Source organism: Rhizorhabdus antheiae, from assembly GCF_049889055.1.
Taxonomy (GTDB): Bacteria; Pseudomonadota; Alphaproteobacteria; order Sphingomonadales; family Sphingomonadaceae; genus Rhizorhabdus.
Window position 1 is genome coordinate 57,672 of the sequence record NZ_JBLTWO010000001.1, and the last position, 113,217, is coordinate 170,888.

At 66.4% G+C, this 113,217-nt stretch carries 98 protein-coding genes and 1 tRNA gene (1 of these 99 cut by a window edge); 61 read left to right on the forward strand and 38 right to left on the reverse strand.

Features of this window, described 5'->3' with window-relative positions; translation table 11 throughout:
* Positions 1 to 81 precede the first annotated feature (81 nt).
* The 3 genes from ACNI3R_RS00235 (at position 82) to ACNI3R_RS00245 (ending at position 1,895) form a co-directional block, all read left to right on the forward strand.
* On the forward strand, positions 82 to 546 hold the full coding sequence (locus tag ACNI3R_RS00235; RefSeq protein WP_426178922.1) for a hypothetical protein: 465 nt from the start codon (positions 82 to 84) through the stop codon (positions 544 to 546).
* Between the two features lie 153 nt (positions 547 to 699).
* On the forward strand, positions 700 to 1,365 hold the full coding sequence (locus tag ACNI3R_RS00240) for a transposase (RefSeq protein WP_426178924.1): 666 nt from the start codon (positions 700 to 702) through the stop codon (positions 1,363 to 1,365).
* Between the two features lie 20 nt (positions 1,366 to 1,385).
* On the forward strand, positions 1,386 to 1,895 hold the full coding sequence (locus ACNI3R_RS00245) for a hypothetical protein (protein ID WP_426178926.1): 510 nt from the start codon (positions 1,386 to 1,388) through the stop codon (positions 1,893 to 1,895).
* A gap of 18 nt (positions 1,896 to 1,913) precedes the next feature.
* Here ACNI3R_RS00245 and ACNI3R_RS00250 read toward each other — a convergent pair whose 3' ends face one another.
* Together ACNI3R_RS00250 and ACNI3R_RS00255 are read right to left on the reverse strand one after the other, a co-directional pair.
* On the reverse strand, positions 1,914 to 2,285 hold the full coding sequence (locus tag ACNI3R_RS00250) for a helix-turn-helix domain-containing protein (RefSeq protein WP_426178927.1): 372 nt from the start codon (positions 2,283 to 2,285) through the stop codon (positions 1,914 to 1,916).
* A 118-nt stretch (positions 2,286 to 2,403) separates the two neighbouring features.
* On the reverse strand, positions 2,404 to 2,640 hold the full coding sequence (locus ACNI3R_RS00255) for an integrase core domain-containing protein (RefSeq protein WP_426180223.1): 237 nt from the start codon (positions 2,638 to 2,640) through the stop codon (positions 2,404 to 2,406).
* 8 nt (positions 2,641 to 2,648) lie between these two features.
* Between ACNI3R_RS00255 and ACNI3R_RS00260 the strand changes: the two genes are divergently transcribed.
* The 3 genes from ACNI3R_RS00260 (at position 2,649) to ACNI3R_RS00270 (ending at position 4,549) form a co-directional block, all read left to right on the forward strand.
* Positions 2,649 to 3,314, forward strand: coding sequence for a transposase (locus tag ACNI3R_RS00260; protein WP_426178929.1), 666 nt, complete (start codon positions 2,649 to 2,651; stop codon positions 3,312 to 3,314).
* 202 nt (positions 3,315 to 3,516) lie between these two features.
* Positions 3,517 to 3,591 (forward strand) — tRNA-Asn (locus ACNI3R_RS00265).
* Between the two features lie 172 nt (positions 3,592 to 3,763).
* Positions 3,764 to 4,549 carry an alpha/beta fold hydrolase gene (locus ACNI3R_RS00270; protein WP_426178930.1) on the forward strand — a complete coding sequence of 262 codons (786 nt, stop codon included), beginning with the start codon at positions 3,764 to 3,766 and terminating at the stop codon, positions 4,547 to 4,549.
* 4 nt (positions 4,550 to 4,553) lie between these two features.
* Here the strand turns inward: ACNI3R_RS00270 and ACNI3R_RS00275 are convergent, their stop codons facing one another.
* The 3 genes from ACNI3R_RS00275 to ACNI3R_RS00285 are packed head-to-tail and all read right to left on the reverse strand — an operon-like array spanning position 4,554 to position 8,720.
* Positions 4,554 to 5,993, reverse strand: a complete 1,440-nt coding sequence (locus tag ACNI3R_RS00275) for an efflux transporter outer membrane subunit (protein ID WP_426178932.1) — start codon at positions 5,991 to 5,993, stop codon at positions 4,554 to 4,556.
* A gap of 10 nt (positions 5,994 to 6,003) precedes the next feature.
* A complete protein-coding gene (locus ACNI3R_RS00280) occupies positions 6,004 to 7,560 on the reverse strand; it encodes an MDR family MFS transporter (protein ID WP_426178933.1) in 1,557 nt (518 codons plus the stop codon).
* The gene (locus tag ACNI3R_RS00285) at positions 7,557 to 8,720 is read right to left on the reverse strand and encodes an HlyD family secretion protein (RefSeq protein ID WP_426178935.1); all 1,164 of its coding nucleotides are present in this window, start codon (positions 8,718 to 8,720) and stop codon (positions 7,557 to 7,559) included. The genes ACNI3R_RS00280 and ACNI3R_RS00285 overlap by 4 nt, the downstream gene beginning before the upstream one ends.
* A gap of 80 nt (positions 8,721 to 8,800) precedes the next feature.
* Here ACNI3R_RS00285 and ACNI3R_RS00290 point away from each other — a divergent pair, with 80 nt between their 5' ends.
* Positions 8,801 to 9,232, forward strand: a complete 432-nt coding sequence (locus ACNI3R_RS00290) for a MarR family winged helix-turn-helix transcriptional regulator (RefSeq protein ID WP_426178936.1) — start codon at positions 8,801 to 8,803, stop codon at positions 9,230 to 9,232.
* 299 nt (positions 9,233 to 9,531) lie between these two features.
* Here the strand turns inward: ACNI3R_RS00290 and ACNI3R_RS00295 are convergent, their stop codons facing one another.
* On the reverse strand, positions 9,532 to 9,861 hold the full coding sequence (locus ACNI3R_RS00295) for a hypothetical protein (RefSeq protein ID WP_426178937.1): 330 nt from the start codon (positions 9,859 to 9,861) through the stop codon (positions 9,532 to 9,534).
* A 260-nt stretch (positions 9,862 to 10,121) separates the two neighbouring features.
* Between ACNI3R_RS00295 and ACNI3R_RS00300 the strand changes: the two genes are divergently transcribed.
* From ACNI3R_RS00300 to ACNI3R_RS00330, 7 genes are all read left to right on the forward strand, one after another.
* Positions 10,122 to 12,194, forward strand: a complete 2,073-nt coding sequence (locus tag ACNI3R_RS00300) for a hydantoinase/oxoprolinase family protein (protein ID WP_426178938.1) — start codon at positions 10,122 to 10,124, stop codon at positions 12,192 to 12,194.
* Positions 12,191 to 13,858 carry a hydantoinase B/oxoprolinase family protein gene (locus ACNI3R_RS00305; RefSeq protein ID WP_426178940.1) on the forward strand — a complete coding sequence of 556 codons (1,668 nt, stop codon included), beginning with the start codon at positions 12,191 to 12,193 and terminating at the stop codon, positions 13,856 to 13,858. The genes ACNI3R_RS00300 and ACNI3R_RS00305 overlap by 4 nt, the downstream gene beginning before the upstream one ends.
* A 25-nt stretch (positions 13,859 to 13,883) precedes the next feature.
* On the forward strand, positions 13,884 to 14,825 hold the full coding sequence (locus ACNI3R_RS00310; RefSeq protein ID WP_426178942.1) for a LysR family transcriptional regulator: 942 nt from the start codon (positions 13,884 to 13,886) through the stop codon (positions 14,823 to 14,825).
* Between the two features lie 16 nt (positions 14,826 to 14,841).
* Entirely contained in the window at positions 14,842 to 16,158 is a 1,317-nt protein-coding gene (locus ACNI3R_RS00315) for a cytosine permease (RefSeq protein WP_426178943.1), read from the forward strand.
* Between the two features lie 133 nt (positions 16,159 to 16,291).
* A complete protein-coding gene (locus tag ACNI3R_RS00320) occupies positions 16,292 to 18,379 on the forward strand; it encodes a TonB-dependent receptor (protein ID WP_426178944.1) in 2,088 nt (695 codons plus the stop codon).
* The gene (locus ACNI3R_RS00325; RefSeq protein WP_426178945.1) at positions 18,379 to 20,547 is read left to right on the forward strand and encodes a M14 family metallopeptidase; all 2,169 of its coding nucleotides are present in this window, start codon (positions 18,379 to 18,381) and stop codon (positions 20,545 to 20,547) included. The genes ACNI3R_RS00320 and ACNI3R_RS00325 overlap by 1 nt, the downstream gene beginning before the upstream one ends.
* A gap of 108 nt (positions 20,548 to 20,655) precedes the next feature.
* The gene (locus ACNI3R_RS00330) at positions 20,656 to 21,600 is read left to right on the forward strand and encodes a dihydrodipicolinate synthase family protein (protein WP_426178946.1); all 945 of its coding nucleotides are present in this window, start codon (positions 20,656 to 20,658) and stop codon (positions 21,598 to 21,600) included.
* A gap of 16 nt (positions 21,601 to 21,616) precedes the next feature.
* Here ACNI3R_RS00330 and ACNI3R_RS00335 read toward each other — a convergent pair whose 3' ends face one another.
* A complete protein-coding gene (locus tag ACNI3R_RS00335; RefSeq protein ID WP_426178948.1) occupies positions 21,617 to 23,884 on the reverse strand; it encodes an NADP-dependent malic enzyme in 2,268 nt (755 codons plus the stop codon).
* Positions 23,885 to 24,102: 218 nt separating this feature from the next.
* Here ACNI3R_RS00335 and ACNI3R_RS00340 point away from each other — a divergent pair, with 218 nt between their 5' ends.
* Together ACNI3R_RS00340 and ACNI3R_RS00345 are read left to right on the forward strand one after the other, a co-directional pair.
* The gene (locus ACNI3R_RS00340; RefSeq protein WP_426178950.1) at positions 24,103 to 26,463 is read left to right on the forward strand and encodes a TonB-dependent receptor; all 2,361 of its coding nucleotides are present in this window, start codon (positions 24,103 to 24,105) and stop codon (positions 26,461 to 26,463) included.
* A gap of 49 nt (positions 26,464 to 26,512) precedes the next feature.
* Positions 26,513 to 27,577 (forward strand): cupin domain-containing protein, encoded by a 1,065-nt coding sequence (locus ACNI3R_RS00345; protein WP_426178951.1) that lies wholly within the window; start codon positions 26,513 to 26,515, stop codon positions 27,575 to 27,577.
* 48 nt (positions 27,578 to 27,625) lie between these two features.
* Here ACNI3R_RS00345 and ACNI3R_RS00350 read toward each other — a convergent pair whose 3' ends face one another.
* Positions 27,626 to 28,786 carry an aminotransferase class V-fold PLP-dependent enzyme gene (locus tag ACNI3R_RS00350; protein ID WP_426178952.1) on the reverse strand — a complete coding sequence of 387 codons (1,161 nt, stop codon included), beginning with the start codon at positions 28,784 to 28,786 and terminating at the stop codon, positions 27,626 to 27,628.
* Positions 28,787 to 28,814: 28 nt separating this feature from the next.
* Positions 28,815 to 30,194 carry a sodium-dependent transporter gene (locus tag ACNI3R_RS00355; RefSeq protein WP_426178953.1) on the reverse strand — a complete coding sequence of 460 codons (1,380 nt, stop codon included), beginning with the start codon at positions 30,192 to 30,194 and terminating at the stop codon, positions 28,815 to 28,817.
* 131 nt (positions 30,195 to 30,325) lie between these two features.
* On the opposite strand from ACNI3R_RS00355, the gene ACNI3R_RS00360 reads away from it, so the two are divergent.
* From ACNI3R_RS00360 to ACNI3R_RS00375, 4 genes are all read left to right on the forward strand, one after another.
* Positions 30,326 to 30,808, forward strand: coding sequence for a MarR family winged helix-turn-helix transcriptional regulator (locus tag ACNI3R_RS00360; protein ID WP_426178955.1), 483 nt, complete (start codon positions 30,326 to 30,328; stop codon positions 30,806 to 30,808).
* A 26-nt stretch (positions 30,809 to 30,834) separates the two neighbouring features.
* Entirely contained in the window at positions 30,835 to 31,242 is a 408-nt protein-coding gene (locus ACNI3R_RS00365) for a VOC family protein (protein ID WP_426178957.1), read from the forward strand.
* A 99-nt stretch (positions 31,243 to 31,341) separates the two neighbouring features.
* Positions 31,342 to 32,727, forward strand: a complete 1,386-nt coding sequence (locus ACNI3R_RS00370; protein WP_426178959.1) for a metal-dependent hydrolase family protein — start codon at positions 31,342 to 31,344, stop codon at positions 32,725 to 32,727.
* 2 nt (positions 32,728 to 32,729) lie between these two features.
* Entirely contained in the window at positions 32,730 to 34,073 is a 1,344-nt protein-coding gene (locus ACNI3R_RS00375) for an amidohydrolase family protein (protein WP_426178961.1), read from the forward strand.
* 114 nt (positions 34,074 to 34,187) lie between these two features.
* Here the strand turns inward: ACNI3R_RS00375 and ACNI3R_RS00380 are convergent, their stop codons facing one another.
* A complete protein-coding gene (locus tag ACNI3R_RS00380; RefSeq protein ID WP_426178963.1) occupies positions 34,188 to 35,018 on the reverse strand; it encodes a DUF6671 family protein in 831 nt (276 codons plus the stop codon).
* Positions 35,019 to 35,123: 105 nt separating this feature from the next.
* Complete coding sequence (locus ACNI3R_RS00385; protein ID WP_426178965.1) at positions 35,124 to 35,993, reverse strand: LysR substrate-binding domain-containing protein; 870 nt, start codon at positions 35,991 to 35,993, stop codon at positions 35,124 to 35,126.
* Positions 35,994 to 36,094: 101 nt separating this feature from the next.
* Here ACNI3R_RS00385 and ACNI3R_RS00390 point away from each other — a divergent pair, with 101 nt between their 5' ends.
* Both ACNI3R_RS00390 and ACNI3R_RS00395 read left to right on the forward strand, forming a co-directional pair.
* Positions 36,095 to 37,459 (forward strand): proton-conducting transporter transmembrane domain-containing protein, encoded by a 1,365-nt coding sequence (locus ACNI3R_RS00390; protein ID WP_426178967.1) that lies wholly within the window; start codon positions 36,095 to 36,097, stop codon positions 37,457 to 37,459.
* 31 nt (positions 37,460 to 37,490) lie between these two features.
* The gene (locus ACNI3R_RS00395; RefSeq protein ID WP_426178969.1) at positions 37,491 to 40,079 is read left to right on the forward strand and encodes a DUF2309 domain-containing protein; all 2,589 of its coding nucleotides are present in this window, start codon (positions 37,491 to 37,493) and stop codon (positions 40,077 to 40,079) included.
* 51 nt (positions 40,080 to 40,130) lie between these two features.
* On the opposite strand, the gene ACNI3R_RS00400 is transcribed toward ACNI3R_RS00395, so the two are convergent.
* Complete coding sequence (locus tag ACNI3R_RS00400) at positions 40,131 to 41,213, reverse strand: branched-chain amino acid aminotransferase (protein WP_426178971.1); 1,083 nt, start codon at positions 41,211 to 41,213, stop codon at positions 40,131 to 40,133.
* 108 nt (positions 41,214 to 41,321) lie between these two features.
* A complete protein-coding gene (locus ACNI3R_RS00405) occupies positions 41,322 to 44,777 on the reverse strand; it encodes an indolepyruvate ferredoxin oxidoreductase family protein (RefSeq protein ID WP_426178972.1) in 3,456 nt (1,151 codons plus the stop codon).
* A gap of 143 nt (positions 44,778 to 44,920) precedes the next feature.
* On the opposite strand from ACNI3R_RS00405, the gene ACNI3R_RS00410 reads away from it, so the two are divergent.
* Together ACNI3R_RS00410 and ACNI3R_RS00415 are read left to right on the forward strand one after the other, a co-directional pair.
* Positions 44,921 to 45,394, forward strand: a complete 474-nt coding sequence (locus ACNI3R_RS00410; protein WP_426178974.1) for an Lrp/AsnC family transcriptional regulator — start codon at positions 44,921 to 44,923, stop codon at positions 45,392 to 45,394.
* A 62-nt stretch (positions 45,395 to 45,456) separates the two neighbouring features.
* Entirely contained in the window at positions 45,457 to 46,110 is a 654-nt protein-coding gene (locus tag ACNI3R_RS00415) for a TetR/AcrR family transcriptional regulator (protein WP_426178976.1), read from the forward strand.
* Between the two features lie 55 nt (positions 46,111 to 46,165).
* On the opposite strand, the gene ACNI3R_RS00420 is transcribed toward ACNI3R_RS00415, so the two are convergent.
* A complete protein-coding gene (locus ACNI3R_RS00420; protein ID WP_426178978.1) occupies positions 46,166 to 48,151 on the reverse strand; it encodes a glycoside hydrolase family 3 protein in 1,986 nt (661 codons plus the stop codon).
* 475 nt (positions 48,152 to 48,626) lie between these two features.
* Between ACNI3R_RS00420 and ACNI3R_RS00425 the strand changes: the two genes are divergently transcribed.
* The 4 genes from ACNI3R_RS00425 (at position 48,627) to ACNI3R_RS00440 (ending at position 52,331) form a co-directional block, all read left to right on the forward strand.
* A complete protein-coding gene (locus tag ACNI3R_RS00425) occupies positions 48,627 to 48,779 on the forward strand; it encodes a hypothetical protein (RefSeq protein WP_426178979.1) in 153 nt (50 codons plus the stop codon).
* A gap of 10 nt (positions 48,780 to 48,789) precedes the next feature.
* Positions 48,790 to 49,248 (forward strand): DUF2846 domain-containing protein, encoded by a 459-nt coding sequence (locus ACNI3R_RS00430; protein WP_426178980.1) that lies wholly within the window; start codon positions 48,790 to 48,792, stop codon positions 49,246 to 49,248.
* 168 nt (positions 49,249 to 49,416) lie between these two features.
* On the forward strand, positions 49,417 to 49,854 hold the full coding sequence (locus ACNI3R_RS00435; RefSeq protein ID WP_426178982.1) for a hypothetical protein: 438 nt from the start codon (positions 49,417 to 49,419) through the stop codon (positions 49,852 to 49,854).
* The gene (locus tag ACNI3R_RS00440) at positions 49,851 to 52,331 is read left to right on the forward strand and encodes a DUF4132 domain-containing protein (RefSeq protein WP_426178983.1); all 2,481 of its coding nucleotides are present in this window, start codon (positions 49,851 to 49,853) and stop codon (positions 52,329 to 52,331) included. The genes ACNI3R_RS00435 and ACNI3R_RS00440 overlap by 4 nt, the downstream gene beginning before the upstream one ends.
* A 237-nt stretch (positions 52,332 to 52,568) precedes the next feature.
* Here ACNI3R_RS00440 and ACNI3R_RS00445 read toward each other — a convergent pair whose 3' ends face one another.
* Both ACNI3R_RS00445 and ACNI3R_RS00450 read right to left on the reverse strand, forming a co-directional pair.
* Positions 52,569 to 53,078 carry a lipocalin family protein gene (locus tag ACNI3R_RS00445; RefSeq protein ID WP_426178985.1) on the reverse strand — a complete coding sequence of 170 codons (510 nt, stop codon included), beginning with the start codon at positions 53,076 to 53,078 and terminating at the stop codon, positions 52,569 to 52,571.
* A gap of 208 nt (positions 53,079 to 53,286) precedes the next feature.
* Positions 53,287 to 54,585 carry a Xaa-Pro dipeptidase gene (locus tag ACNI3R_RS00450; protein WP_426178987.1) on the reverse strand — a complete coding sequence of 433 codons (1,299 nt, stop codon included), beginning with the start codon at positions 54,583 to 54,585 and terminating at the stop codon, positions 53,287 to 53,289.
* A 135-nt stretch (positions 54,586 to 54,720) separates the two neighbouring features.
* Between ACNI3R_RS00450 and ACNI3R_RS00455 the strand changes: the two genes are divergently transcribed.
* Together ACNI3R_RS00455 and ACNI3R_RS00460 are read left to right on the forward strand one after the other, a co-directional pair.
* Positions 54,721 to 55,902: an aromatic ring-hydroxylating oxygenase subunit alpha gene (locus tag ACNI3R_RS00455; RefSeq protein ID WP_426178988.1), complete on the forward strand. Its 1,182-nt coding sequence runs from the start codon at positions 54,721 to 54,723 to the stop codon at positions 55,900 to 55,902.
* Between the two features lie 29 nt (positions 55,903 to 55,931).
* Positions 55,932 to 57,542, forward strand: coding sequence for a phytoene desaturase family protein (locus tag ACNI3R_RS00460; RefSeq protein WP_426178989.1), 1,611 nt, complete (start codon positions 55,932 to 55,934; stop codon positions 57,540 to 57,542).
* 4 nt (positions 57,543 to 57,546) lie between these two features.
* Here ACNI3R_RS00460 and ACNI3R_RS00465 read toward each other — a convergent pair whose 3' ends face one another.
* Positions 57,547 to 58,461, reverse strand: coding sequence for a LysR substrate-binding domain-containing protein (locus ACNI3R_RS00465; protein ID WP_426178991.1), 915 nt, complete (start codon positions 58,459 to 58,461; stop codon positions 57,547 to 57,549).
* 84 nt (positions 58,462 to 58,545) lie between these two features.
* Here ACNI3R_RS00465 and ACNI3R_RS00470 point away from each other — a divergent pair, with 84 nt between their 5' ends.
* The 5 genes from ACNI3R_RS00470 to astD are packed head-to-tail and all read left to right on the forward strand — an operon-like array spanning position 58,546 to position 64,589.
* Positions 58,546 to 59,568: a DUF1338 domain-containing protein gene (locus tag ACNI3R_RS00470; protein WP_426178992.1), complete on the forward strand. Its 1,023-nt coding sequence runs from the start codon at positions 58,546 to 58,548 to the stop codon at positions 59,566 to 59,568.
* Entirely contained in the window at positions 59,565 to 60,968 is a 1,404-nt protein-coding gene (locus ACNI3R_RS00475; RefSeq protein WP_426178994.1) for an FAD-binding oxidoreductase, read from the forward strand. Before ACNI3R_RS00470 ends, ACNI3R_RS00475 begins: the two co-directional genes overlap by 4 nt.
* Positions 60,965 to 62,167: an aspartate aminotransferase family protein gene (locus ACNI3R_RS00480; RefSeq protein ID WP_426178996.1), complete on the forward strand. Its 1,203-nt coding sequence runs from the start codon at positions 60,965 to 60,967 to the stop codon at positions 62,165 to 62,167. Before ACNI3R_RS00475 ends, ACNI3R_RS00480 begins: the two co-directional genes overlap by 4 nt.
* Complete coding sequence (locus ACNI3R_RS00485; RefSeq protein WP_426178997.1) at positions 62,167 to 63,177, forward strand: arginine N-succinyltransferase; 1,011 nt, start codon at positions 62,167 to 62,169, stop codon at positions 63,175 to 63,177. The genes ACNI3R_RS00480 and ACNI3R_RS00485 overlap by 1 nt, the downstream gene beginning before the upstream one ends.
* A gap of 5 nt (positions 63,178 to 63,182) precedes the next feature.
* Positions 63,183 to 64,589, forward strand: a complete 1,407-nt coding sequence (astD, locus tag ACNI3R_RS00490) for a succinylglutamate-semialdehyde dehydrogenase (RefSeq protein ID WP_426180225.1) — start codon at positions 63,183 to 63,185, stop codon at positions 64,587 to 64,589.
* On the opposite strand, the gene ACNI3R_RS00495 is transcribed toward astD, so the two are convergent.
* The 7 genes from ACNI3R_RS00495 to cyoA are packed head-to-tail and all read right to left on the reverse strand — an operon-like array spanning position 64,586 to position 71,378.
* Entirely contained in the window at positions 64,586 to 65,119 is a 534-nt protein-coding gene (locus ACNI3R_RS00495) for a response regulator transcription factor (RefSeq protein ID WP_426178999.1), read from the reverse strand. The genes astD and ACNI3R_RS00495 overlap by 4 nt on opposite strands.
* Complete coding sequence (locus ACNI3R_RS00500) at positions 65,116 to 66,423, reverse strand: ATP-binding protein (protein ID WP_426179001.1); 1,308 nt, start codon at positions 66,421 to 66,423, stop codon at positions 65,116 to 65,118. Before ACNI3R_RS00500 ends, ACNI3R_RS00495 begins: the two co-directional genes overlap by 4 nt.
* A 3-nt stretch (positions 66,424 to 66,426) precedes the next feature.
* Entirely contained in the window at positions 66,427 to 67,131 is a 705-nt protein-coding gene (locus ACNI3R_RS00505) for an SURF1 family protein (protein WP_426180227.1), read from the reverse strand.
* Between the two features lie 2 nt (positions 67,132 to 67,133).
* Positions 67,134 to 67,523: a cytochrome o ubiquinol oxidase subunit IV gene (cyoD, locus tag ACNI3R_RS00510; RefSeq protein WP_426179003.1), complete on the reverse strand. Its 390-nt coding sequence runs from the start codon at positions 67,521 to 67,523 to the stop codon at positions 67,134 to 67,136.
* Positions 67,520 to 68,146, reverse strand: a complete 627-nt coding sequence (gene cyoC, locus ACNI3R_RS00515) for a cytochrome o ubiquinol oxidase subunit III (RefSeq protein WP_426179005.1) — start codon at positions 68,144 to 68,146, stop codon at positions 67,520 to 67,522. The genes cyoD and cyoC overlap by 4 nt, the downstream gene beginning before the upstream one ends.
* Positions 68,147 to 68,148: 2 nt before the next feature.
* Positions 68,149 to 70,155 (reverse strand): cytochrome o ubiquinol oxidase subunit I, encoded by a 2,007-nt coding sequence (gene cyoB, locus ACNI3R_RS00520; RefSeq protein ID WP_426179007.1) that lies wholly within the window; start codon positions 70,153 to 70,155, stop codon positions 68,149 to 68,151.
* Positions 70,156 to 70,172: 17 nt separating this feature from the next.
* The gene (cyoA, locus tag ACNI3R_RS00525; RefSeq protein ID WP_459112866.1) at positions 70,173 to 71,378 is read right to left on the reverse strand and encodes a ubiquinol oxidase subunit II; all 1,206 of its coding nucleotides are present in this window, start codon (positions 71,376 to 71,378) and stop codon (positions 70,173 to 70,175) included.
* A gap of 163 nt (positions 71,379 to 71,541) precedes the next feature.
* On the opposite strand from cyoA, the gene ACNI3R_RS00530 reads away from it, so the two are divergent.
* The 4 genes from ACNI3R_RS00530 to ACNI3R_RS00545 all read left to right on the forward strand — a co-directional run bounded on the left by ACNI3R_RS00530 (position 71,542) and on the right by ACNI3R_RS00545 (position 77,526).
* Positions 71,542 to 72,867: an MFS transporter gene (locus ACNI3R_RS00530; protein ID WP_426179008.1), complete on the forward strand. Its 1,326-nt coding sequence runs from the start codon at positions 71,542 to 71,544 to the stop codon at positions 72,865 to 72,867.
* A gap of 254 nt (positions 72,868 to 73,121) precedes the next feature.
* A complete protein-coding gene (gene cofH, locus ACNI3R_RS00535) occupies positions 73,122 to 75,380 on the forward strand; it encodes a 5-amino-6-(D-ribitylamino)uracil--L-tyrosine 4-hydroxyphenyl transferase CofH (RefSeq protein ID WP_426180229.1) in 2,259 nt (752 codons plus the stop codon).
* Complete coding sequence (npdG, locus tag ACNI3R_RS00540; protein ID WP_426179010.1) at positions 75,377 to 76,033, forward strand: NADPH-dependent F420 reductase; 657 nt, start codon at positions 75,377 to 75,379, stop codon at positions 76,031 to 76,033. Before cofH ends, npdG begins: the two co-directional genes overlap by 4 nt.
* A 161-nt stretch (positions 76,034 to 76,194) precedes the next feature.
* Positions 76,195 to 77,526 (forward strand): methyl-accepting chemotaxis protein, encoded by a 1,332-nt coding sequence (locus ACNI3R_RS00545; RefSeq protein ID WP_426179012.1) that lies wholly within the window; start codon positions 76,195 to 76,197, stop codon positions 77,524 to 77,526.
* 88 nt (positions 77,527 to 77,614) lie between these two features.
* On the opposite strand, the gene ACNI3R_RS00550 is transcribed toward ACNI3R_RS00545, so the two are convergent.
* Positions 77,615 to 78,043, reverse strand: coding sequence for a BLUF domain-containing protein (locus ACNI3R_RS00550; RefSeq protein ID WP_426179014.1), 429 nt, complete (start codon positions 78,041 to 78,043; stop codon positions 77,615 to 77,617).
* 121 nt (positions 78,044 to 78,164) lie between these two features.
* Here ACNI3R_RS00550 and ACNI3R_RS00555 point away from each other — a divergent pair, with 121 nt between their 5' ends.
* The 3 genes from ACNI3R_RS00555 (at position 78,165) to ACNI3R_RS00565 (ending at position 82,252) form a co-directional block, all read left to right on the forward strand.
* Entirely contained in the window at positions 78,165 to 79,979 is a 1,815-nt protein-coding gene (locus tag ACNI3R_RS00555; RefSeq protein WP_426179016.1) for an ABCB family ABC transporter ATP-binding protein/permease, read from the forward strand.
* An 80-nt stretch (positions 79,980 to 80,059) separates the two neighbouring features.
* A complete protein-coding gene (gene recQ / locus ACNI3R_RS00560; protein ID WP_426179018.1) occupies positions 80,060 to 81,826 on the forward strand; it encodes a DNA helicase RecQ in 1,767 nt (588 codons plus the stop codon).
* A gap of 9 nt (positions 81,827 to 81,835) precedes the next feature.
* Positions 81,836 to 82,252 carry a protein tyrosine phosphatase family protein gene (locus ACNI3R_RS00565; protein ID WP_426179020.1) on the forward strand — a complete coding sequence of 139 codons (417 nt, stop codon included), beginning with the start codon at positions 81,836 to 81,838 and terminating at the stop codon, positions 82,250 to 82,252.
* Between the two features lie 21 nt (positions 82,253 to 82,273).
* Here ACNI3R_RS00565 and ACNI3R_RS00570 read toward each other — a convergent pair whose 3' ends face one another.
* The 8 genes from ACNI3R_RS00570 to ACNI3R_RS00605 all read right to left on the reverse strand — a co-directional run bounded on the left by ACNI3R_RS00570 (position 82,274) and on the right by ACNI3R_RS00605 (position 88,585).
* The gene (locus ACNI3R_RS00570; RefSeq protein ID WP_426179022.1) at positions 82,274 to 82,966 is read right to left on the reverse strand and encodes an endonuclease/exonuclease/phosphatase family protein; all 693 of its coding nucleotides are present in this window, start codon (positions 82,964 to 82,966) and stop codon (positions 82,274 to 82,276) included.
* A gap of 158 nt (positions 82,967 to 83,124) precedes the next feature.
* Entirely contained in the window at positions 83,125 to 84,549 is a 1,425-nt protein-coding gene (locus tag ACNI3R_RS00575; RefSeq protein WP_426179023.1) for an ammonium transporter, read from the reverse strand.
* Positions 84,550 to 84,563: 14 nt separating this feature from the next.
* On the reverse strand, positions 84,564 to 84,902 hold the full coding sequence (locus ACNI3R_RS00580) for a P-II family nitrogen regulator (protein WP_056357155.1): 339 nt from the start codon (positions 84,900 to 84,902) through the stop codon (positions 84,564 to 84,566).
* 168 nt (positions 84,903 to 85,070) lie between these two features.
* Positions 85,071 to 85,637, reverse strand: coding sequence for a DUF924 family protein (locus ACNI3R_RS00585; RefSeq protein WP_426179025.1), 567 nt, complete (start codon positions 85,635 to 85,637; stop codon positions 85,071 to 85,073).
* A complete protein-coding gene (locus tag ACNI3R_RS00590; RefSeq protein WP_426179027.1) occupies positions 85,634 to 86,467 on the reverse strand; it encodes a patatin-like phospholipase family protein in 834 nt (277 codons plus the stop codon). Before ACNI3R_RS00590 ends, ACNI3R_RS00585 begins: the two co-directional genes overlap by 4 nt.
* Before the next feature lie 19 nt (positions 86,468 to 86,486).
* Positions 86,487 to 87,917 carry a metalloprotease TldD gene (gene tldD, locus ACNI3R_RS00595; RefSeq protein WP_426179029.1) on the reverse strand — a complete coding sequence of 477 codons (1,431 nt, stop codon included), beginning with the start codon at positions 87,915 to 87,917 and terminating at the stop codon, positions 86,487 to 86,489.
* Positions 87,918 to 88,002: 85 nt separating this feature from the next.
* The gene (locus ACNI3R_RS00600) at positions 88,003 to 88,206 is read right to left on the reverse strand and encodes a zinc-finger domain-containing protein (protein ID WP_426179031.1); all 204 of its coding nucleotides are present in this window, start codon (positions 88,204 to 88,206) and stop codon (positions 88,003 to 88,005) included.
* A gap of 61 nt (positions 88,207 to 88,267) precedes the next feature.
* The gene (locus ACNI3R_RS00605) at positions 88,268 to 88,585 is read right to left on the reverse strand and encodes a hypothetical protein (protein WP_426179032.1); all 318 of its coding nucleotides are present in this window, start codon (positions 88,583 to 88,585) and stop codon (positions 88,268 to 88,270) included.
* 34 nt (positions 88,586 to 88,619) lie between these two features.
* On the opposite strand from ACNI3R_RS00605, the gene ACNI3R_RS00610 reads away from it, so the two are divergent.
* From ACNI3R_RS00610 to nadB, 4 genes are all read left to right on the forward strand, one after another.
* Positions 88,620 to 88,994, forward strand: coding sequence for a reverse transcriptase-like protein (locus tag ACNI3R_RS00610; protein WP_426179033.1), 375 nt, complete (start codon positions 88,620 to 88,622; stop codon positions 88,992 to 88,994).
* A gap of 179 nt (positions 88,995 to 89,173) precedes the next feature.
* Positions 89,174 to 89,458, forward strand: a complete 285-nt coding sequence (locus tag ACNI3R_RS00615; protein ID WP_426179035.1) for an SPOR domain-containing protein — start codon at positions 89,174 to 89,176, stop codon at positions 89,456 to 89,458.
* 256 nt (positions 89,459 to 89,714) lie between these two features.
* A complete protein-coding gene (locus ACNI3R_RS00620) occupies positions 89,715 to 90,638 on the forward strand; it encodes an ABC transporter ATP-binding protein (protein ID WP_426179037.1) in 924 nt (307 codons plus the stop codon).
* Positions 90,631 to 92,226 (forward strand): L-aspartate oxidase, encoded by a 1,596-nt coding sequence (gene nadB / locus ACNI3R_RS00625; protein WP_426179039.1) that lies wholly within the window; start codon positions 90,631 to 90,633, stop codon positions 92,224 to 92,226. The genes ACNI3R_RS00620 and nadB overlap by 8 nt, the downstream gene beginning before the upstream one ends.
* A gap of 9 nt (positions 92,227 to 92,235) precedes the next feature.
* Here the strand turns inward: nadB and ACNI3R_RS00630 are convergent, their stop codons facing one another.
* Complete coding sequence (locus tag ACNI3R_RS00630; protein WP_426179041.1) at positions 92,236 to 92,760, reverse strand: YceD family protein; 525 nt, start codon at positions 92,758 to 92,760, stop codon at positions 92,236 to 92,238.
* Positions 92,757 to 93,281, reverse strand: a complete 525-nt coding sequence (locus ACNI3R_RS00635; RefSeq protein ID WP_426179042.1) for a ubiquinol-cytochrome C chaperone family protein — start codon at positions 93,279 to 93,281, stop codon at positions 92,757 to 92,759. Before ACNI3R_RS00635 ends, ACNI3R_RS00630 begins: the two co-directional genes overlap by 4 nt.
* Before the next feature lie 153 nt (positions 93,282 to 93,434).
* Here ACNI3R_RS00635 and ACNI3R_RS00640 point away from each other — a divergent pair, with 153 nt between their 5' ends.
* On the forward strand, positions 93,435 to 93,917 hold the full coding sequence (locus ACNI3R_RS00640; protein ID WP_426179044.1) for an outer membrane protein assembly factor BamE: 483 nt from the start codon (positions 93,435 to 93,437) through the stop codon (positions 93,915 to 93,917).
* A gap of 221 nt (positions 93,918 to 94,138) precedes the next feature.
* On the opposite strand, the gene ACNI3R_RS00645 is transcribed toward ACNI3R_RS00640, so the two are convergent.
* Both ACNI3R_RS00645 and tsaD read right to left on the reverse strand, forming a co-directional pair.
* The gene (locus ACNI3R_RS00645) at positions 94,139 to 95,149 is read right to left on the reverse strand and encodes an NAD(P)H-dependent glycerol-3-phosphate dehydrogenase (RefSeq protein WP_426179045.1); all 1,011 of its coding nucleotides are present in this window, start codon (positions 95,147 to 95,149) and stop codon (positions 94,139 to 94,141) included.
* Complete coding sequence (gene tsaD / locus ACNI3R_RS00650; protein WP_426179047.1) at positions 95,146 to 96,180, reverse strand: tRNA (adenosine(37)-N6)-threonylcarbamoyltransferase complex transferase subunit TsaD; 1,035 nt, start codon at positions 96,178 to 96,180, stop codon at positions 95,146 to 95,148. The genes ACNI3R_RS00645 and tsaD overlap by 4 nt, the downstream gene beginning before the upstream one ends.
* Before the next feature lie 106 nt (positions 96,181 to 96,286).
* Here tsaD and ACNI3R_RS00655 point away from each other — a divergent pair, with 106 nt between their 5' ends.
* Genes ACNI3R_RS00655 through ACNI3R_RS00675 form a run of 5 tightly spaced genes read left to right on the forward strand, consistent with a single transcriptional unit; the run spans position 96,287 to position 101,867 of the window.
* The gene (locus ACNI3R_RS00655; RefSeq protein ID WP_426179049.1) at positions 96,287 to 97,819 is read left to right on the forward strand and encodes a hypothetical protein; all 1,533 of its coding nucleotides are present in this window, start codon (positions 96,287 to 96,289) and stop codon (positions 97,817 to 97,819) included.
* A gap of 54 nt (positions 97,820 to 97,873) precedes the next feature.
* Positions 97,874 to 99,274, forward strand: coding sequence for an MATE family efflux transporter (locus ACNI3R_RS00660; RefSeq protein ID WP_426179051.1), 1,401 nt, complete (start codon positions 97,874 to 97,876; stop codon positions 99,272 to 99,274).
* A gap of 54 nt (positions 99,275 to 99,328) precedes the next feature.
* Positions 99,329 to 100,258: a hydroxymethylbilane synthase gene (gene hemC / locus ACNI3R_RS00665; protein WP_426179053.1), complete on the forward strand. Its 930-nt coding sequence runs from the start codon at positions 99,329 to 99,331 to the stop codon at positions 100,256 to 100,258.
* A complete protein-coding gene (locus ACNI3R_RS00670; RefSeq protein ID WP_426179055.1) occupies positions 100,255 to 100,944 on the forward strand; it encodes a uroporphyrinogen-III synthase in 690 nt (229 codons plus the stop codon). Before hemC ends, ACNI3R_RS00670 begins: the two co-directional genes overlap by 4 nt.
* Before the next feature lie 32 nt (positions 100,945 to 100,976).
* On the forward strand, positions 100,977 to 101,867 hold the full coding sequence (locus ACNI3R_RS00675) for a hypothetical protein (RefSeq protein WP_426179057.1): 891 nt from the start codon (positions 100,977 to 100,979) through the stop codon (positions 101,865 to 101,867).
* Between the two features lie 3 nt (positions 101,868 to 101,870).
* On the opposite strand, the gene ACNI3R_RS00680 is transcribed toward ACNI3R_RS00675, so the two are convergent.
* Positions 101,871 to 102,041: a DUF1674 domain-containing protein gene (locus ACNI3R_RS00680; protein WP_426179059.1), complete on the reverse strand. Its 171-nt coding sequence runs from the start codon at positions 102,039 to 102,041 to the stop codon at positions 101,871 to 101,873.
* Between the two features lie 115 nt (positions 102,042 to 102,156).
* Between ACNI3R_RS00680 and htpX the strand changes: the two genes are divergently transcribed.
* From htpX to ACNI3R_RS00725, 9 genes are all read left to right on the forward strand, one after another.
* Positions 102,157 to 103,119, forward strand: a complete 963-nt coding sequence (gene htpX / locus ACNI3R_RS00685; RefSeq protein ID WP_426179061.1) for a zinc metalloprotease HtpX — start codon at positions 102,157 to 102,159, stop codon at positions 103,117 to 103,119.
* Between the two features lie 124 nt (positions 103,120 to 103,243).
* A complete protein-coding gene (locus tag ACNI3R_RS00690) occupies positions 103,244 to 104,515 on the forward strand; it encodes an RsmB/NOP family class I SAM-dependent RNA methyltransferase (protein WP_426179063.1) in 1,272 nt (423 codons plus the stop codon).
* 118 nt (positions 104,516 to 104,633) lie between these two features.
* Positions 104,634 to 106,163, forward strand: a complete 1,530-nt coding sequence (locus ACNI3R_RS00695; protein ID WP_426179065.1) for a DHA2 family efflux MFS transporter permease subunit — start codon at positions 104,634 to 104,636, stop codon at positions 106,161 to 106,163.
* Positions 106,164 to 106,223: 60 nt separating this feature from the next.
* Complete coding sequence (locus ACNI3R_RS00700; RefSeq protein WP_426179067.1) at positions 106,224 to 107,114, forward strand: hydrogen peroxide-inducible genes activator; 891 nt, start codon at positions 106,224 to 106,226, stop codon at positions 107,112 to 107,114.
* A gap of 111 nt (positions 107,115 to 107,225) precedes the next feature.
* A complete protein-coding gene (locus ACNI3R_RS00705) occupies positions 107,226 to 108,917 on the forward strand; it encodes an ABC transporter transmembrane domain-containing protein (RefSeq protein WP_426179069.1) in 1,692 nt (563 codons plus the stop codon).
* Positions 108,901 to 109,968, forward strand: a complete 1,068-nt coding sequence (locus ACNI3R_RS00710; protein ID WP_426179071.1) for an efflux RND transporter periplasmic adaptor subunit — start codon at positions 108,901 to 108,903, stop codon at positions 109,966 to 109,968. The genes ACNI3R_RS00705 and ACNI3R_RS00710 overlap by 17 nt, the downstream gene beginning before the upstream one ends.
* Positions 109,965 to 111,365 carry a TolC family protein gene (locus ACNI3R_RS00715; protein ID WP_426179072.1) on the forward strand — a complete coding sequence of 467 codons (1,401 nt, stop codon included), beginning with the start codon at positions 109,965 to 109,967 and terminating at the stop codon, positions 111,363 to 111,365. The genes ACNI3R_RS00710 and ACNI3R_RS00715 overlap by 4 nt, the downstream gene beginning before the upstream one ends.
* Before the next feature lie 94 nt (positions 111,366 to 111,459).
* Complete coding sequence (rpe, locus tag ACNI3R_RS00720; protein ID WP_426179073.1) at positions 111,460 to 112,122, forward strand: ribulose-phosphate 3-epimerase; 663 nt, start codon at positions 111,460 to 111,462, stop codon at positions 112,120 to 112,122.
* Positions 112,123 to 112,132: 10 nt separating this feature from the next.
* Positions 112,133 to 113,217, forward strand: the 5' portion of a protein-coding gene (locus tag ACNI3R_RS00725) for a heparinase II/III family protein (RefSeq protein ID WP_426179074.1). It continues 637 nt past the right edge of the window; 1,085 of the gene's 1,722 nt are visible here — the first part of the coding sequence; the start codon lies at positions 112,133 to 112,135; its stop codon lies off the right edge, out of view.

The window sequence follows — 113,217 nt, forward strand, 5'->3', positions numbered from 1 at the left end:
TGACCTCCAGCTTCGCAGTTTGAGGTGCAGTACTGCACCTCAATCTGATCCTTCGTGCTCCATCGCGTAAGGGGCGTCGGAATGAAAAATAAGTTCGATGTGATGGCGGATGAAGCTGACAAGTTTGTTGATGCGATAAACAGTGTTCCCGGGCCGACTGACCAGCTTATTATATCGGGACTCAGAAACGATTATGATGTGATCGCCTCTGAGGCCGTTGACTGGATAATAAGCAAATGCAGATTGAGCGATTTCATAGAAGAGATCATTGCTTGTGTGAGGCGGTCTGCTTCCTATTTAATTAGAGGGAGGGCTCGAATAGTTGCCGCTTTAGCTGATAATGAAGAGCTTAGGTTGTTTCTAAAAGGTAGCCAGGGCGACTTAGATGCTTATTATGCGGTTTGGGATGCCGCTGCTCGCTACATAGAAACAAATGATTCAAAAGAATTGAAAATGTTGAAAGAATACGCTCGCAGCGACGATATGTCGATATCTTCTCTATCAAAATCATTAATAAGATTTGTAATTAGAAACTCGAGAAGATGAAGTGGTGACGTGATGGGATGGACGGCCCCTGCACCAGCTTAGCTGTGCGATGATGGCCGTAGAGCCACGTCTAGAGGAATTACGAATTACGGTGGAATTACGGTGACACTCCACTTAATTGACGCTCAGCCCTTATTCATGCGATGAAGGGAGATGGCCCGCCTCGCTCGCTTCATTCTTCCCGGCACCCCGCACCATGTCACCCAGCGGGGCAATGGGCGCCAGCAGACCTTCTTCGGCGATGACGATTACGCCGCCTATCGCGATCTGCTGGCCACGCACTGTGCTGCGTATGGCGTGGCGGTGTGGAGTTGGGTGCTGATGCCCAACCATGTTCACCTGATCCTTGTCCCCGAGCACCCAGACTCGCTGCGCGGTGCGCTGTCGAAGGTTCACCGCGCTTATGCCGGGCGGATTCATGCGCGCGAGAAGCGGACGGGGCATTTCTGGCAGGGGCGCTTCGGCTGCGTGGCGATGGACGAGGCTCATCTGCTGGCAGCACTCCGCTATCTCGCGCTCAATCCGGTGCGGGCGCGGCTGGCCGCGCGGGCGCAGGGCTGGCGCTGGTCGAGCGTGCATGCGCTGCTCGATCCGGCAACCGGCGACGGGCTGACCGACACCGCCCCGGCACTCGAGCGCGTCCCCGACTTTGCGGCGATGCTGCAGTCCGGTGAGGACGAGGCGCTTTCTGCTCTGTTGCGCCGGTCGGAAAGTACCGGCCGGCTCCTTGGCGACGCGGCATTCCTCGATCATATCGAGGCGGCGCTGGGGCGAGATCCGAAGCCGGGCAAGCGCGGGCCGAAGACGAAGGGGAATTGAGTGGAGTGTCACCGTAAATCATGACAAACATAGCGATTGTTCTTATCGGGCTATTTGCAATAATATCAGCACAGAAGGCATCCGAAGATATGGCAGGTGCTCAATCCCCTCTCGATATTTTCGAGTTGATCGACAAAATTACTTCAGAACCGGTCGTCAGTTACGATACCGTAGAACGAAATATGGGTATTCATCTAAATCTTGCTTCTGAAGGTGTGTTCAATAATTACGAGGCAGAGGATTATCATATTTCCGGCTCTATTTTGGAAAAAATTGAATATAGGCAACCGGTTGTTGGTAGCGGTGCCTCAAGGGGTTCTATTTTATCCATTCGCATTGGTGGCGAGTGCGTAGATAGGAAAGAGGTAATTCTACGTTATAGCGACCTAGCTATAACCGATGTTCCCAAAGGCCATTCTTTAGACGAGCAGACATACTATTCGGCGGCCAAGCCATGGGGGAAGATAAGTTTTGGGTTTTCGGAAAGAGTGCCGGACTGCTTGAGAACGATTGTTATTTCAGTGGGTTAGACTGGCTATCGCCAGGCTTCAATCCACAGGCGAGAGCGCGGAGGCCATACGGCCCTGAGCGATCATTGCATCAATGACGCGCATGACGGTCTGCTGGTCTTCCTCCGCGAGCTCTTCGAGCGCCTGGAATCTGCGGAACAGGCGGATATTGGCGAGGTTGGACTCCTCGATCTCGGCACCAGTGACGAGATAGTCGAGGGTCGTGCCGAGTGCATCGGCGATCCTGACGAGGGTATCGACCGGCGGCGTGCCGAACCCGCCTTCATATTTGTTGAGCAGCTCGAAACGAATATCGACTAGGCGAGCAAGATGCTTCTGCGGCCAATGCCTTGCCTTGCGCAACGCCTTGATCCGTGCGCCCATCGCCTTCCTGTCTGCTCCGACCGCCATTGCCTCCCACTCGTTCCGGTTTGATCCTGGTCGAGTGTAGGGCATGGTTTCCGGATGGCCGGCGCATATGCCTCCATTAGAGGCATATGATATGACGTGCACCCCTGATTGTTACCAGTCAGGAGTAGAGTCTCGCTCCTTCACGATGTTTGATTGATGGGATGGCAACCGGTCTGGAGGCATGCCCCCAGACCGGTTGGCCGGCGATGTCGGCAGGGGTGAGCCCGCCCAGTTTCGAGTGTGGCCGCACATGGTTGTAGTCTTCCCGCCAGTCGGCGAGCACGAACCGGGCATGGGCCAGCGAGGATTGCGGTGGCACTCCACTTAATTGACGCCGAACCTTCGTCCATGCGATGAAGGGAGATGGCCCGCCTCGCTCGCTTCATTCTTCCCGGCACCCCGCACCATGTCACCCAGCGGGGCAACGGGAGGCAACAGACCTTCTTCGGCGATGACGATTACGCCGCCTATCGCGATCTGCTGGCCGAGCATTGTGCTGCGCATGGCGTGGCGGTGTGGAGTTGGGTGCTGATGCCCAACCATGTTCACCTGATCCTTGTCCCCGAGCACCCAGACTCGCTGCGCCGCGCGCTGTCGAAGGTCCACCGGGCCTATGCCGGGCGGATTCATGCGCGCGAGAAGCGGACGGGGCATTTCTGGCAGGGGCGGTTCGGCTGCGTGGCGATGGACGAGGATCATCTGCTGGCAGCCCTCCGCTATGTCGCGCTCAATCCGGTGCGGGCGCGGCTGGCCGCGAGGCCACAGGATTGGCGCTGGTCCAGCGTGCATGCGCTGCTCGATCCGGCAACCGGCGACGGATTGACCGACACTGCCGCGGTGATCGAGCGCGTTCCCGACTTTGCCGCGATGCTGCAGTCCGGTGAGGACGAGGCGCGCTCCACCCTGTTGCGCCGGTCGGAAAGTACCGGCCGGCCCCTTGGCGACGCGGCATTCCTCGATCATATCGAGGCGACGCTGGGGCGGGACCCGAAGCCGGGCAAGCGCGGGCCGAAGACGAAGGATAATTAAGTGGAGTGTCACCGAAATTAGGAGTGTCACCGAAATTCCCGAAATTCCGACCGCATCACCATGGAGCAGTTCGCGGTTTAAAATTCCATGTTTTTCAGTGGCTTGGAAATTAATATGGCTACCCCCGAAGGATCGGGGATTTGGGGCTTGCAAGCCCGAACAACCCGCTGCTATAGGCGCGCCTCGCTTGAAGCGGAAATGATCCCCGGTAGCTCAGCGGTAGAGCATCCGACTGTTAATCGGACGGCCGCCTGTTCGAATCAGGCCCGGGGAGCCATTTCATCTTTCGACCCGCTCGGCCCCCGACATTCGACAATGATCTGCCTGCTCGTTCAGCGCATGAGACGGGCGGCAACGGCTCTCTCGCGGCCGGCTTGGCACATAGTCCAGTCGCCAAGGCCCCTCCCCGCTGACAGGATATCGCATCCGCTGTCAGATCGGAGAAGCCGGTGACGATCACGCGCCTCTACGCCCACTGCCGCGACGGGCAGATCCATCTTCGCCAGACGGCGCCGTCCGGCGGCCCCGTCGTCGCCTTCTTCCACCAGACCGCCTCATCGGGCGCGATGTTCGGGCAGGCGATGGAAGCGCTGGCGGCCGACTATCGCTGCCTGTCCTTCGACTCTCCCGGCTTTGGCGGCTCCTACCAGCCCGACCATATTCCCGACATCCGCTACATGGCGGACCGGCTGCTGGAGGCCCTGGACGACCTTGGCGTCGGGCGGCTGCATCTGTGCGGCCATCATACCGGAGGGTGCGTCGCGCTCGAAATGGCGTCGCTGGTCCCCGATCGCATCCAGTCGCTGACGATCATCGGCCCGGTCGTCGCAAGCGAGGCGGAAAAGGCGGTCTATCGGGAGACCTTCATCCAGCCCTTCGCCGTCGAGGACAGCGGCGCCTTCCTGAAAACCGCCTGGGACTATCTTCGCTCGATCGGCGCGGGCGCCCATGTCGATCTGCACCTGCGCGAGATGATCGACCATCTGATCGCGCACCGCACGATGCCGATGGCCTTCTCGGCGGCCTGGAATCAGGATGTCGCGGCCCTGCTGGAGCAGGCGACGGTGCCGCTCCACCTGATGTGCTCGCAGGACGATGTGCTGTGGCCGCTGTTCGAGCGCGCCTGTGCGATCCGGCCCGACGCCGTCCGCACCGTCGTCAAGGGTGCCGACTTCCAGCCCGATCTCGATCCGATGGGCGTGACCGAGGCGTTGCGCGCCTTTCTCGCACGCTGAGCCTTCAGCGCCAGCCCAGGCCCAGCGCCTTCTGCAGACCGGCGAAATCCGCAGAGAGCGCGCCATCGGCCTGCGACAGCGACTGTTCGGCGGACAGGCGGCTGCGCTCGGCCTGGAGCAGTTCGATCTTCGATCCGGTGCCGGCCTCGAACCGCTGGCGGGCCAGCGCCTCCACCCGGCGGGCCGAAGCCAGCGAGCGTCGCAGGCTGGCCGAGGCGCGCAGCCTGGCGCCATAGCGGGACAGCGCGTCCTCTCCGTCCTGCAGCGCCTTCAGCACCGCGCCGCGATAGCGCGCCGCCGCTTCGTCCTGCCCGCCCTTGGCCTGTTCGACCCGCGCGGCGTTGCGGCCGAAATCGAGGATGTTCCACGACAGGCGCGGCAGCGCGATCGTGGCCAGCTTGTCGAGGTCGACGACGTCCTCCGGCCGGGTGCCGCCGATACCGAGGACACCCGCGAAGCTGACGCTGGGAAAGCGGGCGGCTTCCGCAACGCCGATCTTGGCGGTCGCGGCGGCATATTGCCGTTCCGCTGCGCGAACGTCGGGCCGGCGCTTGAGCAGGGCGGAGGGATCGCCGATCGCGGTTCCGGCGGATGGGAGGGGGATCGCAGCCGGTGTCGCCAGAAGCTGGTCGACGCTTCCCGGCGCCTCACCGATGAGGACGGCCAGCGCGTTGAGATAGGCGTCACGCTCGGCCTGCAGCGGCAGCAGCGATGCCTGAAGCTGTTCGAGCTGGTCGGCCTGCTGCTCGACATCGAGGTCGGAGGCGGCCCCCCGTTCGCGGCGCTGGCGGACCAGAGCCACAAGGTCGCCCTGCCGGGCGGCCGCTTCCTCGCCCAGCCGGATACGCTGCTGCCGGTCGCGCAGATTGGCATAGGCCTGCGCGACCTCGGCCGTCAGGCTAACCTGCGCATCCGCGACGCTGGCTTCCGCCGCTTCGAGCTGTGCCCCCGCGGCTTCGACGCTGCGACGGCGCCCGCCCCAAAGGTCCACTTCCCAGCTGGCGTCGAAGCCGAGATTGTAGAAGTTCAGCGCTTCGGTGCCTCCGCCGCCGCCATCGGCATTGCCCTCGCCCGACCCGTCCGAACTGCCGAGATCGACCCCGGGCAGGCTGGCATGGGCGTAGATCGCCTGAAGATTGGCATTGGGGGCGGCATTGGCCTTTTCGAGGCGCAGCGCCGACCGCGCCTGGCGCAGACTGGCCTGAGCGATCGCGACATTGGGGTTGGCCGCCAGCGCCTTCGCTTCCAGCGCATCGAGCACGGGATCAGAGAATTGGGTCCACCAGTCGGCAACAGCGGGTGCCTCGACGCGAGCTTCGGACGGAGCGCGCACGAAGGCCGGCGGCGGCTGCAGCGCCCGTGCGCCCACCGGGCCGGCATAGTCCGGCCCCATGGTGCAGGCGGCGAGCGCAACCAGCGGGAAGGAAAGCAGCAGAGTGCGCATCGCGATCACCTCAATGCATCACGACCGGCCGACCATGCGGCAGCGGACGCAGGAACAGGACGAGCGGGATGACGGCGATGATGCCGACCCCCAGCATCCAGAAGATATCGTTGAACGTCATTACCAGCGCCTCGCGCTGGATCGTGCCAGCGAGCGAGCGAAGGCCGGCCTCCTGCCCGCCCAGGCTCTGCGAAAGGCTGGCGACATAGGCCTGCACTGCGTCCGAATTGGCGCTCATCGACTCTTCGAGGCGCCGGCTGTGGAACCAGTTGCGCTGGTCCTGGATCGTCGCGATCCCGGCAAGCGCCAGCGATCCGCCAAGGTTGCGCACGGCGTTGAACAGGCCGGCCGCATCGCCCGCATCGCGCGCCGGCACCGACGCGATCGCGGCCTGGTTGAGGAACAGGAAGCCCATGATCACGCCGACGCCGCGCAGCAGCTGCGATTCCACGAAATCATGGCCGACCGACTGCGAGGTCAGCACCGTATCGACCATGCAGCTTGCCGCCATGATCGCCAGGCCGACCGCGACCGCGATGCGGATGTCGAGATAGCGCATCAGCAGCGGGGTGAAGGGCATCAGCAACATGCTGGGTATGCCCGACAGCAGCACGATCTTGCCCGACTGCAACGCATTATAGCCTGCGATCGCCGCAAGGAATTGCGGAATGACATAAGAGGTGCCGTAGATCATCATCCCGATCACGAGCCCCATCAGCGCCACCGCGCCGAATTGCCGGTCTAGCAGCAGCCGCAGCTTGATGACGGGCCTCTTGGCGAAGATCTGGCCGGCGAGCAGCAGGCCGAAGCCGAACGCCGTGACGATGCTCATCTGGACGATCGCGCTGCTCTGGAACCATTGTTCGCGCTGGCCCTCTTCCAGCACGATGGTCAGCCCGCCGAGGCCCAGCGCCATGCCGACGATGCCGCGCCAATCCGCCCCCCACAGCTCCTCCCAATCGGGCCGGCGATGCGCCATGGTGCTGAGCAGCAGTGCGATCAGCAGCATGCCCACGGGGATGTTGATGAAGAAGGCATAATGCCAGCTGACATTCTCGGTCAGCCATCCGCCGATCAGCGGTCCCAGCAGCGGGCCGATGATCGCCGTCACGCCGAACATCGCATTGCCGATCGGCTGCTGCGACCGTGGCAGGCGGGTGGCGATGATGGTCATCGCGGTCGGCACCAGCGCGCCGCCGGTGAAGCCCTGCCCCACCCGGCCGATGATCATCATCGTCAGGTTGGTCGAAATGCCGCAGAGGACCGAAAAGGCGGTGAAGAGCGAAACGGCGATCAGGAGAAAGTTGCGCAGGCCGAACAGCCGCTCCAACCACCCCGACAGCGGGATGATGATGATCTCGGCCACCAGATAGGCGGTGGCGATCCAGGTTCCTTCGGTGCCGGTCGCACCGATCTCGCCCTGGATGGTGGGCAGCGACGAATTGACGATCGAGATGTCGAGCGTCGCCATCAGCGCGCCGAGACTGCCCGCCGCGACGGCGAGCCAGGCGCTGACGTCGGCCCGCTCGGGCGTCGCAGTCCCTTTGTCCGCCAAAGCCGCGCTCATCGCCCGGCGCGCTCGTTCCGACGCTCCTGCTCTTCACGAATGGCATCGATCGCGGCCTTCGCCGAGCGCGTGTCGACGCTCGCCTCTACCGACATGCCGGGAACGAGCAGGGCGCGCGTCTCCGGTCCGGCATTGATCGCGATCCGCACCGGAATGCGCTGGACGATCTTGGTGAAATTGCCCGTCGCATTCTGGGGCGGCAGGACCGAGAATTGCGCGCCGGTGCCGGGCGCAATGCTCTCGACCACGCCGTGCAGCTCTACCCCGTCAAGCGCGTCGACCTCAACCGTCACCGGCTGGCCCGGACGGATCAGTCCGAGCTGCGTCTCCTTGAAATTGGCGACGACATAGAGACTGCGGGCCGGCACCAGCGACATCAGGCGCGTCGAGGCCTGCACGAACTGGCCCTGTCGGACACCCTTGTTGCCTACCCGGCCGTCGACCGGCGCGCGCAGGATGGTCGCCTCGACGTCGGTCCGCGCTGCCGTCAGTTGCGCCCGCGCCGCTTCGCCCTGTGCCTGCGCCTGCTGGCGCTGCGCGCGCAGCGTGGCCACGCGCCGTTCTGCGGCAGTCAGCGACGCCTGGGCCGCGTCGACCTTGGCCCGCGCCTGCACCGCCTGGGTTTCGAGTTGCGCCAGCCGTTCCCGGGTTTCGGCACCGCTGGCGGCCAGCGGCCGGTAACGAGTAACTTCCCGGGCCGCGAGATCGGCCTCGGCCCGCGCCGACAGCAATTGCGCGCGCGCCTGATCGACGGCAGCGAACTGCTCCTCGATCTGGGCACCGACACCAGCGGCGCTCGCTGCCGCAACGTCGATCTGAGCACGGGCTTGCGCCGCTTGCGCGCTGTAATCGCGCGGGTCGATCTGGACGAGCGGCTGTCCGGCCTTCACCTCCTGATTGTCGGTCACGAAAACGCGATCGACATAGCCCGACACCTTGGGGGCGACCGTTATTGCATCCGACTGGATGAAGGCATCGTCGGTCGACTGCTGGTAGCGGCCGTAGATGAAATGGCGCGCGCCCAGTATGACGCCCGCGACCAAAAGCACGGCACCGCCGATCAGGAATATCCGCCGAAGGATCAGCTTGCGGCGCGCGGCCGTGGCGGGATCGGCGGTTTCGGGCGACTCGGACGGAGGCGCGGCGGTCGTATCGCTCATGTCGGGACTCGGATGCTATCGATTGTTCCGCCTATGCTCGCAGTTGCAAAACAGCGCAATACCATTTATTGAGGTACCTCATGAAATCCGTCGAGGAAGATCTGCTCACCGATCTGGGCCGCCTGTACGGCAGCCTGAAGCGGAGCTTCGACCGCTCGATGGTGGAGCGCGGGGCGTCGCTCGCGCGGACCAAGATGCTGATCTTGATCCAGAAGGAAGGCGGCACGGTGCGTGCGATCGACATTGCCGAAAGGTTCGGAATTGCGCCGCGCACCGTCACCGAGGCGCTGGACGGGCTGGAGCGCGAGGGAATGATCTTGCGCACGCCAGATCCCACCGATCGCCGTGCGAAGAGGATCAGCATCACTCCGCAGGGCGAGGCCGCAGTTTCCGTCACCGAACCGATCCGGCAGGCGCTGTCGAAAAAGATACTGGTCAGCCTCGGCCCGGAGGAGCAGGCAAGCTTCCACGCAACGATCCGGAAATTGCTGCGCTGCATCGACGAAGATTGATTATTTTTCCTTAAGCCGCCTCATGTTATCCTCGGCGCCTGTCTCCGCACCGTTCAAACAAGAAGGCGGGCGGGACCTCAAGGAGAGGTGCGATGGAGAGGATACATCACAGCTTCTGCCAATGCGGCTTCGGCCTGCTCTTCACGTGCAGCGCGCTTTCGCTGGTGGTAACCGGAAGCGTCTATCTGCTGCTAGGCTGACATCCCCCAATTGAGCCGAGACCGTCACGTCGACCGGTCACCCATAGCAAAGGGCCCGGACGCTTGCGCGCCGGACCCTCTTTCCGTCGGTCGGTCGACTTACTTCGGCACGCAGTAGAAGCCGCCACCCTGGAACGGGTTGCCATAGGCATCCAGCGCACCGGCATGATAGCCGGTCGCCTTATACTTGATCTTGTCGGTGTCGATGCTGCCGCAGACCGAGGCGCCGCGCGCGGCTTCAGCGGCGGGAACCGGACCGAAGGCCGTCGGATCGTCCCAGGCGAGCGTCTGATCCGCCTTGGCGACGAGGCGCGGCGGCGTGCTGCTGGCAACCTTGCCCGGCTTCGGCACGGATGCGCAGCCGGCCAGACCGGCAGCGGCAACGACGCACGCGAGAGCGGCGACCTTCTTGACAGTACGGATGGTCATAAGCCTGTTCCCTTTCTTGATCCTCAGCCCGACTAGAGCCGTCAGGTGAATAACGTGTTACCGTGACAGGTCGCCACACCCAGTCCGGCACGCGGCACGACGGTCTCGGTTGTCGATCCTAACCCGGACCGGGTGCAGCCGCCCCTATGTAAATCCCCTAGGACTCGCCTCCCGCCGGGCTGACCCGAATGCTGTTGCCATCGCTGCAACGATCTTCGCCATGCTGGCGCTTGTGCCGCCGCCCCATGTCGGGTCACATCATGGCGTTGGCCACAACAAGACATCGGGGCAAGATGCGCTATCGTATAGCCGTGGATATTGGCGGTACATTCGTCGATTCCATTCTTTTCGACATGGAGACCGGCGGCATCAGGATCGCCAAGGCCTCCACGACGCCCGACGAACCCGCACGGGGCGTCATGGAGGCTCTGCGCCGTCTCGGCGCCGATCTCGCCAACACGGACCTGTTCATCCACGGCACGACGCTGGGCCTCAATGCCGTCATCGAGCGCCGCGGCGTCGAGACCGGCATCATCACCAATGAGGGGTTTCGCGACATCTTCGAGATCGGGCGCGGCGACGTGCCGGCGCACTCGATGTACGACTATGCCTATGACCGGCCCGCGCCGCTGGTGCCACGCCGTCACCGCCTCGGCGTACCCGGACGGCTCAACGCCCATGGCGAGGAGGTCGTCGCGCTCGACGAGGCCGCCGTGGTCGAGGCCGCAGGAGCACTGGCGGACGACGGCGTCCGCTCCGTGGCCGTCTCCTTCCTGCACAGCTACCGCAACCCGGAGCACGAAGCGCGCGCCGCCGATGTGATCCGCCGTCATTTTCCGCAGCTCGCCGTGTCGACGTCGAGCGGCATCACCCGCGAATATCGGGAATATGAGCGCACGGCCACGGCGGTGATCGACGCCTATATCAACCCCATCTTCGGCAACTATGTCGACCGGCTCGACTCCGCCCTGCGCGATGCGGGCTTCGGTGGCCGTTTCCTGATCATGCGCTCGGCGGGCGGGGCGATGTCGGCCGAGGCCGCCAAGGCCGCGCCGATCTACACCGTTCTCTCCGGTCCGGCCGGCGGCGTAATCGGTGCCTCCTACCTTGCGCGGATGCTCGGGAAGACCCGGCTGCTCACGCTCGATTATGGCGGCACCAGCCTCGATACCTCGGTCATCGAGGATTTCGAGCCGCTGGTGATGCACGAAGCGCGCCTCGAACAGCTGCCGGCGCAGATCCCGATCTTTGATATTCGCTGCATCGGCGCGGGGGGCGGCTCGATCGCCTGGGTCTCCGAAGGTCTGCTCCAGGTCGGTCCGCACAGCGCGGGCGCGACCCCCGGTCCGATCGCTTATGGTCGTGGAGGCGCGGAGCCGACCACCACCGACGCGGCGCTGATCCTCGGCTTCCTCGATCCCGAGGCCTTTCTCGGCGGCGCGCTGCGCCTCGACGCGGATGCTGCGCGTGCGGGCATGGAGGCGAAGGTCGCCTCGCCGATGGGCGCGGACATATTGGCCGCAGCCGCCGGCGTGTTCGACGTGCTGATCGCGCGCACCGCTGGCGCGATCCGTGAGATCACCGTCGAGCGCGGAAAGGACCCGCGCGACTTCTCGATGCTCGCCTTTGGCGGCGCCGGTCCGATGATCGCCCCGCTGATCGCCCGCGAAGTCGAGAATTTCGAGCTGATCGTCCCCGCCACGCCCGCCGTCTTCTCGGCCTGGGGCATGCTGATGTCGGACCTCGTGACCGACGCCGCGCAGACCGACATCCGACTGCTCGATCCCGGCGCGATGGGGACGGTCGCCGGCCAGTTCGAAGTGCTCGTCGAAGAGGCTCGCTCGGCGCTGGTGACCCAAGGCGCGCCGCTCAAGTCGCAGGAGGTGATCCGCCTGCTCGAATGCCGCTATGTCGGCCAGGAGCATGTGCTGGCGATCCCGCTGAACGACGGCCCGATCGATGCCGAGGCGGTTCGCGCCACCTTCGCCAGTACCCATGCCGAACGCTATGGACATGCGCCGAAGGACCCCGTGCAGATCGTCACCTTGCGCGTTCGCGCCTATAGCCGCCTGCCCAAGCCCGAGATCGTGCGGCCGGAAGCCGCGAGCGGCCCCGTCGAAGCAGCGCTGCTCGGCCACCGCGACGCCTTCTGCTTCGCCCGGCGCGGCCTGTGCGGCTTCGACGTCTACGACCGCACCCGGCTCGCACCCGGCCACGGCTTTGCCGGCCCGGCGATCGTGGAGGAAGGGACCTGCACGACGGTCGTCCATTCCGACCAGCGCGTCACGGTCGACGCCCATGGCAACCTCATCATCACGCGGAGCGCAGAATGAGCCTAGACGGTGCGACACTGGAAGTGATCCGCAGCCATCTCGTCTCGGCAGCGGAGGAAATGCGGCGGACGCTGATCCGCACGGCGTTCAACCCCGTGATCTACGAGGTGCTGGACTTCGGGATCTCGCTTTATGACGCAGACCTTGAACTGATCGCAGACGCCCCGGGACTCGCATTCTTTCTGGGCGCGAACGACCATGCGCTGGTCAAGGGCATGGACTATGTCGGTCGCGACAATGTCGCGCCCGGCGACATCTTCGTGATGAACTATCCCTATTGGAATTCGGCCCATGCGATGGACGCGACGCTGTTTGCGCCGGTCTTCGCGCCGGGCGCCGACCGGCCCTTCGCCTATACCTGCATCCGAGCGCATTGGATCGACCTGGGTGCGAAGGATCCGGGCTATGTGCTCGATTCCACCGACATGCATCAGGAGGGGATGATCTTCCCCGGCACCCGCGTCTACCGCGGCGGCGAGCCGGTGCGCGAGATATTCGAGCTGATCCGCTTCAACTCGCGCATGCCCGACATCGTGATCGGCGATCTCGAAGCGCAGATCGCGGCGACGCAGACGGGCATCAAGCGGCTCAACGCCATCTATGCGAAGTTCGGCGGCAACGCTTTCGCCGAAGCGGTCGCGCGCATCAAGGAACATGGCGAGGCGGTTGCGCGCAAAGCGCTGGCCGCCCTGCCCCATGGCAGCTGGGAAGCCGAAGACCTGATCGACGATGACGGGATCAGCGACGATCCCGTTCCCATGCACGTCCGCGTGACGATCGACGACGACGGGCTCACCTGCGACTTCTCGAAGTCCTCGCCCGCCGTGCTCGGCCCGATCAACGTTCCGATCGGCCTGACCGAGACGATCTGCAAATTCGTCCTGAAGTCGATCACGACGCCGAACAGCCACAATAATGCGGGCACCTTCCGTCCGCTCAAGGTGGTCGCACCGGAAGGCAATCTGTTCCATGCCGTCTATCCTGTGGCGACCTTCACCCAATGGGTGTCGCACCTCGCCCTCGAACTCGTCTATCGCGCGCTGGGGCAAGGCATGCCCGACCGGATCGCGGCCTGTTCGGGCGGTGACATCATGGGCTTCATGATGATCGGCAAGGAGCCGGCGACCGGCAAGATCTATGCGGTCTCGAACAACGATCCCGTCGGCTGGGGCGGCACCGCGCAGCATGACGGCATCAACGCGACCAACCACATCTCCGGCAGCCTCGTCCGCAATACGCCGATCGAGGTGCTCGAGATGCGCACCGGCATGTTCATGGAGCGCTGCGAACTGCGGCCCGACAGCGGCGGCGCCGGACGGCATCGCGGTGGTCTCGGCCTCGTCCGCGACATCCGCTTCGTCACCGACGGCGAGTTTCTGTCTGTCACCAAGCGCAGCAAGGAGAAGCCCTGGGCGATGCTCGGGGGCGAGCGGCCCGACGCCAATTGCGTCGAGCTGTTCCCCGAGACCGAGCGGGCAAAGCGCGTGGGAACCTATCGCACCAAGGTCAAGGCGGGCGACCGCATCCGCGTCCTCAGCGCTGGCGGCGCCGGCTATGGTCCCGTGACCGAACGCGATCCGGCCAAGGTGAGGGAGGATGTCCGCGACGGTTATGTCAGCGCGGATGCAGCCACCCGCATCTACGCCGTCGAAGCGAACGACTGACGACGCGGATCGCAGGGAGACAGGGATGGCGATCCCCAGCCACAAGCTCCAATATCTGTACGAGACGTACAAGCGCGGCTCGATGCGCAGCGCGAGCGAGCATCTGGGCGTCGCGGTGTCGTCGATCAGCCGGCAAATTTCGCAAGTCGAGGCCGAACTGGGCATTCCGCTGATCGAACATGGCCGCCGCTCGGTCAAACTGACCGAGGCGGGCAAGCTGGCGATCGACTATTACCGCAACACGGCGGTTCACCAGTTCCAGTTCGTCGAACAGCTGCGCGATCTGAAGGATTCCCGCACCGGCCGGATCGACCTGGCGGTAGGCGAAGGCTTCGTGACCCAGGCGCTGTCCGAAACGCTCGCGCTGTTCAATGCCCGTTTCCCGACGCTGACCCTGTCGGTCCAGGTCGGCGGGACGAACAGCATCGCCGAGCGGGTGGCGGATGACGAGGCGCACATCGGGCTGGTGTTCGACGGCAAGCCGCACGACCGGCTCACCGCGCGCATCACCCTGCCCCAGCCGCTCTATTGCGTCGTGTCGGTGCGGCACAAACTGGCCATGCGGTCGAGCGTCGCCATGTCCGAGCTGGCCGAGCATTCGCTGTGTCTGCTCAACGACCGTTTCCGCATCCGGCAGCTCCTGTCGGAAGCCGAAGCGGAGGCCGGCCTGTTGCTGACGCCCGCCATGGTCACCGATTCGATCGCGCTGGTGAAGTCCAGCGTCGTAACCGGGAAGTTCGCGACGCTGATGCCGACCTTGCCGATCAGCGCCGAGGTCAGCGACGGACTGCTCGTTGCCGTCCCGATCGAGAGCCAGACGCTCACCCGCACCACGGTAAGCGTGGTGACGCGTGCCGGGCGTCAGCTGCCGAAATCGGTGCTGGCTTTGCTCACCATGATCGAAGGCGCGCTGAAGCGCTGGACTGCGCTCGATGCGGGCGCGCTCGCGCGTGAGGACGCCGACTGACCGAAGGGACCAAGGGATGAGCGACGCCGGCGACGGCCTGCTGGAAGGCAATGCGGCCCAGCAGGTGAGAAGCGAGGACTTCCGGCGGTGGACCTTCTTCGCCGCGATCCAGATCGGCACCGCCATCTGCGTTCCGATGTTCGCGCTGGGCGGCGATCTCGGCAGCCACAGCCGCTTCCTCGACCTGCCAATCCCCGTTCTGATCGCCTCGACGCTCGTGGCCCTCATGTCGATGGCTACCGGCTATGTCGGGATGACGGCACGCCTGCCGACATCGGTCTTTACCCGGACGACCTTCGGCGTGGTGGGCGCGAAGCTGCTGGCCGCGGTGCTGATCCTTACCTTGCTCGGCTGGTTCGGCATCCAGATCGAAATGCTGGCGCGGGCGGTCGTCGGCCTGCTCGACAGCCAGTTCGGCATCACCGTGCCGCTCGGCGCAGTGATCGTAGCCTCGGGCCTGCTCGTCAGCACCACCGGCATCATCGGGGTCAAGGCGCTGGGCAAGCTCGCGACCTTCACCGTGCCCTTCCTGCTGGCGGTGATCACGGTTCCGCTGTGGGTCGCCTTCGGCCGGATCGACGTCGCCGGACGGCTCGCGGCGCAACCGCTGCTCCCAGCCTATGATGCGGGTACCATTATTTCCATCATCGCCGGCGGCTATATGACCGGTATAGCCGTGACGCCCGACGTCTCGCGCTTCCTCGCCACCCGCCGCGACATGGTGCTCGGACCGCTGGTCGCGCTGGGGCTTGTTCTCCCCTTCCTCATCCTGCTGTCGGCATCGCTGGCGGTCATCTATGGCACCGGCGACCTGATCGGTATCATGATGCGGGCGGGCCTTGCCGCCCCCGCGCTTGTCATCCTCATCCTCGCCACCTGGTCGAGCAACGACAAGAATCTCTACGAGTCTGCCCTGTCGCTCTCGGCGCTCGTTCCGGGCGTTTCGCGCTGGATGCTCGCGAGCGGCGCCGCGGCGATAGGCATCGCCTTTGCGGCACTCGGTATCTTCGGCCATTTCATCGGCTTCCTGATCATGCTCGGCATCGTCATCGCACCGGTCGCGGGCCTCTACACCGTCGACTTCGCCCTGCGCCCCGATCGCTATGCGCCCGACGCATCCGCCGAGACGCGGGCGATCCGGTCGCTGCCCTTTCTGGTGTGGGCTTTGGCTTCAGCGTTCGGCTGGTCGACGCTTCCGGTTGCCGGGGGAGGGCTCGGCCTGTTCACGGTGACGGGAGTGTCGACGCTCGACGCGCTCGCGGCCGCGACGGGCCTCTATGCGCTGGCCACGGTGGCGCTCCGCTCGCGGATGCGAAAGGCCCCCGCTGTCTGAACGCGCTCCTGCTCCGATAACGCATCGCCAACTTTGCTCGCAGTGCAACGAAGCCGTCACGATCGGAAATTGATGCGGCCGGCGGCTAGGTCATGTTGCAATTGCTAGATATCGCCAAAGAAGGGGTGGGCCCATGAAGACGTTGAAGACCGCTTTGAGTGCCAGCTTGCTTGCCACGACCATGTTGGTCACCTTCGCCCCGGCCCATGCGCAGGCCCAGCCCGCAGATGCAGGCGCAGCCGACGCGCTTCCCGGCGACATCCTCGTCACCGCCCGCAAGCGGACCGAGGCGCTGCAGTCGGTGCCCGATGCGATCACCGTCGTATCCAGCAAGACGATCGAGCGCGCCGGCGTTCAGAACCTGCAGGACATCGGCCGACTGACCCCCAATCTCGTCATCATCGACCAGCTTCGTCCCGGCATCCAGACGGTGTCGATCCGCGGCTTCACGACCGTACAGGGCGGCAAGGCCCCATTCGCGACGATCGTCGACGGCGTTCAGCAGCCGGGCATGGAATATCTGGCCCAGAACCTGATCGACATCGACCGCGTCGAAGTCGTGCGGGGCCCGCAGGGCACGCTCTACGGTGGCGGCGCCATCGCCGGTGCGATCAACATCGTCACCAAGAAGCCTACCAACCAGTTCGAGGGCAGCGTCTCGGGCGGCTATTTCGAGGGACCGGGCTGGACCACCACCGCGACTCTTTCCGGGCCAATCATCCAGGATAAGCTGTTCGCGCGCGCCTCGGTCTTCCATGTCGACGACGACGGCCTGATCACCAACATCACCACCGGCAATTCGGTCGACCAGCGCAAGGACACGTCGGTGCGCGGCCGCCTGCTGTTCCTGCCGTCGGAGGACGTCACCATCGACATCAATGGCAGCTACACCCATGGCCGCGACGGCGCGCTGTGGCTGGTCGCCGTGGACAACAGCAATTTCGAGGACTTCTCGGCCAAGCCCGCGACCGACATCGACGGCATCGACCGGCGGGACCTTTACGCGCTGTCGGGCAAGATCGACGTCGATCTGGGGGCGGTCACCGCCACCTCGATCACCGCCTACAACAAGGCGGAGCAATCGCTGTTCGCCGACGGCGACTTCAGCCCCAGTTCGCTCTTCGCGCAGACCTGGGTGACCAACAGCCGCTCTTACAGCGAGGAACTGCGCCTCGCCAGCAACGGCAGCGGGCCGCTGCAATATGTGGTCGGCTTCTTCTACCAGGACTATAAGATCACCGACATCACCCAGTTCGGGTCGGTCCTCGCGGGCGGCGGCTACGACTTCTTCTCGACCAATCCGAACCAATATAGCTCCAAGTCCTGGGCAGGCTTCGGGCAGGCGTCCTACGACTTCACCGACGCGCTGCAGCTGACGCTCGGCCTGCGCTACGACAGCGACCGGCAGACGGCGCGCAACCCGCTCGTCGCGAACCCGACCGTCGACCGCAAGACGTTCAAGCGGTGGCAGCCGAAGGTCAATCTCAGCTACAAGTTCACGCCCGACGTGCTCGGCTATCTGACCTATGCAACCGGCTTCCGCACCGGCGGCTTCAACCCCAATTCGCCACTCGCGCTGCGCATCTACGACAATGAAGTGTCCGAGAATTACGAGGCGGGTATCAAGAGCAGCTTCTTCGGAGGCCGCCTCGTTGCCAATGGCGCGGTCTTTCACACCTCGTTCGAAGACCAGCAGTTCTTCTTCTCGCGCGCCACGAGCCAAGGCATCTTCCGAGTGATCGTCAATATTCCGAAGACCCACGTCAACGGCGTCGAGTTCGAACTGATCGGGCGCCCGACCGATGCGATCACCCTCCGCGGCTCGCTCGGCTATAATGACACGTCGATCCGCAATTTCGACGGGACCGCACTTTACCGGGGGAACCGCACGCCGCAGGTATACGGCCTGACGCTGGGCGGCTCGGCCGAACTCAACCAGCCGATCGCCGACGGAACAAACCTCGTCGCGCGGGTCGACGTGGAGCATCGCGGCGACGTCTACTGGGACATCGAAAACGAGGTCCGCTCGACTCCCAAGACCTTCGTCAACGCCCGGCTGGGCGTCGACATCGGAAAGTACAGCATCGCCGCTTATGCGCGGAATCTGACCAACGAGCGTACCCCCGCTGCCGTCGGGGCGAACGCGCTCGGGCCGGGCCGGACGCTGCGCAGCACCAACCAGCCGCGCCGCATCGGAGTCGAGGCGACGGTCAAATTCTGATGTCGAGAGGGATCGCCTGGCCGGCCCCCGTCCGTGCTCCCTTGCCGCCGGTTCGTGCCTGGACCGGAGTCAGCGAGGGGCTGATACGCCCGGCCGACGATCCCTGGATATCTCCCGCAGAGGCCAGCGGGTTCGACACCACCCCTGGATATGCCGAGACGCTCCACTGGCTGGAACGTCTGGCCCAGGCGAGCCCGCTGATCAGGCTGGAGAGCCTTAGCCGCTCGGTCGAGGGGCGCGATCTGCTGCTGGTGATCGCCAGCCGCGATCCCGATCGCGCCCTGACACCGGGCGGCGGGCACCGTCCCCGCCTGCTCGTACAGTGTGGCATCCATCCCGGCGAAATCGACGGGAAGGATGCGGGGCTGATGCTGTTGCGCGACATCGTGCTCGGCGACCGGGGCTCGCTGCTCGACGGCGCCGACTGGCTGTTCATTCCGATCCTCAATCCGGATGGCCATGAGCGGACCTCGGCGTTCAACCGTCCGAACCAGCGTGGGCCTTCCAACCAGGGATGGCGCACCAACGCGCAGAATCTCAATCTCAACCGCGATTATATGAAGGCGGACTCGCCCGAGATGCAGGCGCTGCTCGGCCTGCTCGGCCGGATCGATCCCGACCTCTATATCGACCTGCACGTCACCGACGGGCTCGATTATCAATATGACATCACCTTCGGCTTTCAGGACGCGCCTTACAGCCTGTCGCCAGCGACCAACGCCTGGCTCGAGGGATCATTCCGGCCGGCAGTCGATGCGGCGCTTGCCGATGCGGGCCACCATGGCGGTCCGCTGGTTCTCGCGGTCGACGATCGCGAACCCGCGCTGGGGCTGACCCTTCCAGCCTTTCCCGCGTGCTTCTCGCACGGCTATGGCGACGCTCGGCACATCCCGACCGTGCTGGTCGAAAACCATTCGCTGAAGCCGGTGCGCCAACGCGTCCTCGGGACCTATGTGCTGATCGCCCAGAGCCTGGCCCTGCTGGCGCGCGAGGCCGACATTCTTCGCCGCGCGCGTGACGAAGATCGCGCGAGACGCTCCCGCTGCGTCACCACCCACTGGGTCGCGCGCAAGGATCCCGTCCGACAGATGCTGTTCCACCCGATCGCCAGCGAGCATTATGTGTCGCCGGTAACAGGCGCTCGCGAGGTCCGCTGGCTGGGCAGTCCGGAACCCGCCACCCGCGTACCGCTCTATGGCTCAAGACCGGCCTCGACCGAGGCGAGGCCGAACGCTTATTGGATACCGGCGGGCGAGCGGGAAGCGATCGCCTGTCTCGCGCGGCACGGAATCCGGATGGCTCAACTGGCCGAGCCTCACGAAGTCGAGGTCGAAATGATCCGTTTCGAGCGCTGCGAGTTCGCCGGCGTCGGCGAGCGTCGTCCTCGCCTGATCCCCGGACCGATCCATCGGGAGACGCGCCGGGAGACTTTCGCTCCCGGTTCGGTGCGTATTCCCCTCGATCAGCCGCTGGGGACTCTCGCCATGCTCCTGGTCGAGCCGAGCTCGCCGGACTCGCTGTTCGCTACCGGCCATATCTCGGGGATGGTCGACGCGACCGATTATCTGGAGGCCTATGTGGTCGCGCCCATGGGTGAGGCGATGCTGGCGCGATCGGACGCGCTCCGCGACGCGTTCGAGACGCGTCTCGCCAACGACGCAGAATTTGCCGCTGACCCGATGGCGCGCCTGCGCTGGTTCTACGCCCGATCGCCTTATGCCGATGCGCGCCACCTCCTGTATCCGGTCGGAATCGAGCGACAGAATTGCGGATTCAGCGCGAATATCGAAGAACCGCATATTCTGACGCGGATGTTCGCTTGGTGGAACGACGCCTATCTGCTGCCCGACGCCTTCACTGAAACCGCCTTCGCCCGCTATTTCACGCGGGATGCCGAACTGATCGTCAATGGCGAGTTGCGCGCGCACGGCCTTGCCGGCCTGGTCGCGCGCTTCTGCGACGTGAAGCGACTCACCGACCATGTCCGGATCGAACTGCCCTTCATCGACAGCTTCGCTTCCGCCGATGGCCGGAGAGTTTACACGCGCCACCGCGCCCACGCGACGATCCGGGGTATGACCGAAACCGAGCTCATCAGCGGATGGGCCGAACTCCGCGGCGGGCTGATCCGGCGCCTCGACTTTGTGAGTGTCATTCTGTCAGCCTGAAGCGTGCTGCCTTCCGCGAGACGCAACAATCTTATTGCGCCGCGCGATTGATGCGGAAGATCGACGAGCGCACATCGGTGACGACCGGGGGTTAAGGCAAGGACGAGTATGGACAAGCGTTCGAGAGTTGAATGGCGGGGCTACATCCCCGCGATGCTGACCCCCTTTGCGGATGACGGCACGCTGGACCCGGTTCGGCTGCGCGGCCATCTCGAATGGCTGGCGGCGGAAGGCATGCACGGTCTGGTGATCGGCGGAACCACCGGCGAGTGGACCAGCCTGTCGTCGGCGGAACGGCGCGACCTGTTCCGCCTGGTGGGCGACCAGATGAAGGGCCGCCTGCCGCTGATCGCCGGCTGCACCAGCTACACGCCGGGCGAGAGCATAGACCTCGCGCGTCATGCCAAGGCCTGCGGCTTCGACGGCATATTGCTGACCCCGCCCCCCTATATCCGTCCCTCGGACGAGGAGATTGTCACTTTCTACCACATGGTGTCGGACGCCAATGTCCTGCCGATCTGCGTCTATAACTGGCCGCCGGGCACCGGCATCGACATGTCCCCCGGGTTGCTCGGCCGCCTCGCCGATCTCGACGGCGTCGTCGCGATCAAGCAATCGACCGGTCGGCTCGACCAGTTCGTCCGAACCTTTTTCGCGCTGCGCGACAAGGTCCGCGTGTTCGGCTTCTCGATGGACGAGCATGGCTTGACGCTCCTCCATGCTCATGACGGCGACGGGACCATGGGCGCAGGCGGAGTTCTCGGCCGCGATCAGCCCGATTTCTATAACCATCTCTGGCGGGGCGATCTCGAGGCGGCGCGCGCCTGCGGAGCCAAGGACCGGCTGATCCTCGATCAATGGTACACGCCCGACCTCGTCGGACGCTTCGGCTCGGGGCCTGCTGCGCTCAAGGCGGGCTTCCGCCTGCTTGGGCAGCCGTTGGGTGGCGTGCGCCTGCCGCTGCGCGACGTCGATGCCGAAGGCCTTGCCGCCATCGCCGAGACGCTGCGCCAGGCCGGTAAGCTGTCGCGCCCGCTCGAACGGGTCGCCTGACCCCTGATATGTACGGCTATCGCCGCTGCACGACCTCGGCAGCGGCGATAGCGGTGAGGTTCAATATGCCGCGTGAGGTGACCCCCGGGGTCAAAACGTGGATCGGCTGCGCGAGGCCCATCAGCATCGGCCCCACGGTCGGCGAGCGCGACGAGGCTGCCAGCGCCGTCAGCGTGATGTTGGCCGCGTCGAGATTGGGCATGACCAGCAGATTGGCCGATCCCTCGAAGCGGGAATCGGGAATCAACCGTTCGCGCAGCGGCTGGGACAGCGCTGCATCGGCGTGCATCTCGCCGTCGACCGCCATGTCGGGCGCCATCGCCCTCACCAGCTTGAACGCCTCGCGCATCTTGCGCGCGCTGGGGCTGTGCGATGCACCGAAATTTGAGTGGGACAGCAGCGCGACCTTGGGTTCGATGCCGAAGCGGCGCACCGCGCGCTCGGCGAGTATCGTCATCTCGGCGACCTGCGCCGGGCTGGGATCGGGCACCATGTGCGTGTCGGTCAGGAACAGCACACCCGCATCGGAGATCAGCCCCGACAGCGCATAGACACGCTGGGCGTCGGCCGAACGTTCGATCGTGCGCAGCACATGCTCGACCTGACCCCAATATTCCGAATTGCCCCCGACCAGCGCCGCATCGACCTGACCGGTGCGCAGCAGCATCGCGGCGGTGACGGTCGGACGCCGATAGACGTGGCGGACGATCTCGGCCGACGGCACGCCGCGCCGCGCGGCAAGGCCGCGATAGGCCTCGACCAGCCGACCGAACCGCTCGTGATCGGTCTCGGGATCGACCACCTCGACGTCGCGGTCGAGTTCGAAGCGCAGACCGAGTTGCGGGAGCTTTTCGGCGAGGATGCGGCGGCGAGCGACGATCACGGGGCGGACCAGCCCTTCGTCCAGCGCATCCTGCACCGCGCGCAGCACGCGATCGTCCTCGCCCTCGCCATAGGCCATCCGCGCATGCGTGCCACGCGCCGCCTCGAAGACAGGCATCATCAGTTGGCCCGACCGTGCGCTCTGCTGCTGGAGCGAGCGGCGATAGACTTCGATGTCGATCGGGCGGCGCGCAACCCCCGACGCGATCGCCGCCTGGGCGACGGCGGGCGCTATCTCGGCGATCAGGCGCGGATCGAAGGGCGTCGGTATGATATAGTCGGGCCCGAAGCTGAGCTTGCTGCCGCCATAGGCTTGCGCGACGCTTTCATGCGCGGGCAGGCGGGCGAGCGCCGCGATCGCCTCGGCCGCCGCAACCTTCATATCCTCGTTGATCGTGGTCGCGCCGACATCGAGCGCACCCCGAAAGATATAGGGAAAGCACAGAACGTTGTTGACCTGGTTGGGGTAGTCCGACCGGCCCGTCGCGACGATCGCGTCGGGGCGCGCAGCGCGGGCGATCTCGGGCAGGATCTCGGGCTCGGGATTGGCCAGCGCGAAGATCAGCGGCCGTTCCGACAGCAGCGGCAGCCATTCGGGCTTCAGCACGCCCGGCGCCGAAAGGCCCAGGAAGACATTGGCGCCCGGCAGCACCTCGGGCAGCGTCCGCGCATCGGTATGCCGAGCATAACGCGCCATGTTCGGCGCCATGCCCTGCCGGCCGGCATGGACCACACCGTCCTTGTCGGTCAGCGTGACATTTTCGACCGGCAGGCCCATCGACACGAGCAGATCGACGCAAGCAAGCGCCGCAGCCCCGGCGCCGGACGTCACCAGCTTGGCCTCGGCCAGGCTGATGCTCTGCAGGACGAGCGCATTGCGAACGGCGGCCGCAACGACGATCGCCGTGCCATGCTGGTCGTCGTGGAAGACGGGGATGTTCATCCGCTTCTTGAGCGCGGCCTCGATCTCGAAGCATTCGGGCGCGCGAATATCCTCGAGGTTGATCCCGCCGAAGGTGGGCTCGAGCAGCGCCACCGCCTCGACGAAGCGTTCGGGATCAGTCGTGTCGACTTCGATGTCGAACACGTCGATATCGGCGAACTTCTTGAAGAGGACTGCCTTGCCTTCCATCACCGGCTTCGACGCCAGCGCGCCGATCGCGCCGAGGCCGAGCACCGCCGTACCATTCGAGATCACCGCAACAAGATTGCCACGCGCGGTGTAATCGAGCGCCTTGTCCGGATCGGCCGCGATCTCTTCGCACGGCGCCGCCACGCCGGGTGAGTAAGCGAGCGCCAGGTCGCGCTGGTTCACCATCCGCTTGGTCGGCTCGATCCGCATCTTACCCGGCTGGGGATAACGGTGATAATCGAGGGCGGCGCGACGAAGCGTCTCTTCCACGGTGGGTGACTCCAGCTTTTTCGGGGCGGGGCGGGGCGAAGGGACTGCGCTTTAGCAGGGCCGCCATTTTCTTCAACGGGCAGGACCAGCCTCAGTCCGCCCGTCCGGCACCGGCGCATTCCTCTTGCTTCAAGCTTAAATCAAACATACATATATGAAAACGAATATGAGTTTGATGGGAGCTTGGCTCGAAACATCCTGCAACGAAGGGGGTTGAAATGAACGGGAAGATCGGGATTTTGATATCCACCGCGTCGCTGTTCGCGATTGCGACAACGGCCGCACCGGCTTGGGCACAAAGCGCGCCGGCCGCCGACACGCTCAGCTCCGACATCGTGGTCACCGCCCGCAAGCGCGGCGAGGAACGGCTGCAGGACATCCCGGCGTCGATCACCGCGATCGGATCGGCCGAACTGGAACGCCGCGGCGTCACCAATTTCGAGAGCTTCGCCTACACCATCCCCGGCCTGACCTTCACCGATCAGGGCCCCGGTCTGAAGCGCTACACGCTGCGCGGCATCCAGTCCGCCGGCCAGGAGCAGGTCGCGGTCTATTATGACGAAGTGCCCGTCCCCGGCATCCAGAGTTCGAGCGGCGACAGCGGCTCGCAGATCGGCGACCTGCAGGTGTACGACATGGCGCGAATCGAGGTGCTGAAGGGCCCGCAGAGCACGACCTTCGGCGCCAATTCGCAGACCGGCGCCGTCCGCTTCATCACCAACAAGCCCAAGCTGAACGCGGTCGAAGGCTCGGTCCGTGCCGGTGCCAACTTGGTGTCGGGCGGCGATGAAGGCGCCAACATCTATGGCATGATCAACGTGCCGATCGTCGAGGACAAGCTCGGCATCCGTGTCGTATCCTATTATGATTACACGCCCGGCTTTGTCGACAATGTCCGGCTGGGCAACAAGAACATCAACTCCGATGGGACTTCTGGCATCCGCGGCATTTTGCGCTGGGAACCTGCGCCCGGCATCGAGATCGACGCCATGGCCTGGTATCAGCGGCGCAACACCAAGGGTGCCAGCGAATATAGCCCGTTCGACAGCTTCCGCGAGCGCGGCAACAGCAGCGACCCAGGCTGGAACGACCTCGTCCCCCGCTTCGCCTATTTCCAGACCGGGCAATATAATTCGGGCAGCTACGTCAAGTCGCCCCGACCCGACCGCCAGCAGATCTATTCGCTGAGCGGCACGGGCGATCTCGGCTTCGCCTCGCTGACGGTCACCGGCTCGATCTACAAGCGCAAGCTGCAATTCTACCGCGACAATTTCGTCTGGTCGCTGGGCGTCGGTCCGGCCGGCGAGACCTGCCCCAACGGTCGGCCCTGCACACGCTCCGATCTGATCCCGCAGCTGACCGACCAGACGCAGGACCTCAACCAGAAGACCTTCGAAGCCCGCCTGAACTCGACCGGCGACGGTCCCTTTCAGTGGGTCGCGGGCGTCTTCTATCGCGACCGCCAGTCGAACTTCCGCAGCTTCTCGCCGCTGGTCGACGCCAATGGCGACATCATCGTCGCCAGCACGCCCCCGACCGGCTTCTCCACAGCCGTGGGCGCCGGCATTGCCGGCTGCAACCCCTGCGCCTTCGCCCGTGTGAACACACGCGGCATCAAGGAAAAGGCGGTCTTCGGCGAAGCGACCTTCGACATCACCGACAGCCTCGAACTGATGGGCGGCCTGCGCTGGTTCGAGGCGAAGCAGACCGACTTCGGTTCGACCCTGTTCCAGTTCCCGACCTTCGGCAGCACGCTGCCGGCGCCCTACAACCGCCGTTTCACCGAGGACCAGTATATCCCGAAGGCGCAGATCTCGTTCAAGCCGAGCGAGGCCATCTCGGTCTATGCGCTGGCGTCCAAGGGCTTCCGCCTGGGCGGTACCAACCAGTCGGCCGCCGTGGTCATTCCCGATGGCTATGAGTCGGACTCGCTGTGGAACTATGAACTCGGCTTCAAGTCGACCTGGTTCGACCGCCGCCTGATCGTCAACGCGGCGGTCTATCAGATCGACTGGAGCAACATACAGGTGTCGGGCCGCGATCCGACCAACTCCTTCGCCTTCATCGGCAATGCAGGCGCCGCGCGCATCCAGGGACTCGAGCTCGAGGTGCAGACGCGCCCGGCGGATGGCCTCGAATTGCTCGCCGGCCTGAACTGGCTACCGAAGCGCGAACTGACCGAAAACCAGATCAGCGACAGCATTGCCGCAGCCGGACGCAAGGGTGACAAGATCCCGCGCATCCCGGCACTGACCGCGACCTTTTCGGGCCAGTACAACATGGACCTGCCGGTCGATGGCTGGAACGGCTGGCTGCGCGGCGAATATAGCTACAAGGGCAAGTCCGGCACCGAGCTTCGCCCGACCGCGAGCACCTATCGACGACAGGACGCCTTCAGCATCGTCAATCTGCGCATCGGCGCCGACAATCGTGACGACGGGCTGGGCTTTGCGCTGTTCCTGAACAACGCGTTCGACGTCCAGGGCGACGTGTTCCTCGCCGCCGGCGCCTTCGTGCCGACGACCAAGATCACCAACCGTCCGCGTACGATCGGCTTCGAGATATCGAAGAGCTTCTGATAGACCCATGGGGAGAGGAGCGCGCTTCTCTCCCCCTTCGAGACCAGACATGACCGAGCATGATTGCGCCACGACCTGCCCGCTGATTGCGAGCCGCAAACCCTATTACAAGGAACTGACAGCAGGACGGACCTATCTCTGGTGTTCCTGCGGCCGATCGAAGCGCCAGCCTTTTTGCGACGGCCGCTCGCATGAAGGCACCGGTCTCGAGCCGGTACCCTACACCGCTCAGCGCGGTGGCGAGGAAGTGCTCTTCTGCGGCTGCAAGCACACGGCCACTGCACCCTTTTGCGACGGCGCGCACAGCAATCTTCCTGGCGGTTACAAGGATGCCGGTGAGGACGCGGACGCACCGCGTCCCGACATCGTCGCGGCCGATGCGGATGGCATCGCCCGTGTCGACGGACGTTGCTTCGTCATCTCTCCGGGCGATGCCGGAGAAGAGCGCTACCGCCTGCGCAAGCTGGTCGCCCCGTCGACCGGGGCGGAGCACCAGTCGCAATTCCACCTGGCGCTGCGCGAGGCTATGTCGCCGGTGCTTCAGGCCGGCGGGACCGACGCCATATTGTGGGTGACGACGGGTCAGGGGACGATCGAGATCGGCAACCGGTCCTTCGTGCTGCAATCACCTTGCGGCATCTATGTGCGCAGCGGTGAGGCCTTCCGCCTCTCGGCCGAGACGCCCGTGATCGCCTATATCTCCGCCTGCCCTGCGGTCGAGGAACTCGACACGCCTTCCGAGCTTCCGGCGCATTTCGACGATGCCTGGCCCGACCGCGTAGTCGCGATCGATGAGGCGAACCGGACGGCGATGGGGCCGCGCTGGTTCCAGATGCTGGTCGACAAGCGCATCGGATCGACCACGGCTGCCCAGTTCATCGGCCATATTCCCATGTCGCGCGCCGAGATGCACCGCCATCTCTACGAGGAAGCGCTGATCATCATGTCGGGCCATGGCATCATCTGGAACGAGACCAGTGCGGCGCGCGTGGGCGCGGGCGACGTCATCTTCTTCCCGCGCAAACATCTTCATTCGCTCGAATGCACCGCGCCCGAGGGCATGGATGTCGTCGGGATCATCCATCCGGGCGACAATCCCGGCATCAATTACTGACCTGCGCGGAGGGGGTGAGGTAGCCCCCTCCTGCCCAGCGCCGCCCCGTCAGCCGAGCAGCGCCCGCCGCTTGACGAGGGCAGCGACCAGCCGCTCCACATCCTCTTCATCATTGTAGAAGTGAAACCCTGCGCGGATTTTCCCGTCGCGGGACGAGGTGATCACCTTGTCCTCGGCGAGTGCTGCGACCAGTGCCGCATCGTCGCGCGACGGAAGCGCGAGCAGCGGTCCCCGTCGATCGTCGTCATCGGGCGTGAAGATCGCGATCTGCTCGGCCGCCAGCCGGGTGATCGCATGGCGGGTGATGCTGCGGACATGCTCGCCGATCGCATCGAGTCCGATGCCCAGCACGATGTCCAGCCCCGCCTCCGCGCCGTAGAGGCTCGGCACCGGCGGCGTTCCCGCCTCGAACCGGCGCGCCGTCGGGCTTGGCCGGTTGGCGAAGATGTCCATCGCGCCCGGATCGACCTGCGCGAACCAGCCGCTGTTGCGGGGCGACAGCGTCTCGATCAGGTCGCGGCGAACATAGAGGAAGCCGATCCCGGCGGTCCCCAGCAGATATTTGAGCATGCCACCGACCGCCAGATCGACGCCGAGGTCGCGCGGGTCGATAGGCTGCGACCCGACCGACTGGTAGCAGTCGAGCAGGACGATCGCGCCAGCATCATGCGCGATCCGGCAAATCTCCCGGATGTCCGCATCGGGCAGCCGCCCGCCATGACGGTAGCAGATATGCGAGAGCGCGACGATCGCGGTGCGCTCATCGATCGCGGCACGAAAGCCCTCGATATCGACGACCCCCTGTCCGGTCTCGGCGACGTGGACGACCTCCGCCCCCACCTGCTCCTGGGCATGCCAGATTTGCGCGCCGGTCGGGAATTCGAAGTTGGACAGAACGATCCGGTTGCGACCACCGCCGAAGTCGAGCGCGCTCGCGATCGCGTTGATCCCCGCCGAGGCCGAGCCGGTTATCGCGATCTCGTCCGCATCGACCGCGAAGACCCGCGCCATCTGGTCCCGGACAATTTCGAGCCGTTCGACCCAACCGCCCCAGTCCGCGCCTTTCGCCACCCGGTCGTCGAGATAGCGGTTGAACGCCTCTCGCACGCTGTCGGCGAGCAGGCCGTAGGAGCCGCTGCTGAAATAGGCGAGCTCGGGCAGGGACGCGAACTGCGCCCGGACAGCTTTCAGATCGGGAAGAAGGGACAAGAGGGCAACTCCGACAATACGAAGAGGATCAGGCGAGAATATGGATCATCAGGCCGATGATCGCAGCAGGAGAGACGAAGGCGAGAAGCATATGCCACAGCCGGAAGCCGCCCGATTTGAGATCGGTCACCTCGGGCGTCATCGTCCGGCGGATCGCCCAGCCGGCGAAGAGCGCGATCAGCAGCGCGTTGAGCGGCAGCAGCAGATCGGCGATGCCGAAGTCGAGAATCTCGAAGAAGGTCTTGCCCGCGAAAGGCGGCACGAAGTCCAGCGGGTGGACGGCCTTGAGCAGGTTGAAGGACAGCAGCGAGGGCAAGCCGACCGCATAGATCGCCAGGGCTGTGCCCAGCGCGACGGGTGCCCGCTTCCAACCGGACCGCTCCATCAGCCAGGCGACGACCGGTTCGAGCATGCCCACCGCCGTGGTGAACGCGCCCAGCGCGATCAGGCAGAAGAAAGCGATGCTGACGAGACGCCCGCCGGGCATGCCGCCAAAGGCGACCGGCAGGGTGACGAAGATCAGGTTGGGCCCCTCGGTCGGGGCAAGGCCATAGAACAGCACCGCCGGGAAGATGGCGAGCCCCGCCATCATCGCGATGAAGATCACCGATCCCGAGACGATCATCGCCGATTGCGGCAGCGAAACGCCGCGCGGCAGATAGGCGGCATAGGTCATCAGCACGCCCACGCCGATCGCGGTCGAGAACAACGCCTGCCCCAGCGCGGTGAGCACGCCGGTGCCCGTCATCGCCGAGAAATCGGGATAGAAGAGGAAGCGCAGCGCCGGGCTGAGCCCGATCGTCACGGCATTATAGCCGACGAGGCCGATCAGAACGACGAACAGCGCGACCATCTTGACCTTGGACACGACCTCGATGCCGCGCCGGACACCAAGCGCGACGACCACCGCCACGGCGGCGATGAACGCGAACTGGAGAAAGGCCTGACGTCCGGGCGATCCGATTGCCGCTTCGAACACAGCACGAGATCCAGCTGCATCGAGACCGCCGAACCCCTGGACGATGGCGAGCCGCGCATAATCCACGCCCCAGCCCGCAACGACGCTATAATAGCTCAACCCGAAAAAAGGGATGGCGAGGCTCAGCCAGCCGATCGCCCGCCACGCCCGTGACGCGCCTTCGGCCTTCACCAGCCGTTCCATCGTCCCGATCACGCTGCCATGCCCCCGCCGTCCCATCGCCATTTCGGCGATCATCAGAGGGACACAGATCAGCAATACGAAGACGATATAGAGGATGACGAAAGCGCCGCCGCCATTGGCTCCCGCGACATAAGGGAAGCGCCACAGGCTGCCGAGCCCGATCGCAGCGGCTGCGGCGGCAAGGACGAAGGCCAGTTTGGAGGTCCAGACCTCACCGCCTGCGCGGTTATTATCTGCCTCGGCCATGCGCCCTACGCTCCTCTTTCCACCCTGATGATTTCTCTATATTCAAAAATATATCCTTTTGCATATAGATTTTATTGTGCGCTGGGGGCTCAGCCTCGTAGATGCGAACAATCGTTGGGGAATGATCGCATATGAGCAGCACCGGGCATCAGGAGAGCAAGACCGTCGACCTGGAGAAGGGCGACCGCTGGCTCGACGACTATCTTCCTTATCAGCTTTACCGCGTCACAAATCGGCTGAATGTCCGCCTGCAGGGCCGCATGCGCGCGCTCGACATCAACCTCTCGCAATGGCGCATTTTGAGCGTGCTCCATTCAAGCGGTACGCTGAGCATCAGCGGGATCGTCGAACAGACGCTGATGGAACAGCCCACCGTCAGCCGCGTCGTCGTTCAGCTGGAAAAGGACGGCATGGTCGAGCGGCGCGTGTCGTCCGAAGATTCGCGCATGATCGATATCACGCTGACCCCCAAGGGTGCGGAGACCTTCACCTCGATCCGTCAGTCGGCCTATGCGCATGAAAGAATCGCGCTTGAAGGGCTGCCGGCCGAGACGCTCGATCTGTTTCGCGAAACATTGCGACGCATCGAAAGCAACATCGACATCTATGATTGAGGCCGGTCTTGCCGTTAGATGAGTGCATGCCGACGGTCAGCCCCACGCAGCCCTCCATCCCCAAGGTGGATGGCGTCCTGACCATGTTCTATTATGTCGATCTCTCGGCGGCCGAGCACTGGTACGAGGAGGTGATCGGCTTCGAGAAAATCATGCGGCTAGACGGCCTCGCGCTGTTCCGCGTCCATGCGAGCAGCCATCTGGCGCTCGTCGGTGACGGCGCCGGAAGCCAGCAGCCGATCGCGGGCAGCAACAAGGGCGCTATCCTGTCGATCCAGACGAGCGAACTGGAGCAATGGCACCAGCGGCTGTTTGCGCATCAGTTGCCCGGCACCGGGCGGGGATTGCATATCGGCTGCGATGGACGGACGATCGAGTTCAAGGTCCGCGATCCCGAAGGCTATACCGTGGAATTCTTCGAGTGGATCGATTGACGCCCAGCCGGGGTCCGACCGTTTTTAATATGCATTTTCATATTTCCTTATCGGCAATATCGCGTTAGCCTCCTCTCCGTCGCCGAACAGGGGGATGGAATGAAGAGATTTCTCGGCTGTGCAGCAGCGCTGAGTCTGGTGTGGGCCGTACCGGCATTCGCAGAGACGACGCCGGTCCCCGGAACGCCCGCACATCCCGCCGCTCCCGCGGCGCTGCCCACCATCCTTCATGCGGGCAAGCTGCTCGCCGTGCCAGGCGAGAAGGTCGTCGAAGAGGCCACCATCGTCACGCGCGACGGCAAGATCCTCGCCGTGCGCGCCGGCTATCTCGACGCGGCCGCCCTAGGGCTGCCCACCGATACCGCCGTCGTCGACCTCAAGGACCGCTTCGTCCTGCCCGGCTTCATGGACATGCACGTCCATCTCAGCTCCGGGGGCTCGGCGCGAAACCCGATGACCCGCCTCAAGGAAGGCCCCGAATATTTCGCGATCAACGCCTATGCCAATGGCTACCGGACATTGATGGCGGGCTTCACCACCGTGCGCGACCTCGGCTCACCCGGCGATTCGTTGTTCGCGCTGCGCGACGCGATCCGCGACGGGATCGTGGCCGGCCCCAAGATCATCGCCGCCGGTGAAGGCATCAGCCCGACCAACGGACATGCCGACGCCCACGGCCTGCGCCGCGACCTGATGGAGGCGCAGATCCGTCCCGGCGTCTGCGACGGCGCCGACGACTGCCGCCGCGCGGTCCGCAACGCGATCAAATATGGCGCCGACGTCATCAAGGTCCACGTGACCGGCGGCGTCCTCGACGAATCCGACGCTGGCACCGGGCAGCAGTTCACCGACGAGGAACTGCGCGCGATCGTCGATGCGGGCCACGCCATGGGTCGCAAGGTGACCACCCACGCCCATGGCAAGAGCGGCATCGATGCGGCGGTGCGCGCCGGCTACGACTCGATCGAACATGCGATGTGGGCCGACGAAGAGAGCCTGAAGCTGATGAAGCAGCACGGCACTTGGCTGATTCCCACCGTCTGGCCGATCACATGGGTCGGCGACACGCCCGAGAAGGTGCGGCAGGGACCCTTCAAGACTCTCGCGCCCAACTCGCTGGCCAAGCTCTATCAGCTCGGTGACCAGCCCAAGAAGATGGTGCGCGCCGCGATCCGTCTGGGCGTTCCGATCGCGCTGGGCACCGACAACGGCATCGCGCCGCACGGTACCAACGGCTATGAAATGCTCGAATATGTCGAGGCCGGCATGACGCCGATGGAGGCGCTCAAGACGGGCACGGTCAACGCCGCAAAGGCCGGTGGCGTGCCCGATCGCGGCAGCATCGCGCCGGGTCTCGCCGCCGACATCATTGCGCTCGACGGCGATCCGCTCGCCGATATCCGCGCGGTGCTGGCGGTCGATTTCGTGATGCGCGACGGCATCATTTTCAAGAAGGACGGCAAGGCCGGGGAGACGGGGCTGTGACAATGAAAACGCTTATCCGCGGGTTCCTGCTCGCCGGCTCGATGCTCGTCGCCGGCACCATCGCACAGGCCGAAGCGATCATCTTCGACCATGTCACCCTCGTCGACGGGACCGGCGGCACGCCGCAACCGGACATGAGTGTCGCCATCGACGACGGCAAGTTCGTCGCCGTCACCCCGACCGTTGCGGCCGCAAAGCTGAAGGGACGCCGGGTCGATGCGACCGGGCGCTGGATGATCCCCGGTCTCATGGACGTCCACATCCATCTCGGCGGCCCCTATAATCCCGAGAAGAAGCATGACCAGGGCGTCCAGGCGCTTGCCAGCTTCCTCTATTCGGGCGTGACCACCGTCTATGACGCGGGCAACGACGCGCGCTTCATCCTGACGCTGCGCGACGAGGAACGCGCTGGCAAGATTCTGTCGCCGCGCATCCTGGCAACCGGCAATCTCGTCACCTATCCCGGCAGCCACGGCTCGGCGATGGGCGTCGAGGTCGACAGCTGGCCGCAGGCAAAGCCCGCGCTCGACAAGCATATCGCCGAGCAGAAACCCGATATCGTCAAGCTCACGCTGGAAGAACATGGCTGGGGCTCGCGACCGATGATTTCGCTGCTGCCGCTCGACCTGATGCAGAACATCATCCAATATTATAATGAGCGCGGCATCCGCACGACCGCGCATACATCGAGCGAGTTGCGCGCGATCGAGGCGATCTACGCCGGCGTCGACAGCCTCGCCCACCCCGTCATCCAGGGTCCCGTCAGCGACGGTTTCGTCAAGCTGATGGGGGCGAAGAAGACCCCGATGGCGACCACGCTCACGATCGGCGAAGGCTATAGCCGCCTGGTCGAGCATCCCGAATATCTCGACCAGCCACTCTACGCCGCCTCCTACAGCAAGCCGCAGATCGCAGAGCTCAAGACCAAGACGCGGGCCGAATGGAAGGAGCGCAGCTGGACCTGGTGGATGAAGCTGATGACGCCGATCGCGCAGGAGAATCTGCGCAAGATCGATGCGGCCGGCGGAGTGATCGCGATCGGCACCGATCAGTCGATCGGCCCGGCCGTCCACCGCGAGATGGAGTTGATGCAGGCTGCCGGCGTGAAGCCCGGCGAGATCATCCGCATGGCAACGCTCAACAGCGCCCGTCATCTCGGCCGCGAAGACGAACTCGGGTCGATCACGCCCGGCAAAATCGCCGACGCCGTGCTGCTGAGCGCCGACCCCACCGCCGACATCAACAACGCCAAGGCGATCGTCGTGGTGATCAAGGCCGGCGCGCTGATCGACGAGGACAAGCTGCCCATGGCTGGCGGCCTGCAGAAGCGTCGTCGCGACTTCTGATTTTCCGGCGGCGGGCCGGCGTTGCAGGCCTCCTGCATGGGGCTATTGCAAGCTGCAACCAAGCGCGAAATTCGTTCGTGTCGACCGACCCCAGCGTGCGCCGCTTATCGCATTTCAGGGATTGCAGGACGGACAATGCGCGGGGTCGGCCTTCCGATCGGGATCGATCGCCTCGATCCGTTCGAGCCCGCAGCCGCGGCACCGGTAGAGCCGGTCGACACTGTCGAACGTCGCCGTCCCGCACCAGCCGCAAGGCCGACCGGGCCGCAGTACGCCGCGCCAATCAGGGAATGCGCAATCGGGGCAGCGCTGGTCGAGGCGAAGCGCGAGATCGGCCGCCGCGCGCGCGATTGAGCGCCGCCGCGTGGGATTTCGGTGCGCCCGCATGTCGGTGCGAAGATGCACGCAGCCATGCGCCGCCAGCAGCGCCGCAACCGCTGCATCCAGCGCTTCGAAGCCTTCCATATCCTTGGCAAAGTGTCCGGCGTCCCCCGGCGGGGCGAGCAGCAGGCCGTGATCGGGAAAGCCGATGCGGTCTGCAAACTCCCGTGCTTCGGCGAATGTACGGGCTTCGCGGCTTGCGAAATTGGTATCGAGCGTCAGATCCTCGCCGATGACATGCAGGTCGCTGGCCCGGCAGAGCAGGACCACCATCTCCCGGCCGCCCGGAACGAAGCCATAAGCGGGGTGCGGGCCGAAGGCGCCCTCGCTGGCGAGCGCGAAATCGGCGTGCGGAACCGCATCCAGTCCCGCCCGCGCCTTGGCGAGCAGCGCGTCATGCTGCGATCCCGCCCTCGGGATTTCGCCGCTGAAAGTGCCGAACCGATCGGTGTCGATCTCGGGCGGCGGAAGGAAGCGCATTCCCGTGCCGGCAAGCCCCGCCTCGATCAGGTCTTCCTTGCCGTGCATGGTGACGATGACCGCCGCTCGGCCCGCAATGTCCATGGCTGCCTCCACCCTGCCCGCTAGTCAGAAGTTCGACCATGCCAAAATGAAATGATCTCATGGCAAGCATCGGAAATTCCAATGATCAGGTTTCGATGCCGCCGCTCAGGCGCCGCGCTCCAGTGCCTCGACGATATGCTGGCTCAGCTTGTGGGCGGTGTCGGAGATACCGGCGGCCTCCAGCAGAGCGATCTCGGTGTCCGCCAGCGCCGGCAGGCCTGCCTCCGGCCCAACGGGCAAGAGCGTGTCCGGTACCATCTCGCGTGGAAGCACCGTTACCCCCAGCCCGGCGCGTACCGCTGCCTGGCTGCCGGCCAGGCTGGTCGACGTATAGGCGATCCGCCAGGGGCGGCCCTGCGCCTCCAGCGCGTCGATCGCGCGCTTGCGATAGACGCAGGGCTGGGGCGACACGATCAGCGGCAGCGTCTCCTTGCCATCGGCTGCGCTCCGGTCGCGCGCGACCCAGACCAGCGGCTCCCGCCATACGCGCATGCCGCCCACTGTCGTCGTGGCGAGCGTCGGCTCGCGCTTGACCAGCACCAGGTCGAATGCCCCGCTGTGAAAGCGTTCGAGCAAGTTGAGCGTCAGATCGCAGGTCACCTCCAGTTCGACCAGCGGATGCGCCTCGGTGAACTGTGCAAGCACGGTCGGCAGATGTACCGTGGCGAAATCCTCGGGCACGCCCAGCCGGACCGAACCCGCGATGTCGGGCTCGAAAATTTCTGCCACGACCTTGTCGTTGAGCAGCAGCAGCTTGCGCGCGGTGCCGAGCAGCCGCTGCCCCTCCGACGTCAGCTGCAGCGAGCGCGACGTACGGTGGATCAGGCTGCGGCCGAGCATGTCCTCCAGCCGCTTCACCTGGAGGCTGATCGTCGACTGCGTCCGCCCCAGCCGTTCACCGGCTCGGGTGAAACTGCCCGCATCGGCGATGGTGACGAAGCAGCGGAGCAGGTCAAGATCGAGATTTCTGAGCATCTGCGCGCATCCATGTCGATGTTCAATGAATAGGATTTCAATAACTCGTTTTACCAATGCACGTCCAGAACTCATATCGGCCGCGAAAGGAGCATCATCCCATGCGTTCCACGCCCGCTTCGGCCCAGGCCGAAAGACAGTCGCCCGCCCAGCCCCTCCTGATCCTGGCTGCCCTCTTCTTCCTCGCCGTCATGACGGTGGTCGACCATGCCGTCCCGCTCTTCGCGCTCGACGGCCTGACGGCAGCCATGGCGGGCCTGGTGCTCCTCGTAGCGGCCTCGATCGTCACCTATTCGCGCCGCCACATGCGGGCCTCGGATGCCTCACGCTATTTCGGCAATATGGTCGGGCTGCTCGCCGCCACGGCCGCCTTTCTCACCACCAACCATGTGCTGGTCTTTGCGGCCGGATGGGTCGCCAGTGGCTTCTTCCTCGCCCGACTGATCGGGCATGTCCAGGGCTGGTCCTCGGCCCGGCAGTCGGCGCGCCTCGCTGCCAATAGCTTCATGACGACCGATGCGGCGCTGGTGCTCGGCCTCGGTCTGCTCAGCTGGCGGTTCGGAACGGCATCGATCGCCGATATCGTCGGTCGGGTGTCGCAGATGCCAAGCTTCTCCGCCGAACTGGCCGCAGCCCTGCTCGCCATCGCCGCCCTCGCACGCTGTGCCATTCCGCCGCTGTCGCGCTGGCTGCTCGCCTCGATGACGGCGCCTACCCCGGTTTCCGCGCTGATGCATGCGGGCATGGTCAATGCCGGCGGCTTCCTGCTCCTGCGCTTTGCGCCGCTGCTCGAAGCAGCCCCGATCGTCCGCCTCTCGCTGGTCGGCCTCGGCGCGGTCGGCGCGCTCTACGGTATCGGCGTCATGATCGTCCGCCCGGACGTCAAGCGGTCCCTGGCCGGGTCGACCGTGTCGCAGATGAGCTTCATGATCCTGACCTGCGGCCTTGGCGCCTATGCCGCCGCGCTGTGGCACATCGTTGCCCACGGCCTGTTCAAAGCCTGGCTGTTCCTCGGCACCGGCATGACCATCCGCGCACCGCAGGTCGAACGGGTCCGCCCGCCGGTCCTCGCCGCCCTGGGTGTCAGCATCCTCGTCCTGGGCGCCGGCTTCGCCGCCGGGATCGTCGATCCCCGGGCGCCGGCCTTCCTGCCCATGGCCTTCGCCCTCACGACCGCCGTCCTCACTTTCCTCACGCTCCCGCAGAGCGGCGGCCGCACGGCGCAGATGGCCGGCACCGGGGCAATGGTGGCGATGCTGATCGCGGTCCACATGCTCGGCCTGTTCGCCGCCGAAAGCCTCTACCAGCGCAGCGCGCCGCCGATCCTGCCCGCCAGCGCCCAGCTGGCTCTGGCGCTGCTCTTCTCGCTGGCCCTGCTGTGGCAGTTCAAGCCCTCGACGGCCGCCCGGCAACTGCCGCGCTGGCTCTATGTCCGCCTGCTGAACGCTGGCGCGATCCGCGCCTGATCCGCTCCCCCCTCTTTTCAAGGAAAACCGCATGTCGCTCCTCCTGAAAGAACGCCCCAAGCAGCAGACGCTCTCCATCGACGACGTCCGCGACCTCATCCAGATCGCGTCCCAGGTCGTGGCGCCGCTGTGGCCGCTCGAAAGCCCGATCGCGGTCAACCCGCTGTCCGGCTTCGAAGACCTCCCCTTCGCCGATGCGGTCAGCCGCGCGGGCGGCCTGTTCGGTGCCCGCGCCGGCATGGCGCTCGACAAGTGGCGCGGCCTTGTCGAGCAGGGCAAGGTCGACCGCGTCCTGCTCCTGCAGATCGCGGTCGAGCATCTGGGCGGCCCGGATATGGCCTTTCGCAAGGTCCTGCCCGGAATCAATGCGCTCGACCTGCTCGCAGCGCGGCTGCTGGAGATCGAGGAGAGCGCCGATCCGGACGCGGAGGCCCCGCGCAGTTCGGGCCCCGGCGAAGCCTTCCTCGCCAAATGGTGCGCCGTCTTTTTCGACCAGGGCGTCGCAGCAATGCCGATGCCGGGCCGTGAGCGCGGTCTCTACGCCGCGATCCTCGACATGGCGCTCGACGATCCGGACTTCGCGGCGCTCGCCGGGGATGAGGCCGAGGCGCTGGTGGACGCCATGCCGACCGATCCGCTCGAGGCGATCCGCCTCGCTTTGCTGGACAAGCCCAACCAGCTCGAGGCACGGCTGCACTGGCTCCGCACCATGCTGACCCGCCTGCCGGGCTGGGCCGGCCACATCAGGTGGCGGAGCGAAAAGGCGGACCTCGATGTCTCGCGCGGCGCGCCGGCGACGTTGACCGATATGCTCGGCCTGTGGGCGCTGATCGACAGGGTCGCCCCTCTGCCCAAGGCGCCGCCAGTCTTCGCCAACGATGCACGCGACGATCTGGCACGCCATTTCTCGCTGGACTTTCTGACGCTCGACCGGCTGGAAGGGGACGCCAAGGCGATCGTGCGGCACATCGCCGGGCTGTCCCATGCGGATCTCGCCTATCTGTTCATGACCACCGCCGAACGGCAGCTGGAAAGCCAGGTCGTTGCCGGGCTGCGCAAGCATGTCCGTGGCAACGAAGGCGGCAAGGCCCGCCCGGCGGCGCAGATGATCTTCTGCATCGACGTTCGCTCGGAACCGCTGCGGCGCGCGATCGAGCGGCGCGGCGACTATGAGACGCTCGGCTATGCCGGCTTCTTCGGGCTGCCGATCGCCCTGCGTTCGCCGCTCGACAGCCGGCGCAAGCGGCAGTTGCCGGTGCTGCTCGAACCGCAGCACGATGTCGAAACCCGCCCTGTTGCCGGCGCGGAGGACGAGGCGCGCCGCCTGATCGATCGCATCCGTGGCGCAACCAGCCTCAACAGCCTCGCCGGATCGGCCAAACAGGGCGTCATGACCAGCTTCGCGACCGCCGAGGCTGCCGGGCCGCTCGCTGCAGCGATGCTTGCGATCCGCAACTGGGCGCCGAAGCTGGCGCAAAAGCTGGTGCCGCCGGGACGCGAAGCGCTCGATCCGTTGATGGGTCCGTGCACCGCCAGCCATGACCATGACCATGACCATGATCACGCCCACAGCGCGGCCGATCGCATGACGCTGGCCAACAAGTGCGACTATGCACGCAACCTGTTCGCGCTGACCGGACTGAAGCCCGAAGCGCTCGGGCGCATCGTGATGCTGCTCGGCCATGGCGCCAGCGCGGTGAACAACGCCTTTGTCGGCTCGCTCGACTGCGGCGCCTGCGGAGGCCGCTCGGGCGGACCGAACGCCCGCGCGCTGGCGGCGATCCTGAACGACGATCGGGTGCGCAGCCGCCTGCGGGCCGACGGCCTGATGATCCCGGAGGACAGCCATTTCCTCGCGGCCCAGCACAATACGAGCACCGACGAGATCCTGTTCTACGAGAGCTGGAACATCCCGGCCTCGCATCAGGAGGATTTCGAGCTGCTGCGCATGGACATCGAGGATGCTGCGAACGAGACCTGCGGCTGGCGTGCCGAACGTCTCGGCCGGACGATCGAGGGACAGCGCACCGCTGCGCTCCACTGGGGCGAGGTGCGGCCCGAATGGGGCCTCTCGCGCAATGCAGCCTTCGTCGTCGGTCCGCGCTCGATCAGCCGCGACATCGACCTCGACGGGCGCGCCTTCCTGCACAGCTATGACTGGCGGCAGGACCAGGACGGGTCGGCGCTGAAGACGATCCTGACCGCGCCGATGATCGTCGCGCAGTGGATCAACTGCCAATATCTCTTCTCGACGATCGACAATGCCGCTTATGGCGCGGGCGACAAGGCGACCCACAACATCATCGGCGGCTTCGGCGTCCTGCAGGGCAATGAAGGCGATCTCTGCGTCGGCCTGCCGCGCCAGTCGCTCTTCAACGACGACGGCACCCCCTATCATGTGCCGCAGCGGCTGCTGACCGTGGTCCACGCGCCGCTCGACCGGGTCGACCGGATCGTCATGGAGACGCCGATCCTCAGCAGGCTGTTCGGCAATGGCTGGGTCAAGCTGATCGTGATCGATCCGCTCGACAAGGCAGCGCACCGCTGGGTGTCGAGCGACGGCATCATGCCGCTGTCATCGGCGCCCAATGGCTGGGCACAGGGCCATTATAGCGTCTGAACTATCTGACGATTGAGCCGGGCGGTGGCATCCCACCGCCCGGCAAGCGGTTCAGAGCGTGCGGCGCCAGCCGAACTGGTCGTTGGTCTCGCCGCGCTGGATCGCGACCAGCCGGTCGCGCAGATCCTGGGTCATCGCGCCGGCCTCGCCGGTGCCGATCAGGAATTCGCCGCCGCTGTGGAGAATCCGGCCGACGCTGACGATCGTCGCAGCGGTGCCGCAGACGAACACCTCGCGCAGGCGACCGCTCTGTGCATCGGCCTGCCACTGATCGAAGCCATAGCGGGCTTCCTCGACCGATATCCCCTTGTCGCGGGCGAGCGCGATGACCGAGGCGCGGGTGATGCCGGGCAGGATCGTGCCGAGCGGCGGGGTCTTCACCGTGCCGTCGTCGAACACGAAGAAGATGTTCATGCCGCCCAGTTCCTCGACCCAGCGATGCTCGGCGGCGTCGAGGAAGACGACCTGGTCGCAACCATGTTCGATCGCCTCGGCCTGCGCGATCAGGCTGCCGGCATAGTTGCCGCCGCACTTGGCTGCACCGGTGCCACCGGCGGCGGCGCGGCTGTAATTGTCCGACACCCAGACGCTGATCGGCTTGGCACCGCCCTTGAAATAGGCGCCCACCGGCGAGGCAATGACGCAGAAGATATAGCGCTTGGCCGGACGCACGCCGAGGAACACGTCGTTGGCGAACATGAAGGGGCGCAGATAGAGACTGCCCTCGCCCGCCGGAATCCACTCGGCGTCGATCGCGACCAGACGCTCGATCGCCTCGAGGAACAGCTCTTCGGGCAGCTGGGGCATAGCCATGCGATGCGCCGACTGGTTGAAGCGGCGCGCATTCTCCTCGGGGCGGAACAGGGTGATCGCGCCGTCGCTGCCGCGATAGGCCTTCATCCCCTCGAAAATCTCCTGCGCATAATGCAGCACGGCGCTGGCCGGATCGATCGAGAAGGGCTCGCGCGCACGGACGCGGGCGTCGTGCCAGCCGGCCTCCTCGGTCCATTCGATCGTGACCATATGATCGGTGAAGACCTTGCCGAAGCCTGGCTCCGCGATCAGCTGTACCCGCGCATCGTCGGAAAGCCGGTTGGGGTTCGGGATCGTCTGGAACTGCACAGAATCTGCCATGGTTCACCTGAAGATGGATTTGCGCGAAGCCCTTAAAGCCTGATCGGGCGCGGTGGAAGCGCTTTGCGCAGCGCACCCGGCGGATTGCCCGTCAGACGGAACGGCGGGTCAGGCGGCGGCCCGCTCGTCAGGCCGCTCGTCGAGCCGGGCGATCAGCGCGGCGCGCTCGTCCGCATAGCGCGCCATCGCCTCCTCCTTCACCGGGCCATAGCCACGCACCATGTCGGGCAAGGCGGCCAGCGCCAGCGCGGTGTCGGGCGCGGTCCGGTCGAGCCGGTCGCACAGCATCTCGATCGTCGCAAGATATTCGTCGCGCAGCGCGCGTTCGGCGCGACGCTCGGCTGTACGGCCGAACGGGTCGGCCCGGCCGCCCCGCAGCGCCTTGCCCTTGGCGAGCAGCGCCATCGCGGTGAAGATCCACGGCCCGAACTTGCGCTTGGCCGGGCGGCCCGTGGCGGGGTCGACCCGCGACAGCAGCGGCGGCGCCAGATAGAGCGAGAGCCGCCGCGTCGAAGCGAACTGCGCCGACAGCGCCTCGCGGAAGGCCGGCTCGGCATAGAGCCGCGCGACCTCATATTCGTCCTTATAGGCCATCAGCTTATAGGCATTGGCCGCCACCGCGCGCAGCAGCGGCTCGCCCGCATCGCCCATCGGCGCGACGGCGGCGCGGACGCGATCGACCAACGCGACATAGCGCGCGGCATAGGCTTCGTCCTGATAGGCGACCAGATCGGCGCCGTGCCGCGCGATCAGGGCCTCGGTGTCCTCGACCGCCACGGGCTCGGCAGCGACGCCCGCCATGCGCTCGACCGCCGCCAGATCGACTGCGGCCAGCCGGCCCCAGGCGAAGGCGCGCTTGTTGAGCGCGACCGCCGCACCATTGGACTCGATCGCCGCCGCGAAGGCCTCGGCCGAAATCGGCAGCAGCCCTTTCTGCCAGGCATAGCCGACCATCAGCGTGTTGGCGGCGACATTGTTGCCGAACAGCCCTTCGGCAATGCGCGTCGCGTTGATCAGGAAGCCGCGATCGCCTGCGCGCTTCATCAGCAGGTCGAGCATAGTCGCGGTCGGCAGAGCGGCGTCGCGGTCCAGCACCACGTCGGCGGTCGGGGTCTCGTCGGCGTTGAGGACGATCGCCCCGCGACCGACCGCGAATCTGCGCAGCGCGTCGGGGCTGCTGGCGACCACGGCATCGGTGCCGAGCACGAGGTCGGCGTCCCCCTGCCCGATCCGCACGGCGTGGATGTCGCCGCTCGCGATCCGCACCTGGCTGACCACCGCGCCGTTCTTCTGGGCGAGGCCGGTGAAGTCGAGCACGGTCGAGGACAGCCCGTCGAGATGCGCCGACATGCCCAGCAAGGCGCCGACCGTCAGCACCCCCAGCCCGCCGATGCCGGCGACATAGACGTTGAACACGCCGTCGAGCGCGGGGATCACGGGCGCGGGAAGGGCCGGGAAACGCTCCTTCTCCATCGCCTCGATCCGCGCGGCTTCGGGGCGGCGCAGCACCGGGCCGTCGATCTCGACGAAGCTCGGGCAGAAGCCCTTCACGCAGGAGAAGTCCTTGTTGCACGCCGACTGGTCGATCCGGCGCTTGGTGCCCTGCGCGGTCTGCAGCGGCTGGACCGCGATGCAGTTCGACTGGACCGAGCAATCGCCGCAGCCCTCGCAGACGCGCGGGTTGATGAACAGGCGGCGGTCGGGATCGGGGAAGCCGCCCCGCTTGCGGCGGCGGCGCTTCTCGGCGGCGCAGGTCTGTTCATAGACGATCGCGGTGACGCCCGGCATGTCGCGCAGCTCGCGCTGGATCGCGTCCATATCGTCGCGGTGGCCGATGACGACCTCCCCGCCCAGCGCACGCCACTTAGCGGGATCGTCGCTGACCAGGCGGACATGCGACACGCCCTCGGCCTTCAGCTGCGCGACGATCCGCGCGGGATCGATCGCGCCTTCGGCCGGCTGCCCGCCGGTCATGGCGACCGCATCATTGTAGAGAATCTTGAAGGTGATGTTGGCCTTCGATGCGACCGCGCTCCGGATCGCGAGGAGGCCGCTATGCTGATAGGTGCCGTCGCCCAGATTCTGGAAGATGTGCTTCGTCTCGGAAAAGGGCGCCGCGCCGACCCATTGCATGCCCTCGCCGCCCATCTGGCTGAAGGTCGTGGTCTTCAGCTTCGGCACCGACAGCGCCATGACGTGGCAGCCGATGCCGCCGCCCGAGATCGATCCTTCGGGCGTCTTCGTCGAGCTGTTGTGCGGGCAACCCGAACAGAAGAAGGGCTTGCGCGCCGGAAAGGGCACCACCTCGCCCCCGGCCTTGCGCTGCTGCAGCGCGTCGAGCCGCGCCGCGAGACCAATCGGGTCCTGCATGATCCGCGACACCAGCGCGCGCGCGACCAGCATCGGGTCGAACTCCATCACCACCGGCAGCAACGTCCTGCCCTCGACATCGGCCTTGCCGGCGACGCGCGGGCGCGGGCCCGCCCGGTTGAACAGCGCCGCCTTGATCTGGTTCTCGACGGTCGGCCCCTTCTCCTCGACGACGAAGATCTCGTCGGCCTGCCCCGCCAGCTCCAGCAGCGGCGCGGTGGCGAGCGGCCAGCTCATCGCGACCTTGTAGATCGACAGACCGAGCGCCTCCGCCTCATCCTCGCCGATGCCGAGATTGCCGAGCGCCTGCATCAGATCCTGATGCGCCTTGCCAACCGTGACGATGCAGAGGCGCTTCGCCCGGCTGGCGAAGATCGTGCGGTCGATCCGGTTCGCGGTCGCCCAGGCGATGGCGGCCGGCAGGCGCTCCTCGATCATGCGCCGCTCATATTCGGCGCGCTGCGCGGGCCACTGGATCGTCGGGTCCCAGTTGAGCCCATGCGGCGGAACGACATCCGACGGCGCGCGGAACAGCGGATAGGCATCGGGCAGTTCGAAGCTCGCGGCGCTCTCGACCACCTCGGCGATCGTCTTCATCGCCACCCACAGGCCCGAGAAACGCGACAGCGCGAAGCCGGCGAGGCCCAGCGTCAAAATCTCGGAAACATTGGCCGGCTGGATGACCGGCATCATCACCGACTGGAAGATGCCGTCGGTCTGGTGCGGGAACATCGAGGACTGCGCCGCATGGTCGTCCCCGCCGATCGCCAGCACGCCCCCGAGCGGCGAAGTGCCGAGCATATTGGCGTTGCGGAACACGTCGCCGGTCCGGTCGACGCCATTGCCCTTGCCATACCAGATGCCGAACACGCCATCGGCCCTGGTCTTGCCGAAAGCCTTGTGCATCTGCGCACCCCACAAGGCGGTCGCCGCGAGATCCTCGTTCAGGCCCGGCTGAAAGACGACATCATGCGCATCGAGATATTTCTGCGCCTTCCACAGCTGCTGGTCATAGGCGCCCACCGGCGAACCGCGATAGCCCGACACTAGTCCAGCGGTGCTGAGCCCCCGCGCCCGATCGAGCCGGCGCTGCATCAGCGGCAACCGCACCAGCGCCTGGATACCAGTCATGAAAGTGGGGCCGCTCTCGGCGGTGTAGATGGCGTCCAGGCTTACGATACGGTCATGCTTCATCGCGGATCTCCTGCCAGCGAGAATAGCCGAAGCGCCGTGGGAAGGGTTTCCAAACTTCTCGCTCAAAGCAGCGATCTTGGTATCTTGAACTACTTTAACGGCTCTTTATGGTCATATGGACCATCAGGCAGGAGAAGAGCGCGGTGACCGACCTCGACAGCTACGACATCCGAATCCTGCAGACGCTCAGCCAGGACGGCCGGATCACCTGGCGCGATCTCGCCGACGCGATCGGCCTGTCGCTGACGCCGACGATCCGCCGCGTCCGCCAGCTGGAGGAGGCGGGTTACATTACGGGCTATTTCGCCCGGCTCGACGAGAAGCAGCTGGCCGGGGCGATGAGCGTGTTCGTCTCGATCACGCTGGAAAAGCAGGTGCGCGCCTCGCTCGACGCCTTCGAGGCCGAGGTCGCGTCGCTCGCGGAGGTGATGAGCGGTTTTTTGATGTCGGGCGGGTCGGATTATCTGCTGCGCTGCGTGGTCCGCGACCTCGACCATTATCGCGACTTCCTCGACGTGCTGACCAACATCCCCGGCGTCGCCCACATCCAGAGCAGTTTCGCGCTAAAATCCTTCATCAACCGCCCCGCTCCGCTGATCCGAGCCGGGACGCGCTGACGCGGGCGACGACCAGCCGCACGGCTTCCCGTTTGAACCGCAGCGGCCTAGAGAAGAGCGCAATGACCGCGACCGACGCCAGCAAGGATGCCGCCACAGGCACGGCCGACAGGCCCGCCCGCCGCGCGCGCCAGGCGCCCGACATCCGCCGCCAGGACCTGCTCGCCGTCACGATCCGCTGCCTTGCGACGCTGGGTCCGCGCGGCGCGACGGGGCGCGAGATCTGCCGGCAGGCGGGCGTCTCGCACGGCCTGCTCCGCCATTATTTCAGCAACCCCGAAAATCTGCTGCTCGAGACCTATCAGGAGCTGTGCGACAATTTCATCGGCCGCTTCGCCGAGGAGGTGGAAGCCGAACATCCCGACCCGTGGACGACGATCGACCGGCTGTTCGAGGTGCATTTCAGCGAGGAATGGTCTAACCCCGACATATTGGGCGCGTGGATCGCCTTCTGGACGCTGGTCCGCAGCAACCCCGACTTCGCCGAGGTCAGCCGCCATTACAACGCCCGCCTCCAGACCCTCCTCGACCGCGCGGTCGCCCGCCTGCCCCAAGGCCCGGTCCCCCCGCGCGACATGGCGACGCTGATCTCGGCGACGATGGACGGCCTGTGGCTTGACTACAGCCTGTCGCAGGAGCGTTTAACGCGCGAGCGCGCGCTGGGCCTCGCACGGACGATGCTGCGGCGGCTGGCGCCGGTGGGGGATGAGGAATGAACTGATGTTCGTTGGCGCTGTCGCGCCGGGCATAGGGCCAGCCATCGCCAAGCTCTTAATTCTTGCCTGTCATCAGACCCGCGCCAGCGCGGTACAAGGGCTCCTCGCTATCATCCGGCACCGCGGGATCCTGTGCTTCCACGGCTGCCATGCTGGATGGCAGTTCAAAAGGCAGCCGTCCTCTTGCCGACAGACGTCCCGTAGCGACATCTAGCAAGGCTGCATCGGATACCCCGAAATTGACGAGAATTGCGCTCGACATGCTGTCCACCGGTCCAAGCACAGCGGGACGATCCGCGAACAGCGCCAGTGCGACCCGGGTCTTGCCGCTAAGGTCCTTGACCAGATCATGCCCGGCATCTCCGGCGCGGAAATCAAGCCGCCCCTCATTCTGGCGCCTGCCGAAGAAGTGGAAAGGATGCGGCCGTTCGGACGGCGTACCGAGACGCACCAGCGCCACATCAGCCTCTTCCGGCTTGTCAACGACGACAAGACCGCGCGCGCGCGCAGCATCGGCGTCCACATCTTTCAGCCAGACACGCGTTCCGGCCTTCAGGGGAAAAATACCGTCATTCTTCAATAGGACCTGAGACGCAGCTTGTGCGGCAAACCCCTCATCGTTCGCCTGAGCCGCTCCGACAGACTGCGCTGCAGCGTCTGGATCAACATAGGGATTTTCGAACAGCCCCATCTGGAACTTTGTAACAAGAACGCGCTTCGCCGCTGCGTCGAGCAGGGCTTCCTTCACCAGGCCCTTGTTGACAGCCTCAACAATGATGCCCGCATCAGTGACGCCCCCAAACTGGTCGATGCCGGCATTGATGCCTTTGGCGAAACGTTCAAGCTCACTCAGATTCTCCACGCCCCAAGGCATGGCGATGGATTCCGGTCCCTGCGGCTTGGTCGGCGAAACACACTCCGCTTTGCAGTCGTTGGTGATCGCCCAGTCAGACAGGATGATACCATCGAATCGTTTCTCCTTGCGCAGCTTGTCTTGAAGCAACTGCGCGTTGAACCCAGCCCCGACCTGTTCCAGCGGTCTGCCCGAGACCGAAACCCCCTGTATGATCGAATAAGTGGGCATCACGCCAGCAACATTGACCCGAAATGCACCGTCAAACGCTTTGACGTGAGCAGAAAAGCTCTTGTTCGTCGCTTTTGCAAAGCGGCCATATCGATTGTGCCCGTCCCAGCCCTCAGGCGTGGCCCCATAGCCAACCCAATGCTTCACAACCGTCAGCACGCCGTCAGGCTGCAGGCCTTTCGGACTGCCCTGAAACCCCTCAACATAAGCTGCCACCAGATCGCGAACGACCTGCGGATCAGAACCGAAGGTTCCTGTCCCGCGTGCCCAGCGTGGTTCAGTAAATAGGTCAGCCTGCGGCGAGAGAGCCTGATGGATACCCGTCGCGCGATATTCCTTTCGCGCTACCTCGGCAAAACGCTTCATCAGTTTCGTGTCACGCAGGGCGCCAAAGCCCAATGTCTCTGGCCACTGCGAATAACCCACGCCCATGCTGCTGGCGCCCAGAACAAACTGGAAATGATGACGTGGGTCCGTGCTGATGGTCAGTGGGATGCCAAGACGTGCCCCTTCTGCAATTTCCTGAAGCTTGTTATTCTCCTCCGCCATTCGGCGCGGACCAACCGCGAGGCGCGTAATAAAGCTGGTCACATTCCGTTCGGTCACGTCTGGCCGGAACAGCGAGACATCATAGCCTTCGGTTGAAAACCCTACGAAATTGCCAATGCCTGGGATCGAGCCATGCATCATGGTTCCGGCCTTTTCCGCCAGGGTCATGCGCGCCACCAGGTCGGCAGCGCGGGCAACGGGTTCAAGCCGCCAGTTTTCATAGGGATTGACCTGACCATCCCGGTTCAGATCGCGGAACCGCAGTCCGTCCTGCTCGATCACGGGCGCGTGACGGCTGTCTAGTCTGGGCTGGGCCAGCCATGGAGCCAAGCTCTTTGCGCTTGCCGCAATCGGGGTGGAAGCCAGACCGGCAGAAACAAGCAGCAACGCACATTTAGCGGTGTTCATAGAGGCAGTCCTCAAGCCCAGATTCCGTCAATCTCTGATACATGAAAAGAAGACCTAACCTAATGGCGCGACCTCCCCCGCATCAGCACATTGTCCTGATAGTGCCGGTGCTCACAGTCAAACCGCCCACCGCTTCCTATCGTTGGAAGCGGAAGTCGAATGCAACGCCAACCATGCGGAACGCCTGAGGATCGAACTATTGTCGATCGGAAGGGGTTCCTGGCAGTGCCCGGTTTGCTTCGAAACGGCTGACAAACCGCTCGTCACCACAGTTGCGGCAAAAGGCCGTCAGACGGCTGATCCTGCCGATCGGGCTGACCGGGCGTGGGGCAGTTTCGCACGTCGCCAAGGCTGGATGGGGTGGCAAGGCCGGCGAACTGATCGTGATGGTCCGCTACCTGGAATGCGGGCCGCAACATATTCGAATAGACCGCTTCCATTTCGGCGGCAGCGGGGGTCCCATTTTGGCGCCGCAATGGGTGCCAGCGCTATCGTCCCGCTCGCCGGCTTCCTGATCGACGGCAGCGACATGACTCTTACCGCTGACACTCGCGGCAACGCGAAACTGTCCGGCGCGGTGCAACTGCCGCTTGGCGACAAGCCCTGTCCTATTCCATCACCCAACTGAAGAAAAGCTAATGCCGAGAATCATTCGGAGCGGGATGCTGTCGATCATGCTGTTGGCGGCAAGCGCCAGCGCGATGGCGCAGGATGTGAACGCACCGCTCGTTACCAAATCCGGAGCTTTGCCGGCTCCCGAGCCCGGCAAGGCACAGATCATATTCTTCCGCCCCGGTTCGATCATGGGTGCTGCGCTGGGCTGCGCGGTTCACGAAGGCGAGGCGGAAGTCGCCCGGCTGGGATCGGGCAAATATTATGTGATCTCGGCCGAACCGGGGAAGCCTGAATTTTTCACCGAAGGCGAAGTCACCGACAAGCTGGCGCTGGAGGTCGAGGCCGACGAAAGCTATTTCGTTAAGTGCAAGATCGGCATGGGCGTTGTGACGGGCCGCGCCAATATCTCGCCCGCCGATCGCGCGGCCTTCGCCGAAAAGGCGAAAGGGCTGACGATGTGGCAGCCCAAGGACAAGAAGTAACGCGATCCAGGCTCGGCCGCGCCCATGCGCGGCCGGCGCAGGGACTTCACGGCCAAATCTGGCTCGTCGACCATGCGGTGTGCCGGGACTTCGGCCTCCCCCCCCAATTCCCGCTGGACCACGCACGCCGCTCGTAACATCATCCGCCGACCAAGCGGGAGCGCGCCCATGCCGCCAGTGTTGAAGATCGTCGACGAGTGCTTCGGTGCCGGAACGGGGGAGCGCAGGCCCGCGCTCGAGCTGCGCCTTGCGACCGAGCGCATCACCGCGCGTGAGCTGATCCGCAGGCGCGTGGCCGACGAGGTGGGCGTCGCCAATCGCAAGCGCATCAAGGCCGCCGCCGATCATGCACGCGCGCGATCCTTCCTCATCCCGCTGCGCGACGACACGCCCGAAGGCGGGCTTGCCTCCTTTCAGGCCGGCTCCTTCCGTGCCCACCGCTTCGACGAGGCGGTCGAATATAAGCGCGCGATCGATGCGTTCGGGCGGAACCAGTTCGTCCTGCTGGTAGACGAGCGTCAGGTCTGCGACCTCGACGAGGCGATCGTCGTCACGCCGGATAGCGAAGCGGTGTTCCTCTATCTGACCCCGCTGATCGGCGGATGACCGGACTGATCGGCCGCATTGCTGGGCTGTTCAAGACGCGCGGCCGAGCACCGGACACTTCCGTCGCGGACCGCGCGTCGGGGCCGCTCTCCCCGTCAGCGCCCGAAGTGCGCCGCGTGATCACCGCGATCTGCGATGAGGTGATCAGGGACGGAGTCAGGGGGGTCAAGCTCGGCGGCATCGAGCCTTGGGAGCGGCTGAAAAGTGGCCCCGAGGCCATGCAGGTCGCCGTCGCGCTGAACGCCGTCATCCACAAACGCCATGGCGGCCTCTTTGGCATCAAGATCGAGGAAACGCGCAAAGCGATCGCGTCTCAGCTGTTCCGGAAGAAGCTGCCCTTCACCGGCGATCAGCTCGCCGGTCCGATCAGGGCCTGGGCCGAACAACCCCATCTTCAATATGGCATGGCCGGGCTCTCCGTGATCGGCGCGGCAGAACGGCTGCTGGACGGGCAAGCTCCCGAGGGCGCTCTGCGCAGCGCGCTCGAAAAGCTCCGGCGGCGGCTGACGCCCCTCCTCGCCGATCAGCCCAGCGACAAGTTCGACAGAGCCCTGCTCGCGCGCGTGAAGGCGCTGCTCGAACCCGAACTGGCCGATCGGCGCCCCCTCCCATCAGGTCCGTTCGCGAAATCGCTCGCGCCATGGCTCGCGTCATTCGACGCGGCCGATCGCGACGCATGGCAGGCGCTACTCGCTTATGCCGCCGGCGCGGGCGACAAAAGCAGGCCCGCCGCGAAGTGGGTGAAGGAGGGACAGAGACTGGTCGACGCCATCGGTGAAGCCATCGTTACCGCGCGGCTGATCGCCTGGATGGAGAAGACGGCGCCCGACCCGGCCAAGCCTGATCCCAGCCTCGACATCCTCAGGGGACTTGTCTGGCTCGCCTCGGCCTGGGCACAGCCCGGGCTTGTCGGAGCGGTCGGGCGCTTCGCGGAGAGATGCTTTCGCAAGGTCTCCGGTATCGGCGCGCGCTCAGTGAAACTCGGCAATGCCGCGCTCTGGACGTTGTCGGAAAGCGGCGACGGCGAAGCGGGGGCGGCCGAACTGTTCCGCCTGCGGACCCGGCTCAAGCTCCCGTCTACCCGGAAGCTGCTCGACGAACTCCTCACGACCATGGCCGGACGGCTCGGTAGCAACCTGGCCGATCTCGAAGACGGTGCGCTGCCGACGTTCGGGCTGGCGCGCGACGGAATGTCGACCCACAGGCTGGGCGAGTTCACGGCGAACATCGTCGTCGACGCAGCGGACGTCGAGATCCGCTGGCAGACCGAGGACAAGCGCTCCCTGAAAACAGTGCCCGCTGCCGTCCAGCGCGACCATAAGGCAGAGCTGGCATCGATCCGGCAGGCGGCGAAGGACATCGAAGCAGCCCGCGCCGCCCAGGCGTTGCGGCTCGAACAATCCTGGCTGGAGGATCGGCACTGGGATACCTCGGGATGGCGGCGGACCTTTCTCGATCACCCGCTGCGGCGCCAGGTCGCGCAGGCGCTGATCTGGCGTTTCGAAGGGCCGGATGGCCCGCTGGACGCCATCGCCCAGGTCGATCGCCTGCTGACGCTCGCCGGCAGCGCTCCGGTCCCCGCAGCCGGCATGGTGCGGCTGTGGCATCCGCTCGACAGCGATCCCGAAACGGTGCTGGCCTGGCGCGATCGCATCGTCGCGCTCGATCTGACGCAGCCGATCAAGCAGGCGCATCGCGAACTCTATGTCCTGACCGACGCCGAACGCCGCACCGGCACCTATTCGAACCGCTTCGCCGCCCACATCGTGCGCCAGCATCAGTTCCGCGCGCTGTGTCAGGCCCGCGGCTGGACGTTCGACTTCCTCGGCGCCTGGGACAGTTGCAACATCCCGACCCGGCTGCTTCCGCATCACCAAATGGCGATCGAATATGATGTCGTCCCCGTGGACGACGGCCGCCACAGCGCAGCCGATATACCGCTGCATCTCACGACCGACCAGGTCCGCTTCCTCGACCGCGACCGCCGGACGATGCCGCTGGAATCGGTGCCGCCGATCGTCTTTTCGGAAATGCTGCGCGATGTCGACCTGTTCGTCTCCGTCACCAGCGTCGCCAATGATCCGGCCTGGACCGACGGCGGACCGGATGGCCGGTTCGGCGACTATTGGCGCACCTGGGCCTTCGGCGATCTCGGCCAGAGCGCGGAAACCCGACGGACGCTGATCGCCGCCATCGTCCCGAAACTGGCGATCGCCGACCGGCTGGAGGTGACCGACAAGTCCCTGGTCGTGCAGGGACAGCGGCACAGCTATGCGATCCACTTCGGATCGGGCAACATCCAGATGCTGCCGAGCAAACGCTATCTCTGCATCGTTCCGGGCCATCCGGGGAAGCCCAACGAGACGATCAAACTCCCCTTCACCGGCGACAGCCTCGTGTCGATCATCCTGAGCAAAGCCTTCCTGCTGGTGGACGAGAGCCGGATTACGGATCGGACGATTTTGGCGCAGTTGTGAGGGGGTGCTGTTAGGAGCATCGGCGGTGCACGCGCTTTCGATTTTTGGCGCCTACGGCCACCTATTCGCTCAGCGGGCTCAGGACCGAACAGCCACCGCTCGTCAAAGCCAGCTAAAAGCGCTTGCAGGACAATGCCGCAGGACAAAGCCTGGGCCAGCCAGATCGTGCGCGATGCGGGTTAAGCCAAGAAGCTGTTCGACGCGGCCCGGCTGGCCCACACCGTCCAGCTCCCTGGCCTAATGCCTGGTGACACGCACCAGCGACCCGTCATAGCCGAGTTCCTCCACCCGCCGCCGGAGCATGGCCTTGCGGCTTTCGGAGGGATCGGCCTCGCGCGACAGAACCCACAGGTAGCGCCCCGAAGGTTCGCCCACGATCGACCACTGATAATCGTCGTCATGGTCGAGCACCCAGTAGTCGCCATAAAACGGGCCGAAGAACGATACTTTGAGCTTGGTACCCGTTGCAGGGTCGACGATCTTCGCTCTGCCCGTAGCGGTCTTGAGCGGCCCGTCGATCTTGCCCATACGGCAACTGTTTACCACCCGGATCGATCCGTCGCTGTTGCGCGAATAGTCGGCCGAGACTGCCTCGCAGTCCTTCTGGAATGGCGCGTCATAGCGAAAGAGCTCGTACCAGCGGCCGAGATAGCGATCGATTTCGACAGCCTTGGCCGGCTGCGGCACAGCCCGGTTCCCGACCGGCATCGAGGACAGCGTCGCGCAGGCGCTGAGAGTTCCAGCCATAGCAACAACCAACGCATGTCTGAGCCATGGCATAATCATCGATAACCTCTCATCTCATGTGGCGCCGTGCGTGGGCATGGTTGTTTCGACAGTCGTCTTCTCGAACCGGCCCAATCGTCGCCATTCAGAGTGTCACGAACCGATATGCGCTTTCGATCCACTCTGGCGTTCGACCGGCTAGCCGGGAACGCCAAAATACTCCAGCCCCCTACCGCACCACCCTCCCCCCCTTCATCACATGGTCGACCCGCTCCAGCGCTCCGATATCCGCGAGCGGGTCGGCGGCAACCGCGATCAGGTCGGCATAATGGCCCGGCGCAATCTCGCCGACCGTGGCGGATTTACCCATCAGAGCGGCGGCGCTGGTCGTGGCGGACTGGATCGCCTGCATCGGCGTCATCCCGTAGCGGACCATGTAGCGGAACTGGCGGGCGTTGAGGCCGTGGGGATAGACGCCCGCGTCGGTGCCGAAGGCGATCTTCACCCCCGCCTTGACCGCCCTGGCGAAGCCCTGGCGCTGCGCCTCGGTCGTGTCGTCATTCTTGCGGAGGATGTCGGCGGGCCAGCCGTCGCGGCGGCCGACCTCCGAGATATAGTCGCCATTATAGATGTCCATGACGAGCCAGGCGCCCTTCTGTTTGGCGAGCGCAATGCCCTCGTCGTCGATCAATGACGCATGTTCGATCGAGCGCACCCCGGCGCGCAGCGCGATCTTGATCCCCTCGGCACCGTGGGCATGGGCGGTGACATAGCTGCGGTTGCGCGCGGCCTCGTCGACTGCGGCGCGGATTTCCTCCTCGCTCATCTCGGGGGCGCCGGGCTCGGTCCCGGCGGCGAGCACCGCGCCGGTCGCGATCAGCTTGATGAAGTCGGCGCCGCGCTGGAACAGCATCCGCGTCTTCGCCTTCACCTCCTCCGGGCCGCTGGCGACGCCCATCCGCATCGACGGCGGCACGCCCACGTCGGGCGCGGTGCCGGTCACTTCGCCGCCCCCGCCCGGCACGGTGATATAGGCCCCGGCGACCGCCATGCGCGGCCCCTCGACCGATCCGGCCTCGATCGCGTTGCGCAGCGCCACGTCGGTGAAGGCGCGGAAGGTGCCGACGTCGCGCACCGAGGTGAAGCCCGCCATCAGCGTGTCGCGCGCATGGCGGGCGCCGAGCAGCGCGATGTCCGCCTCCGAATGGAGCAGCGGCTCGGCCACATTGGCACTCTGCTCGGTGTCGGCGAGATGGGTGTGCATGTCGATCAGGCCGGGCAACACGGTATAGGCCGACCAGTCGATCAAGGCGGCCCCGGCCGGCGGTGGCGCATAAGGCGCGACCGAGGTCACCTTGCCGTCGTCGATGCGGATCAGGCGGTCGGTCAGCACCCTGCCCGCTTCGGTATCGATCAGCCGCCCGGCGCGGACATAGCTGGTCTCGGCCCAGACCTGCCCCGCCGTCGCCAGCGACAGCAGCGCCGCCAGACCGGTCACCGCCCTCGTCACGCCGCGCCTGCCCGCCATGCTGATCCCCCTTCGTGCCGGCCCGGTCGAGCGGGCCGGGGCCGATCCTGCATCACTGTTTGACAGTCGTCAAACGAGCCCATCTTGCGACTCCCCGCCGCTTATTATACAAGTGTCAAACAAGCAGGAGTTGCCATGGCCACGCAGCCTCGTTCCGATGTCCGATCCGATCCCGATGCGGGCTGGAGCCTGCCGGCCTGGACCTATTCCGATCCGGACTTCTTCCACGCGGAGGTGGAGCGCGTATTCCGACCGTCCTGGCAGATCGTCTGCCATGAAAGCGACATCCCGCAGGTCGGCGACTATCATACGCTCGACTATATCGGGGAAAGCGTCATCGTCGTGCGGGGCGACGACCGGGTCGTGCGCGCCTTCACCAATGTGTGCCGCCACCGCGGCGCGCGGCTGGTCGACGGCCCCTCGGGCTGCGCGAGCCGGCTGACCTGCCCCTATCATGCGTGGAGCTACGACCTCAAAGGCACGCTGACCGGCCTGCCGCTGTCGCAGACCTACGGCGGCATGGACCGCGCGGCACACGGCCTGGCGCCGGTGCAGGTCGAAATCTGGCAGAGCTTCATCTTCGTCCGGCTGGAGGATGATGGCGGCCCGTCGGTCGCCGAGATGATGCAGCCCTATGCGGCCGAGGTGGAGCCCTATCGCTTCGCCGACATGCGCGCCTTCGGCCGGGTCACGCTGCGCCCGCGGACCGTGAACTGGAAGAATGTCGGCGACAATTATTCGGACGGGCTGCACATCGTCGTCGCCCATCCGGGGCTCACCCGGCTGATGGGCAATGGCTATACGGTCGAGGCGATGGAGCATGTCGACAAGATGGCCGCGCCGATCCGCGACCGCCTGTCGAACAACCCGTCAGAGCGCGCCTATCAGGCGATCCTGCCCGACGTTCCGCATCTGCCCGAGGACCGCAAGCGGCTGTGGACCTATTTCAAGCTGTGGCCGAACTTCGCCTTCGACATCTACCCGGATCAGGTCGACTTCATGCAGTGGCTGCCGGTCTCCCCGACCGAGACGCTGATCCGCGAGATCGCCTATGCCGTGCCCGACGACCGGCGCGCAATGAAGGCCGCCCGCTATCTCAACTGGCGCATCAACCGTCAGGTGAACGCCGAGGATACATGGCTGATCCAGCGGGTGCAGGACGGGATGGCATCGAGGAGCTTCACCGTCGGTCCGCTGTCGGAGACCGAGGTGGCGCTGCGCAATTTCTGCCGGAAGATGCGGGGCCTGATCCCCGAAGCCCGCCTGCACCATGCGCCCGCACCGGGCTGGAGCCGGCGCCCGCGCGCGCAGGGTTAGAAATCAGATCGAGGAATAGGGGGAAAGCGATGTCGACCCATTATGATGCCGTGATCATCGGCGGCGGCCATAACGGCCTCGTCTGTGCCTTCTACCTCGCCCGCGCGGGGCACAAGGTGCGCGTGCTCGAACGGCGCGACGTCGTCGGCGGCGCTGCGGTGACCGAGGAATTCCATCCGGGCTTCCGCAATTCGGTGGCGAGCTACACGGTCAGCCTGCTCAACCCCAAGGTGATCGCCGACATGCGGCTGGCCGATCATGGCTATCGCGTGATCGAGCGGCCCGTCTCCAACTTCCTGCCCCAGCCCGACGGCGGCTATCTGCTGCTCGGCGGCGGGCTGGAGCGCACCCAGGCCGAATTCCGCAAGTTCAGCGCGCATGATGCCGAGGTGCTGCCGGCCTATTATGACGCGCTCGAAGGCGTCGCCGACGTGCTGCGCGACCTCGCCATGCACGCCCCGCCCAATGTCGGCGACGGCATCGACACGCTGATGGCGGGCGCGCGCCAAGGCCTTCCGCTCGCGCGGCTGCCGCTCGAACGCCAGCGCGACGTCCTCGACCTGTTCACCAAGAGCGCGCGCACCGTCCTCGACGGCTGGTTCGAGAGCGAGGCGGTCAAGGCCGCCTTCGGTTTCGATGCGGTCGTCGGCAACTATGCCAGCCCCGACACGCCGGGTTCGGCCTATGTGCTGCTCCACCATGTCTTCGGCGAGGTGAACGGCAAGAAGGGGGCCTGGGGCCACAGCGTCGGCGGCATGGGCAAGATCACCGCGATCATGGCCAAGGTGTGCCGCGATCTGGGCGTGGAGATCAGCCTGGAGGCGCCGGTGTCGCAGGTGCTGGTCGACGGTGATCGCACGGTCGGCGTTCGCCTCGACAGCGGCGAGGAGATCTTCGGCCGCCGCGTGATCGGGAATGTCGGACCCAAGCTGCTCTACGAGCGGCTGATGGACCCGTCCGACCTGCCCAACGACTTCCTGCGCCGCATCCGCTCGTTCAAGGCGGGGTCGGGCACCTTCCGGATGAACGTCGCTTTGTCCGAACTGCCGAACTTCACCTGCCTGCCGGGACCGGGCCAGCATCTGGAATCCGGGATCATCATCGCCCCGACGCTCGACTATATGGACCGCGCCTTCCTCGACGCGAAGCTGCACGGCATGTCGAAGCACCCGATCGTCGAGATGCTGATCCCCTCGATCGTCGACGACAGCCTCGCGCCTCCCGGACAGCATGTCGCCAGCCTGTTCTGCCAGCAATTCGCCCCCGTCCTGCCCGACGGGCGCAGCTGGGACGACGAACGCGAGACGGCGGCGGACCTGATCATCGACACGGTCGAGGCCTATGCCCCGGGCTTCAAGGCGTCGGTCCTCGCCCGGCAGATCCATTCGCCGCTCGATCTCGAGCGCAAGTTCGGGCTGGTCGGCGGCGACATCATGCATGGCAATATGTCGCTCGACCAGCTCTGGGCGGCGCGGCCGGTGCTCGGCCATGGCGGCTATCGCGGGCCGATCAAGGGGCTCTACATGTGCGGCGCCGGCACCCATCCGGGCGGCGGCGTGACCGGTGCCCCCGGCCACAATGCGGCGCAGGTGATCCTGTCCGACGCGGGCCTCTACGGAAAGCTTCGCGGCCGCGCCTGATCGGTCAGGAGGGAGCATTCGAGGAGGCTGCGGCCTCCTCCAATATCCACTGGCGCACATGCCGCAGCGCGCGGCTTTCGGGCACCTCGGCCGGGGTCACCAGATAATAGGCCTCCTCCCCCGCCAGCGGGATGTCGAGTGGCGACACCAGCACGCCCGAGGCCAGCTCGGGTTCGATCAGGAAGCGCGGGATCAGCGCCGCCCCCGCCCCCGCGGCTGCCGCCTGCGCGAGCATCAGGAACTGCTCGAACGAACCGCTCGGCGCCGGCGGCGCTGCCGACACGCCTGCTGCGCGCAGCCAGCGCGCCCAGGCGGAAGCGCGCGACGACTGGATCAGCAGCGGCCAGCGCAGCACGTCCTCGGCCCGCTCGATCGGGTTTCTGGCGAGCTGGGCCGGCGCACATACGAGGATCGCCTCCTCGCGGAACAGCAGGTCGTGGCGCGCGCCCGGCCAGTCGGGCAGGCCGAAGTGGATCGCGGCGTCAAACGGCTCGTCCGAGAAACTGAACGGGAAGGAGCGCGCCGCGAAGTTGACGATGATGTCGGGGTGCCGCGCGGTGAGGCCCGCCAGACGGGGGGCGAGCCAGCGCATCCCGAAGCTCGGCAGCGTCGCGATCGCCACTTCGCGATCCGAGCGGCGGTTGAGCGCCGCCTCGGTGGCGCTGCGGATGCGATCGAGCGCGGGACCGACGCTTTCGGCATAAGCCCGCCCTTCCGGGGTCAGCTCGACCCGGCGCCCCTTGCGTCGGAACAGTGCCAGCTGCAGCCAGTCCTCGAGCTGCGCAATTTGCCGGCTGACCGCGCTCTGCGTCAGCCCGATCTCGGCCCCCGCACGCGAAAAGCTCTCATAGCGCGCCGCTGCGACGAAGGCCGCCAGCGCGCCGGTCGGGGGAAGCAGCCTTCGGCGGTTCTCGTACATTCCAAATCCTCATCTACAGATGAAGCTATGCCATTTTGAGCCAAGCACTCAAGGCGGTAAATGGAGGGTCTTTCAGTTCACTTCATGATGGAACCGGATATGAGCGCCGTCGAACGCCTGATCGAAGCCCAGCTGGGCACGGAAGCCACACGCCGGCTGCTGGAGGTCGTCGAGATCGACCCCGCGATCGGCAGTGGCGACGGCGACGAGGTGACCCGCGGCGACGTCGCGATGGCGCTCGGCGCCTGCCTGTTCGACGGGCTGCTGCATGCGGTGCCGAGCGGTGCAGCCTATGTCGAGGATCGCCGCGCCGAGGGCGGCAAGGTCTGCTTCGATCATGGCGCGATCCGCACCATCCTGTTCGCCGACGGCCCCACCGGCGCGCTTCCGGCCGGGCAGCTGGCTTTCTCGCGCATCCTCGAGCCGCTCGGCTATGCGGTGGCCGGGACATACCCGCTCCCCCGCCTCAACATGACCGGCCGGGCCTATTGTCATCTCGACCATGCCGAGACGATCCCGCAATATTTCGTCAGCGAGCTGCACGTCGACCGCTTCGACGAAGACTTCGCCGCCGCCGCGCAGCGCGTGTTCGGCCAATCGCGCGACCCGCTCGGCGACGCGGGCCGGACGCTGCTCGACACGCTGTCGGCGTCGCATAAGGCGCCCTTCGCCATGGCGGCGGCGGGCCTGCCCGAACTGCTCGCCGCCTTCGGCCGGCATCATGACGAGCCGACCCTCGACGACTATCATATCCTGCGCGGGGCCTCGCCCGAGGCGGCCTGGATCGCGACCGAGGGCAATGCCTTCAACCATGCGACCGACCGCGTCGCCGATGTCGAGGCGCTTGCCGACCGGCAGCGCGCGATCGGCCGGCCGATCAAGGAACGCGTCGAGATCTCGACCAACGGCCGCGTCCGCCAGACCGCCTATCGCGCCGATCCGGTGACCCGCCGCTTCCGCACCGATGACGGCAGCGTCGAGCAGCAGGTGCCGGGCTCCTTCTATGAGTTCATCACCCGCGACAGCGATCCGGAGACGGGGCGGCTCGATCTCAGCTTCGACAGCGGCAATGCGACCGGCATCTTTCAGATGACCAAGGTCGCATGACCCTCGACGGCCTGGCCGCGATCGTCGGCGAGCGCAACCTGCTCGACGCGCCCGAGGATCTGGCCCGTTATGACTGCGACGGACGTCAGGGTGGCGGCGCCGCACTGGCGGTGGTGCGCCCCGGCTCGACCGAGGAGGTCTCGGCGCTCGTCCGCGCGGCCCATGCGGCTGGGCAACAACTGGTGCCGCAGGGCGCCCGCTCCGGCCTCGTCGGCGCCGGCCTTGCCGACCGCCAGATCGTCTTGAGCCTGGAGCGTCTCAACGCCGCGCCGCTGATCGACCCGATCAACCGGACCGCCGATGTTGAGGCCGGGGTGCCACTGTCTGCGCTTAACGCGGCAGCGGGCGAGCATGGTCTCTATTTCCCGATCGATCTCGGCGCGGATCCGTCGATCGGCGGGATGGTGTCGGCGAACACCGGCGGCGCCCGACTGCTCCGCCATGGCGACGTGCGGCGCAATCTGCTGGGGCTGGAGGTCGTGCTGTCCGACGCGGAGGGCACCATCCTTCGTTTCGGCCGGGGCCTGTGGAAGGACAATAGCGGGCTCGATCTCAAGCAACTGTGGGTCGGCGGCGCCGGATCGCTCGGCATCGTCACGCGGGCGACCGTCGCGCTTCAGCCCAGGCCCGCGAACCGCATCACCGCGCTGATCGCGCTCGAACGCCCCGAAGCGGCGGTAGACCTGATCGCGCCGCTCGAAGCGGGGCTCGGCACGCTCCTCACCGCCTTCGAGGGCATGTCGTGCCCGGCGATGGAAGCCGCGCTCGTCCATGTTCCGCGCCTGCGCCTCCCCTTCGCCGGCGGCATCCCGCCCTATGCGGTGCTGGTGGAGCTGTCCGGCGGCGCAGCGCTGTCGGAGGCGATGCTCGCCGACGCGCTGGCGGCGTCGCTCGAACCCTGGATGGAACGACCCGACGGCGGCCTGATCGACATTGCCGTCGCGCATGACGAGGGCCTCTGGGCGATCCGCCATGCGATCCCCGAAGGGCTGCGCGCCTCGGGCAAGGTGATCGGCTGCGACGTATCGCTGCGACGCGGCGACGTCATGCGCTTCCGCGCCGACCTGATCGAGCGGCTCGCCGCCACCGCGCCGCAGCTGCGGCTGTGCGACTTCGGCCATATCGGCGACGGGGGCATGCACTTCAATCTGGTCTGGCCGCCCGAGGCCGGCCCCTATTCGCCCGCCGAGGGCGAGGCGGCGCGCGCGATGATCTTCGACGCCGTCGTCCGCGACTATGGCGGCAGCTTCAGCGCGGAGCACGGGCTCGGCCCCGTCAACGCGGCTTATTATGCGCGGCTGGTGCCGGCGGCCGAGCGCCGTCTGGCCGGCCGCATCCAGCAGCTTGTCGCGCCCCATCGGATCGGGCGCGTGGATTTCGACATGGAGGACCGGGGATGACCGACGATCGCATCATGGGCTTGTACAACCGCGCACCGATCTCGGTGGCCAGCGGCAAGGGCGTGTGGCTGACCGACGAGGACGGGCGCACCTATCTCGACTGCGTCGCGGGCATCGCCACCAACGGGCTCGGCCATTGCCACCCGTCGCTGATCGCCGCGCTGGAGGCGCAGGCGCACAAGCTGTGGCATGTGTCGAACATCTTCCGCATTCCCGGCCAGGAGGCGCTTGCGCGCCGGCTGACCGATGCCAGTTTCGCCGACGTCGTCTATTTCGCCAATTCAGGCACCGAAGCGGTCGAATGCGCGATCAAGACCGCGCGCCGCTTCCACGCCGCTGCCGGCCAGCCCGAGCGGATCGACATCATCGGTTTCGCCGGCTCCTTCCATGGCCGGACCTACGCAGCGATCAACGCCTCGGGCAACGCCACCTATCTCGAGGGCTTCGGCCCGCGCCTGCCCGGCTATGTCCAGCTGTCGCTCGACGACCAGGCGGCGATCGAGGAGGCCATCGCGCGGCCGACTACCGCTGCGGTCATCGTCGAGCCGGTCCAGGGCGAAGGCGGCGCGCGGGCGCTGTCGGGCGAATGGCTGACCCGGCTGCGCGCACTGACCCGCCAGCATGGCGTGCTGCTGATCTATGACGAGGTCCAGTGCGGCATGGGACGGACCGGCAAGCTGTTCGCGCACCAGTGGTTCGACGACGCCGCGCCCGACATCATGGCCGTCGCCAAGGCGCTCGGCGGCGGCTTCCCGGTCGGCGCCTGCCTGGCGACCGATCACGCCGCGAGCGGGATGATCGTCGGCGTCCATGGTTCCACCTTCGGCGGCAACCCGCTGGCGATGGCCGTCGCGACTGCCGCCTTCGACGAGATCGCGCAGCCCGCCATGCTCGCCCATGTCGAGGCCGTCTCCGCCGAGTTCCGCGAGCGCCTGACCGAACTGGCCGCCCGCCATCCCGACCTGATCGCCGAAGTGCGCGGCAAGGGGCTGCTGATCGGCCTCAAGATGATCCCCAACAACCGCGAGTTCATGGCCATCGCGCGCGATCATGACCTGCTCGTGGCCGGCGGGGGCGAGAATTGCGTGCGCCTTCTGCCGCCGCTGATCATCACCTCCGAGGAGATCGTGGAGGCGGTGAAGCGTCTCGATGCGGCCTGTGACGATGCACGGGCCCGCCTGGCGAAAGCGGCCGCCTGATGCTGGTGGTCCGGCCCGCCGGGCCGGCGGACCTGCCCGCGCTGATGGAGCTCGCGGTCCTCTCGGGCCGGGGCTTCACCAGCCTGCCCGAGGACCGCGACGTGCTGGCGCAGCGGCTGCAGCTGTCCGCCGACAGCTTCGCCGGCAGCATCGCCCCGGCCGAGGCCTGGTACACGCTGATGCTGGAGGACGCGGCGACCGGTCGCATCGAGGGCGTCGCTGGCGTCCGCGCGGCGGTGGGCATGCGGCGGCCGCATTTCTCCTTCCGGGTGATGACGCTCGCCCAGTACAGCGCCGCGATCGACATGCGCTTCGACCATCAGGCGCTGGTGCTGGTCAACGAATGCGGCGGCTGGACCGAGGTCGGCTCGCTGTTCCTCCGCCCCGAACGGCGCAGCGGCGGCGCCGGCCGGCTGCTGGCGCGCAGCCGCTACATGCTGATCGGATCGGCGCCGCTGCGCTTCTCCCAGACGGTCATGGCGGAACTGCGCGGCTGGTTCGACGAACGCGACCATTCGCCCTTCTGGGACGGGGTCGCCTCCAAATTCTTCCGCCTGCCGTTCGAGGAGGCCGATCGCATGGTCACTTCGACCGATGGGCAGTTCATCCTCGACCTCGCCCCGCGTCACCCGATCTATGTCGAGCTGATCGACGGCGAAGCCTGCCGCTCGATCGGCCGCGTCCACCGCGATGGCGAGGCGGCAAAGCGGCTGCTGGAGCGCGAGGGGTTCGAGGCGTCGGGACTGATCGACATCTTCGACGGCGGGCCGACCATGACCTGCGGCCGCGACAATCTGCTGACGCTGCGCGCCAGCCGCGTCGCCCGCGTCTGCGTCGGTACGCCCGACATCGACGCGGTGCCGCACCTTCTCTCGACTGTCGACATCGACGCGTTCCGCGCCGTGCAGGCGCATGCGACGGTGCATGAGGACGTCGTAACGATCGACACCGAAACCGCCCACGCTCTCGGCGTCGGCGACAATGACCGGATCAGGATCAGCAACGGATGACGATGATGGAAGAGCTTGTTTCGACCGACCCCGCCAGCGGTGCCATCGTCTGGCGCGGCGCCGTCTCCGGCCCGGCCGACGTCGCCCGCGCGGTCGCCGCTGCCCGCGCGGCGCTGGGTCCGTGGCGCGCGGCTTCGGCCGAGGAGCGGATCAGGGTAGCGAAACGCTATGCGGTCCTATTAGGCGAACGTCGCGAAGCGCTCGCTGAACTGCTGTCGCGCGAGACCGGCAAGCTGCTGTGGGAAACCCGCGCCGAGATCGGCTCGATGATCGGCAAGGTCGACATCTCGATCGCGGCGATGGCCGAGCGCGCGGGCGAGCGCGCGGCGGACATGCCCTTCGGCCGCGCCGTGCTGCGCCATCGCGGGCATGGCGTCATGGCGGTGCTCGGCCCCTATAACTTCCCCGGCCATTTGCCGAATGGCCATATCGTGCCGGCACTGCTGGCGGGCAATGCGGTGGTGTTCAAGCCGTCCGAACTGACCCCGGCGATCGGCGAGGCGATGGTTTCCGCGTGGCGTGACGCCGGTCTGCCCGATGGGCTGCTGGGGCTCGTCCAGGGCGGCCCCGACACCGGCCGCGCGCTGGTGGCGTCGGACATCGATGGATTGCTGTTCACCGGTTCGCCGCAGGGCGGCGCGGCGCTGCGGCGCGCGCTGGTCGACCGTCCGCATGTCATCATGGCGCTCGAACTGGGCGGCAACAATCCTCTGGTCGTGTGGGATTCGCCGGAGGAGGCCGCCTCGATCATCGTCAATTCGGCCTTCATCACCACCGGACAGCGCTGCTCCTGCGCGCGGCGGATCATCGTGCCTGAAGGACGCATGGGCGACGCCATCGTCGATGCGCTGGACGCGCTTACCGCACGCGTGCCGATCGCCGCCTGGGACGAGCTAGGCGAGGCCTTCATGGGGCCGCTGATCTCCGCGCCCGCCGCCGATCGCGCCCGCCAGGGTGTCGCGGCGATGGTCGCCGCCGGCGCCCGCACGATCCGCGCCTTCGACCGCATCCCTGGCCGCTCGGAGGCCTTCGTCACGCCCGCCATCCTCGACACGACCGGCATAGCCCTGCCCGACGAGGAAATCTTTGCGCCGGTCGCGCAAATCATCCGCGTACCCGATTTCGATGCTGCGATCCGCACCGCCAACGACACCGTCTATGGCCTGTCCGCCGGCCTCGTCAGCGCCGACGCCGCCCTATGGACCCGCTTCGTCGAGGAAAGCCGCGCCGGGGTGGTCAACCGCAACCGGCCGACGACCGGAGCCGCGGGCAATATGCCGTTCGGCGGGCTGGGCGCTTCGGGCAATCACCGGCCCAGCGCATATTATGCGGCCGATTATTGCGCCTATCCGATCGCGAGCTTCGAAGCCGACGGCGTCGCGGCAGTGCCGGTCAACGGCCTAGCACTCTAGCGAAGCTGGCGCTTTTCCAGCTTCCGGGCCAGTGTCCGACGGTGCATGCCCAGCCGGCGGGCGGTCTCGGAGATGTTGAAGTCGGTCTCGACCAGCGTCTGGTGGATATGCTCCCACTCCACCGTCTTGATCGACGACTGGCGCCCCTCGACCACGGCATCGGGATCGCCCTCGGTCTTGGCGAAGGCCGCTTCGATGTCGTCAGTGTTCGACGGCTTGGCGAGATAATAGGAGGCGCCGAGCTTGATCGCCTCGACCGCCGTGGCGATGCTGGCGAAGCCGGTCAGCACGACGATCTTCATCGCCTCATCCAGTGCGCGCAGCGTCTGGACGCAGACCAGCCCCGAAGCTCCACCCAGTTTCAGATCGACCACCGCGAAACCGGGATGGTTCGTCTTGAGCAGCACGGTCAGTTCCTCGTGGCTATGTGCCACGATCACGCCATAGCCGCGCCGCTCGAAGGATCGCTTCAGGGTGCGGGCGAAACCGACATCGTCCTCGACGATCACCAGCAGCTTCTGGTCGGTCATGTCCGCGCCTCCTTGCCATAAGCGAGCGCCGCGATCGGCAGGCGCACGCGCACATAGGCACCGCCTCCGTCGCGGTTGCCCGCCTCCGCTTCGCCGCCCAGCTTGCGCACCACATTGACCAGCAGAAACAGCCCCAGGCCGCCGCCGGGCTTGCCCTTGGTCGATCGATAGGGCTGGCCGAAGGAGGACAAAATGTCGGGCGCGAAGCCCGGCCCCCGGTCGGCGATCTCCAGGATCAGCGCGTCCTGCTCGCGCGTCGCGCTGATGCCCACCCAGTCGGGCGAGAAGTCGGCCGCATTGTCGATGATGTTGCCCAGCACCTGCTTCAGCGCCGGATCGGAAACAATCGGTACATCCTCCCCGAAGCGGTCGACATAGTCGATCGCGCCCGAGCGGCGGATGGTGCGCCATTCGTCGACGATGCCGTCGAGGAAGCTGCGCATCGTCGTGACCGCAGGCGCCACCCCGCGCGCTTCGCCGGCGGACATCAATATGCCGCTGACGATCGCCTTGCAGCGCTGCACGGCCGCATCCATGTCGGCGAGATCCTCGCGCAGGTCGGGATCGTCGGCCAGCTTCGGCATCCGCTTCAGGTCACCGATCAGCACCGACAGCGAGGAGAGCGGCGTGCCCAGTTCATGGGCTGCGCCGGAGGCCAGAAGGCCCATGCGGACGATATGATCCTCCTCGGCGGCGCGCTGGCGGACCTTGGCGAGCGAGGAATCGCGGTCGCGCAGATTCCGGCTGATCCGCGCGACGAAGGCTACGAGCAGCACCGCGATCAGCGCAAAGCAGACGATGCTGCCCTGCAGATAGAGGTGCATCGGATCCTCGGCATAGCGCCCGGGAAGGTTCAGGGGCGCCGGGTCGAGCGAGAGCATGGTGAGCGCCAGGAAGGTCGCGGCCACGATGCCCCAGGACGAGCGCGGCTCGAGCAGGATGGCGCCGATCACGACCTGCAACAGGAAGAGCGAGGTGAACGGGTTGTCGAGCCCGCCGCTATGATGGAGCTGCCAGGCGAGCGCCGCCACGTCGATCAGCAGCGCGACCGTCAGTTCGGTGTTGGATACCGCGCCGCGACGCTGGATCAGCGGCCAGCTCAACAGGTTGATCACCGCCAGCAGTGCAGGAACGACCAGCAGGGGAACAAGCGGAAGCTCGACCCCCATCACTCCACGGACGACCAGGATCGTGAACAGCTGCCCGCCGACCGCGATCCAGCGCAGCTGGAGCAGAAGCTCCATGTTGCGCCGGCCGGTGTCGTCACCGCCGCCGGGCCAGCTGGACCGGAGGTCTTCCGTCATGCTTCAGTCCGCCAGAGGGCGAACGGGGCGCGAAAGCCACCAGGCGCCAAAGGCGGACATCAGAGCCATGATGAACCAGGTGAGCGCATAGACAGCATGGTTATCCGAAAAGCGGATCACCGTCAGCCCACCCACTGGGCCATCTCCGCCAGGCAACCGCCCCGCGTCGACGAAATAGGGTGCGACCGGACCCAGCCTCGCCGCGCGGGCGATCGAAGCGACGTCGCGCGAATACCAGCGGCCGCCGGCCGGATCATTGGCGCGCAGGAAACCGCCCCCCGGCTCGGATGGCCGCAGCAGGCCGGTAAGAACAACCGCCCCGTTGGGTCTCCACCGCGCCCGATCCTTGTCGTCCTGCGCCACGAAGCCCCGGTTGACGAGGATCGCGAACCCATTGTCGGTATCGAACGGCGTCATCACCCAATAGCCGGCACCCAGATCGCTGACCGCGCGGACCAAGATGTCGGGACCGGGCCGATAGCGGCCCCTCGCCACAATGCGGAGATAGGCGAGGTCCGTCACGTCCGGAGACGTGAGTCTGCCCGGCGCGGGCGGCGCCACGGGAGCGGCATGGACCCGTCCCTCGACCGTCGCGATCAGCGCATGTTTCCAGGCGCGGCGCTGGACCTGCCAGACGCCCAGCCCCACGAAGACCAGCGCGAGCGCCAGCAGGACGAGCGCGGCGCCCGTCCGTGCCGGACGGCGCATCGTCACGGCATCTGGCTCATATCGTGCGGCATGGGCATCATATTGGCGTTGAGGTGGAACATCACCCAGAGCGATCCCGTCAGCATGATCACGACGAGGATCAGGGTGAAGACCAGCGCGGTCATCGTCCAACCGCCCTCCGACTTGCCGTTCATGTGCAGGAAGTAGACCATATGGACGACCATCTGCACGACCGCGAAGGCGACGATCAGCGCCGCCGTGACTCCCGCGGGAAAGGGCCGCGCCATGACCAGCCAGAAGGGGATGGCGGTCAGTATGACCGACAGCAGGAAGCCGATGACATAATCGCGCATCGTGCCATGGCCGCTGCCGCCATGGTCGCCATGGTGCGGGTCGGCATGGCCGTGGACGGAGCTGTGGTCGGCGCTCATCGCAGCATTCCCATGAGATAGACGAAGGTGAAGACGCCGATCCAGATGACGTCGAGGAAGTGCCAGAACAGGCTGAGGCACATCAGGCGGCGCTGGTTCGCCTGGATCAGGCCATAGCGCGACACCTGCACCATCAGCGTGACCAGCCAGATCGTACCGAAGGTGACGTGCAATCCATGCGTGCCGACCAGGGTGAAGAAGGCCGACAGGAAGGCGCTGCGCTGGGGCGTCGCCCCGATATGGATCAGGTGGTGGAACTCATAGAGCTCTATGCCGAGGAAGACCGCGCCGAACAGCCCGGTCACCGCCAGCCAGCCGAGCACCGCCTGCTTTGCGCCGCGTTGCATCGCCAGCATCGCGAAGCCATAGGTGATCGACGAGAAGAGCAGCATCGCGGTGTTCACCGCGACCAGCGGCAGATCGAACAGGTCTTTCGGGCCGGGGCCGGCCGCAAGATTGCCCCCGAGCACCGCATAGCAGGCGAACAGGATCGCGAAGATGAGGCAGTCGCTCATCAGGTAGATCCAGAAGCCCAGCATCGTGCTGTGGCCCTCGGGATGCGCATGCTCGTCGAGGTCGTAGAAGGACAGCGCTCCGGCGGAGGTCATGGCCTGGTTCTGCATGGTCACGCTCCCTGCGCGGCGAGCTGGCGCGTCCGCACCGCTTCGGCCGCCTCGACGGTCTCGACCGGAATGTAGAAGTCGCGCCGGTAGTTGAAGGTATGGACGATCGCGACCGTCAGCAGCGCGGCGAAGCTCAGCCCCGCGAGCCACCACATATACCAGATCAGGGCGAAGCCGCAGACCGCGCTGAGCCCCGCGAGGATGATGCCGGTGCCGGTGTTGCTCGGCATGTGTATCGCCCTGAAGCCGGTCACCGGGCGCTCCGCGCCGCGTGCCTTCATGTCGTACCAGGCGTCGAGCGAGTGGATCACCGGCGTGAACGCGAAATTATAGTCGGGCGGCGGCGAGCTGGTCGCCCATTCGAGCGTGCGGGCGTTCCAGGGGTCGCCGGTCTCGTCGCGCAGTTCCTCGCGCTTCCAGATGCTGACCGCGAACTGGACGAGCATGGCGCCGATGCCGGCGGCGATGATCACCGCGCCGATCGCCGCGATGACGAACCAGATCTGCAGCGAGGGATCGTCGAACACGCGCATCCGGCGGGTTACGCCCATCAGGCCGAGCACATAGAGCGGCATGAAGGCGAGCCAGAAGCCGACGACCCAGCACCAGAAGCTGATCTTGCCCCAGAACACGTCGAGCTTGAAGCCGAAGGCCTTGGGCCACCAGAAGTTGATCGCCGCGAACAGGCCGAACAGCACGCCGCCGATGATCACATTGTGGAAATGCGCGATCAGGAACAGCGAGTTGTGCAGCACGAAGTCGGCCGGCGGCACCGCCAGCAGCACGCCGGTCATGCCGCCCACGGTGAAGGTCACCATGAAGGCGATCGTCCACAGCATCGGCAGCTCGAAGCGGATCCGGCCGCGATACATGGTGAACAGCCAGTTGAAGAGCTTGGCGCCCGTCGGGATCGAGATCACCATCGTGGTGATACCGAAGAAGCTGTTGACGCTGGCACCCGATCCCATGGTGAAGAAGTGGTGCAGCCAGACGAGGTAGGACAGAATCGTGATGACGATCGTCGCGTAGACCATCGAGGTGTAACCAAACAGCTTCTTGCCCGAGAAGGTCGAGGTCACCTCGGAGAAGACGCCGAACAGCGGAAGGATCAGGATGTAGACCTCGGGGTGGCCCCAGATCCAGATCAGGTTCACGTACATCATCGGGCTGCCGCCGAAGTCGTTCGTGAAGAAATTGGTGCCGACATAACGGTCGAGGCTGAGCAGCGCGAGGACGGCGGTCAGCACCGGGAAGGACGCGACGATCAGCACGTTGGTGCACAGCGACGTCCAGGTGAACACCGGCATCTTCATCATCGTCATGCCCGGCGCGCGCATCTTGAGGATCGTGACGACCAGGTTGATGCCCGATAATGTCGTGCCGACGCCCGCTATCTGGAGCGCCCAGATATAATAATCGACGCCGCTCGCGGGGCTGTAGGCGATCCCCGACAGCGGAGGATAGGCGAGCCAGCCGGTCTGCGCGAACTCGCCCACGAACAGCGAGCACATGACCAGGCCCGCGCCCGCCGCCGTCATCCAGAAGCTGAAATTGTTGAGGAAGGGAAAGGACACATCGCGCGCGCCGATCTGCAGCGGCACGACATAGTTCATCAGGCCGGTGACGAAGGGCATCGCCACGAAGAAGATCATGATCACGCCATGGGCGGTGAAGATCTGGTCGTAATGATGGGCGTTGAGATAGCCCTCCGACCCGCCGAAGGCCATCGCCTGCTGGAGACGCATCATGATCGCGTCGGCGAAGCCGCGCAGGAACATGATCAGGCCGAGCACCATGTACATGATGCCGATCTTCTTATGGTCGACGCTGGTGAACCAGTCGCGCCACAGCCAGCCCCAGAGCCGGTAGCGGGTGATCAGGCCGAGCACCGCCGCGCCGCCAATCACCACCGCGACGAAGGTGGCGACGACGATCGGCTCGTGGAGCGGCAGGACGTCGAGCGACAGTCGCCCGAAGATCGGATCGATCGGAGTGGGAGCGGACGTCATATTCTCTTTCCCGGGGATCAGGACGCGCGCCGAGGCGCGGCAGGGGTGGTGTTGGCGGCGAGCGTCAGCAGCGGCGACGATGTACCCGGTCGGCTGAGACCGAAGCCCTTGAGCGGCGCGAGACTGGTCAGCCTGACCGCTTCCTCGGCAGGTTCGCGCGGCTTCATCGGTGCGCAGCTGGCCGCGACCATCATCGGCTGCGCCGTCGTCGCGAAGGGGACCGAGCCCCGGCCGGCGAACTTGTCATATTCGAGCGCACGGACATTGTGGATGCCGGCCAGCCCCATGCCGCCGCGCGCATCGATCGCCATCATGTCGCGCATGCACATCTTGCCGGGCTCGACGCAGAGATTGACGACGGCGTCGAACAGACCCTGCTCGACCGCTGCATAGCGCCGCACCGGCTCGCGCTCGCTGGGCCGCTCCAGCTTCAGATAGGTCGCCCGATCAAGGCGGGCAGGTGCCTTGCGCGCCGCTTCCGCCCAGGCCGCGAAACCCTGCTCGCTCAAGCCCTTCACGCGGAAGCGCATCGTCGAAAAGCCTGCGCCACTGTAATTGCCCGAAAAGCCCTTATAGGCGCCGGGCTTGTTGAGCACCGCGTGGAGCTTCGTCTCCATCGCCGGCATCGCGTAGATCTGCCCCGCAAGTGCCGGAACGTAGAAGCTGTTCATCACCGAAGAGGCCGAGATGCGGAAGCGGACTGGCCGATCGACCGGCAGCGCCAGCTCGTTGACCGTGGCGACGCCCTGCTCGGGATAGATGAACAGCCATTTCCAGTCGAGCGCCACCACCTGCACGTCGAGCGGCCGGACTTCGGCGGCGACGGGCTTACCCGGGGCGGTGCGCGAGATCGGCCGCCACGGGTCGAGCAGATGGGTGCCGACCCAGGTCAGCGCGCCGAGGCAGATGATGATCAGCAGCGGCGCCGACCAGATAACCAGTTCGAGGTGGGTCGAATGATCCCAGTCCGGCTCGTAGCGCGCTTCCTTGTTGGCCGCGCGATACTTCCAGGCGAAGAGCAGCGTCAGCGCGATCACCGGTACGATGATGAGCAGCATCAACAGGGTCGACATCACAACGAGCCGACCCTGTTGCATCGCAACATCGCCAGCGGGGTTGAGCACGACCATGTTGCACCCCGACAGGAGTGCCGCAGCGGAAACCAGCGGCAGACGCTTGGAAATCTGCCAGAGGGCGGTGAGTCGGCGCGATCGTTCGGACATGGCGCGCAGGTAGGACGCTACTGCTGCGACGCACATAGGACATTTTGTCCAATCCCTTTGATCAGGATCAATGACCGATAAGCCTATGTCCGGCGAAGCGATTCGCGGGAGCATGGACCATGGCCTGTTGGTGTCCGATGCCGGCACCCCGAGGAGTCGAAGGATGAGTGCGCAGTCGATCAACGGCACGACGGCGGAGCGCGACGCCCGCAGCTTGCACGAAGGCCATCACAAGGTGGCGCCGGGCGAAATTGCGATCGGCGTGGTCATCGGTCGCACCTCTGAATTCTTCGACTTCTTCGTCTACGCGATCGCGTCGGTACTCGTCTTTCCCAGCCTCGTTTTTCCCTACGCCGATGCCGTGACGGGCACGCTTTACTCTTTCGTCATCTTCGCGCTGGCCTTCGTCGCGCGACCGGTGGGCACGCTGATCTTCACCAATGTCGACCGCCTCTACGGGCGCGGCGCCAAGCTGACGATCGCGCTGTTCCTGCTCGGCGGATCGACGGCAGCCATCGCTTTCCTGCCGGGCTACGAGACGATCGGCCATGGCTCCGCTCTCCTCTTGGCGCTGTTCCGCATGGGCCAGGGCGTGGCGCTGGGTGGTTCGTGGGACGGCCTCGCTTCGCTGCTGGCGATCAACGCGCCCGAGAAGAAGCGCGGTTGGTATGCGATGCTCCCGCAGCTGGGCGCCCCGATCGGTCTGGTCGTGGCAAGCCTGCTGTTCACCTTCTTGATTGCGTCGCTGCCCGCGCAGGACTTCCTCGAATGGGGCTGGCGCTATCCCTTTTTCGTCGCCTTCGCGATCAATGTGGTGGCGCTGTTCGCCCGCCTGCGCATCGTCGTTACGCCCGAATATGACACGCTGTTCGAACACCGCGAACTTCAGCCGGCTCCACTGCTGGACACCGCACGCACCGAATGGCGGACGATCGCTATGGGCGCTTTCGCCCCGCTCGCCAGCTTCGCCATGTTCCATATGGTGACCGTCTTCCCGCTGTCCTGGGTTTTCCTGTTCACCGACGACAGCCCGACCCGCTTCCTGTTGATCGAGGCGATCGCCGCCTGCTTCGGTATCGCCGCCATCGTCGCCTCGGGCTATCTCTCCGACCGCTTCGGCCGCCGCACCGTGCTTGGCGCATCGGCCGCCGCGATCGCCGCGTTCAGCGGCTTCGCGCCGCAGCTGCTCGATGCGGGCGAGACCGGCGAGACGATCTTCATGTTGCTGGGCTTCATCCTGCTCGGCCTGTCCTTCGGCCAGTCTTCGGGTGCGCTGTCCTCGCGCTTCTCCCCGCGCCACCGCTATACGGGATCGGCGCTGACCTCGGACCTCGCCTGGCTGTTCGGCGCGGGCTTCGCGCCGCTTGCTGCTCTTGTTCTTGCGAGCCAGTTCGGCCTGATGTCGGCAGGCACCTATTTGCTGTCGGGCGCGGCCGCGACGCTCGTCGCCCTGTGGCTCAACCGCGATCTCGCCGAGACGATCGAGTAAGCTTCCACGGATATCGACGCAGGGCGACGATACCGCGCCCGCTCACCAGATGATCCCGCGCGCCGGTTCGCCCCGGCGCGCGGTTGACAAGACTTCCCACCCTCCCCCAGCACTGACCCAGCCACCGGAACGGCGCAAAAGCGCGGCTGGGGCACGGTCGAGCAAATATGGGCGAGGATGTGAGGAGCAGCAGCGAAGGCAGTGCCAGCGCAGCCGAGTGGGACGACCGCCTGACCGTCCTGCCGCTGGCGGAGATGATGGCGATGGCCGAGGCGGCCACGCTCGACGCCCATGGCCCGGTCGTCACCTATTCGCGCAAGGTCTTCATCCCGCTGACCCGGCTGTGCCGTGACGTCTGCCATTATTGCACCTTCGCCACGACGCCAGCCAAGGTCCGCACCCCCTATCTGAGCCCCGACGCGATCCGCGAGGTCGCCCGCGCCGGCGTCGCCGCCGGATGCCGGGAAGCGCTGTTCACGCTGGGCGACCGGCCCGAGGACCGCTATCCGGCGGCGCGCGATGCGCTGGCAGCGAACGGACATCTTTCGACGCTCGGCTACCTGCGCGACATGGCGGCGATGGTGCTGGCGGAAAGCGGACTGCTGCCGCATCTTAACCCCGGCCTGATGGACGCCGCCGACTATGCCGCGCTGCGCCCGGTCGCCGCATCGATGGGCCTGATGCTGGAAAGCAGCGCCGACCGGCTGTGCGAGCGCGGCGGTCCCCATTTCGGGTCGCCCGACAAACGCCCCGCCGCGCGCCTCGCCGCGATCGAAGAGGCCGGCAAGGCGTCCGTCCCCTTCACCACGGGGCTGCTGATCGGCATCGGCGAGACGCGGCGCGAACGGATCGAGACGCTGGTCGCGATCCGCGACCTCCATGCGCGCTACGGCCATATCCAGGAGGTGATCGTCCAGAATTTCCGGGCGAAGGCGGGCACCCGCATGGCCGGCCACCCGGAACCCTCGCTCGACGACCATCTCTGGACCATCGCCGCCGCGCGGCTGATCCTCGGCGGCGTGATGACGATCCAGGCACCGCCGAACCTGCACGACGAGGCCGCGCTCGCAGCCCTCGTTCAGGCGGGTGTCAACGACTGGGGCGGCGTGTCGCCGGTGACCCCCGATCATGTGAACCCCGAAAAGCCCTGGCCCCATCTCGACGCGCTGGCAGAGGCGACGTCGCGCGCCGGGCGGAGCCTGCGCGAGCGTCTGGCGATCGGCCCGCGCCATGCGCTCGACGTCGATCGCTGGGCCGATCCTGCGCTGGCACCCGGCATCCGTCGCGCCATCGACGGCCGGGGCCTGCCGCGCATCGAGGACTGGTCGCCCGGCACGGGGGAGACGCCGCCCGCCTTGCCGCCCGTCCAGCGCGGGCGCAGCCGGCGGATCGGCGGGGTGCTGAGCCGCGCGCTGTCCGGCGAAATGCTTGGGGAAGCCGACATCACCGCACTGTTCGGAGCTGAAGATGGCGATCTTCACGCGGTGCTCGCCACCGCCGACCAGCTGCGCCGGCAGGCGGTCGGCGAGACGGTGACCTATGTGGTCAACCGCAACATCAACTACACCAATATATGTCTATACAAATGCGGCTTCTGTGCCTTTTCCAAGGGTTCGACACGATCCAAGCGCGGGGCCGCCTATCGCCTCGACCTCGACGAGGTCGGTCGCCGTGCGGCGGAAGCCTGGGAGCGGGGGGCGACCGAAGTCTGCCTGCAGGGGGGCATCCACCCTGCCTTTGACGGGCAAACCTATATCGACATCGTCCGGGCGGTCCGCGCAGCGGCGCCCGATATCCACATCCACGCCTTCTCCCCGCTCGAGATCAGCCATGGCGCCGAGACGCTCGATCTGCCGGTGCAGGATTATCTGGCGCGGCTGCGCGCCGAGGGCCTGTCGACCCTGCCGGGCACGGCCGCCGAAATCCTCGACCCCGAGGTCCGCGCGATCCTCTGCCCGGACAAGCTGAGCGCCGACGCCTGGCTGGAGGTAATGCGCGCGGCCCATGGCGTCGGCCTGCGCAGCACCGCCACGATCATGTTCGGCCATGTCGATCGCTATGAGCATTGGGCGCGCCATCTGATCCGCGTCCGCGCACTGCAGACCGAGACCGGCGGCTTCACCGAATTCGTCCCCCTGCCCTTCGTGCACATGGAAGCGCCGATCTGGCGCAAGGGTCTCGCGCGGTCGGGGCCGACCTGGCGCGAGACGCTGCTGATGCACGCGATCGCGCGGATCGTTCTCCACCCGGTCATCCCCAACATCCAGGCGTCCTGGGTGAAGCTCGGCCCCGACGGCGTTCGCCAGTTGCTCGACTGTGGGGTGAACGATCTGGGCGGAGTCCTGATGGACGAGTCGATCACCCGCGCCGCGGGCGGGATCAATGGCCAATGCCTCGACCGCCAAGCGATGATCGCGCTCGCGCACTCTGCCGCACGCCCCATCGCGCAACGCACCACCTGCTACGACCGCGTCGAGGATCGGCGCACGGCATCCCTGGAGTATCTGCCATGACCATCACCCCATCGATCGCCATCATCGGCGGCACCGGGAAGCTCGGCGCGGCGATCGCCTATCGCCTTGGCCGTGCGGGCTATCGCGTGATTCTGGGCTCGCGCGACCCCGCCAAAGCTACCGCCACTGCCGGCGAGCTGGGCGTCGACGCAGCAGAAAGCAATGCCGCCGCCGCGACGGCGGCCGACATCGTGATCGTCACCGTCCCCTTCGCTGCCCAGGACGCGACGCTGGCCGAAATCGCGCCGCACGTGACGGGCAAGATCGTCGTCGACACGACCGTGCCGCTCGTTCCCCCGAAGGTCATGCGCGTGCAGATGCCGCCCGAAGGCAGTGCGGCCGTGCGCGCCGCCAGCCTGTTGGGCGAAGGCGTGCGCCTCGTGTCGGCCTTTCACAATGTCGCCGCGCACAAGCTGGCCTCCGATGCGGACATCGGCTGCGATGTGCTGGTATTCGGCGACGACAGGGACGCCCGCGGAGAGGTCGTCGCGCTGGCGGATGCGATGGGACTGCGCGGCCTCCACGCCGGCGCGCTGGTCAACTCGGCGGCGGCCGAGGCGATGACCTCGATCCTGATCTTCCTCAACAAGACCTATCGCGTCGATGGCGCGGGAATCAGGATCACGGGCGCGCTGACGCCACCGGGCGTCTGAAAGAACAGCGGAATTGCGTCCATTTTGGTGCGATTTCGCAATTTTTCTCGTAGAACTACGTATCTCCGAAAGGAAGCATTTACGACTTTGGTCTTAGATCGACCTGCCGTGTGACGGGGTGGGTTGTACGGCGTTCACGAAACGATCGCCGGAGATTTCTCATGATCCGTTGGTTCGCGAAGAACGCGCCCATCCGACAAAAATTCGATCTACTGACCTGTGCCTTCCTGATCTGCACCGCCGCAACGGGGCTGGCCGTGCTGCTGTTCGGTTCCACCCATCCCTTTGCAGCGATTGCGATCCTGGGCTTTGGAGCGGTCATTACGCTCGCAACGGGGCTCTCTGCCAAGGCGCTGATCTGCGACCCTTATGTCACGACCGTGGTTCGCATGGAGGGGCTGGCCGCAGGCGATCTCGCGCCCCCGATCGAGTTTCGCGATCATGGCGACTGTGTGGGCCGGATGGCGGCCGCCATGGAGATCTTCCGGGGCAATGCGGAGAATCTGCGCGCGTCCGATGAGCATATGCAGACCGTTGCCGAGGCGCAGCGCCATGTCGTCAAGGATGTCGGGGATTCGCTGCGCCGGCTGGCGGACGGCGATCTGCGCTGCCGGATCACCCGACGCTTCCCGCAGGAATTCGAGGCGCTGCGGGCCGATCTCAACAGGACGATCGACAGCCTCGCCGAGACGCTCGAGGCGCTGTCGTCGGCGAGCGACGGGGTGCGCACGGGATCGCAGGAGATCCGCCGTGCATCCGACGACCTGTCCTGCCGGACCGAGCGCCAGGCGGCGAGCCTGGAGGAGACGAGCGCCGCGCTGACCGAATTGTCGACCTCGGTGGCCCTATCGGCGGAAGAGGCGCGCAAGGCAGCCGCGCTGGTCGGGGACATTCAGAGCCAGGCAACCGAAAGCGAAGGCATCGTCCACGCCGCCACGGCGTCGATGAACGGAATCGAACGCTCGTCGCGCGAAATATCGGAGATCATCAGCGTCATCGAAGGCATCGCCTTCCAGACCAACCTGCTGGCGCTCAATGCCGGAGTCGAGGCGGCGCGTGCCGGCGAGACGGGCAAGGGCTTCGCAGTCGTCGCATCGGAGGTCCGCGCGCTGGCCCAGCGGTCCGCCGATGCGGCACAGGATATCGCCGCCAAGATCGTCGCCAGCTGCCGCGAGGTGAACGAAGGCGCCCGTCTGGTCGCACAGGCCGGCGACGCGCAGCAGAAGATCATCGCCAAGATCGGCGAAATTACCGCCGTCGTCCGGGCGATTGCCGAAACATCGGACGCGCAGGCCACCGGCCTGTCGGAGATCAATGTCGCGATGAACGAACTCGACCAGGTGACCCAGCAGAATGCCGCGATGGTCGAGGAAGCGACCGCTGCCGCCTATAGCCTGGGCCAGGAGGCCGATCAGCTGGCGCAGCAGATGGGACGCTTCACGATCGATAACCGCAACGCGCGATCAGATTTCAGGCTGCGGGAAGCGGCTTGAGATCGCCAGGTCGATCGGTTCTGACATGAAGAAGGGGCGGAGCCGGTCGCGGCTTCGCCCTTTTTCGTTACCCAATCGTGGTTTGCGGTCAGGCCGAGCCGCGCACCCGGGCGAAGCTGCGCAGCGTCGCCTTGATATTGGGGTCCTCGATCGCGTCGGTCAGCTGGTCGACCTGCTCGATCATCGACCCCGTACCCATGGTCGGCCCAACGAGCTGGCTCGCCATCGCCCAGGGGCCGAACTGGCGCTCACTCACCTCTGCGCGATTGAGCTGCACGACCGCACGATGGCGCGGATCGCCCTGAATTCTTTCATAAGTCCGCGCGACTTGATCTGCCGGCCCCTCCAGCGCCTGCAAAAAGCGCTTGCCGTCAAAGATCAGCAGGCCGCTCACTTCATCCGCCGCATTCCGGCGACGTGAGGTCTGCAAAATGGCCTCGGCGTCCGACAGCTCGAGGGTCGCCCGCGCCGTGCTGATATAAACCAATTGAAGAAACATATCGCCCTTTCGCGACATAGCGCGTCCGAATGCACATAATGCTATCGTGTTGCTTACCTTTGTGTGAAGTCGCTTTCCGCGCAAGATAGCGTGCGCGGCGGCCTTCCCTGATGCCCGTCGGGGCCCTATCTTCGCACTGATGCCTCCTGATCATTTTTCCGCCTCGACCGCCGCTCCCGAACAGGGATGGGCCACGCTGAAACGCTTCCTGCCCTATTTGTGGCCCAAGGACGCACCGATGCTGCGGCTGCGCGTCGTCATCGCCATGCTGATGGTGCTTGCGGCGAAGAGCGCCGTCCTGCTGATGCCCTTCGCCTATAAGGCGGTCGTCGACCGGATGGCGCCGGGGTTCGAGCCGGGCGTGATGATCGCGCTCGCGCTGGTTGCGGCCTATGCCGGTGCCCGCTTCGGTGGCGTGCTGTTCGACAATCTGCGCAACGCCATCTTCGAACTGGTCGGGCAGGATGCGGCCCGCCGGCTGTCGGTCGAGGTGTTCGGCCAGCTGCACCGCCTGTCGCTGCGCTATCATCTCGAACGGCGCACGGGCGCGCTGACCAAGATCGTCGAACGCGGGACGAAGAGCATCGACACGATGCTCTATTTCCTGCTGTTCAACATCGGCCCGACCATCTTCGAGCTGACTGCGGTCTGCCTGATTTTCTTCTTCAAATTCGGGATCGAGTTGGTCATCGCAACGCTGCTGGCAATCGCAGCCTATACCGTGTTCACCCAGAAGGTGACCGAATGGCGCGCGAAGATGCGGCGCGAGATGGTCGAGTCCGACACCCGCGCATCGGCGCGCGCAGTCGACTCGCTGCTGAATTACGAAACGGTCAAATATTTCAGCGCGGAACGCCGCGAGACCGAGAATTATGGCCGCGCCGTCGCGGCTTATGCGACGGCCGCGACGCGTAACGAGACATCGCTGGCGCTGCTCAACGTCGGCCAGGCGCTGATCACGAACCTGATGATGGCGGGCGCCATGGGCTATAGCGTCTATGGCTGGAGCCGGGGCTGGTTCTCGCCCGGCGACGTCGTCTTCGTGAACACGATCCTGATGCAGCTGTTCCGTCCGCTCGATCTGCTGGGCATGGTCTATCGGGAGATCCGGCAGGGTCTGATCGATATGGAGGCGATGTTCCGCCTGATCGACACCCCTGCCGAGGTGGTCGACCGGCCGGGCGCCCCCGCGCTGTCGGTGCAGGGCGGCATGGTGCGGTTCGACGACGTCCATTTCGCCTATGATCCCGAGCGACCGATCCTCAAGGGCATCGACCTGCGGATTCCGGCGGGCGGCACGCTCGCCGTCGTCGGGCCGTCGGGGGCGGGCAAGTCGACGCTCGCCCGGATCCTGTACCGCTTCTACGACATCAGCAGCGGCCGGGTGCTGATCGACGATCAGGACATCGCCGGCGTGACGCAGGAGTCGCTGCGTCGGGCAATCGGCATCGTCCCGCAGGACACCGTCCTGTTCAACGACACGATCGGCTATAATATCGGCTATGGCCGCGAGGGCGCGACCCAGGCGGAGATCGAGGCGGCGGCGCGCGGTGCCTCGATCCACGAGTTCATCCTGTCGCTTCCGAAGGGCTATGCCACCAAGGTCGGCGAGCGCGGGTTGAAGCTGTCCGGGGGCGAGAAGCAGCGCGTCGCCATCGCCCGGACCCTGCTCAAGAACCCGCCGATCCTGATCCTGGACGAGGCGACCAGCGCGCTCGACAGCCGCACCGAGGCCGACATCCAGTCGACGCTGCGCAATGTCGAACAGGGGCGGACCACGATCGTCATCGCCCACCGCCTGTCGACGATCGTCCATGCCGACGAAATCGTCGTGCTGGAGGCAGGCCAGATCGTCGAGCGCGGCACCCATGCCGATCTGATGGCGCGCGAAGGACTCTATGCGGAGATGTGGATGCGCCAGGCGAGCGAGTCCGAGGAGCGCGAGGCGGCCTGAGCCTGCCGCCCCGCGTGCCTATGCACAGAAATGCGCGACGCTGCCTTTGACCTGAGCCCATAGCCCACTAGAAGGCCGCCATGCCCACCCCCCTGGAAGCCCTGCAACAGACCTTCGGCTATGCGCAGTTCCGGGGACGCCAGGCCGATGTTATCGAGCGGGTCATGGCCGGGCTCGGCACGCTGGCGGTGATGCCGACCGGCGCGGGCAAGTCGCTGACCTATCAGATCCCCGCGCTCTGCCGGCCGGGCACCGGCCTCGTCATCTCGCCGCTGATCGCGCTGATGCACGATCAGGTGCGCTCGGCCGAAGCCGCCGGCATAAGGGCCGCCGCGCTCACATCGGCCGACGACAATCGCGACGAGACGATCGAACGGCTGCGCTCGGGTGCGCTCGACCTGCTCTATGTCGCACCCGAACGGGTGTCGTCCGACAGCTTTCGCCGGCTGATCGCGCAGATCCCGCTAGCACTGATCGCGATCGACGAAGCGCATTGCGTGTCCGAATGGGGCCACGACTTCCGGCCCGACTATCGCCTGCTGCGCGGCCTGCTCGATGCGCGCGCCGACGTGCCGCGCCTCGCGCTGACCGCGACCGCCGACCGGCACACCCGCGACGATATCTTGGCGCAACTGGGGATCGACCGCGACGGGCTGATCCTCGCCGGGTTCGACCGGCCCAATATCCGTTATGGCATCACCCCGCGCGACGGCGTGTCGCGACAGATCGCCGGTTTCATCGACGACAATCCCGGACCCGGCATCGTCTATGCCCCGACCCGCGACGCGACCGAGCGACTGGCGGCGCAGCTCTCTGCGGCCGGACGATCGGCGCGGGCCTATCATGCAGGGCTCGATCCCGCGATCCGCGCCGCCAATCAAAAGGCCTTCGTCGCGTCCGAAGACATGGTGATGGTCGCGACCGTCGCCTTCGGCATGGGGATCGACAAGCCCGACGTGCGCTTCGTCGCCCATGCCGGCCTGCCCAAGTCGATCGAGGCCTTTTATCAGGAGACCGGTCGCGCCGGCCGCGACGGCGAGCCCGCCGCAACCCAGCTCTTCTGGGGCGCCGAGGACTTCGCCCGCGCGCGCCGCCGGATCGAGACCGATGTCGAAGAGGGCCGCCGAGCCGGCGAACGGCAGCGGCTCAACGCCATGGCGATGCTGGTCGAGGCACCGACCTGTCGCCGCGCCATCCTGCTTGCCCATTTCGGCGAGGATCCGCCCGAGCGCTGCGGCAATTGCGACAATTGCCTGGCCCCGCCATCGGGGATCGACGCCACGGTGGTCGCGCAGAAGCTGCTCTCCGCCGCCTTCCGTACCGAGATGCGCTATGGCGTGACCCACCTCACCGACGTGCTCAGCGGGCGCGAGACCGAGAAGATCATGCTGGCCGGGCACAACCGGCTGTCGGTGTTCGGCATCGCCGACGAGGCCGAACTCAAGCTGATCAAGCCGGTCGCCCGAGCCTTGCTCGCGCGCGATGCGCTCCGCGCCGACGAATATGGCGGCCTGTCCTTCGGCCCGGCTGCCCGCGGCATATTGAAGGGCGAGGACAAGGTTCCGCTGGTGCTGCCGCCCGAGCGCAGCCGCAAGCGGCGCCAGCGCGGTGGCGAAGAACATCCGCACGATCCGCTGTTCGAAAAGCTGCGCGAACTGCGCCGCGACCTTGCCCGCGCGCAGGGCGTCCCGCCTTATGTCGTCTTCAATGACGCGACGCTGCGCGAGATGGCGGCGTTCCGCCCCGAGACTCTCTCTGGCCTCGGCCAGATATCGGGCGTAGGGGCGAAGAAGCTCGAGACCTATGGCGAGGATTTCCTTGCCGTCATTCGCACGTACCGGGAGTAGGAGACGGCCATGTTCCGCAAGATCGACGACAGCATTTCGGTCGCACCGCAGATCAGCGTCGAGGATGTCGAGGCCGCCGCGGCGCAGGGCTTCCGCATGGTGATCAACAACCGCCCCGAGCAGGAAGAGCCAGGCCAGCCTTCGGGCGAAGAAATCCGTGAGGCCGCCCGCGCCGCAGGGCTCGCTTATGTCGCGATCCCGATCACCCATGGCGGCTTTTCGCTCAATCAGGTCGAAGCGATGCGTGATGCGCTGGCGCAGGCCGGCGGGCCGGTGCTGGCCTATTGTCGGTCGGGCACGCGCTCGACCTTCGTCTGGGCGCTCGCGCGCGGGCTGGAAGGCGAGGATGCCGACGCGCTCGCCGCGAAGGCGGCCGCTGCCGGCTATGACATTTCCCCGATCAAGCCGCTGATCGGACCGCGCTGACCGCGCGACGCCAGCCGGCGGTCAGTCCGTCCAGTTGACCTTGGCCCAGACCGGCAGGTGATCCGACGCCAGCCGGGCACGCTCGCTGCTGTGCACGCCGCTCGCCACCAGATGCAGGTCGGGGGTCAGGATGATCCGGTCGAGGCAACCCACCGGTCGCCGGCTGTGATAGCTGCGGCCGAGCGGGACGACATGATGGCCATCGCCGAACTCGCGCATGCAGCCGCCGTTGAGCGACCATTCGTTGAGATCACCCATCAGCACCGTGGGCATGGCGGGTCGACTGCGGACCTGCTCGATCACGGCACGAACCTGGCGTCGGCGCCACAGGCCCGACAGATCGAGATGCATCCCGACGATGCGGAGTGGCTTGCCGCCGATCGATAGCTCGGCCAGCACCGCGCCGCGCGGCTCGAGTCGGGGAAGGTCGATCGGCGCATAGTCGACGATATCGACCGAATGGCGCACGAGAATGGCATTGCCATGCCAGCCGATCCCGCCGGGCCGGATGTCGAACGGGACCGCCTTATATTCGCCCTGCGCAATCAGATCGGTCGGCAGTGCGCTCTGCCGCGCGCCGAAGCGGCGGTCCGCCTCCTGCAGCGCGACGATGTCGGCGCTGACCTCGTGCAGCACATCGAGGATGCGGTCGGGGCGGCGGCGGCGGTCGGTACCGAGGCCCTTGCGGATATTGTAACTGGCGACTGTGATCATCTGTGGTCCGGATAGTAGGGGACCGGACCGGGGTCCGCACCGCGTGTTTGCACGGATAGAACAAAAAAAGGGCCGGAGGGTTGCCCCACCGGCCCAAGTGCGTTCGCAGGAGGAACGTCCGGAGGGGCCGCCGCTGCGGGCGGCCCCAATTCGTGAAATCAGTAGTTGTAGGCCCGCTCGCCATGTTCGGAGATGTCGAGACCTTCGACCTCGGCTTCGGGCGTCGGACGCAGACCGATGGTCTTGTCGATGGCGAAGAAGAGGATCGCGGAGACGATACCCGAGAAAGCGAGGGTCAGACCGACCGCCTTGGTCTGGGTGATGACCTGGGCGACCATGTCGTAGCTGCCGACAGCCGCCGGGAAGACGGTGTAGTCGAAGAAGCCTTGCCCACCGAGCGCCGGGTCTGCAACGACGCCGGTGCCGATCGCGCCGACGATGCCACCGATGCAGTGAATGCCGAACACGTCGAGCGTATCGTCATAGCCGAGCTTGTTCTTCACCGTGGTGACGAAGAAGAAGCAGACCACCGAAGCAAGAGCGCCGAGGATGATCGAGGTGACCGGAGCCGCGAAACCAGCAGCCGGAGTGATCGCGACGAGGCCGGCGACGGCACCCGATGCAGCACCCAGGAGCGACGGCTTGCCATGAACCAGCTGTTCGATCAGCGCCCAGGCCAGAGCCGCAGCAGCGGTGGCGACGAAGGTGTTGATGAAGGCGACGGCGGTAACGCCATTGGCTTCAAGGTTGGAGCCGGCGTTGAAGCCGAACCAGCCGACCCACAGCAGCGACGCGCCGATCATGGTCATGGTCAGCGAGTGCGGGGGCATCGGCTCCTTCTTGTAACCGATACGCTTGCCGAGAACGAGGCAGCCAGCCAGACCAGCGATACCCGCGTTGATGTGGACGACGGTGCCGCCAGCGAAGTCGAGCGCGCCCCAGCCCCAGATCAGGCCGTAGTCGGACGGCGCGTCAGGCAGGAAGTCCGGGCCCGCCCAATACCAGACCATGTGCGCCATCGGGAAATAGACGATGGTCAGCCACAGGACGGTGAAAAGCATCAACGGCCAGAATTTCACGCGTTCGGCGAAGGCGCCGACGATGAGAGCCGGCGTGATGCAGGCGAAGGTCATCTGGAAGATGACGAACACATATTCGGGCAGATAGAGGTTGTTGGAGAAGGTCGCAGCCATCGTGGTGCCGTCGACACCTTTGAGGAAGGCCTTCGAGAAGCCACCGAAGAAGTGGTTGTCACCGCCCGAGGTGAAGGCCATCGAATAGCCCCAGCCAACCCAGACGAGCGCGGCGACCGAGACGATCGCGAGAACCTGCATCAGGACCGACAGCATGTTCTTGGTGCGGACGAGGCCGCCATAGAACAGCGCGAGGGCGGGAACCGACATCATCAGCACGAGGGCCGAGGAGACGAGCATCCAGGAGACGTCGCCCTTGTTGACCATCGTGGCCATCTGTTCGGCGCTGGGCGCCTTGATCGGGCCTTCCTGGGCCCAGGCGGGCATCGCGGTCAGCGCGGTGACGGCGAGAGCGCCGAAACCGGTTGCGAGCTTATGGTGAAGCTTCATGTTTCCCCCTATTCTCAGAGCGCGACGTCGTCGGTCTCGCCAGTGCGGATGCGCACGGCCTGAGCGACGTCGAGGACGAAGATCTTGCCGTCGCCGATAGCGCCGGTGTTCGCGGACTGCTGGATCGCCTCGACGACCCGGCCCGCCAGGTCGTCGGTCGTGGCGACTTCGACCTTGATCTTCGGAACCATGTTGGTGCTGTACTCGGCCCCCCGGTAGATTTCGGTCTGACCCTTTTGCCGCCCGAAGCCCTTTACCTCGGTGACGGTCATACCCTGCACGCCAAGGCCCGACAGCGCCTCACGCACCTCGTCCAGCTTGAACGGCTTTATGATGGCAATGACGAGTTTCATTACGCCTCCCTCTGTTCAGCCCGACGTCTGCTTCGCAAAAGCCGTGCCAATTTCAGGAGACGCTGGATTCCTTGGAGAATCCTATCCGCAGGCCGGAGAGGGAACCAAACACAGCGCGAAGAGTTTGATCAATTGTTAAGCCCTGCCTGTTTTTTGGGCAGGCCAGGCCTACCAGTCCCTGCTCATTTCGATGGCACTTTCCTCGCCGGGGCGGTTCGGCCGGCCGAGCGCGGCGTTGCGCCCGGGGAAGCGGCCATAGCGCTCGACGATGTCATGATGCTTGTGGGCGAAGTCGAGCGAATTGGCATTGCCGAGCGCTGCGAACAGCGCGACCGAACGGCGCTGATCCTCGATCGCCTCGCTATGCATGAACGGCATGTAGAGGAAGCTGCGCTCGTCGGGCGTCAGCGCATCGTCGAGACCCCGGTCGACTGCCGATCTGGCGATCGCCAGCGCAAGCGGATCGGTCGAGAAGGCATCGGCATGCCCCCGGAACATGTTCCGCGAGAACTGGTCGAACAGTACCACCGCCGCCAGGGCCTCGCGCGGCGAGCCGAAAAAACTCTCGGGCGTATGGCTGCGCCAGGCCTCCCAGACATCACGGAAGCGTTCGATGATGGCGGCGTCGGTATCCGCAGAGCGCTGCCACCAGCGATCGGGCCCCACCTCGCGGAACCAGAAATCCAGGATTTCCGAGGTCAACGCGGCATCGTCCCGCTCGGCACTATCGTTCACGCCCTGCTGTCCCTCCACCCCGACCGGTCGACCAGCGCGCGGATCGCGTCCAGCTCCGCCTCGACCGTCCGCCGGCCGATCGCGATCAGTTCGTCGGCGCGGGTGAAGTCGTGGATCTCGACATGGCCCACCGGCAGGGTGAGCGCATGATCGGGCGGATCGAGGGCCAGCGAGTGGCGGGCAAGTTCGGCCATCAGCAACATCGTCGAGGCACGAACGACCGCCATGGACGGATGGTTGCGTGCGGGGCGCGCACGGATCGCGGTCGCGACCCGCCGACCATGGTAATCGCCCTGCAGATTGACCGAAACGATCGGCAGCCCCGGCGCGATCTGCCGTGCCGCCGCCACGGGCACCGGCATCACCACGCCGCCGTCGACAAGGAACTTCCCCTCATATTGGACGGGCCGGAACAGGCCGGGGATCGCGATCGATGCCATGATCGCCGGGGTCACCGGCCCCCGCTCGATGATCAGCGGTTCGCCCGCGACCAGATCGCAGGCCACGACAGCCGAAGGGATGAGCAGTTCCTGAAACTGCAGCCGCCCGAGATTCTGTTCAAGCTCGCGGAGGATGCCGCGTCCGCCCAACATCGCGCCGGGCCGGAAATGGATGTCGAGATAGGAGAGCACGCGCAGCCAGTTGGTCGAACGGGCGATCCGTTCGAGCGGATCCAGTCGCCCCGCCGCATAGCAGACGGCGGCAAGCGCGCCGATCGAAGTCCCCGCAATCGCCCGGATGGGAATGCGGTGCTCCTGCAACGCGCGGAGGACGCCGATATGCGCCCAGCCGAGCGCGGCGCCTCCGCCCAGTGCCAGCGCGATGCCCATGGTCGCGCCTATCGGTCCGTCAGGCCGCCGTGCCGCCGACGGTGAGCCCCGAGATCATGACCGTGGGCTGACCCACGCCTGCGGGGACCGACTGGCCGCCCTTGCCGCAGATGCCGACGCCCTCGTCCAGCGCCATGTCATTGCCGATCGCGGTGACCTTGGTCAGCACCGACGGGCCATCGCCGATCAGCGTCGCGCCCTTGATCGGCACGGTCAGCTTGCCATTCTCGATCTTGTACGCCTCGGTGCAGGAGAAGACGAACTTGCCGCTGGTGATGTCGACCTGCCCGCCGCCGAAGCTCTTCGCATAGATGCCGTTGCCGGCCCGCGCGATGATCTCCTGCGGGTCGTCCTGCCCGCCATACATGAAGGTGTTGGTCATGCGCGGCATCGGCGCATGGGCATAGCTTTCGCGCCGGCCATTGCCGGTCGGCGCGACGCCCATCAGGCGCGCGTTGAGGCGGTCATGGATATAGCCCTTCAGAATGCCGTCCTCGATCAGGACGTTGCACTGGGTCGGCGTGCCCTCGTCGTCGATCGTCAGCGATCCCCGGCGGTCGGCGATCGAGCCGTCGTCGACGACTGTGACGCCGGGCGCTGCGACCCGCTCGCCGATTCGACCGGAGAAAGCCGAGGTACCCTTGCGATTGAAATCACCTTCGAGGCCATGGCCGATCGCCTCATGCAGCAGCACCCCCGGCCAGCCGGGACCGCAGACGACGGTCATCTCGCCGGCGGGCGCGGCTACTGCGTCGAGATTGACGATCGCCTGCGACAGCGCCTCGTCGATCGCCCGGTTCCAGGTCGCCGGTTCGAACAGGCGATCGTAGAGATAGCGTCCGCCCAGGCCGAAAAAGCCGTTCTCACGACGGCCATTCTGCTCGACCACGATCGAGACATTGAGGCGGACCAGCGGGCGGACGTCGAAGGCGGTGAAGCCGTCGGGACGCACGATCTCGACCACGCTCCACGAGCCCGACAGGCCCACCGACACCTGCTGAACGCGCGGATCGCGGGCGCGCGCGGCGGCGTCGATCTGCTGGCACAGCTCGACCTTGCGGGCGAAGGGGATCAGGCCGAGGGGATCGTCGGCGGTGTAGAGGCTGCTGTTGGTGCGGCGGGGCGCAGGGGCGGGCACGGCGGTCGACGGGTCGAGCAGGGTCATCGTCTCGCCCGCCCGCAGGATCGCGGCCTCGCTCAGTTCATTGGCATGGGCGAAAGCGGTGGTCTCGCCCGAAACGCCACGCAGTCCGAAACCCGCCTGGGTATTGTAATCGGCGGTCTTCAGCCGGCCATCGTCGAAGCCGAAGCTCTCCGATGTCAGATATTGGAGATAGAGCTCCCCGTCGTCGCAGCCCTTGAGCGTCTGCGCGGTGAGCCGAAGCGCGGCATCGGGATCGAGCGCGTCGCGATAGAGGAAGTGGCGGGGGTCTGCGGGAAGGATCGTCATGCGCCCGATATAGGCGCTCCGGCGCGAAGCCCAATAGCGATTATTGGCGGTATCGCATCATGCGCGGTCAGCGACCGCGCGACGATCAGTGATGCGCCTCGCCGGCGCCTTCGAGCACGAAGCGACGATCGCAATAGCCGCAATCGGCATAACCGATCTCGGGATCGATCTCGATGAACACGCGCGGATGGCCGAGCGCCGCTCCGCCCGGAATGTCGCTGGCGCCGTCGCAGGCGACGCGCGTCTTGGTGACGGTGACGATTTCGGGATTCGGCGCCGGGATGCTCATGGCGGCCGATTAGCAAGCGTCGCGGCAGCGCGCAACGCGAAGAAATGCGTGAGCCGTCGTCTCAGTACCGAAAGCGGCTATTCTCGAACGATACCGCGATCTGGCCGGTCTCGCCGACCGGGGCGACCGCCGTACCGAACACGCCCCGGGCGCCGCCGGTGCCGACGAACATGCCGACCTGGCCGTGGACCTTGCCGACCACGCCGTTGACCGGAAGTTCGCCGGCGGGCCTTGGCTTCTGCGCCGCCGCATCGAGCAGCTTTTCCTTCTCGGCGGGACTCAGCGCGATCACCGTCTCCTCGGCCTGCGCGGCGGCACCCGCCAGCAACAGGGCGGCCAGCGCGAGGGCATGGCGGAGGGAGGCGCGATATGCTGTCATGATCTTGCGATGAACCCTGCCATGTGAAGCCCGTATGAACAAGCCGACCATCCTTTATTTCGACGGCGGCTGTCGTCCCAACCCCGGCCCGATGGAAAGCGCGACCGTGCTGCGCGGCGTGGCCGAGATTCGCACTGATCTTGGCCTGGGCGACAATGAGGATGCCGAATGGTCCGCCGCGCTGCATGCGCTCGAACGAGCCGGAGCGGCGGGGCTGTCGGATATCGTCCTGCTCGGAGACTCGCTCTCGGTGATCCGGCAAGCCGCAGGGAAGCAAGCGGCTCGCCGTCCCTGGCTGGCTCGCTTCCGCACTGAGGCGGCGGCGTTCGCCCGCGTCCGCCTGCGCCATATTGGTCGCAAGCAAAACCTGGCCGGCATCGCACTGGAGGCAATACGGCGCGGCTATTGACGAATTCGGCCCGGCCCGCGCCGGACTCGCACCGGCGCAACCCCGCCTGACATTGCCCCGCCCTCGCGCGTCTCGTCCAGCCCTTCGCCGACTTCTATCGCGCTTATGCCTACTACCGGCTGGCCCTCGCCGATTGGGAGAAGACGGGCCGGAGCGGTGCCGCCAAACCGGCGGCGCGCATGGCCTCGCTCTTTACCGCCGTCACGTCATCAGCCGGACCGCCCTGGAGCATCCAGTTGGGCGCCTATTCGGGCGACCGCGCCGCCCGCGACGCCTGGGCCCGCATCCGCCAGCGCATGACCGCTGCAAATGACTTTGCGCCCGATTATGAAGCCGTCCCCGCGAGCCCGCTGGTCCGCATCCGGATCGGCCCGATCACCGACCGCAACCAGGCGATCGCCCTGTGCGCAGCGGCCGCCGGCGCGGGGCTCGATTGCCTGCCGGTGGCACCGCGCATGGGGTGAGGGTTTCAGAGTCGGCGCTTGGGCCGCGCCTTCCCCTCCACCATGCTCCGCATGGTCCCCCTCCCCGTTCCGGGGAGGAACTGTTTGCGCTACCCAAGATCCTCCCCGGCACGGGGAGGGGAACCGTCCGCAGGACGGTGGAGGGGAATTCGGTGCGAGCGGAGGCGGAAGCAACATCCTCTTAACCAAGGCCAATCGTCACCCGTCCCTTCGTCTCCCTTTGCACCGGGGGCCGGCAGCCGCTATCTCCCCCGCCATGAACGAAGCGGCGATCAGCATCCGGGGCCTGTCGAAAATCTACAAGGGCGGCAAACAGGCCCTGTTCGACGTCGACCTCGACATTCCCCGCGGCCAGATATTCGGCCTGCTCGGTCCCAATGGGGCGGGCAAGTCGACCACGATCAACATCCTCGCCGGGCTGGTGAACAAGAGCGCGGGGCAGGTTTCGATCTGGGGCTTCGACATCGATGCGGACCCGCGCAACGCCAAGGCGTCGATCGGCATCGTCCCGCAGGAGATCGTGTTCGATCCCTTCTTCACCCCGCGCGAGACGCTGGAGAACACCGCAGGCTTCTACGGGATTCCCAAGGCGAAGCGGCATACCGACGCGCTGCTGCGCGCGGTGCATCTGCAAGACAAGGCCGATGCCTATGCGCGCTCGCTGTCGGGCGGCATGAAGCGACGGCTGCTCGTCGCCAAGGCGATGGTCCATTCGCCGCCGGTGCTGGTGCTCGACGAGCCGACGGCGGGCGTCGACGTCGAGCTGCGCCAGCAGCTGTGGGAATATGTGCGCGAACTCAACGCCGGGGGCGTGACGGTCGTGCTGACGACGCACTATCTCGAGGAAGCCGAGGAGCTGTGCGACCGGATCGCCATCATCAACCACGGGAAGGTGATCGCCAACGAACCGACCCGCGAGCTGGTCGGCAAGGCGCAGGAAAAGGCGGTGTCCGTCACCGTCGACCGCGACCTCGACGCGCCCCCCGAGGCAATCTGTTTCGAGAAGGTCGAGCTGAAGAACAGTCGCACGCTGGTGATCACCTATTCGAAGGACAAGGTGAACGCGGGCGAGGTGCTGGCGGCGGTCCAGCGCAATGGTCTCGGCATCGTCGACGTGTCCACGCAGGAGGCCGATCTGGAGGATGTGTTCCTCGCCCTGACGCGCGCGGCCAATGGCTGAGCATCAGTTCGACGTCATCGTCATCGGATCGGGTGCTGCGGGCCTGACCGCAGCGCTTAACCTGGCGGACCGTCACCGCGTCGGCGTGCTCGCCAAGGCGGGGATATCCGACGGCTCGACCGCCTGGGCGCAGGGCGGCATCGCGGCCGTGCTGGAGCAGGGCGACACGTTCGAATCGCATGTCGAGGATACGATCGTCGCGGGCGCGGGCCTCAACAACCGCGAGACGGTCGAGTTCGTCGTCGAAAATGCGCCGCTCGCGATCGAGAAGCTGGCGGCGCTGGGCGTCCCCTTCAACCCCGCCGAGCAGGGCCAGGAGGATCGCTGGCACCTGACCCGCGAGGGCGGGCACAGCCATCGCCGCATCGTCCACGTCAACGACGCCACCGGCCATGCGGTGCAGGTCGCGCTGGAAAAGGCCGCCGCCGCGCACCCGAACATCACCCTGTTCCCCGACCGCGCGGCGATCGACCTGATCACCAGCCGGCACGGCGAACGCTATTCGGGCGACGGCCATGTGTGGGGGGTCTATGCGCTCGACCGCAAGACCGGCGCGATCGAGAGCTTTACCGGGCGCGCCACCGTGCTGGCCTCGGGCGGCGCCAGCCGCGCCTATCTCTTCTCGACCTCGCCGCGTGGGGCAACCGGCGACGGCATCGCCATGGCGTGGCGCGCGGGCTGCCGCGTGTCGAACATGGAGTTCATGCAGTTCCACCCGACCTGCCTGTACAATCTTGAGGTCAAGAATTTCCTGATCACCGAGGCGATGCGCGGCGAAGGCGGGCAGCTCAAGCTGCCGACCAACGGTCGACGCTTCATGCCACGCTTCGACCGTCGCGCCGAACTCGCCCCGCGCGACATCGTCGCCCGCGCGATCGACCATGAGATCAAGCGGCTCGGCCTCGACTATGTCCATCTCGACATCAGCCACAAGCCGGCCGAGTTCATCACCGGGCATTTCCCGACGATCCACGCCAAGCTGCTGGGCCTGGGCATCGACATCACCCGCGACCCGATCCCGATCGTGCCCGCCGCGCATTATACCTGCGGCGGCGTGCTGGTGGACCTTGACGGCCGAACCGACCTGCCCGGCCTTTATGCCGCAGGCGAGGTGACCCAGTCAGGGCTGCACGGCGCGAACCGCCTCGCCTCCAATTCGCTGCTCGAATGCTTCGTGTTCGGCGATGCGGCCGCCGAGCATATCAAGGCGCATTTCGACGAGATGCCTGCGCCCCCGGCGATCCGTCCCTGGGACGAGAGCCGCGTGACGGACTCCGACGAAGAGGTCATCGTGCAGCACAATTGGCGCGAGATCCGCCGCTTCATGTGGGATTATGTCGGCATCGTCCGCACCACCAAGCGGCTTGAGCGCGCGCAGCATCGCGTCGCCCTGCTGCGGCAGGAAGTCGCCGAATATTACGGCAATTTCCGCGTCACGCCCGACCTGATCGAGCTGCGCAACCTGGTCGACGTCGCCGACCTGATCGTGCGGTCGGCGCTCCACCGCAAGGAGAGCCGGGGCCTGCACTATACGCTCGACTATCCCGACATGCTCGACGAGGCGAAGGACACGATCCTCGTTCCGTGACGGCGTCTCTTAGCCGAGCTTGTCCTTGAGCGCCTTCAACGCGGCGAAGGGACCGCTGACGACCTCGTCCTCCGACAGCACGCCAGCCTCGCGCAGCACCGCGTCGGCACCCTCGCTGCGGGGGAAGGGATCGAGGCTGAGCATCATCGTCTCGGCCACCGCCTCGCCCAGATCGATGCTGCCGCCCGCATAGTCGACCACGTCGCAATCCTCGGCGTCGAGCTCGATCTCCTCCTCGCCACCCTCGCCTTCGGGCACGAAGCGCAGCGTGAAGGCCTCATCGACGGTCGAGGGCACCGGCTCGCCCGTGGCGACGCAGGCCTGGGCGACCACCGCCTTGATCCGCCCCTCGGCAAAGACCCGCTCGCCTTCGCGGCGCAGCGTCGCGGTTGCCGACAGCGTGTCCAGCGAAACCAGCCCGAAACGCTCGACCAGCGCCGCGCGCTCGGCGGATTCGGCAGCGATCTCCACCGCGCGGTCGCCATCGCCCAGCGTGTCGATCCGGAAGGGGCGGCTGAACTCGACCGCACTCATGCGGCAATGCCTCGTGCGACGAGGTCGTCCCAAGCGGTCGCATCCATCCGCGCATGGAGCGCGCGCAGCGCATCGGCCGCCTCGGCAGGCCGCGCTTCGGGGCCCGGCTCCCCGCGCCACAGATTGCGGACCAGCGCCTCGATAAGCGCCTCACGGTCGGCCATGCCCTGGCGATAGGCGAGCAGCCGGCCGCCCATCGCCGAGACCATCTTGCCGAGGTGCTTGCCGACGATCACGTCGCCAATGCCGATCTGGCGGACCTGCCCTTCCATATCCTCGATGAACAATTCGGTGAGCAACGCGGAAATCTCCCCCGCCTTGTCGCCTTCGCACTCGGCGCGCAGCAGCAGCAGCGAAAACAGCGCCGCGACCATATCGAACCGGCCGTCGAGCGTGTCCGGTACGCCATAGTCGGCATACCAGACCGGGCGGCGCGCCTCGGCGACGGCGGAGCTGTACAGGGGGATCAGCGCCTCGCGCGGATCGGGGCCGATGCCGAAGAGGGATTTCAAAAAGCGCACGTCATGTCCTCGCGACCGTTCACCGGCCATAAAGCGGCGTCTCTATACCGCGTATCGCCATCTTGCCACTGGGCAGGTCCAGCGCATATTGAGGCGGCTGGTTCGCGCCGCAAGGGTGTCGCGCCGCGAATGTCGAGTATCGAGGAGAATCGAATGCCCCGGACCCTGTTGCGATCGGCGGCCGTCGCCGGAACGATCGCCATACTGGGCCTGACGGCCGGCTGCTCGCGCATCCGCGACCATAAGGGCTATGTCGTCGATTCGACCCTGATCAACACCGTCGCCCCCGGCGTCGACAACCGCGAATCGGTCGAGCGCACGCTGGGCCGCCCGAGCTTCGCCGGCCAGTTCGACAAGAACCGGACCTGGTATTATGTCGCCCGCGATACCAGGCAGGTCGGCTACCGTACTCCGAAGCCGTTCTCGCAGCTGGTCCTCGCGGTACATTTCGACGACAAGGGCAATGTCGTTTCGGTCGACCGCACCGGCCTCGAAAAAGTCACGCCCGTCTCGCTCTACGCCGACAAGACCCCGACCCTGGGCAGCAAGCGCGGCTTCTTCCGCGAGCTGTTCGGCAATATCGGCCGCGTCGGCAGCGTCGGCCCGGCCGGCGGCACGGCGGACAACCCGAACTGAGCGATGGCTTAGGGCTTGGGGTTAATTGAGGGCGGCGGCATCGGCCTGGCCCGCTCGCAGACCTATGTTCCGCCCTTCCCCTCCACCGTCCTGCGGACGGTCCCCCTCCCCGTACCGGGGAGGAACTTGGGTGTCGCTTGTGGGAAAAATTCCTCCCCGGTACGGGGAGGGGGACCATGCGGAGCATGGTGGAGGGGAAGGCGATGCCGCTGAACCGCCCTCTACGCCCCCTCCTGCTTCAGCGGCCGCGCGAGCAATTCGCTCACCACCTCCGCCACCGTCGCCTTGCCCGCGAGCAGCGCGCAGACCGCGTCGACGATCGGCATGTCGACTCCCGCCTCGCGTGCGGCTTCGGCGAGGACCGGGGCTGTCGCCGCACCCTCTGCCACCGTCCGGCGGTCGGAGAGAAGATCGGTCGCCGAGCGGCCCTCGCCCAGCCCCTTGCCGAGCGAGAAGTTGCGAGAACTGGTCGAGGAGCAGGTCAGCACCAGGTCGCCCAGCCCGGACAGGCCCGCCAGCGTCTCCGCCCGCGCACCTCGCGCCAGGCCGAAGCGGGTCATCTCCGCAAAACCCCGGCTGATCAAAGCCGCGCGCGCATTCTGCCCCAGCCCGGCACCCTCGACGACGCCGCAGGCGATGGCGAGGACATTCTTCACCGCGCCGCCGATCTCCGCACCGATCACATCCTGCGACAGATAGGGGCGGAAGCCGGGACGGCGCAGCCGCTCGGCCAGCGCGCGGCCGACCGCCTCATCCTCACAGGCGAGCGTGATTGCGGTCGGCTTCCCCCCCGCAACCTCATGCGCGAAGGTCGGGCCCGACAGCACCGCGATCGGCGAGTCCGACGCAACCGCCGCCGCGACTTCGGACATCAGCTGGCGCGATCCGGCCTCCATGCCCTTGGCGCACAGGACCAATGGCTTTCCAGCACAGGGCAGCTCGGCCAGCACCGAGCGCAGGAACTGCGCTGGCACGACCACCACCAGCGCATCGCACTCCGCCAGATCGGCGAGCGCCCCGGTCGCGCGGATCGAGGGGCTGAGCGAAATCCCCGGCAGGAACAGCGGATTGGCATGGTCGGCGTTGACCGCGGCGACCACCTCAGGCTCCCGCGCCCACAGCAACACGTCGGACCCATCGCCGGCGATCACCTGTGCCATGGCGGTGCCCCAGGCGCCGCCGCCGATCACGCCCAGCCGGTCCATGGTTCGCACCTCCAAAGCCATTGTCATGCCTTCACTCCGGCGCCGCGTGCCTTCTCGGCCGTCGGATCAAGCGGCCAGCGCGCGCGGGCCGGCGTCTCCATATCGTCGACCAGCCCGGCCGCGAAGCGCTCGGCCCCGGCCCAGGCGATCATCGCGCCATTGTCGGTGCACAGCCACAGCGGCGGCGCGGCGAAGCGCAGCCCCGAGCGCGCGGCCAGATCGGCCAGCGCCGCGCGGATCGCCTGGTTGGCGGCGACGCCCCCCGCCACGACGAGCGCGGTCGCGCCATCGGCCGCATCGAGCGCAATGCGGGTCCGGTCGACCAGGCAGTCGACGACCGCCTGCTGGAAGGACGCCGCGATGTCCTCGGGCTTATGGATGCCGGCATCACGCGCGCGCAGCACGGCGCTCTTAAGCCCGGCAAAGGAGAAATGCGGTTCGCCGCTCCCAACCAGCGGACGCGGCAACGGCACCGCCCGCGGATCGCCCGACAGCGCCGCGCGCTCGACCGCGGGCCCGCCGGGAAAGCCCAGCCCGAGCAGCTTCGCGGTCTTGTCGAAGGCCTCGCCGGCGGCATCGTCGATCGTGGTGGCGAGGCGCCGATAGCGGCCGACGCCCTCGACGAAGAGCAGCTGGCAATGGCCGCCGGATACCAGCAGCAGCAGATAGGGATAGACCAGCGTCGGATCGGCCAGACGCGGCGAGAGGGCGTGCCCTTCCAGATGGTTGACCGCGATCAGCGGTTTGCCCGCCGCATGGGCCAGTGCCTTGCCGGTCATCAGCCCGACCATGACCCCGCCGATCAGGCCCGGGCCCGCCGTCGCCGCGATCGCGTCGACATCCGCAAGGGTCAGCCCCGCATCGGTCAGCGCGCCTTCGACCAGCGGCACCGCCATCTCGACATGCGCACGCGCCGCCAGTTCGGGCACGACCCCGCCAAAGGGGCGGTGCGCCTCCTCCTGCCCGGCCAGCCGGTGCGACAGCACCGTGCCGTCGCTGGTCACCAGCGCCGCGGCCGTCTCGTCGCAGCTCGATTCGATACCGAGGATGATCGCCATGCGGCGCCTGTAGAGCGAATTGCCGGCGGAAGGAAATATCGGCGCGACAGAAGTCGCCCGCTTACACACTCGCAGCTTGTTAACAACCTTGCTGTACCGCGCTCCCATGGCCAGTCTCGCCCCACCCCTCGACCGATCGGTGTCGCGCGGACCATCATTGCTGCAACGGACGGTGCCGGCGGCGGTGCTGTTCGGTGCGATCGTCGGCTGGCTGAGCTACGATCTCCTCCTTTTCTGTCGCTTTCTCGGGCTCGGCGGCTTCTGGCTGCATGCGGGCTGGGTGTGTCTGTCGCTCGCGCTGTTCTGGCTGCTCACCCTGCCCCGCCGGATCGACCTCCTCGCGGGGCCCACCGTCGCCCGGCTGCTGCTCTGCGTTGGAGGCGCGGCACTGCTGCTGATCCTCGGCGGCGAAGGGCGGCTGCTCTACGCCAACATAGACTGGCAAGTCCGCGACGCGGTGCTCAGCGACATGATCGCGAACCCCTGGCCCTTCGCCTATGCCGATGGAAATCTGCTGCGGGCGCCGATCGGCATGTATCTGGCGCCGGCGCTGATCGGCAAAGCTTTCGGTCGTGCGGCGGCCGATATGGCGCTGCTCGCGCAGAATGCGCTCTTCCTGGGGGCGCTCCTGGCGATCGGCTCGACGCTGTTCTCCCACCGGCGCCAAAGGCTGATCGCGCTCGCCACCTTCCTGCTGTTCAGCGGGCTCGACATTCTCGGCCAGATCAAGGTCGGCCATGCGGCAGGCCTGACGCCCACCGCGCATCTCGAAGGCTGGGGCCCGTCGCAATTTTCGTCGACGATCACCCTCGCCTTCTGGGTGCCGCAGCATGCGCTGGCCGGCTGGCTCGGCGCGCTGGCCGTCCTGCTCTGGCGCGAGCGGCGGCTCGGCCTCGGCACCCTGCTGATGCTGCCGCCGATGATCGCGCTCTGGTCGCCCTTTGCGGCGCTGGGCCTGCTGCCCTTCCTGGCAGTGGCCTGCGTCGGGGACATCCGGCGTCGCGCCATTCGGCTGGCGGACCTGCTGCTGCCGGGCGCGGCGACCGCTCTTGCCCTGCCCGCGCTTCTTTATCTGGCAGCGGGATCGGATGCGGTGGGGCTACGCGCCTTTCCGATCCGGTCCGACATATATCTGAGTTTCCTCATGATCGAGATCCTGCCCTTCCTGCTGATCGGTCTGGCCGGCATGAAGGCGCGCTTCGGCGGGGCGCTGTTCGCCACGGCGGCGCTGTTCCTGCTGGGCGCACCGCTGATCCAGATCGGCGGCTCGATCGACTTCGCGATGCGCGCGACCATTCCGGCCCTGGCGATCCTGATCGCGCATCTGGCCGACATGATGGGCGGCGGCTGGGCGGCATCGGCCCGCCGCAAGATCGCGCTGGAGGCCCTGCTATGCGTCGGCGCAGCAACACCGGTGACCGAGGTCCTGCGGGCGCTGAGCTTTCCGGCCAGCCCACTCGGCCACTGCCACGTCTCGCGCGCCTGGGACGAAAGCTTCGCGGTCTTTCCCAAGACCGGCTATTTCGCGCCGTTGGACAGCCTGCCCACCGCGCTGCGTCCGCACCGGCCGCATATCGTGGCTCCGGACCGAGAACAGGCCTGTTTCGACCGGCCATGGGCGAGACCCGCTCTCTTCTAGCGTTTCCGGCACACGCGGTTTCCGTTCGCGATTCAAACCTCTATGGAGCACGCCATGGAGGAGAATCCTGAATCGCGCTCGCCCTGGCGAACCGAAGCCAGAGCGCTGATCGCGCTCAGCCTGCCGCTGGTCATCGCCAATCTCGGCTGGTCGGCGATCTCCGCGACCGACCTGTTGCTGCTCGGCCGGCTCGGGCCGGACGCGGTCGCCGCCGGATCGCTCGCGCTCAACCTCTATCACGCCTTTCTGATCTCCGGCATCGGCCTGACCAGCGCGGTGTCGCCGCTGATCGCCAGCGAACGCGGCCGCAAGCTCCATTCGGTCCGCGACATCAGGCGGTCGGTGCGCCAGACCGCCTGGGCTGCCGGCCTCCTCTGCCTGCCCGCCTGGCTGTTGCTGTGGCAGGCGGAGGCGGTGCTGATCGCGATCGGCCAGGACCCCGAACTCGCCGCCCGCGCCACCGAACTGGTGCATGGCCTGCAATGGGGCCTGTTCCCCTATTTCCTCTTCCTGGTCCTGCGCAATTTCGTCGCCGCGCTGGAGAAGCCGATCTGGGGCGTGATCGTCACCTTGCTGACCGTGCCGTTCAATGCGTTCGCCGGATGGGTGCTGATCTTCGGTCACCTCGGTCTGCCCGCCATGGGCCTGCGTGGGGCAGGTCTGGCGAGCCTGCTGACCTCCTGCTTCATGGCGATCGGTATGGGGCTGGTGGTCATGCGCGACCGGCGCTTCCGCCGCTATCGGCTGTTCGGGCGCTTCTGGGTCGCCGACTGGCCGCGCTTCAAGACGGTGTGGAAGATCGGCCTGCCGGTCGCGATCACCGTGGGTTTCGAGGCGACGGTGTTCAACGCGGCGGTTTTCCTCATGGGCCTGATCGGACGCGCCGAACTCGCGGCCCATGCCATCGCGATCCAGATTGCCGCCCTCTGCTTCATGGTGCCGATGGGTGTCGGCCAGGCAGCGACGGTGCGGGTCGGCTATGCCCATGGGCGGGGCGATCCGGCGGCCGTGGGGCGCGCCGGATGGCTAGCGCTGGGACTGGGGAGTGCCTTCTCCGCAGCAGCCTCCGCGCTGCTGATCTTCGCTCCGCACCCGCTGATCGGAGCCTTCATCGATGTCGACCTGCCGGCGAACATGATCGTCGTCGACCTTGCGGTGTCCTTCCTGGCGGTCGCTGCACTGTTCCAGCTGGTCGACTGCACCCAGGCGATCGCCGCAGGTGTGCTGCGCGGCCTGCAGGACACCCGCGTTCCGATGATCTTCGCCGCCTTCGGCTATTGGGTCGTGGGGATCGGGACCGGCGTGCTTCTCGCATTCAAGCTGCACCTCGACGGGGTCGGGATCTGGCTCGGGCTGGCGGCCGGGCTCGGTGTCGTCTCGGTGCTGCTCGTGTGGCGCTGGATGTGGCGAGAGCGGCTCGGCCTGCTCCATCTGCCGGTCGAGCGACGCGACTGATGCCTCGACGCGCCGGGCCTTTTGCTCCGGCGCCTCCTTCTCTATGCAGGCGCGATGAACGCACCTCACCCTTCCCGCCCGCTCCGCCTGGGCACCCGTGGATCGCCGCTGGCGCTGACCCAGGCCCGGATGACCATCGCCGCCCTGTGCCAGGCGCATGGCTGGTCCGAGGACGCGGTCGAGATCGTCACGATCAAGACCAGCGGCGACCGCATCCAGGACCGGCCATTGGCCGAGGTCGGCGGAAAGGCGCTGTGGACCAAGGAACTCGATCGCGCCCTGCAGGATGGCGAGATCGACTTCGCGGTCCATTCGATGAAGGACGTCGAAACCATCCGCCCGGTCGAGATCGTGATCGCCGCGATGCTGCCGCGCGCCGACGTGCGCGACCGGCTGATAGGTGCCGAAAGCCTCGCGGCCCTGCCGGCTTCGCCACGCATCGGCACATCCTCGCCCCGTCGTGCGGCGCAGGTGCGCCGCGCCCGCCCCGATGCGGAGGTGGTCCTCTTCAGAGGCAATGTCGACACGCGGCTGGCGAAGCTCGCCGCTGGCGAGGCGGATGCGACCCTGCTCGCCAGCGCCGGGCTCGAACGGCTGGGACGTCCCGACATCGGGCATCCGATCCCGGTGACCGACATGCTGCCGGCTCCGGCCCAGGGCGCGGTGGGAATCGAGACGCTGGCTGCGCGCGAGGAATTGCGCGCGATCCTCGGCGCGATCGACGATCCGCAGACCAATGCCTGCGTGTCGGCCGAGCGGGCGTTGCTCGCAGCCCTTGGCGCGGATTGCCGTTCGCCGGTCGCGGCCCTCGCGGTGCGCTCGGGTGCGGGGCTCCACATGCGCGCCGAGATCATGAGCGGGGACGGCGCGATCTGCCGCTCGGGTGAAGCGATGCTGCTGCAGACGAGTGACGCGGCGGCGCTGGCTGCGCGCCTGCTCCACGATGCCCCACCGGCCCTCGCCGAACTGTTCACCGGCGCATGAGCCGCCGCCCGCTGCTGATCCTGCGGCCCGAGCCCGGCGCCACCATGACCGCGAAATCCGCGTTCGATCAGGGCTGGCGACCGATCGTCGCGCCAATCTTCCGGATCGAACCGCTCGCCTGGGACGCGCCGCCGGCATCCGACTATGACGCGCTGTTCGTGACCAGCGCCAATGCGGTGCGGCAGGCCGGAAAGGCTCTGTCCCGCTACCGCGACATGCCCGCCTATGCGGTCGGCGCGGCAACCGCGCGCGCGCTCAAATCGGCCGGCTTTACCCAGATCCGCACCGGTCGCGGTGACGCCGCGATGATGATGCTCACCGCCGCTGCAGAGGGGGTGACGTCGGCCTTGCACCTGGCCGGAGAAGACCATCGCGACAGCGAACATCCCGACATCCGGCTCGACCGGCGCCTCGTCTATCGCAGCGCTGCCGCGGGCCGGCTGAGCGAGAAGGCTGAACTGGCCTTGCGCAGCGGTGAGGCGGTGGCGCTTCTCCATTCGGGCCGCGCGGGCGAACGCTTCGCGCAACTCGTCGACGAAGCCGCCATCCCCCGGAACGGAATTCGCATCGCCGCGCTCGCACCCGCAGTGGCGGAGGCGGCGGGGCATGGCTGGGCCGCGACGATCGCCGCCGACAGGCCGGACGATGCCGCGCTTCTGGCGGCGGCTGCCCGGCTGTGCCAATAAGAGTGCGCGACAGGGAGCGAGACGTACCGACGATGCAGGAACAAGCCGAAGTCTATGGTCGCCCGCGCCGCCCGCTCCTGGCGATCCTGCTGGGTCTGCTGGTAGCCGCGCTGGTCGGCATGGGCAGCATGGCGTGGCTCTTCTACCGCTATGATCAGGTCTCGGACTTCATCAAACCACGCCTGCCCGTGATCGTGCCGCCCGCAGCCCCCCAGGTGCCGCCAACCCTCACCAACATCGCGCCGCCGCCCCCGGCGGCGGTGGTCGAAACGATCATCGACCAGCGGATCGGCCAGATCGAGGAGAAGGTCGAAGATATCGACGAGCGCACCGCCGCCGCGAGCAGCGAGGCGATGCGCGCAGAACGGCTGCTGATCGCCTTCGCCGCGCGACGGGCGATAGACCGGGGCGCGCCGCTCGGCTATCTTGAGGGCGTACTGCGCGAGAAATTCGCCGGCGCCGACCCCCGCGCCGTCGCCACCGTGATCAGCGCCAGCCGCCAGCCGGTGACGACCGACATGCTGCGCGACCAGCTGGAAGCGCTGCGCCCACAACTGGAAGCTGGCGCCGAGGACGAAAGCTGGCTCGACGCGGTGCGCCGCGAGATCGGCGGACTGATCGTGATCCGCAAGGCGGGCGTCCCCTCGACGGCCCCGGTCGACCGGTTCGCCCGCGCGCAGGACGCCCTTGCATCGGGCAATGTCGACAAGGCGCTGGCGGAAATCGCGCGGCTTCCGGCCCGTGCCGCCGCCGCCGGCTGGATCGGCGAGGCACGGCGCTATGTTCAGGCCAGGGCAGCGCTCGACCGGATCGAAAGCTTTGCCCTGCTCGAACCCGCGGTGCCCGGAACCAAGCCGGCTCCGGTGCAGCCGAGCGCTCCGGCTTCCGTCACCGCTATGCCAGCTGCTGCCGGCAGCCGCTGACCGTCAGAAATCGACCGCAATACCCTTGAGCTCCCAGTCGCCATAGCGGGTGGGGTCGGGCCCGTCGCGTCCGCCCGATTCGGCGGTGGGGCGCACCTCTTCGGGCTGCGGCACGGGCGGGCTCGGCGACAGATGCGCGGGGGCCTTCACGTGCGGTGGGCGCTTTCCGGCCATGGATTCATCCTCTGCTGACATTGACGCCGGATCGATCGACCTCGGATAGAATCGGCGGGCGATTGAACGGGCAGGACATGCCCCCCACATTGTCGTCTCGAGGAGCGATGACAAGATGAACTTGGTACGTACCACGATGCTGCTGGCGGCGCTGACTGCGCTGTTCATGGCGCTGGGCTTCACGATCGGTGGCTCGGGCGGCGCATTGATCGCGCTGGCTGTGGCCGGCGCGATGAACCTGTTCACCTATTGGAACGCCGACAAAATCGTCCTGAAGATGCACGGCGCGCGCGAGGTCGACGCCGGCAACTGCCCCGAACTGGTCGGTCTCGTCCACGGCCTTGCCCGGCGCGCGAACATGCCGATGCCGAAAGTCTATGTGATCGACAGCGAGCATCCCAACGCTTTCGCCACCGGTCGCGATCCGCAACACGCCGCCGTCGCCGCGACCACCGGCCTGCTTGCGATCCTCGACCGCGACGAGATCGAGGGCGTGATGGCACATGAGCTTGCCCATGTCCGCAACCGCGACACGCTGATCATGACGATGACCGCGACGATTGCAGGCGCGATTTCGATGCTGGCCAATTTCGGCATGTTCTTTGGCGGCGGCCGCGATCGCGATGGCGGGCAGGTTCTGGCGACGATCCTGGCGGTGTTCGTGGCTCCCTTCGCCGCGATGATCGTCCAGATGGCGATCAGCCGCGCCCGCGAATATGGCGCGGACCGGGGCGGGGCGGAGATTTCGGGCAAGCCGCATGCCCTTGCCTCGGCGCTGGCAAAGCTCGCCAATGGCGCGGCACACATCCCGAACCCGGTGGCGGAGCGCAATCCTGCCGCTTCCGCGCTTTACATCGTGCCCGGCCTTCGCCGTGGCGGCGACAGCCTGTTCTCGACCCATCCGGCGACCGAGAACCGGATCGCGCACCTGCATGACATTGCCCGCGAGATGGGCAGCGTCCCCGCGCCCGCGCGCGCCGTTGCCCGCACGGTCCCGCAGCGCCGGGCCGGGGCCATCTCCTCGGTGCCCAAGACCCGCCCCCGCGGCAGCGCGCTCGATCCCAACCGCCGCCGTTGAGGCGCCCTGAGCAGGGGCTTTGGACAACGTCGACGACGACTTTCCCCCCTGCGATCGAACGACGAGAACGGTCCTCGCATTTTCTTAATCGTCAGATGATTTCACACGCTCTAAGGGCTGGCCGGTGAAAGACTCTCCCCCCGGCACTCCCACGCGCCTTGCCGCGCTCAAGCTCCTCGATGCGGTCCTGCGGCGGGGCGCCCCGCTGGAAGCAGCGATGGACGGCGCGTGCGCCGAACTCGACCGGGGCGACGACCGCGCCTTCGCCCATGCCATCGCCGCCGAGACGCTCCGCCGCCTCGACGATCTCGACCGCCTGATCGACGTCTCGACCGAACGGCCACTGCCACCCGACTCCAAGGCGCGCATGCTGCTCAGGATGGCGCTGGTGCAGGCGCTGGTCCTGAAGACGCCCGCCCATGCGGCGATCACCACCATTCTTCCGCTCGCCGACGGCGGCCCCCGCAAGCTGATCCATGCCGTTTTCAGCCGCACGATGCGCGAAAACGCCGCGCTTCCCGATCCCCCGCATCTGCCCGCCGCCGTGGCCGATCGCTGGCAGAAGAGCTGGGGCACGGAGGCGGTCGAGACCGCGCGGCAGTCGCTTGCCGCGCCGCCGCCGGTCGACCTGAGCCTCAAACCCGGCGAGGATAGCGGGATCTGGGCAGAACGGCTGGAAGGCTTGAGTCTCCAGCCCGGCCATGTGCGCATCGCGGCGGGCCGGCGGATCGTCGATCTGCCCGGCTATGACGAGGGCAGCTGGTGGGTCCAGGACATCGCCGCGAGCCTGCCCGCACGGCTGGCGGGGGCGGGCGACGACCGCACGGCGCTCGATCTCTGTGCTGCCCCCGGCGGCAAGACGATGCAACTTGCCGCAGCCGGCTGGCAGGTGACGGCGGTGGACCAGTCGGACACACGGCTGGCGCGGCTTCGCGAAAATCTCGAGCGGACCCGCCTCGGCGCCGACATTCAGGTCGCCGATGCGGCCGAGTTCGCGCCGGAGCGTCGGTTCGACCTGGTGTTGCTCGACGCTCCCTGCTCGGCCACCGGAATATTTCGGCGCCACCCCGACGTCCTTCACCGCGCAACGGCACGGATCATCGCCGACGCCGCCGAGCAGCAGCAGCGACTGATCGCGCACGCCGCTTCGCTGGTCGCCCCCGGAGGGCGGCTGATCTACGCGGTCTGCTCGCTCGAAGCCGACGAGGGGGAGCAGATCGCCAAGGGCTTCCTCGCTGCCCACGCCGACTGGCGCCTCGATCCCGTGCAGCCGGAAGAGCTGCCGAGCGGCGTGGTCCCGGACAAGGTCGGACGGGTGCGGGTAAGGCCCGGCACCCTGGCCGACAGCGGCGGCGCCGATGGCTTCTTCGTCGCGCGTTTTACCCGCAAGGATTGACCGCGAAAACTGTACCACCGAGTACGAAATGATTGACAGGACAGCCGAAGCGCGGCAGGGCGAAAACTGTACGGCCTAGTACAGCGTTCGACTCGCAATCCGCCTTCGGAGTCCGGTGATGGCACCCAATGATCTTCCCGCCGAGACGCTGCGCGGTGGACGCCTGCTCGCCGCCGGGATCGTGCTGGCTCTCGCCAATTTCATGGTCGTGCTCGATACGACCATCGCCAATGTCTCGGTCCCGCACATCGCCGGATCGCTGGGCATCTCGCCGTCCCAGGGGACGTGGATCATCACCTCCTATGCCGTGGCAGAGGCAATCTGCGTTCCGTTGACCGGCTGGCTGGCGATGCGCTTCGGCGCTGTCCGCACTTTTGCCGTCGCCATGCTCGGCTTCGGGATCTTCTCCGTCCTCTGCGGGCTTTCGACCACGCTGACCATGCTGGTGGCCTGCCGCGTCGGACAGGGACTGTGCGGCGGCCCGCTGATGCCGCTCAGCCAGACGCTGCTGCTGCGCATCTTTCCGAAGGAGAAACATGGCCAGGCCATGGGCATCTGGGCGATGACGACCGTTGTCGCGCCCGTGCTCGGCCCGATCCTCGGCGGCCTGATCAGTGACAACTGGTCGTGGAACTGGATCTTCTTCATCAACATCCCGGTCGCGCTGTTCTGTGCCGCCGGTGCGTCGATCATGCTCGCCAGGTCGGAAACGCTTCGGGTCAGGATGGGCGTCGACATGGTCGGCCTCGTCCTGCTGGTCCTGTGGATCGGCGCGCTTCAGCTGATGCTCGACCTGGGCCGGGAGCATGACTGGTTCGAAGACGGCTTCATCGTCAGCCTGGGCATCGTCGCGGCGATCGGCTTCGTCGTCTTTCTGATCTGGGAGATTACCGAGAAAGAGCCTATCGTGAACATCCGGGTGTTCCGGCACCGTGGCTTCGCCGTCGCGGTCGCCAGTCTCGCTTTTGCCTTTGGGACATTCTTCGCCTCGGCAGTAATCATCCCGCAATGGCTGCAGACGAGCATGGGCTACACCGCGACCTGGGCCGGCTACGCGACCGCTTTCACCGGCGTCCTCGCCGTGGTCATGTCCCCGGTCGCGGCCAAACTGACCGAGAGATATGATCCGCGCGCCATCGTCTGCTTCGGCATCGTGTCGATGGGACTCGCCTGCATTCCCCGTGCGCTATGGACCAGCGAAGCCGACTTCTGGACGCTGGCCCTCCCGCAGCTGATGCAGGGCTTCGGCCTGCCCTTCTTCATCGTGCCGGTCACGATCATCGCACTGGGCGCGGTCGATCCCGAGGAAACCGCCTCGGCCGCCGGGGTGATGAACTTCCTGCGCACCATGGCGGGGGCGATCGCCACGTCGCTCTCCAGCACATGGTGGGACAACAGCACCCGCGTTGCGCGCAACGACCTCGCTTCGACCCTGCAGCCCGGCGAAACCCAGTCGGTTCTGGCGTCGATGGGCATGAGCGTCGAACAGGCGCTGTCGAGGATCGAGCGACTGGTCGACCAGGAAAGCGCAACCCTGGCGACCACCCAGCTGTTTGCCGCGTCGACGGTCATCTTCATCGTGGCCGCTCTGATCATCTGGTTTTCTCCCAGGCCGCCGGCCGACGTCGACACCAGCGCCGCGCACTGATCCCGCACGGGGCATCCACCCGCCCTTCTGCAAACCCGGCGGGTGCGCTAAACTCGCGCGATGAACCCGACGCTAAGACAGCTGCGCTATCTGGTCGCCCTGGCCGATCATGGCAGCTTCACGCGCGGGGCCGCGGCCGAGGGCGTGTCCCAGCCGAGCTTCTCGGAACAGATCCACCAGATCGAACGCCTGCTCAACGGGCGGATCGTGGAACGCGGACGGCGCGCGATATTGACCCCGCTGGGCAGGGAGGCCGTCGCAGCAGCGCGCCGGGTGTTGGTGGAAGTCGACAATTTCGTCGCCACCGCGCGTCGGTCGGACGATCCGCTGGTCGGGACGATCCGACTGGGCGTCAGCCCGACCCTGGGGCCCTATGTGCTCCCGCAGGTCGTGGCGCGACTTCACTCGGTAAGCCCTTCGCTCAGGGTCCATGTTCGCGAGGGATTGCCCAACAGGCTGACCGAGAATCTGCTGAGCGGGATTCACGACGTCATCCTGGTGCAATTGCCCGTCGATGGCGGCAATCTGCACATCGAGTCACTGTTCCGCGAGCCGCTGCTGATCGCCATGGCGGCAGACGACCCGCTCCGTGAGGCGGACGGCATCGGGCTCGACGACCTGCGCGGACGGGGGCTGCTCACGCTGCAGCCCGAATATCGGATGAGCGATCAGATCATGGCACTGGCCGCCGCAGCCGATGCGCAGGTTCTGCGTGATTATGAGGGAACCAGCCTCGACGCCATCCGCCAGATGGCGGGCATGGGCATGGGTCTGGCTCTGCTGCCCGAGCGCTATGTGCGGCAGGAAGTGCGTGAGGACGACGACGTCGTCGTCCGCCCCTTTGCCGAAGGCCGCTATTATCGCGAGATCGGTCTGGTCTGGCGCGCGGGCTCGGGCCGCGCACCGGCATTTCTTGCTCTGGCGGAGATGTTGAGGCAAACGATTGCGTGACAAAGTTTTGCTGCAGTGCAACCAATAGGAAATACCTATCGAACATATAGCTGAGGTCGGGCTAGACATATTGATCGGCGATACCACCTTAGGACAGCGAATTGGGAGGTCATGGTGGCGGGACAAAATTATGGGGTGAGAGCGCTGCGGGGCTGGATCAAGCTCGTCCTCGCCCCGGACGCCGGCTATCTCAAGATCGCCGCCGTCTATGGCGTGGCGATCTCGTTGCTGTCGCTCGCAACCCCGATCTCGGTCCAGCTGCTGATCAATTCGGTCGCGAACACCGCCCTGCCCGCACCGCTGTTCACCCTGGCGCTGATCCTGTTCCTGCTGCTCGCGCTGTCGGGCATCCTGTCCGCAATCCGCATCCACCTTATGGCGCGGTTCGAGCGGCGCTGGTTCGCCCGCATCGTCGCGGAGATCACGCTGCGCGCGGTGCACGCGCAGAACCCCTTTTTCACCGACGCGCTGCGCGGCGACCTGTTTAACCGCTATTTCGACCTGATGACTGTGCAGAAGGCGCTGCCCAGCCTCATCATCGGCGGGTTTACCATCGCGCTTCAGGGCGTGATCGGGCTGGCAGTGACCAGCTTCTATCATCCCTTTTTCCTCGCCTTCAACGCGGTCCTGGTCCTCCTGCTGTTGCTTGTCTGGCAGTTCTGGGCGTCCGCAGCCATCTCGAGCGCGGTCGAGAAGAGCCAGGCGAAGCACAGTGCAGCCCACTGGCTCGAAAGTGTCGGCGGCTCGAACGGATTCTACAAGTCGAGTCGTCACCTGGCCTACGCCATCCAGCGCTCGGAAACGCTGACGGCGGGCTATGTCGCGGCCCACCGCAAGCATTTCAGCTACACCTTCGCACAGACGATCGCCCTGCTGCTGATCTACGCGCTCGCCAGCGCCACGCTGCTCGCTTTGGGCGGGTGGCTGATCATCCGCGGCGAATTGTCGATCGGCCAGCTGGTCGCGGCCGAACTGATCCTGTCCGGGGTCTTCTACGGCATCTCGCAATTCGGAACCTATCTCGAGGCACTGTACGAGTTCGCCGCCGGGCTCGAGGAGCTGTCGCTGTTCTGGGAGATCCCGCAGGAACAGGGGCAGACGGGCGGCACCGGTCCGGTCGACGGTGCGGTGAGGCTGCGCGGCGCCGAATATGGCGACCATCGGTTCGACTTCTCGATCGAGAGCGGCGAGCAGCTGGTGGTCATGGCGGCGGCGGGCGTGGAAGGCTCGCTGTCACGCCTGCTCAAGCGGCACGCCGTGGCGCGGCGCGGCATGGTGCTGATCGGGGGCGGAGATATTTCCGGCTTCGACATGTATCGGCTCCGCGCCGACATCATGGTGTTCGACCGCCCCAGCTTCGTCGAAATGTCGATCCGCGACTATCTGCGCCTGGCCGCTTCCGGCACGCAGGACGGGATGATCGGCGTGCTGGAGACGGTCGATCTGGCCGGGCGGATCAGCAGCCTCGAAAAGGGCCTCGATACGATCATCTCCAGCTCGGGCTGGCCGCTGTCGGTCGGCGAGTTGATCGCGCTCAAGCTGGCGGCGGCCTTGCTCGCGCGCCCGAAGCTGCTGGTACTGTCCCCACTCTACGATCTGATGCCGCCGGACTGCCTGAACCGTGCACTCACCAGGCTGCGCGAAAGCGGAACGACCGTGCTGCAGTTCACGCGCCGCCCGCAAGGCATCGTGCGTGACGGCTACCTCTGGATCGGCACGACCAGCCAGACGCGATGCGCAACCGATACAGAACTCATGGAAACGGCCAAGCGGGAAGGATCGGCTAATGCCCTTCAGGCCTGAACATATCCGGCACTTCCGCACGCTGGATTCGCTCCAGCCACCCAGGATGGCGCGCGTCATCGCGTGGATGCTGGGCATCGCGATCAGTATCATCGCGGTCCTGCTGTTCATCGTGCCCTGGGTGCAGACCTCAGCCGGTACCGGGCAGGTGATTGCCCTGTCGCCGCTCGACCGTGTCCAGCCGATCACCGCCCTCGTACCGGGACGTGTCGAAAAATGGTTCGTGCAGGACGGTCAGGTGGTGGCGAAGGGCGACAAGATTGCCCTGCTCGTCGACAACGACCCCAATGTGGTCGCCCGCCTGCAGGCCGAACGGGCGCAGGTGGCGGCCGAGGTCGCGTCCGTGGAGCAGGCGATCGCCGTCGCCCAGCTCGACGTTAACCGGTCGGCGCAGCTCCTTTCGGAGGGGCTGATCGCGCGGCGCGATTATGAAGCGACGCAGATCAAGGTCGCCGAACAGCGTGCCAAGCTGGCAGAGTCGCGCGCCAAGCTCAACCGCGCCGATCTCGCCCTCAACCGCCAGTCCGCGCTGCTCGTCACCGCCCCGCGCGACGGTCGCATCCAGTCGATCAATGCGGTCGCGGGCGCCACGCTGGTCAGCGCAGGCAGCCAGCTTGCGATGCTCGCACCGGAAACCCCCGCCCGCGTTATCGAGTTGATGATCGACGGTCGTGACATCGCGCTTGTCCGGCCCGGCCGGCCCGTGCGGCTGGCCTTCGAAGGCTGGCCAGCGATCCAGTTCAGCGGCTGGCCTTCGGTCGCGCAGGGCATGTTCGACGGGCGGGTCCGCTCGATCGACCCGTCCGCCCAGGCCACCGGCCTGTTTCGTGTCATCATCGAAGAAACCCCCGGCAAGGCCCCCTGGCCGGCCGCCGCCTATGTCCGCGTAGGCGCGAAAGTGCGCGGCTGGATCCAGATGGAGACGGTGTCGCTCGGCTACGAACTCTGGCGTCAGCTCAACGACTTCCCGCTCGAGTTCCGCCGCCCGGCGCAGGAAGCCGAAGCGGGCTATGCGGCCAAGGCCGACTCCGCGAAGGACACCGCCAAATGACCCGCTGGCTGCTGCCGGTTCTGGCCTTGCTGGGTCTGCTGGCGGCTCCGGCCGGCGCAGCCACCCCGCTGACGCTCGATGAACTGCTGCGCTCCTCTGCGCAGCACGCGCCGGCGATCCTCGACGCGATCGCCAAGCAGCGGCAGGTGGAAGGGCGGCGGCTCTCGGCACAAGGCGCGTTCGACCTGCTGTTCGAAGCCGATGCGACCAGTCGGCTGACCGGCACCTATGACGGCACGATCGTCGAGGGCAAGGCGAGCCAGCCGCTGCTCAACAATGGCGGCGGCCTCTATGCTGGCTATCGCGTCTCGCGCGGCGACTTTCCGATCTATGAAGACAAGTCCTTCACCAACCGGCTCGGCGAGGTGAAGCTGGGCGGCTATTTCGCACTGCTGCGCGACCGCTTCATCGATGATCGCCGGGCCAAGCTATCGATCGCCGAGCGCGACATCGACATCGCGCGGCTCGACCGCCAAATGGTCGCGATCGGCGTTCAGCGGCGTGCGATCGACGCCTATCAGAACTGGGTGGCGGCGGGTCAGCGCGTTGCCATCTATCGCGATCTGCTGAAGCTGGCGACCGACCGGCAGCAGTCGATCGAGCAACAGGTGGCGCGCGGCTCACGGCCCGACATCCTTGCGACCGAGAACCGTCAGAACATGATCCGGCGCGAAGCGCTGCTGGTGCGGGCCGAACAGGATCTCGCGGCGGCGGCCAACAGCCTGTCGCTGTTTCTGCGCGACGATGCCGGCACCCCCGTCGTCGTCGACCGCTCCCGGCTGCCGGTCAGTTTTCCGACGTTCACGCTCCCGCCGACCAGCGCGCTCGAAGGCATGCCGATCTCCCGGCCCGATCTCGACGCGATCCTCGTTCGCCTCGACCAGAACCGCACCAAGATCCAACTGGCCGAAAATGAACTCTCCCCGCGCCTCGACGTGCGGGCCGAGACGAGCAAGGACATCGGGCCGGCCGGGCTCGGCGGGTCGAGCCGCTCACCGACCGAGACCATCGTCGGCCTGCGCTTCTCCGTCCCGTTGCAGCGCCGCCAGGCGCGCGGCCGCATCGCCGAAGCCGAGGCCGAGGCCCAAAGCCTGGCGCTGCGCCGCAAGCTGCTGTCGGAACAGATCCAGGTCGAGATCCGCGCCTTCTCCATCCAGGTCGACGCGACGTCCAAACTGGTGAACCTTGCCGCCGACGAAGCACGACTGGCGAACCGCATGGCGGAAGCGGAACGTCGCCGTTTCCAGCTGGGCGCCAGCGACTTCCTGCTCGTCAACCTGCGTGAGGAGACGGCTGCCGACGCGCGGCTACGCCAGATCGACGCCGAATATCGCCAGGCGGCGTCGCGCGCAGAACTTGTCGCGGCCACGGTCGACCGGACACAGCTGGGGCTCTGACCACTTCCTGCCTTCCCGATGGGAGACAGACAGTGTCCGGCGCACGGCCCTCCGACCTTGCCCGGCCCTGCCCACATGGCTAATCGGAACGGATATGACCCAGCCCGTAAAGATATCGCCTTCGATCCTCTCCGCCGACTTCGCCCGCCTCGGCGAGGAAGTTCGCGCCATCGACGCAGCAGGCGCCGACTGGATTCACGTCGATGTGATGGACGGCCACTTCGTCCCCAACATCACGATCGGTCCGGCGGTGGTGAAGGCGCTGCGCCCCCACACGACCAAGCCGTTCGACGTTCACCTGATGATCTCGCCGGTCGACGCCTTCCTCGAGGACTTCGCCAATGCGGGTGCGGACATCATCACCGTCCACCCGGAGGCAGGCCCCCACGTCCACCGCACCGTCCAGCGGATCAAGGCGCTCGGCAAGAAGGCCGGCATCTCGCTCAACCCGGCGACGCCCGCCAAGATGCTCGACTATCTGATCGAGGACATCGACCTGGTGCTGGTGATGAGCGTGAACCCCGGCTTCGGCGGACAGAGCTTCATCGAGGGCCAACTGCGCAAGATCGAGGCGATCCGCAAGATGATCGACAAGACCGGCAAGCCTATCGAACTCGAGGTCGATGGCGGCGTCGATGCGAACACGGCGCCGCGCGTGATCGCGGCCGGTGCCACCGCGCTGGTCGCGGGGACGGCGACCTTCCGGGGCGGCCCCGACTGCTACGCCGCCAATATCGCCGGCCTCAGGAAAGGCTGAGCATAAGGCGATGAGCGACGGGCCCGGCTTCGACGACGGCGTTGAGCCCGGCCGACGCCTGATCCGCGTCGAGCATGACCGCAGCCATTCGCTGGCAGAGCGCGTTTCCGGGCGCCTCCACGCTCTGTCCTGGCGGACCCCGGTACACAATTTCCGGTTGCGGGGCCGCTATCCGCTGAAGCTGCTCGACGTGCCGGTCGACCCGATCGAGGGGCTGGTGCGCCTGGGAGGCGCCATGCTCGACGGGGAAATTCTCTGGCAGGGCGAAAGCGTCGCGATCGAGACCTTCGATTTCCGTCCCCGCACCATCTCACCGGCGTTCAGCGATCATCTGCAGAGCTTTGCCTGGCTGCGCGACCTGAGCGCGGCAGGACCCCGGCTGCGCGTCGCGCCGATCGCCGAACTGCTGACCCGCCGCTGGCTCGAAAATTGCGGCAAGCAGGTGCATGAGGCGGCCTGGCGCCCCGACCTGTGGGGCCGCCGCATCCTCTTCTGGGGCTGCCACGCGCCGCTGATCGTCTCGACCGACGAACTGCGCGGGCCCGTGCTCAACACGCTGAGCCGCGGCGCCAAGCATCTCGACCGGAGCGCCGACAAGGCTGCGCCGGGATTGCCCCGCGTCGCCGCCTGGGCCGGCGTCACCGCCGCAGGGCTGCTGATCCCCGGCGGAGAGTTACGCCAGATACACGGTGAGCAGGGACTGGGTCGCGCTCTCGACGCTGCGCTCCATCCCGATGGCGGCATCGTCAGCCGCTCGCCGATCGAGCAGATGGACCTCATCGGCCTGCTGGCGATGCTGCGCAAATATTATGAGATGCGCGGCCAGCGCTTCCCGGCGCCGCTGCTCGAAGCCCTCACCCGCGCGGTGCCACCGCTGCTGGGCCTCACCATGGGCGATGGCGGCCTGTCGAGTTGGCAGGGCGCGGCGCCTGTCGACGGCGGGCGGATCGATGCCGTGGTGGCGGGATCGGGTATTCGCGGCCGACCGCTGCGCCAGTCACGCGACTGGGGCTATCAGCGGCTGGCGAACGGCCACACCCGGATCATCGTCGACGCCGCCCCGCCGCCGGTGTCGCGTTTCGCGCGCAATGCCTG

Bases quoted from the DNA above. Each gene is read 5' to 3' on its own strand.
- ACNI3R_RS00275 (WP_426178932.1), bottom strand. From the start codon at position 5,993: ATGCGCACTCTGCTGCTTTCCTTCCCGCTGGTTGCGCTCGCCGCCTGC.
- ACNI3R_RS00455 (WP_426178988.1), top strand. From the start codon at position 54,721: ATGGCCACGCAGCCTCGTTCCGATGTCCGATCCGATCCCGATGCGGGC.
- ACNI3R_RS00485 (WP_426178997.1), top strand. From the start codon at position 62,167: ATGCTGGTGGTCCGGCCCGCCGGGCCGGCGGACCTGCCCGCGCTGATG.
- ACNI3R_RS00500 (WP_426179001.1), bottom strand. From the start codon at position 66,423: ATGACGGAAGACCTCCGGTCCAGCTGGCCCGGCGGCGGTGACGACACC.
- ACNI3R_RS00605 (WP_426179032.1), bottom strand. From the start codon at position 88,585: ATGACAGCATATCGCGCCTCCCTCCGCCATGCCCTCGCGCTGGCCGCC.
- ACNI3R_RS00430 (WP_426178980.1), top strand. From the start codon at position 48,790: ATGCCGAGAATCATTCGGAGCGGGATGCTGTCGATCATGCTGTTGGCG.
- ACNI3R_RS00245 (WP_426178926.1), top strand. From the start codon at position 1,386: ATGACAAACATAGCGATTGTTCTTATCGGGCTATTTGCAATAATATCA.
- ACNI3R_RS00450 (WP_426178987.1), bottom strand. From the start codon at position 54,585: ATGGCGGGCAGGCGCGGCGTGACGAGGGCGGTGACCGGTCTGGCGGCG.
- ACNI3R_RS00705 (WP_426179069.1), top strand. From the start codon at position 107,226: ATGGTGGCGGGACAAAATTATGGGGTGAGAGCGCTGCGGGGCTGGATC.
- ACNI3R_RS00550 (WP_426179014.1), bottom strand. From the start codon at position 78,043: ATGTCGCGAAAGGGCGATATGTTTCTTCAATTGGTTTATATCAGCACG.
- cyoB (WP_426179007.1), bottom strand. From the start codon at position 70,155: ATGACGTCCGCTCCCACTCCGATCGATCCGATCTTCGGGCGACTGTCG.
- nadB (WP_426179039.1), top strand. From the start codon at position 90,631: ATGGCTGAGCATCAGTTCGACGTCATCGTCATCGGATCGGGTGCTGCG.
- ACNI3R_RS00260 (WP_426178929.1), top strand. From the start codon at position 2,649: ATGGCCCGCCTCGCTCGCTTCATTCTTCCCGGCACCCCGCACCATGTC.
- ACNI3R_RS00495 (WP_426178999.1), bottom strand. From the start codon at position 65,119: ATGACCGACCAGAAGCTGCTGGTGATCGTCGAGGACGATGTCGGTTTC.
- ACNI3R_RS00290 (WP_426178936.1), top strand. From the start codon at position 8,801: ATGAAATCCGTCGAGGAAGATCTGCTCACCGATCTGGGCCGCCTGTAC.
- ACNI3R_RS00400 (WP_426178971.1), bottom strand. From the start codon at position 41,213: ATGGCAGATTCTGTGCAGTTCCAGACGATCCCGAACCCCAACCGGCTT.
- ACNI3R_RS00695 (WP_426179065.1), top strand. From the start codon at position 104,634: ATGGCACCCAATGATCTTCCCGCCGAGACGCTGCGCGGTGGACGCCTG.
- htpX (WP_426179061.1), top strand. From the start codon at position 102,157: ATGAACTTGGTACGTACCACGATGCTGCTGGCGGCGCTGACTGCGCTG.
- ACNI3R_RS00675 (WP_426179057.1), top strand. From the start codon at position 100,977: ATGCAGGAACAAGCCGAAGTCTATGGTCGCCCGCGCCGCCCGCTCCTG.
- ACNI3R_RS00340 (WP_426178950.1), top strand. From the start codon at position 24,103: ATGAACGGGAAGATCGGGATTTTGATATCCACCGCGTCGCTGTTCGCG.
- recQ (WP_426179018.1), top strand. From the start codon at position 80,060: ATGCCCACCCCCCTGGAAGCCCTGCAACAGACCTTCGGCTATGCGCAG.
- ACNI3R_RS00570 (WP_426179022.1), bottom strand. From the start codon at position 82,966: ATGATCACAGTCGCCAGTTACAATATCCGCAAGGGCCTCGGTACCGAC.
- hemC (WP_426179053.1), top strand. From the start codon at position 99,329: ATGAACGCACCTCACCCTTCCCGCCCGCTCCGCCTGGGCACCCGTGGA.
- ACNI3R_RS00365 (WP_426178957.1), top strand. From the start codon at position 30,835: ATGCCGACGGTCAGCCCCACGCAGCCCTCCATCCCCAAGGTGGATGGC.
- tldD (WP_426179029.1), bottom strand. From the start codon at position 87,917: ATGACGATCCTTCCCGCAGACCCCCGCCACTTCCTCTATCGCGACGCG.
- astD (WP_426180225.1), top strand. From the start codon at position 63,183: ATGGAAGAGCTTGTTTCGACCGACCCCGCCAGCGGTGCCATCGTCTGG.
- cyoA (WP_459112866.1), bottom strand. From the start codon at position 71,378: ATGTCCGAACGATCGCGCCGACTCACCGCCCTCTGGCAGATTTCCAAG.
- ACNI3R_RS00345 (WP_426178951.1), top strand. From the start codon at position 26,513: ATGACCGAGCATGATTGCGCCACGACCTGCCCGCTGATTGCGAGCCGC.
- npdG (WP_426179010.1), top strand. From the start codon at position 75,377: ATGACCATCACCCCATCGATCGCCATCATCGGCGGCACCGGGAAGCTC.
- ACNI3R_RS00555 (WP_426179016.1), top strand. From the start codon at position 78,165: ATGCCTCCTGATCATTTTTCCGCCTCGACCGCCGCTCCCGAACAGGGA.
- ACNI3R_RS00395 (WP_426178969.1), top strand. From the start codon at position 37,491: ATGTCGCTCCTCCTGAAAGAACGCCCCAAGCAGCAGACGCTCTCCATC.
- ACNI3R_RS00385 (WP_426178965.1), bottom strand. From the start codon at position 35,993: ATGCTCAGAAATCTCGATCTTGACCTGCTCCGCTGCTTCGTCACCATC.
- ACNI3R_RS00250 (WP_426178927.1), bottom strand. From the start codon at position 2,285: ATGGCGGTCGGAGCAGACAGGAAGGCGATGGGCGCACGGATCAAGGCG.
- ACNI3R_RS00300 (WP_426178938.1), top strand. From the start codon at position 10,122: ATGGCGTTGGCCACAACAAGACATCGGGGCAAGATGCGCTATCGTATA.
- ACNI3R_RS00460 (WP_426178989.1), top strand. From the start codon at position 55,932: ATGTCGACCCATTATGATGCCGTGATCATCGGCGGCGGCCATAACGGC.
- ACNI3R_RS00505 (WP_426180227.1), bottom strand. From the start codon at position 67,131: ATGCGCCGTCCGGCACGGACGGGCGCCGCGCTCGTCCTGCTGGCGCTC.
- ACNI3R_RS00295 (WP_426178937.1), bottom strand. From the start codon at position 9,861: ATGACCATCCGTACTGTCAAGAAGGTCGCCGCTCTCGCGTGCGTCGTT.
- ACNI3R_RS00530 (WP_426179008.1), top strand. From the start codon at position 71,542: ATGAGTGCGCAGTCGATCAACGGCACGACGGCGGAGCGCGACGCCCGC.
- ACNI3R_RS00565 (WP_426179020.1), top strand. From the start codon at position 81,836: ATGTTCCGCAAGATCGACGACAGCATTTCGGTCGCACCGCAGATCAGC.
- cofH (WP_426180229.1), top strand. From the start codon at position 73,122: ATGATGGCGATGGCCGAGGCGGCCACGCTCGACGCCCATGGCCCGGTC.
- ACNI3R_RS00715 (WP_426179072.1), top strand. From the start codon at position 109,965: ATGACCCGCTGGCTGCTGCCGGTTCTGGCCTTGCTGGGTCTGCTGGCG.
- ACNI3R_RS00280 (WP_426178933.1), bottom strand. From the start codon at position 7,560: ATGAGCGCGGCTTTGGCGGACAAAGGGACTGCGACGCCCGAGCGGGCC.
- ACNI3R_RS00330 (WP_426178946.1), top strand. From the start codon at position 20,656: ATGGACAAGCGTTCGAGAGTTGAATGGCGGGGCTACATCCCCGCGATG.
- ACNI3R_RS00470 (WP_426178992.1), top strand. From the start codon at position 58,546: ATGATGGAACCGGATATGAGCGCCGTCGAACGCCTGATCGAAGCCCAG.
- ACNI3R_RS00240 (WP_426178924.1), top strand. From the start codon at position 700: ATGGCCCGCCTCGCTCGCTTCATTCTTCCCGGCACCCCGCACCATGTC.
- ACNI3R_RS00680 (WP_426179059.1), bottom strand. From the start codon at position 102,041: ATGGCCGGAAAGCGCCCACCGCACGTGAAGGCCCCCGCGCATCTGTCG.
- ACNI3R_RS00700 (WP_426179067.1), top strand. From the start codon at position 106,224: ATGAACCCGACGCTAAGACAGCTGCGCTATCTGGTCGCCCTGGCCGAT.
- ACNI3R_RS00435 (WP_426178982.1), top strand. From the start codon at position 49,417: ATGCCGCCAGTGTTGAAGATCGTCGACGAGTGCTTCGGTGCCGGAACG.
- ACNI3R_RS00425 (WP_426178979.1), top strand. From the start codon at position 48,627: ATGGGTGCCAGCGCTATCGTCCCGCTCGCCGGCTTCCTGATCGACGGC.
- ACNI3R_RS00325 (WP_426178945.1), top strand. From the start codon at position 18,379: ATGTCGAGAGGGATCGCCTGGCCGGCCCCCGTCCGTGCTCCCTTGCCG.
- ACNI3R_RS00320 (WP_426178944.1), top strand. From the start codon at position 16,292: ATGAAGACGTTGAAGACCGCTTTGAGTGCCAGCTTGCTTGCCACGACC.
- ACNI3R_RS00360 (WP_426178955.1), top strand. From the start codon at position 30,326: ATGAGCAGCACCGGGCATCAGGAGAGCAAGACCGTCGACCTGGAGAAG.
- ACNI3R_RS00315 (WP_426178943.1), top strand. From the start codon at position 14,842: ATGAGCGACGCCGGCGACGGCCTGCTGGAAGGCAATGCGGCCCAGCAG.
- ACNI3R_RS00405 (WP_426178972.1), bottom strand. From the start codon at position 44,777: ATGAAGCATGACCGTATCGTAAGCCTGGACGCCATCTACACCGCCGAG.
- ACNI3R_RS00415 (WP_426178976.1), top strand. From the start codon at position 45,457: ATGACCGCGACCGACGCCAGCAAGGATGCCGCCACAGGCACGGCCGAC.
- ACNI3R_RS00305 (WP_426178940.1), top strand. From the start codon at position 12,191: ATGAGCCTAGACGGTGCGACACTGGAAGTGATCCGCAGCCATCTCGTC.
- ACNI3R_RS00660 (WP_426179051.1), top strand. From the start codon at position 97,874: ATGGAGGAGAATCCTGAATCGCGCTCGCCCTGGCGAACCGAAGCCAGA.
- ACNI3R_RS00710 (WP_426179071.1), top strand. From the start codon at position 108,901: ATGCCCTTCAGGCCTGAACATATCCGGCACTTCCGCACGCTGGATTCG.
- ACNI3R_RS00480 (WP_426178996.1), top strand. From the start codon at position 60,965: ATGACCGACGATCGCATCATGGGCTTGTACAACCGCGCACCGATCTCG.
- cyoD (WP_426179003.1), bottom strand. From the start codon at position 67,523: ATGAGCGCCGACCACAGCTCCGTCCACGGCCATGCCGACCCGCACCAT.
- ACNI3R_RS00310 (WP_426178942.1), top strand. From the start codon at position 13,884: ATGGCGATCCCCAGCCACAAGCTCCAATATCTGTACGAGACGTACAAG.
- ACNI3R_RS00575 (WP_426179023.1), bottom strand. From the start codon at position 84,549: ATGAAGCTTCACCATAAGCTCGCAACCGGTTTCGGCGCTCTCGCCGTC.
- ACNI3R_RS00475 (WP_426178994.1), top strand. From the start codon at position 59,565: ATGACCCTCGACGGCCTGGCCGCGATCGTCGGCGAGCGCAACCTGCTC.
- cyoC (WP_426179005.1), bottom strand. From the start codon at position 68,146: ATGCAGAACCAGGCCATGACCTCCGCCGGAGCGCTGTCCTTCTACGAC.
- ACNI3R_RS00380 (WP_426178963.1), bottom strand. From the start codon at position 35,018: ATGGACATTGCGGGCCGAGCGGCGGTCATCGTCACCATGCACGGCAAG.
- ACNI3R_RS00420 (WP_426178978.1), bottom strand. From the start codon at position 48,151: ATGAACACCGCTAAATGTGCGTTGCTGCTTGTTTCTGCCGGTCTGGCT.
- ACNI3R_RS00375 (WP_426178961.1), top strand. From the start codon at position 32,730: ATGAAAACGCTTATCCGCGGGTTCCTGCTCGCCGGCTCGATGCTCGTC.
- ACNI3R_RS00600 (WP_426179031.1), bottom strand. From the start codon at position 88,206: ATGAGCATCCCGGCGCCGAATCCCGAAATCGTCACCGTCACCAAGACG.
- ACNI3R_RS00235 (WP_426178922.1), top strand. From the start codon at position 82: ATGAAAAATAAGTTCGATGTGATGGCGGATGAAGCTGACAAGTTTGTT.
- ACNI3R_RS00440 (WP_426178983.1), top strand. From the start codon at position 49,851: ATGACCGGACTGATCGGCCGCATTGCTGGGCTGTTCAAGACGCGCGGC.
- rpe (WP_426179073.1), top strand. From the start codon at position 111,460: ATGACCCAGCCCGTAAAGATATCGCCTTCGATCCTCTCCGCCGACTTC.
- ACNI3R_RS00615 (WP_426179035.1), top strand. From the start codon at position 89,174: ATGGCCTCGCTCTTTACCGCCGTCACGTCATCAGCCGGACCGCCCTGG.
- ACNI3R_RS00620 (WP_426179037.1), top strand. From the start codon at position 89,715: ATGAACGAAGCGGCGATCAGCATCCGGGGCCTGTCGAAAATCTACAAG.
- ACNI3R_RS00445 (WP_426178985.1), bottom strand. From the start codon at position 53,078: ATGGCTGGAACTCTCAGCGCCTGCGCGACGCTGTCCTCGATGCCGGTC.
- tsaD (WP_426179047.1), bottom strand. From the start codon at position 96,180: ATGGCGATCATCCTCGGTATCGAATCGAGCTGCGACGAGACGGCCGCG.
- ACNI3R_RS00610 (WP_426179033.1), top strand. From the start codon at position 88,620: ATGAACAAGCCGACCATCCTTTATTTCGACGGCGGCTGTCGTCCCAAC.
- ACNI3R_RS00655 (WP_426179049.1), top strand. From the start codon at position 96,287: ATGGCCAGTCTCGCCCCACCCCTCGACCGATCGGTGTCGCGCGGACCA.
- ACNI3R_RS00370 (WP_426178959.1), top strand. From the start codon at position 31,342: ATGAAGAGATTTCTCGGCTGTGCAGCAGCGCTGAGTCTGGTGTGGGCC.
- ACNI3R_RS00285 (WP_426178935.1), bottom strand. From the start codon at position 8,720: ATGAGCGATACGACCGCCGCGCCTCCGTCCGAGTCGCCCGAAACCGCC.
- ACNI3R_RS00645 (WP_426179045.1), bottom strand. From the start codon at position 95,149: ATGACAATGGCTTTGGAGGTGCGAACCATGGACCGGCTGGGCGTGATC.
- ACNI3R_RS00465 (WP_426178991.1), bottom strand. From the start codon at position 58,461: ATGTACGAGAACCGCCGAAGGCTGCTTCCCCCGACCGGCGCGCTGGCG.
- ACNI3R_RS00545 (WP_426179012.1), top strand. From the start codon at position 76,195: ATGATCCGTTGGTTCGCGAAGAACGCGCCCATCCGACAAAAATTCGAT.
- ACNI3R_RS00355 (WP_426178953.1), bottom strand. From the start codon at position 30,194: ATGGCCGAGGCAGATAATAACCGCGCAGGCGGTGAGGTCTGGACCTCC.
- ACNI3R_RS00670 (WP_426179055.1), top strand. From the start codon at position 100,255: ATGAGCCGCCGCCCGCTGCTGATCCTGCGGCCCGAGCCCGGCGCCACC.
- ACNI3R_RS00580 (WP_056357155.1), bottom strand. From the start codon at position 84,902: ATGAAACTCGTCATTGCCATCATAAAGCCGTTCAAGCTGGACGAGGTG.
- ACNI3R_RS00640 (WP_426179044.1), top strand. From the start codon at position 93,435: ATGCCCCGGACCCTGTTGCGATCGGCGGCCGTCGCCGGAACGATCGCC.
- ACNI3R_RS00390 (WP_426178967.1), top strand. From the start codon at position 36,095: ATGCGTTCCACGCCCGCTTCGGCCCAGGCCGAAAGACAGTCGCCCGCC.
- ACNI3R_RS00590 (WP_426179027.1), bottom strand. From the start codon at position 86,467: ATGGGCATCGCGCTGGCACTGGGCGGAGGCGCCGCGCTCGGCTGGGCG.
- ACNI3R_RS00630 (WP_426179041.1), bottom strand. From the start codon at position 92,760: ATGAGTGCGGTCGAGTTCAGCCGCCCCTTCCGGATCGACACGCTGGGC.